Annotated in this window: 103 protein-coding genes (2 of these 103 running past the window's edge); 45 read left to right on the plus strand and 58 right to left on the minus strand. The window is 70.6% G+C overall.

The annotated features are described in order from the left end of the window. Positions 1 to 157: the start of a winged helix-turn-helix transcriptional regulator gene (locus ACQP2O_RS37960; RefSeq protein WP_433173772.1), read on the minus strand. Its footprint begins 218 nt before the window's first position; the window shows 157 of its 375 coding nt (coding positions 1-157); its start codon is at positions 155 to 157; its stop codon lies off the left edge, out of view. A 100-nt stretch (positions 158 to 257) separates the two neighbouring features. On the opposite strand from ACQP2O_RS37960, the gene ACQP2O_RS37965 reads away from it, so the two are divergent. Continuing rightward, entirely contained in the window at positions 258 to 908 is a 651-nt protein-coding gene (locus ACQP2O_RS37965) for an NAD(P)-dependent oxidoreductase (protein ID WP_433173774.1), read from the plus strand. 66 nt (positions 909 to 974) lie between these two features. Here the strand turns inward: ACQP2O_RS37965 and ACQP2O_RS37970 are convergent, their stop codons facing one another. Then, positions 975 to 1,712 carry an SDR family NAD(P)-dependent oxidoreductase gene (locus tag ACQP2O_RS37970; protein ID WP_433173776.1) on the minus strand — a complete coding sequence of 246 codons (738 nt, stop codon included), beginning with the start codon at positions 1,710 to 1,712 and terminating at the stop codon, positions 975 to 977. 84 nt (positions 1,713 to 1,796) lie between these two features. Here ACQP2O_RS37970 and ACQP2O_RS37975 point away from each other — a divergent pair, with 84 nt between their 5' ends. Together ACQP2O_RS37975 and glgX are read left to right on the plus strand one after the other, a co-directional pair. Continuing rightward, a complete protein-coding gene (locus ACQP2O_RS37975; protein WP_433173778.1) occupies positions 1,797 to 2,423 on the plus strand; it encodes a TetR/AcrR family transcriptional regulator in 627 nt (208 codons plus the stop codon). A 291-nt stretch (positions 2,424 to 2,714) separates the two neighbouring features. Next, complete coding sequence (glgX, locus tag ACQP2O_RS37980; RefSeq protein WP_433173780.1) at positions 2,715 to 4,823, plus strand: glycogen debranching protein GlgX; 2,109 nt, start codon at positions 2,715 to 2,717, stop codon at positions 4,821 to 4,823. A gap of 27 nt (positions 4,824 to 4,850) precedes the next feature. Here the strand turns inward: glgX and ACQP2O_RS37985 are convergent, their stop codons facing one another. Beyond that, on the minus strand, positions 4,851 to 5,261 hold the full coding sequence (locus ACQP2O_RS37985; RefSeq protein WP_433173782.1) for a hypothetical protein: 411 nt from the start codon (positions 5,259 to 5,261) through the stop codon (positions 4,851 to 4,853). 106 nt (positions 5,262 to 5,367) lie between these two features. Between ACQP2O_RS37985 and ACQP2O_RS37990 the strand changes: the two genes are divergently transcribed. The 4 genes from ACQP2O_RS37990 (at position 5,368) to ACQP2O_RS38005 (ending at position 9,750) form a co-directional block, all read left to right on the plus strand. Continuing rightward, positions 5,368 to 6,078 (plus strand): pyrimidine reductase family protein, encoded by a 711-nt coding sequence (locus tag ACQP2O_RS37990; RefSeq protein ID WP_433173784.1) that lies wholly within the window; start codon positions 5,368 to 5,370, stop codon positions 6,076 to 6,078. A gap of 71 nt (positions 6,079 to 6,149) precedes the next feature. Then, positions 6,150 to 7,211, plus strand: a complete 1,062-nt coding sequence (locus tag ACQP2O_RS37995) for an ATP-dependent DNA ligase (protein ID WP_433173786.1) — start codon at positions 6,150 to 6,152, stop codon at positions 7,209 to 7,211. A 117-nt stretch (positions 7,212 to 7,328) separates the two neighbouring features. Continuing rightward, positions 7,329 to 8,219: an alpha/beta fold hydrolase gene (locus ACQP2O_RS38000; RefSeq protein WP_433173788.1), complete on the plus strand. Its 891-nt coding sequence runs from the start codon at positions 7,329 to 7,331 to the stop codon at positions 8,217 to 8,219. A gap of 94 nt (positions 8,220 to 8,313) precedes the next feature. Further along, positions 8,314 to 9,750 carry an aldehyde dehydrogenase family protein gene (locus tag ACQP2O_RS38005; RefSeq protein WP_433173790.1) on the plus strand — a complete coding sequence of 479 codons (1,437 nt, stop codon included), beginning with the start codon at positions 8,314 to 8,316 and terminating at the stop codon, positions 9,748 to 9,750. A gap of 165 nt (positions 9,751 to 9,915) precedes the next feature. Here the strand turns inward: ACQP2O_RS38005 and ACQP2O_RS38010 are convergent, their stop codons facing one another. Then, entirely contained in the window at positions 9,916 to 10,608 is a 693-nt protein-coding gene (locus tag ACQP2O_RS38010) for a response regulator (RefSeq protein WP_433173792.1), read from the minus strand. A 99-nt stretch (positions 10,609 to 10,707) separates the two neighbouring features. Next, positions 10,708 to 11,916, minus strand: coding sequence for a sensor histidine kinase (locus ACQP2O_RS38015; RefSeq protein ID WP_433173794.1), 1,209 nt, complete (start codon positions 11,914 to 11,916; stop codon positions 10,708 to 10,710). 177 nt (positions 11,917 to 12,093) lie between these two features. Between ACQP2O_RS38015 and ACQP2O_RS38020 the strand changes: the two genes are divergently transcribed. The 4 genes from ACQP2O_RS38020 (at position 12,094) to ACQP2O_RS38035 (ending at position 16,689) form a co-directional block, all read left to right on the plus strand. Then, complete coding sequence (locus ACQP2O_RS38020) at positions 12,094 to 12,636, plus strand: hypothetical protein (RefSeq protein ID WP_433173796.1); 543 nt, start codon at positions 12,094 to 12,096, stop codon at positions 12,634 to 12,636. Positions 12,637 to 12,824: 188 nt separating this feature from the next. Further along, a complete protein-coding gene (locus ACQP2O_RS38025; protein WP_433173798.1) occupies positions 12,825 to 14,906 on the plus strand; it encodes an MMPL family transporter in 2,082 nt (693 codons plus the stop codon). Between the two features lie 119 nt (positions 14,907 to 15,025). Then, positions 15,026 to 15,427, plus strand: a complete 402-nt coding sequence (locus ACQP2O_RS38030) for a VOC family protein (protein WP_433173800.1) — start codon at positions 15,026 to 15,028, stop codon at positions 15,425 to 15,427. Between the two features lie 185 nt (positions 15,428 to 15,612). Next, the gene (locus ACQP2O_RS38035) at positions 15,613 to 16,689 is read left to right on the plus strand and encodes a lipocalin-like domain-containing protein (protein WP_433173802.1); all 1,077 of its coding nucleotides are present in this window, start codon (positions 15,613 to 15,615) and stop codon (positions 16,687 to 16,689) included. Between the two features lie 84 nt (positions 16,690 to 16,773). On the opposite strand, the gene ACQP2O_RS38040 is transcribed toward ACQP2O_RS38035, so the two are convergent. Both ACQP2O_RS38040 and ligD read right to left on the minus strand, forming a co-directional pair. Further along, on the minus strand, positions 16,774 to 17,538 hold the full coding sequence (locus ACQP2O_RS38040) for a hypothetical protein (RefSeq protein ID WP_433173804.1): 765 nt from the start codon (positions 17,536 to 17,538) through the stop codon (positions 16,774 to 16,776). Between the two features lie 60 nt (positions 17,539 to 17,598). Next, positions 17,599 to 18,648 (minus strand): non-homologous end-joining DNA ligase, encoded by a 1,050-nt coding sequence (ligD, locus tag ACQP2O_RS38045; RefSeq protein WP_433173806.1) that lies wholly within the window; start codon positions 18,646 to 18,648, stop codon positions 17,599 to 17,601. Between the two features lie 115 nt (positions 18,649 to 18,763). On the opposite strand from ligD, the gene msrB reads away from it, so the two are divergent. Further along, the gene (gene msrB, locus ACQP2O_RS38050) at positions 18,764 to 19,165 is read left to right on the plus strand and encodes a peptide-methionine (R)-S-oxide reductase MsrB (RefSeq protein WP_433173808.1); all 402 of its coding nucleotides are present in this window, start codon (positions 18,764 to 18,766) and stop codon (positions 19,163 to 19,165) included. Between the two features lie 4 nt (positions 19,166 to 19,169). Here msrB and ACQP2O_RS38055 read toward each other — a convergent pair whose 3' ends face one another. From ACQP2O_RS38055 to hemG, 3 genes are all read right to left on the minus strand, one after another. Continuing rightward, complete coding sequence (locus ACQP2O_RS38055) at positions 19,170 to 19,697, minus strand: hypothetical protein (protein ID WP_433173810.1); 528 nt, start codon at positions 19,695 to 19,697, stop codon at positions 19,170 to 19,172. A gap of 112 nt (positions 19,698 to 19,809) precedes the next feature. Then, positions 19,810 to 20,451 carry a hydrogen peroxide-dependent heme synthase gene (hemQ, locus tag ACQP2O_RS38060; RefSeq protein WP_433191281.1) on the minus strand — a complete coding sequence of 214 codons (642 nt, stop codon included), beginning with the start codon at positions 20,449 to 20,451 and terminating at the stop codon, positions 19,810 to 19,812. A gap of 101 nt (positions 20,452 to 20,552) precedes the next feature. Continuing rightward, positions 20,553 to 22,013 (minus strand): protoporphyrinogen oxidase, encoded by a 1,461-nt coding sequence (hemG, locus tag ACQP2O_RS38065; RefSeq protein WP_433173812.1) that lies wholly within the window; start codon positions 22,011 to 22,013, stop codon positions 20,553 to 20,555. Between the two features lie 175 nt (positions 22,014 to 22,188). Between hemG and ACQP2O_RS38070 the strand changes: the two genes are divergently transcribed. Beyond that, positions 22,189 to 23,028, plus strand: coding sequence for a DUF4349 domain-containing protein (locus ACQP2O_RS38070; RefSeq protein ID WP_433173814.1), 840 nt, complete (start codon positions 22,189 to 22,191; stop codon positions 23,026 to 23,028). Positions 23,029 to 23,034: 6 nt separating this feature from the next. Here the strand turns inward: ACQP2O_RS38070 and hemE are convergent, their stop codons facing one another. Further along, entirely contained in the window at positions 23,035 to 24,105 is a 1,071-nt protein-coding gene (gene hemE / locus ACQP2O_RS38075; RefSeq protein WP_433173816.1) for a uroporphyrinogen decarboxylase, read from the minus strand. Positions 24,106 to 24,523: 418 nt separating this feature from the next. Here hemE and ACQP2O_RS38080 point away from each other — a divergent pair, with 418 nt between their 5' ends. From ACQP2O_RS38080 to ACQP2O_RS38095, 4 genes are all read left to right on the plus strand, one after another. Beyond that, positions 24,524 to 24,700 (plus strand): hypothetical protein, encoded by a 177-nt coding sequence (locus ACQP2O_RS38080; protein WP_433173818.1) that lies wholly within the window; start codon positions 24,524 to 24,526, stop codon positions 24,698 to 24,700. 67 nt (positions 24,701 to 24,767) lie between these two features. Continuing rightward, positions 24,768 to 25,346 carry a DUF3000 domain-containing protein gene (locus ACQP2O_RS38085; protein ID WP_433173820.1) on the plus strand — a complete coding sequence of 193 codons (579 nt, stop codon included), beginning with the start codon at positions 24,768 to 24,770 and terminating at the stop codon, positions 25,344 to 25,346. A 23-nt stretch (positions 25,347 to 25,369) separates the two neighbouring features. Then, complete coding sequence (locus ACQP2O_RS38090) at positions 25,370 to 26,593, plus strand: HRDC domain-containing protein (RefSeq protein WP_433191283.1); 1,224 nt, start codon at positions 25,370 to 25,372, stop codon at positions 26,591 to 26,593. Next, positions 26,583 to 27,071, plus strand: coding sequence for a GNAT family N-acetyltransferase (locus tag ACQP2O_RS38095; protein WP_433173822.1), 489 nt, complete (start codon positions 26,583 to 26,585; stop codon positions 27,069 to 27,071). Before ACQP2O_RS38090 ends, ACQP2O_RS38095 begins: the two co-directional genes overlap by 11 nt. A 72-nt stretch (positions 27,072 to 27,143) precedes the next feature. On the opposite strand, the gene ACQP2O_RS38100 is transcribed toward ACQP2O_RS38095, so the two are convergent. Continuing rightward, positions 27,144 to 27,956: a polysaccharide deacetylase family protein gene (locus tag ACQP2O_RS38100; protein WP_433173824.1), complete on the minus strand. Its 813-nt coding sequence runs from the start codon at positions 27,954 to 27,956 to the stop codon at positions 27,144 to 27,146. 202 nt (positions 27,957 to 28,158) lie between these two features. Here ACQP2O_RS38100 and efeU point away from each other — a divergent pair, with 202 nt between their 5' ends. The 6 genes from efeU to ACQP2O_RS38130 all read left to right on the plus strand — a co-directional run bounded on the left by efeU (position 28,159) and on the right by ACQP2O_RS38130 (position 37,961). Continuing rightward, positions 28,159 to 29,016, plus strand: coding sequence for an iron uptake transporter permease EfeU (efeU, locus tag ACQP2O_RS38105; protein WP_433173826.1), 858 nt, complete (start codon positions 28,159 to 28,161; stop codon positions 29,014 to 29,016). 156 nt (positions 29,017 to 29,172) lie between these two features. Further along, entirely contained in the window at positions 29,173 to 30,375 is a 1,203-nt protein-coding gene (locus ACQP2O_RS38110) for an FAD-dependent oxidoreductase (RefSeq protein ID WP_433173828.1), read from the plus strand. Between the two features lie 219 nt (positions 30,376 to 30,594). Continuing rightward, positions 30,595 to 31,797 (plus strand): thiolase family protein, encoded by a 1,203-nt coding sequence (locus ACQP2O_RS38115; RefSeq protein ID WP_433173830.1) that lies wholly within the window; start codon positions 30,595 to 30,597, stop codon positions 31,795 to 31,797. Next, positions 31,794 to 33,884: a 3-hydroxyacyl-CoA dehydrogenase NAD-binding domain-containing protein gene (locus tag ACQP2O_RS38120; RefSeq protein WP_433173832.1), complete on the plus strand. Its 2,091-nt coding sequence runs from the start codon at positions 31,794 to 31,796 to the stop codon at positions 33,882 to 33,884. Before ACQP2O_RS38115 ends, ACQP2O_RS38120 begins: the two co-directional genes overlap by 4 nt. Positions 33,885 to 33,997: 113 nt before the next feature. Beyond that, positions 33,998 to 35,938 carry a WD40 repeat domain-containing serine/threonine protein kinase gene (locus ACQP2O_RS38125; RefSeq protein WP_433173834.1) on the plus strand — a complete coding sequence of 647 codons (1,941 nt, stop codon included), beginning with the start codon at positions 33,998 to 34,000 and terminating at the stop codon, positions 35,936 to 35,938. A gap of 25 nt (positions 35,939 to 35,963) precedes the next feature. Continuing rightward, the gene (locus tag ACQP2O_RS38130) at positions 35,964 to 37,961 is read left to right on the plus strand and encodes a WD40 repeat domain-containing serine/threonine protein kinase (protein ID WP_433173836.1); all 1,998 of its coding nucleotides are present in this window, start codon (positions 35,964 to 35,966) and stop codon (positions 37,959 to 37,961) included. 122 nt (positions 37,962 to 38,083) lie between these two features. On the opposite strand, the gene ACQP2O_RS38135 is transcribed toward ACQP2O_RS38130, so the two are convergent. Further along, positions 38,084 to 39,166: an FAD-dependent monooxygenase gene (locus tag ACQP2O_RS38135; protein ID WP_433173838.1), complete on the minus strand. Its 1,083-nt coding sequence runs from the start codon at positions 39,164 to 39,166 to the stop codon at positions 38,084 to 38,086. Positions 39,167 to 39,251: 85 nt separating this feature from the next. On the opposite strand from ACQP2O_RS38135, the gene ACQP2O_RS38140 reads away from it, so the two are divergent. After that, entirely contained in the window at positions 39,252 to 39,743 is a 492-nt protein-coding gene (locus ACQP2O_RS38140; protein ID WP_433173840.1) for a TetR/AcrR family transcriptional regulator, read from the plus strand. Positions 39,744 to 39,890: 147 nt separating this feature from the next. Here the strand turns inward: ACQP2O_RS38140 and ACQP2O_RS38145 are convergent, their stop codons facing one another. The 4 genes from ACQP2O_RS38145 to dxs form a co-directional block, all read right to left on the minus strand. Next, positions 39,891 to 40,703, minus strand: a complete 813-nt coding sequence (locus tag ACQP2O_RS38145) for a glycoside hydrolase family 16 protein (protein ID WP_433173842.1) — start codon at positions 40,701 to 40,703, stop codon at positions 39,891 to 39,893. A 325-nt stretch (positions 40,704 to 41,028) separates the two neighbouring features. Continuing rightward, the gene (locus ACQP2O_RS38150) at positions 41,029 to 42,384 is read right to left on the minus strand and encodes an FAD-dependent oxidoreductase (RefSeq protein WP_433173844.1); all 1,356 of its coding nucleotides are present in this window, start codon (positions 42,382 to 42,384) and stop codon (positions 41,029 to 41,031) included. 51 nt (positions 42,385 to 42,435) lie between these two features. Next, positions 42,436 to 43,917, minus strand: coding sequence for an amino acid permease (locus ACQP2O_RS38155; protein ID WP_433173845.1), 1,482 nt, complete (start codon positions 43,915 to 43,917; stop codon positions 42,436 to 42,438). Positions 43,918 to 43,983: 66 nt separating this feature from the next. Further along, positions 43,984 to 45,885, minus strand: a complete 1,902-nt coding sequence (gene dxs, locus ACQP2O_RS38160; RefSeq protein WP_433173847.1) for a 1-deoxy-D-xylulose-5-phosphate synthase — start codon at positions 45,883 to 45,885, stop codon at positions 43,984 to 43,986. Between the two features lie 121 nt (positions 45,886 to 46,006). Here dxs and idi point away from each other — a divergent pair, with 121 nt between their 5' ends. Continuing rightward, the gene (gene idi / locus ACQP2O_RS38165) at positions 46,007 to 46,579 is read left to right on the plus strand and encodes an isopentenyl-diphosphate Delta-isomerase (protein WP_433173849.1); all 573 of its coding nucleotides are present in this window, start codon (positions 46,007 to 46,009) and stop codon (positions 46,577 to 46,579) included. Between the two features lie 16 nt (positions 46,580 to 46,595). Here idi and ACQP2O_RS38170 read toward each other — a convergent pair whose 3' ends face one another. Next, positions 46,596 to 46,982, minus strand: a complete 387-nt coding sequence (locus tag ACQP2O_RS38170; protein WP_433173851.1) for a MerR family transcriptional regulator — start codon at positions 46,980 to 46,982, stop codon at positions 46,596 to 46,598. An 86-nt stretch (positions 46,983 to 47,068) separates the two neighbouring features. Between ACQP2O_RS38170 and ACQP2O_RS38175 the strand changes: the two genes are divergently transcribed. Next, positions 47,069 to 47,770: an SDR family NAD(P)-dependent oxidoreductase gene (locus ACQP2O_RS38175; protein ID WP_433173853.1), complete on the plus strand. Its 702-nt coding sequence runs from the start codon at positions 47,069 to 47,071 to the stop codon at positions 47,768 to 47,770. Here ACQP2O_RS38175 and mug read toward each other — a convergent pair. Then, positions 47,722 to 48,258, minus strand: a complete 537-nt coding sequence (mug, locus tag ACQP2O_RS38180) for a G/U mismatch-specific DNA glycosylase (RefSeq protein ID WP_433173855.1) — start codon at positions 48,256 to 48,258, stop codon at positions 47,722 to 47,724. The two genes, ACQP2O_RS38175 and mug, sit on opposite strands and share 49 nt — an antisense overlap. 137 nt (positions 48,259 to 48,395) lie before the next feature. Between mug and ACQP2O_RS38185 the strand changes: the two genes are divergently transcribed. Continuing rightward, positions 48,396 to 48,668, plus strand: a complete 273-nt coding sequence (locus ACQP2O_RS38185) for a hypothetical protein (protein ID WP_433173856.1) — start codon at positions 48,396 to 48,398, stop codon at positions 48,666 to 48,668. A gap of 6 nt (positions 48,669 to 48,674) precedes the next feature. Further along, on the plus strand, positions 48,675 to 49,223 hold the full coding sequence (locus ACQP2O_RS38190; RefSeq protein ID WP_433173858.1) for a DUF6879 family protein: 549 nt from the start codon (positions 48,675 to 48,677) through the stop codon (positions 49,221 to 49,223). Positions 49,224 to 49,332: 109 nt separating this feature from the next. On the opposite strand, the gene ACQP2O_RS38195 is transcribed toward ACQP2O_RS38190, so the two are convergent. The 3 genes from ACQP2O_RS38195 to acnA all read right to left on the minus strand — a co-directional run bounded on the left by ACQP2O_RS38195 (position 49,333) and on the right by acnA (position 53,270). Continuing rightward, positions 49,333 to 49,437 (minus strand): DUF397 domain-containing protein, encoded by a 105-nt coding sequence (locus ACQP2O_RS38195; protein WP_433173860.1) that lies wholly within the window; start codon positions 49,435 to 49,437, stop codon positions 49,333 to 49,335. Then, complete coding sequence (locus ACQP2O_RS38200; protein ID WP_433173862.1) at positions 49,434 to 50,279, minus strand: helix-turn-helix domain-containing protein; 846 nt, start codon at positions 50,277 to 50,279, stop codon at positions 49,434 to 49,436. The genes ACQP2O_RS38195 and ACQP2O_RS38200 overlap by 4 nt, the downstream gene beginning before the upstream one ends. A 276-nt stretch (positions 50,280 to 50,555) precedes the next feature. Beyond that, a complete protein-coding gene (acnA, locus tag ACQP2O_RS38205; protein WP_433173864.1) occupies positions 50,556 to 53,270 on the minus strand; it encodes an aconitate hydratase AcnA in 2,715 nt (904 codons plus the stop codon). Between the two features lie 276 nt (positions 53,271 to 53,546). On the opposite strand from acnA, the gene ACQP2O_RS38210 reads away from it, so the two are divergent. Together ACQP2O_RS38210 and ACQP2O_RS38215 are read left to right on the plus strand one after the other, a co-directional pair. Beyond that, positions 53,547 to 54,149 (plus strand): PadR family transcriptional regulator, encoded by a 603-nt coding sequence (locus tag ACQP2O_RS38210; RefSeq protein ID WP_433173866.1) that lies wholly within the window; start codon positions 53,547 to 53,549, stop codon positions 54,147 to 54,149. Positions 54,150 to 54,273: 124 nt separating this feature from the next. Then, a complete protein-coding gene (locus ACQP2O_RS38215; protein ID WP_433173868.1) occupies positions 54,274 to 54,756 on the plus strand; it encodes a DUF1707 SHOCT-like domain-containing protein in 483 nt (160 codons plus the stop codon). Between the two features lie 121 nt (positions 54,757 to 54,877). On the opposite strand, the gene ACQP2O_RS38220 is transcribed toward ACQP2O_RS38215, so the two are convergent. From ACQP2O_RS38220 to ACQP2O_RS38240, 5 genes are all read right to left on the minus strand, one after another. Next, positions 54,878 to 56,872: a hypothetical protein gene (locus ACQP2O_RS38220; RefSeq protein ID WP_433173871.1), complete on the minus strand. Its 1,995-nt coding sequence runs from the start codon at positions 56,870 to 56,872 to the stop codon at positions 54,878 to 54,880. 211 nt (positions 56,873 to 57,083) lie between these two features. Further along, positions 57,084 to 58,289, minus strand: a complete 1,206-nt coding sequence (locus ACQP2O_RS38225; protein WP_433173873.1) for an ROK family transcriptional regulator — start codon at positions 58,287 to 58,289, stop codon at positions 57,084 to 57,086. Between the two features lie 16 nt (positions 58,290 to 58,305). Further along, on the minus strand, positions 58,306 to 59,625 hold the full coding sequence (locus tag ACQP2O_RS38230) for a sugar ABC transporter permease (protein WP_433173875.1): 1,320 nt from the start codon (positions 59,623 to 59,625) through the stop codon (positions 58,306 to 58,308). Positions 59,626 to 59,634: 9 nt separating this feature from the next. Continuing rightward, positions 59,635 to 60,420 carry an ATP-binding cassette domain-containing protein gene (locus ACQP2O_RS38235; protein ID WP_360890642.1) on the minus strand — a complete coding sequence of 262 codons (786 nt, stop codon included), beginning with the start codon at positions 60,418 to 60,420 and terminating at the stop codon, positions 59,635 to 59,637. Positions 60,421 to 60,483: 63 nt separating this feature from the next. Next, positions 60,484 to 61,533 carry a sugar ABC transporter substrate-binding protein gene (locus tag ACQP2O_RS38240; protein WP_433173878.1) on the minus strand — a complete coding sequence of 350 codons (1,050 nt, stop codon included), beginning with the start codon at positions 61,531 to 61,533 and terminating at the stop codon, positions 60,484 to 60,486. Positions 61,534 to 62,449: 916 nt separating this feature from the next. Between ACQP2O_RS38240 and gndA the strand changes: the two genes are divergently transcribed. Beyond that, positions 62,450 to 63,874 (plus strand): NADP-dependent phosphogluconate dehydrogenase, encoded by a 1,425-nt coding sequence (gene gndA, locus ACQP2O_RS38245; RefSeq protein WP_433173880.1) that lies wholly within the window; start codon positions 62,450 to 62,452, stop codon positions 63,872 to 63,874. 143 nt (positions 63,875 to 64,017) lie between these two features. Here gndA and ACQP2O_RS38250 read toward each other — a convergent pair whose 3' ends face one another. From ACQP2O_RS38250 to ACQP2O_RS38275, 6 genes are all read right to left on the minus strand, one after another. Continuing rightward, positions 64,018 to 65,178 (minus strand): GDSL-type esterase/lipase family protein, encoded by a 1,161-nt coding sequence (locus ACQP2O_RS38250; protein WP_433173882.1) that lies wholly within the window; start codon positions 65,176 to 65,178, stop codon positions 64,018 to 64,020. Positions 65,179 to 65,325: 147 nt separating this feature from the next. After that, on the minus strand, positions 65,326 to 67,938 hold the full coding sequence (locus ACQP2O_RS38255) for a polynucleotide kinase-phosphatase (protein WP_433173884.1): 2,613 nt from the start codon (positions 67,936 to 67,938) through the stop codon (positions 65,326 to 65,328). Next, a complete protein-coding gene (locus ACQP2O_RS38260; RefSeq protein ID WP_433173886.1) occupies positions 67,935 to 69,368 on the minus strand; it encodes a 3' terminal RNA ribose 2'-O-methyltransferase Hen1 in 1,434 nt (477 codons plus the stop codon). The genes ACQP2O_RS38255 and ACQP2O_RS38260 overlap by 4 nt, the downstream gene beginning before the upstream one ends. 124 nt (positions 69,369 to 69,492) lie before the next feature. After that, complete coding sequence (locus tag ACQP2O_RS38265) at positions 69,493 to 71,220, minus strand: serine/threonine-protein kinase (RefSeq protein WP_433173888.1); 1,728 nt, start codon at positions 71,218 to 71,220, stop codon at positions 69,493 to 69,495. Between the two features lie 67 nt (positions 71,221 to 71,287). After that, positions 71,288 to 72,217: an LLM class F420-dependent oxidoreductase gene (locus ACQP2O_RS38270; RefSeq protein WP_433191285.1), complete on the minus strand. Its 930-nt coding sequence runs from the start codon at positions 72,215 to 72,217 to the stop codon at positions 71,288 to 71,290. 35 nt (positions 72,218 to 72,252) lie between these two features. Next, positions 72,253 to 74,166 (minus strand): hypothetical protein, encoded by a 1,914-nt coding sequence (locus ACQP2O_RS38275; protein ID WP_433173890.1) that lies wholly within the window; start codon positions 74,164 to 74,166, stop codon positions 72,253 to 72,255. Positions 74,167 to 74,361: 195 nt separating this feature from the next. Between ACQP2O_RS38275 and ACQP2O_RS38280 the strand changes: the two genes are divergently transcribed. Then, the gene (locus ACQP2O_RS38280) at positions 74,362 to 74,580 is read left to right on the plus strand and encodes a hypothetical protein (protein WP_433173891.1); all 219 of its coding nucleotides are present in this window, start codon (positions 74,362 to 74,364) and stop codon (positions 74,578 to 74,580) included. A gap of 27 nt (positions 74,581 to 74,607) precedes the next feature. Here the strand turns inward: ACQP2O_RS38280 and ACQP2O_RS38285 are convergent, their stop codons facing one another. The 5 genes from ACQP2O_RS38285 to ACQP2O_RS38305 form a co-directional block, all read right to left on the minus strand. Then, positions 74,608 to 74,979 (minus strand): hypothetical protein, encoded by a 372-nt coding sequence (locus tag ACQP2O_RS38285; RefSeq protein WP_433173893.1) that lies wholly within the window; start codon positions 74,977 to 74,979, stop codon positions 74,608 to 74,610. A gap of 215 nt (positions 74,980 to 75,194) precedes the next feature. Then, a complete protein-coding gene (locus tag ACQP2O_RS38290) occupies positions 75,195 to 75,605 on the minus strand; it encodes a PaaI family thioesterase (protein WP_433173895.1) in 411 nt (136 codons plus the stop codon). Next, positions 75,602 to 75,880, minus strand: a complete 279-nt coding sequence (locus ACQP2O_RS38295; RefSeq protein WP_433173898.1) for a hypothetical protein — start codon at positions 75,878 to 75,880, stop codon at positions 75,602 to 75,604. Before ACQP2O_RS38295 ends, ACQP2O_RS38290 begins: the two co-directional genes overlap by 4 nt. A gap of 146 nt (positions 75,881 to 76,026) precedes the next feature. Continuing rightward, positions 76,027 to 77,322 carry a class I SAM-dependent RNA methyltransferase gene (locus ACQP2O_RS38300; protein WP_433173900.1) on the minus strand — a complete coding sequence of 432 codons (1,296 nt, stop codon included), beginning with the start codon at positions 77,320 to 77,322 and terminating at the stop codon, positions 76,027 to 76,029. Next, positions 77,309 to 79,348 (minus strand): APC family permease, encoded by a 2,040-nt coding sequence (locus ACQP2O_RS38305; RefSeq protein ID WP_433173902.1) that lies wholly within the window; start codon positions 79,346 to 79,348, stop codon positions 77,309 to 77,311. Before ACQP2O_RS38305 ends, ACQP2O_RS38300 begins: the two co-directional genes overlap by 14 nt. A 171-nt stretch (positions 79,349 to 79,519) precedes the next feature. Here ACQP2O_RS38305 and ACQP2O_RS38310 point away from each other — a divergent pair, with 171 nt between their 5' ends. Next, positions 79,520 to 80,188, plus strand: a complete 669-nt coding sequence (locus ACQP2O_RS38310) for a potassium channel family protein (protein WP_433173904.1) — start codon at positions 79,520 to 79,522, stop codon at positions 80,186 to 80,188. After that, positions 80,188 to 80,847 carry a potassium channel family protein gene (locus ACQP2O_RS38315; protein WP_433173906.1) on the plus strand — a complete coding sequence of 220 codons (660 nt, stop codon included), beginning with the start codon at positions 80,188 to 80,190 and terminating at the stop codon, positions 80,845 to 80,847. The genes ACQP2O_RS38310 and ACQP2O_RS38315 overlap by 1 nt, the downstream gene beginning before the upstream one ends. A 328-nt stretch (positions 80,848 to 81,175) precedes the next feature. Here ACQP2O_RS38315 and ACQP2O_RS38320 read toward each other — a convergent pair whose 3' ends face one another. Genes ACQP2O_RS38320 through ACQP2O_RS38330 form a run of 3 tightly spaced genes read right to left on the minus strand, consistent with a single transcriptional unit; the run spans position 81,176 to position 84,436 of the window. Next, complete coding sequence (locus ACQP2O_RS38320) at positions 81,176 to 81,988, minus strand: DUF3159 domain-containing protein (RefSeq protein ID WP_433173908.1); 813 nt, start codon at positions 81,986 to 81,988, stop codon at positions 81,176 to 81,178. Beyond that, positions 81,985 to 82,392: an OB-fold nucleic acid binding domain-containing protein gene (locus ACQP2O_RS38325; RefSeq protein WP_360890577.1), complete on the minus strand. Its 408-nt coding sequence runs from the start codon at positions 82,390 to 82,392 to the stop codon at positions 81,985 to 81,987. The genes ACQP2O_RS38320 and ACQP2O_RS38325 overlap by 4 nt, the downstream gene beginning before the upstream one ends. Before the next feature lie 55 nt (positions 82,393 to 82,447). Next, positions 82,448 to 84,436 (minus strand): APC family permease, encoded by a 1,989-nt coding sequence (locus tag ACQP2O_RS38330; RefSeq protein ID WP_433173910.1) that lies wholly within the window; start codon positions 84,434 to 84,436, stop codon positions 82,448 to 82,450. A 294-nt stretch (positions 84,437 to 84,730) separates the two neighbouring features. Here ACQP2O_RS38330 and ACQP2O_RS38335 point away from each other — a divergent pair, with 294 nt between their 5' ends. Both ACQP2O_RS38335 and ACQP2O_RS38340 read left to right on the plus strand, forming a co-directional pair. Then, the gene (locus tag ACQP2O_RS38335) at positions 84,731 to 85,969 is read left to right on the plus strand and encodes an FxsB family cyclophane-forming radical SAM/SPASM peptide maturase (protein WP_433173912.1); all 1,239 of its coding nucleotides are present in this window, start codon (positions 84,731 to 84,733) and stop codon (positions 85,967 to 85,969) included. A 4-nt stretch (positions 85,970 to 85,973) separates the two neighbouring features. Continuing rightward, on the plus strand, positions 85,974 to 87,296 hold the full coding sequence (locus ACQP2O_RS38340) for an HEXXH motif domain-containing protein (protein ID WP_433173915.1): 1,323 nt from the start codon (positions 85,974 to 85,976) through the stop codon (positions 87,294 to 87,296). Between the two features lie 149 nt (positions 87,297 to 87,445). On the opposite strand, the gene fxsT is transcribed toward ACQP2O_RS38340, so the two are convergent. Then, positions 87,446 to 89,980, minus strand: coding sequence for an FxSxx-COOH system tetratricopeptide repeat protein (gene fxsT / locus ACQP2O_RS38345; protein WP_433173917.1), 2,535 nt, complete (start codon positions 89,978 to 89,980; stop codon positions 87,446 to 87,448). Between the two features lie 358 nt (positions 89,981 to 90,338). Here fxsT and fxsA point away from each other — a divergent pair, with 358 nt between their 5' ends. Both fxsA and ACQP2O_RS38355 read left to right on the plus strand, forming a co-directional pair. Beyond that, positions 90,339 to 90,524 (plus strand): FxSxx-COOH cyclophane-containing RiPP peptide, encoded by a 186-nt coding sequence (fxsA, locus tag ACQP2O_RS38350; RefSeq protein ID WP_433173919.1) that lies wholly within the window; start codon positions 90,339 to 90,341, stop codon positions 90,522 to 90,524. Between the two features lie 134 nt (positions 90,525 to 90,658). Then, complete coding sequence (locus ACQP2O_RS38355; RefSeq protein ID WP_433173921.1) at positions 90,659 to 92,620, plus strand: tetratricopeptide repeat protein; 1,962 nt, start codon at positions 90,659 to 90,661, stop codon at positions 92,618 to 92,620. Here ACQP2O_RS38355 and ACQP2O_RS38360 read toward each other — a convergent pair. The 4 genes from ACQP2O_RS38360 to ACQP2O_RS38375 form a co-directional block, all read right to left on the minus strand. Continuing rightward, positions 92,557 to 93,126, minus strand: coding sequence for a hypothetical protein (locus tag ACQP2O_RS38360; protein ID WP_433173923.1), 570 nt, complete (start codon positions 93,124 to 93,126; stop codon positions 92,557 to 92,559). The two genes, ACQP2O_RS38355 and ACQP2O_RS38360, sit on opposite strands and share 64 nt — an antisense overlap. 71 nt (positions 93,127 to 93,197) lie before the next feature. Continuing rightward, positions 93,198 to 93,872: a response regulator gene (locus ACQP2O_RS38365; RefSeq protein ID WP_433173924.1), complete on the minus strand. Its 675-nt coding sequence runs from the start codon at positions 93,870 to 93,872 to the stop codon at positions 93,198 to 93,200. Continuing rightward, positions 93,869 to 96,400, minus strand: a complete 2,532-nt coding sequence (locus ACQP2O_RS38370; RefSeq protein ID WP_433173926.1) for a DUF4118 domain-containing protein — start codon at positions 96,398 to 96,400, stop codon at positions 93,869 to 93,871. The genes ACQP2O_RS38365 and ACQP2O_RS38370 overlap by 4 nt, the downstream gene beginning before the upstream one ends. Positions 96,401 to 96,560: 160 nt before the next feature. Continuing rightward, positions 96,561 to 97,451 carry a LysR substrate-binding domain-containing protein gene (locus tag ACQP2O_RS38375; protein ID WP_433173928.1) on the minus strand — a complete coding sequence of 297 codons (891 nt, stop codon included), beginning with the start codon at positions 97,449 to 97,451 and terminating at the stop codon, positions 96,561 to 96,563. A 71-nt stretch (positions 97,452 to 97,522) separates the two neighbouring features. On the opposite strand from ACQP2O_RS38375, the gene ACQP2O_RS38380 reads away from it, so the two are divergent. From ACQP2O_RS38380 to ACQP2O_RS38395, 4 genes are all read left to right on the plus strand, one after another. Then, complete coding sequence (locus tag ACQP2O_RS38380) at positions 97,523 to 98,680, plus strand: YeiH family protein (RefSeq protein WP_433173930.1); 1,158 nt, start codon at positions 97,523 to 97,525, stop codon at positions 98,678 to 98,680. A gap of 152 nt (positions 98,681 to 98,832) precedes the next feature. Next, positions 98,833 to 100,320, plus strand: coding sequence for a hypothetical protein (locus tag ACQP2O_RS38385; protein ID WP_433173932.1), 1,488 nt, complete (start codon positions 98,833 to 98,835; stop codon positions 100,318 to 100,320). 105 nt (positions 100,321 to 100,425) lie between these two features. Further along, entirely contained in the window at positions 100,426 to 100,752 is a 327-nt protein-coding gene (locus ACQP2O_RS38390; RefSeq protein WP_433173934.1) for a hypothetical protein, read from the plus strand. Positions 100,753 to 100,774: 22 nt separating this feature from the next. Next, positions 100,775 to 101,653, plus strand: a complete 879-nt coding sequence (locus ACQP2O_RS38395) for a hypothetical protein (RefSeq protein WP_433173936.1) — start codon at positions 100,775 to 100,777, stop codon at positions 101,651 to 101,653. A 23-nt stretch (positions 101,654 to 101,676) separates the two neighbouring features. On the opposite strand, the gene ACQP2O_RS38400 is transcribed toward ACQP2O_RS38395, so the two are convergent. The 5 genes from ACQP2O_RS38400 to ACQP2O_RS38420 form a co-directional block, all read right to left on the minus strand. Further along, entirely contained in the window at positions 101,677 to 102,273 is a 597-nt protein-coding gene (locus ACQP2O_RS38400; RefSeq protein WP_433173938.1) for a hypothetical protein, read from the minus strand. Positions 102,274 to 102,307: 34 nt separating this feature from the next. Then, positions 102,308 to 102,760, minus strand: a complete 453-nt coding sequence (locus tag ACQP2O_RS38405; protein WP_433173940.1) for a YbaB/EbfC family nucleoid-associated protein — start codon at positions 102,758 to 102,760, stop codon at positions 102,308 to 102,310. Positions 102,761 to 102,930: 170 nt separating this feature from the next. After that, positions 102,931 to 104,256: a diaminopimelate decarboxylase gene (gene lysA, locus ACQP2O_RS38410; protein ID WP_433173942.1), complete on the minus strand. Its 1,326-nt coding sequence runs from the start codon at positions 104,254 to 104,256 to the stop codon at positions 102,931 to 102,933. 12 nt (positions 104,257 to 104,268) lie between these two features. Then, a complete protein-coding gene (locus tag ACQP2O_RS38415) occupies positions 104,269 to 104,529 on the minus strand; it encodes an Lrp/AsnC ligand binding domain-containing protein (RefSeq protein ID WP_433173944.1) in 261 nt (86 codons plus the stop codon). After that, positions 104,526 to 104,849, minus strand: a complete 324-nt coding sequence (locus tag ACQP2O_RS38420; protein WP_433173946.1) for an SAV_915 family protein — start codon at positions 104,847 to 104,849, stop codon at positions 104,526 to 104,528. Before ACQP2O_RS38420 ends, ACQP2O_RS38415 begins: the two co-directional genes overlap by 4 nt. Before the next feature lie 176 nt (positions 104,850 to 105,025). Between ACQP2O_RS38420 and ACQP2O_RS38425 the strand changes: the two genes are divergently transcribed. Together ACQP2O_RS38425 and ACQP2O_RS38430 are read left to right on the plus strand one after the other, a co-directional pair. Continuing rightward, positions 105,026 to 105,862, plus strand: coding sequence for an alpha/beta fold hydrolase (locus tag ACQP2O_RS38425; protein WP_433173948.1), 837 nt, complete (start codon positions 105,026 to 105,028; stop codon positions 105,860 to 105,862). Positions 105,863 to 105,885: 23 nt separating this feature from the next. Continuing rightward, positions 105,886 to 106,722, plus strand: a complete 837-nt coding sequence (locus tag ACQP2O_RS38430) for a MerR family transcriptional regulator (protein ID WP_433173950.1) — start codon at positions 105,886 to 105,888, stop codon at positions 106,720 to 106,722. A gap of 182 nt (positions 106,723 to 106,904) precedes the next feature. Here the strand turns inward: ACQP2O_RS38430 and ACQP2O_RS38435 are convergent, their stop codons facing one another. Genes ACQP2O_RS38435 through ACQP2O_RS38445 form a run of 3 tightly spaced genes read right to left on the minus strand, consistent with a single transcriptional unit; the run spans position 106,905 to position 108,528 of the window. Then, positions 106,905 to 107,783, minus strand: coding sequence for an alpha/beta fold hydrolase (locus ACQP2O_RS38435; protein ID WP_433173952.1), 879 nt, complete (start codon positions 107,781 to 107,783; stop codon positions 106,905 to 106,907). Beyond that, positions 107,780 to 108,196 (minus strand): DUF1048 domain-containing protein, encoded by a 417-nt coding sequence (locus tag ACQP2O_RS38440; protein ID WP_433173954.1) that lies wholly within the window; start codon positions 108,194 to 108,196, stop codon positions 107,780 to 107,782. The genes ACQP2O_RS38435 and ACQP2O_RS38440 overlap by 4 nt, the downstream gene beginning before the upstream one ends. A 2-nt stretch (positions 108,197 to 108,198) precedes the next feature. Continuing rightward, positions 108,199 to 108,528: a PadR family transcriptional regulator gene (locus ACQP2O_RS38445; RefSeq protein WP_433173956.1), complete on the minus strand. Its 330-nt coding sequence runs from the start codon at positions 108,526 to 108,528 to the stop codon at positions 108,199 to 108,201. 204 nt (positions 108,529 to 108,732) lie between these two features. Between ACQP2O_RS38445 and ACQP2O_RS38450 the strand changes: the two genes are divergently transcribed. After that, entirely contained in the window at positions 108,733 to 109,446 is a 714-nt protein-coding gene (locus tag ACQP2O_RS38450; RefSeq protein ID WP_433173958.1) for a DUF4118 domain-containing protein, read from the plus strand. A gap of 21 nt (positions 109,447 to 109,467) precedes the next feature. Here the strand turns inward: ACQP2O_RS38450 and ACQP2O_RS38455 are convergent, their stop codons facing one another. The 4 genes in view from ACQP2O_RS38455 to ACQP2O_RS38470 are tightly spaced (at most 40 nt apart) and all read right to left on the minus strand, a layout consistent with a single transcriptional unit that may run on beyond the window. Then, the gene (locus ACQP2O_RS38455; RefSeq protein ID WP_433173960.1) at positions 109,468 to 110,463 is read right to left on the minus strand and encodes a sodium:calcium antiporter; all 996 of its coding nucleotides are present in this window, start codon (positions 110,461 to 110,463) and stop codon (positions 109,468 to 109,470) included. Between the two features lie 40 nt (positions 110,464 to 110,503). Continuing rightward, on the minus strand, positions 110,504 to 112,339 hold the full coding sequence (locus ACQP2O_RS38460; RefSeq protein WP_433173963.1) for an APC family permease: 1,836 nt from the start codon (positions 112,337 to 112,339) through the stop codon (positions 110,504 to 110,506). An 11-nt stretch (positions 112,340 to 112,350) separates the two neighbouring features. Continuing rightward, entirely contained in the window at positions 112,351 to 113,016 is a 666-nt protein-coding gene (locus tag ACQP2O_RS38465) for a response regulator (protein ID WP_433173965.1), read from the minus strand. After that, positions 113,013 to 113,908 carry the final stretch of an ATP-binding protein gene (locus tag ACQP2O_RS38470; RefSeq protein ID WP_433173967.1) on the minus strand. 1,711 nt of this gene lie beyond the right edge of the window, so only the last 896 of its 2,607 coding nucleotides appear in the window; its start codon lies off the right edge, out of view; the stop codon is at positions 113,013 to 113,015. Before ACQP2O_RS38470 ends, ACQP2O_RS38465 begins: the two co-directional genes overlap by 4 nt.

Genomic DNA, 113,908 nt, shown 5'->3' on the forward strand with positions numbered 1-113,908 from the left:
GCACGCGGCCGCGCAACTCGGTGAACCGCATACCGCCCTGCGCCAGGTGCAGGATGACCAGGACGCTCCACTTGTCGCCGATCCGGTCGATCACCTGCCGCGTGGGGCAGTCCGGGTCGTCCAGATCTCCCTTGACCGCGACCACCTTGGTATCCATAAGGACACTATAGGTCTTCAAAGACACTGATATCCGATGGAAATCATCCTCCCACCAGGCCCGTTGGAGGCAGCGAGACCGAATCGATCAGGGAGAGACCATGGCGAAGATCGCAGTAGTCGGCGCGACGGGGAACATCGGCGGCAGCATCGTGCGGGAGGCCCTGAATCGCGGCCACGAGGTCACGGCCGTCGTCCGCGACCCGGCCAAACTCGGCGACCGCCCGGAGGCGCTCGAGGTGGCGGCGGTCACCGACGTCTTCGACCCCAAGACGATCACCGAGACCGTCCGCGGCCACGACGTCGTCGTGAGCGCGCTCGGCGGCGCCGGAAAGGACGCGGGGGTCTACCAGCGGGCCGCCGAGACGTACGTCGAGGCCCTGCGCGGCCTGGGCGACGAGGCGCCGCGCCTCATCGTGGTCGGCGGCGCGGGCAGCCTGGAGATCGCGCCCGGCAAACGGCTCCTCGACCTTCCGGACTTCCCCGAGGCGTACCGGCCGGACGCCACCGCGCAGGGCGAGGCACTGGCCTACTACCGCACCGTGTCCGACGTGAAGTGGACCTACTTCAGCCCCGCCGCGGAGATCGGCCCCGGCACCCGTACCGGCGGCTACCGGACCGACGCCGACCGGCTGGTCACCGACGCGGCCGGGGACAGCCGCATCTCCTACGAGGACTACGCCGCCGCCCTGGTGGACGAGATCGAGAACCCGCGGTACATCGGCGCGCGCTTCACCGCCGCCGCCGTCTGATCCCTCGTATTCCCGCCCGAACGCGGCCGGTCGCCCGGCGAGGCGACCGGCCGCGCCGTACGGCGGTCACCACGGCACGGGTCCCTGGTCGTTGAAGAAGCCGCCGGTCGGGCCGTCGGCGGAGAGCGTGGCGAACTCGACGATGACACGGACGCCCTCCGCGACGGTGCGCGTGCCCTGGTGGCCGGTCATGTCCGTCGCCGTGTAGCCGGGAGTGACCGCGTTGATCCGGATGTGCGCCAGCGCGGGGTCCGCCGCGAACGCCCGCGCGTACTGGAGCGTCAGCATGTTCAAGGCCGTCTTCGACGTGCTGTACGCGAGCCGCCGGCCGGCGTCGCCGCCGAAGTCCGTGCCGTCACCGGTCAGGGCGAGTGACGCGGTCGTGCTGGAGACGTTCACGACGCGAGGCGCGTCGGCTGCTCGGAGCAGCGGCAGCGTGGCATGGATGACGCCGACCGCCGCAAAGACGTTGACCTCGAAGACCTCCCGCATCCGCGTGGCCGTCACGCTCACCGCGGGCGTGTCGGCTGTCGCGCCGGCGTTGTTGACCAGGACGTCGAGCCGCCCGTGGTCGCGTCGCAGCCGGTCGGCGACGGCCCGTACGTCGGACGGGTCGGTGACGTCCAGGGGGACCGGCGTCACCGCCGCGCCGTCGTCCGCCAGGTCACGAGCAGCGGCGGCGCCACGATCGGGGTCACGACCTCCGAGGTAGACGGTCATCCCGAGGTGCGCGAGCCGCCGCGCGGTCTCCTTCCCCAGCCCCTTGTTCGCGCCTGTGACCAGGGCCACTTCGGCCATGCCCATGACATCTCCCCTCCTCCGGAAATGATACGGCGTGTATCTCAAGATACAATTCGTATCACGATATACGGGCTGTATCATCGCGGTGTGCCAGAGTCCCACCTCCGTCCGCCCAGCGCGGGCCTACGCGCGGCGGGCGTCGAGCGGACCCGTCGCAACCTCCTCGCCGCCGGACGCCGGCTCCTCGTCGAGCAGGGCTATCACCGGCTCAGCCTGGAAGACGTCGCCGCGGCCGCCGAAGTCACCCGCGTCACGATCTACCGCCGGTTCGGGTCCAAGCTGGGACTCCTGGACGCCATCGCCGAGGACCTCGCCCAACGTGCCCAGCTCGTCACCGCGGTCGGCGACGCCGCCGCGCTCGCCGACCCCGTTGCGGCGTTCCGGGCGATGGTCCGCGAGTTCTGCCGGTTCTGGGACACCGATCCGGACCTGTTGCGCCGGCTCGTGAGCCTGTCCGCCGTCGCGCCGGAGGCGCAGCGGCTGATCGACGACCGGGAACGGTGGCGCTACGACCAGATCTCCGGCTTCGTGCACCGCCTGGCCAGGGCGGACCGGCTCCACCCGGCGTTCGACGAGGATCACGCCGTCGCCGCCATCGGAGCCGTCACCGGTTTCCCGGCCTGTGACGCCATGGCGAGCCGGCTCGGCGTCGGCCTCGCGGACCTGGGCGGCTCACTGATCGCCCTGCTCGCCGGCGTGGTCCGCCTGGAGTGACGCACCCGACCCGCCTGCGGATCCGCCGGTCTTGGAACCGTCCAGCGGTGCCGGGTCCTGGTGCGGGGACGCGCCGGGGCGCGGTTTCGGCGTCCTGCCCCTGAGCGTTCGCAGCTGCACATAGAGTGCATGCCTGACGAACGCCGAGAGAACGACGAGTGCCGGAAAGGGTTGGTGCTCCACGACGGTCGGACGGTACCGTCGCTCGGCCGTTCCCGGCCGCGCCATTCGCGTATCCGCCGAGGTACGGCAACAATCGATGAGTCTTGTCCGTGGACACCGAGGAGAACGATGCAGGAGGTCTGGCCGGGTACCCCCTACCCGCTGGGTGCCACCTGGGACGGTGCCGGCACGAACTTCGCGCTGTTCTCGGAGGTGGCACAGCGGGTCGAGCTGTGCCTGTTCGACGAGGACGGCGCCGAGACGCGCTACCCCCTGCCCGAGGTGGACGGCTTCGTCTGGCACGGCTACCTTCCGGGGGTCGGTCCCGGCCAGCGGTACGGCTATCGGGTCCATGGACCGTACGAGCCGGCGGACGGCCACCGGTGCAACCCCGCCAAGCTGCTGCTGGACCCGTACGGCAAGGCCGTCGAGGGCGACGTGCGGTGGCACGAGTCCCTCTTCTCCTACCGGTTCGCCGCCCCGGCGGAGCTCAACGGCGAGGACAGCGCCCCGTACATGCCGAAGAACGTGGTGATCAATCCGTTCTTCGACTGGGGCGACGATCGCGCGCCGCGGACGCCGTACCACGAGACGGTGATCTACGAGGCGCACGTCAAGGGCCTCACCGAACGGCATCCGGACATCCCGGAGAGCCAGCGCGGCACGTACGCCGGGCTGGCCCACCCGGCCATGATCGAGCACCTTCTCGGGCTGGGCGTCACGGCGATCGAGCTGATGCCGGTCCATCAGTTCGTCTCCGAGCACGCGCTGGTGGCGCGCGGTCTGACGAACTACTGGGGCTACAACACGATCGGGTTCCTCGCCCCGCACAACGCCTACTCCTCGTCGGGGCAGCTCGGTGAGCAGGTGCAGGAGTTCAAGGCGATGGTGCGGACCCTGCACGAGGCGGGCATCGAGGTGATCCTCGACGTGGTCTACAACCACACCGCCGAGGGCGACCACCTGGGGCCCACGCTCAGCTTCCGCGGGATCGACAACGCGGCCTACTACCGGCTCCGCGACAGCGACAAGCGGTACAACCTGGACTACACCGGCTGCGGCAACAGCCTCAACGGCCGGCACCCGCACGCCCTCCAGCTGATCATGGATTCGCTGCGGTACTGGATCACCGAGATGCACGTCGACGGGTTCCGATTCGACCTGGCGTCGGCGCTGGCGCGGGAGTTCCACGACGTGGACCGGCTGTCGGCGTTCTTCGACCTGGTCCAGCAGGACCCGATCGTGTCCCAGGTGAAGCTGATCGCCGAGCCGTGGGACGTCGGCGAGGGCGGCTACCAGGTCGGCAACTTCCCGCCGCTGTGGACGGAGTGGAACGGCAAGTACCGCGACTCGGTCCGCGACTTCTGGCGCGGCGAGCCGGCGCTGCAGGAGTTCGCCTCACGCATCACCGGCTCCAGCGACCTGTACGCCGACGACGGACGGCGCCCGCTCGCCTCCATCAACTTCGTCACCTGCCACGACGGGTTCACGCTGAACGACCTCGTCTCGTACGACCACAAGCACAACGAGGCGAACGGCGAGAACAACCGCGACGGCACCGACGACAACCGCTCCTGGAACTACGGCACCGAGGGCGAGACGGACGATCCGGCGATCAAGGCGCTGCGCGTCCGGCAGCGGCGCAACTTCATCGCCACGCTGTTCCTGTCCCAGGGCGTGCCCATGCTGTCGCACGGCGACGAGCTGAACCGCACGCAGCACGGCAACAACAACGCCTACTGCCAGGACAACGAGCTCGCCTGGGTCTCCTGGGACGGCGACGAGGACCTCGTCGACTTCGTTCGCACGGTGTCGCGGCTGCGCAGCGAGCATCCGGTGTTCCGGCGGCGGCGGTTCTTCCAGGGGCGCACCCACGGCGGCGAGCTCGACGGGCAGCGCGACATCGGCTGGCTCACGCCCGCGGGGGCGGAGATGACCGACGCGGACTGGAACATCGGATACGCCAAGGCGGTCGCGGTGTACCTGAACGGGGAGGCGATCACCGAGCCGGACCCACGCGGACGCCGGGTCCGGGACGACTCGTTCCTCCTGCTGCTGAACGCGCACTCCGACGGCATCGTTTTCCGCGTTCCCGATGAGCGCTTCGGCGAGCGGTGGGAGGTCGTGCTCGACACCGCGCTGCCGAAACCGGCCGAGCGCGGACCCGTCAAGGCCAACGACCGGCTCGAGGTCACCGACCGGGCTCTGGTGGTGCTGCGCCGGATCGTCCCGGGCTGAGACCGGTCCGGCCGGTGCCGGAGGCCGTCAGCCGCGGCTGACCCTGATGGCGGTGAGCAGCACCAGCACGAACGTCGTGATGGCGACCGAGCCGTGGGCGAGCACGGCGATCAGGGGAAAGTTCTGCTCCGCGCCGCGCGCGTGCCTGCCGCCGCGTCCGGTGAGCCACCGGGTCAGCAGGGTGAAGCCGAGCATCGCCACGACCGCGAGCGCGCCGAAGGCGCTCCACGCGTAGACGGTCTGGGCGGTGAACAGGAACTCCACCCACGTCGCCAGTGCCACGACGGCGAGTGCGGGATGGCCGAGGACCAGGACGGCGGGAAAGCGGGTGATCTTGGTGGCCTGCTGCCGCAGGCCGCCGTTGGCGAGCCAGATGATCAGGAGGTAGGTGCCTGCGACAGCGGCCAGTATCCACATCACCAATGCGGCGATCCCCAAGCCTTCACCCCTCTTAACCGTCGTCCCACAACAAGTCTCGCTTAAACGACGCTGCGTCAATAGCGCGATCACGTCACGAACCGGCCGCTGTGCCACCCTTGGTGACATGCGACGACTAGAGCCATCCGATCTCGCCGAGCTCACGGAGGCGTACGCCTATCCGGAGACCACGCCGTGGCTCCGGGGCAACATGGTGGCCAGCGCGGACGGCGCGGCGACGTTCGAGGGCAAGTCGGGCGGTCTGGGCAGTGCGGCCGACCGGCGGCTGCTGTCCCTGCTGCGCGGGCTGGCCGACGTCGTCGTCGTGGGCGCCGGGACCGTCCGCGGCGAGGGCTACGGCGCCGTCCAGCCCCGCGACTGGTGGGGAGACATCCGTACGGGCCGCGCACCGGCGCCGCCGCTGGCCGTCGTGTCGCGCTCGCTCGAACTCGACTTCGACGCCCCGCTCTTCACCGAGGCGCTCAGCCCCACGATCGTCATCACCTGCGCGTCGGTTCCGGACGACCGGCGCCGCGGCTGTGAGAAGCACGCCGAGGTGATCGTCGCCGGCGAGGAGACCGTCGACGTCGCCGCCGCGCTGGACGCCCTGGCCGAGCGGGGCCTCACCCGCCAGCTGACCGAGGGCGGTCCGCGGCTGCTCGCCCAGTTCGTCGCGGCGGGGCGGCTCGACGAGCTGTGCCTCACCGTCAGCCCGCAGATCACGGCGGGCGACGCGGCCCGGATCATCAACGGCCCGGGTCCGGCGTCGACGCCGCTGCGCCTCGGGCACGTCCTGGAGGAGGAGGACTTCCTGTTCCTTCGCTATACCCGAAGGTAGGAGCGGTGGGGCGGCTGTCGTAGGCGTGGTCTATAACGGGGGGATCGTCTTCCCACTGAGGGGGTCAGGTCATGGAGCTTCCTGTGAGCCCGCCGCTGGCACCGATGCTGGCCAAGGCCGTCAAGGAGTTGCCGCGGGGGGATCTGCTCTACGAGCCGAAGTGGGACGGGTTCCGGGCGGTCGTGTTCCGGGACGGCGACGAGGTCGCGATCTACGGCCGTAACGGCAAGCCACTCGATCGTTACTTCCCGGAGCTGGTCGAGGGCTTCCGGCGTGAGCTGCCGGAGCGGTGCGTCCTCGACGGGGAGATCGTCCTGCGGAAGGGGCACGTCCTCGACTTCGAGGCGCTGCAGCAGCGGATCCACCCGGCCGCCTCGCGGATCAAGCTGCTCTCCGAGGAGACGCCGGCGAGCTTCGTCGCCTTCGACCTGCTCGCGCTCGGCGACGATTCGCTGATGGAGACCCCGTTCGGCGACCGGCGCGGCCGGCTCACCGAGGCGCTGGGCGGTGCGAAGGCGCCGGTGCACGTCACGCCCGCCACGGACGCGTACGACGAGGGCCTGCGCTGGTTCGAGGAGTTCGAGGGCGCGGGGCTGGACGGCGTGGTCGCCAAGCCCCTGACCGGGCCGTACGAGCCGGACCGGCGGGCGATGTTCAAGGTCAAGCACGACCGCACCGCCGACTGTGTCGTCGCGGGCTTCCGCTGGCACAAGTCCGGCCCGATCGTGGGCTCGCTGCTGCTCGGCCTGTACGACGGGGACCGGCTCCAGCACGTCGGCGTCTCCGCGTCGTTCCCGATGAAACGCCGTGAGGAGTTGGTGAAGGAGCTGGAGCCCTACCGGGTCGCGGACCTCGCGGGGCACCCGTGGGCCGGATGGGCCGAGCAGACCGAGGCGACGGCCGACCGCATGCCGGGCGCGATCAGCCGGTGGACCGGCAAGAAGGACCTGTCGTGGGTGGCCCTGCGGCCGGAGCTCGTCTGTGAGGTCGCCTACGACCAGATGGAGGGCCGCCGATTCCGTCACACGGCGCGGTTCCGGCGCTGGCGGCCGGACCGCACGCCGGAGTCGTGCGGCTACGACCAGCTCGAGGTCCCGGTGGCGTACGACCTGGACGACATCCTCGGCGGCTGACCCGCCAGTACGCCCGGCGGGCACGCGCGGCGTCGACTAATGCATCTTGTCGCTATTGACGCATTAGCAAGATGATCGCTATAACTAATGCATCATCCATGATGAAGGGCATTAGTCATGCCGCTGCTCCCGGTCGCCCGTATCGCCCACCGCCGGATCGACGTCGACGGCGTCCGCGTCTTCTACCGCGAGTCGCTGCCCGACCGGCCCGACGCGCCCGCGCTGCTGCTGTTGCACGGCTTCCCGTCGGCCTCACACCAGTACCGCCGCCTGATCGACGCGCTCGGCGCCGACTACCGGCTCATCGCCCCCGACTACCCCGGGTTCGGGCACACCGAGGCACCCGAGGACTTCACCTACTCCTTCGACCGGCTCGCCGACGTCGCCGAGGGGTTCGTCCAGCGGCTCGGCCTGTCCCGATTCGTCATGTACGTCTTTGACTTCGGCGCGCCGGTCGGGTTCCGCCTCGCCGAGCGGCACCCCGAGTGGATCGCCGGCCTGATCGTCCAGAACGGCAACGCCTACACCGAGGGCCTGTCGGACGTCGCCCGCGACTTCATCGCCCTGCGGCCCGGCACGCCCGGCGCGGAGGACACCGTCCGCGGCCTGCTGACCCTGCCCGGCACCCGCGGCCAGTACGAGACCGGCGTCGCCGACCCCGAACCGCTCGCCCCGGACGGCTGGACCCTCGACCAGCACTTCCTCGACCTGCCGGGCCGCAAGGACGCACAGGTGGCGCTGGCGTTCGACTACCACTCCAACGTCGAGCGCTACGACCGCTGGCAGGCGTGGCTGCGCAAGCGCACTCCCCCGACGCTGATCACCTGGGGCGTCGGCGACCCGTTCTTTCCCGAGCCCGGCGCCCGCGCCTACCTGCGCGACGTGCCCGACGCCGAGCTGCACCTCTTCGACACCGGGCACTTCGCCCTCGAGACCCACCTGCCGGAGATCGCCCCGCTCGTCGCCGGTTTCCTCGACCGCGTATCGGGCGTCGCCGCCCGGCGATGACGACCACTTCTCCGAAACCCCAACCAAGCGTACGCTTGGCTAGGTTTGGATCGGCGGTCATGCGCGGCCGGTGGTGTGCGGAGAAGGGATCACGATGCGGGAATTCTCGAACCTGATCGGCGGCGAGCTGCGCGGGACCGATCGCATGCTCGACTCGGTCGACCCCGCGACCGGGACGGTGTGGGCGAGGATCCCGCGCAGCGCGGCCGATGACGCGGACGCCGCGGTGGCCGCCGCCCGTGCGGCGTTCCCCGCCTGGTCGGCGATGCCGGCCGCCGGCCGGGCGCACGTCCTCCGCAAGGTCGCCGGCGTCTTCGCCGCCAACGCGCGGGAGCTGGCCGAGCTCGAGACCCGCGACAACGGCCGCATCATCACCGAGACTTCCAAACGCGACGTGCCCGGCATGACGTACCTGTGGCAGCTGGCCGCCGCCGAGTGCGCGACCGCCGTCGAGGGCAAGACCGTCATCCTCGGGCCGGGCAGCATGGGCTTCACCCGCCGGATCCCCTACGGCGTGGTCCTCGGGATCATCCCGTGGAACTCCCCCATCTCCACGTTCTCGGCGAAGGCCGCGTTCGCGCTGGCCGCCGGCAACACCGTCGTCATCAAGCCCGCCGAACAGGCGACCGCGTCGACGCTGCGGCTGGGCGAGTTGCTACGCGAGGTGTTCCCGCCCGGCGTGCTCAACATCGTCTCCGGGCTGGGCGAGGAGGTCGGCGACGCCCTCGTACGCCATCCCGGCGTGAACCGGATCAGCCTCACCGGCTCCACCGAGACGGCCAAGCTGATCACTCGGGCCAGCACGGACGCCCTCAAACCCCTCGCCTTCGAGCTCGGCGGCAAGTCCCCCAACATCGTGTTCGCCGACGCCGACCTGGACCGCGCGGCCCTCGGCGTGACCACCCAGAGCGTCTTCACCGCCAACGCCGGCCAGGTGTGCGTGGCCGGGTCACGGATCCTCATCCAGCGGCCGATCTTCGACGAGATGATCGACCGGATGACCGCCATCGCCCGGGGTGTCCGCCTCGGCGACCCGCTGTCGGAGGAGACGACGATGGGCCCAATCGTCTCCGCGGAACAGTTCCAGCGCGTCACGGGCTACTTGGAGATCGGTGCCAAGGAGGGGGCGAAGCTGGTGTTCGGCGGGCGCTCGGGCGCCGAGATCGTCGACGAGGCGTACGCGGGCGGCTACTGGGTCGAGCCGACACTGTTCACGACCGAGGACAACGGGCTGCGCGTCTGCCAGGAGGAGATCTTCGGCCCGGTCGCCGTGGCGCTGCCGTTCGACACCGAGGAGGAGGCCGTCGCGATCGCCAACGACTCGGCGTACGGCCTCGCGGCGGGCGTGTGGACACGTGACCTGGGCCGCGCGCACCACATGTGCCGGGACGTCGAGGCCGGCACGGTCTGGGTGAACACCTTCCGGAAGATGCCGCCGGGCCTACCGTTCGAGGGCCTCAAGGACAGCGGTTACGGCCACGACTCCGTGCTGGCCAACACGCGCGAGAAGAGCTGCCTCATCGAGACCTGAGCTCAGCTGTTCTTCAGCACTCGCAGGGGTCGCGGCGCTCAAGCGCTCGAGGTATCGAGCCGGGCGGCCAACGCATTCGCGTGGCTCGTGAACCGTCTCGACGTCGTGGTGTATCGGTTTCAGTTGCTGCGCGGATGACTTTCTCGACAGGCGCGACGTCAGCGATTACGGAGCATTCGGTGACGTCGGGTCAGGCGGGTTGACCAGGCGGTGTTGGTAGGCCAGCGCGACCAGCTGTGCGCGGTCTCGGGCGCCGAGTTTGGCCATTGCCCGGCTGATGTGGGTTTTGGCGGTGGCCTGGCTGATGGACAGGGACACGGCGATCTCGCCATTGCTCATGCCATGCGCCGCCAGCCCGGCGACCTCTCGCTCCCGCCCGGTGAGCTGGGCCAGCGCTCCAGGGTTGACCTGGCGGGTGGAGGCGTGGTCGACAAGCCGCGCGATCAGCCGACGGGTCAGGCCGGGCGATAGGAGTGCTTCGCCACCTGCGACCACCCGGATGCCCTGCAGCAGTTGGCCGGGATCGGTGTTTTTGATCAGAAACCCGCTGGCGCCGGCGTCCAGCCCCTCGATGACGTATTCGTCGTGATCGAACGTCGTGAGGATCAGCACGTGCACGCCCGCGAGGTCGGGAGCCTCGGCGATCTGGCGGGTGGCGTCCAGCCCGTCGACACCTGGCATGCGGATGTCCATGAGGACGACGTCGGGGTTGGTCTGTCGGGCCAGGTCAACCGCTGCGGCACCGTCGGCTGCCTCGCCCACCACGATCATCTGCGGCTCGGCGTCGATGAGGACCCGGAACCCGGCACGGACCAACATCTCGTCGTCGGCGATAAGGACCCGGATCGGCTCGGTCATGCCTGACCAGCACCCGGTGCTGTCGGTGGTCGTCGGTGTCCGCTCGTCCTGGTCACGCATGGTTCCGGTTGGCCGGTCATTGGCGGGCGCATGTCGTCATCATGCCTGGTCTGGGGTGGGTATCACACACCGCACCTGGAAGCCGCCGTCGGGGTGCGGGCCGGCGGTGAACTGCCCGGACAGCGCCACGGCCCGTTCTCGCATGCCACTCATGCCGTGCCCATCCTTACCGTTGGTGTCGCGGTGACCGGGGTCGACGGCCGACCCGTCGTCGCGGATCTGGATGACCAGCTGCGCGGGTTCGTAGCGCAGGTCAAGCCGGACGGTGCGGGCGCGGGCGTGGCGCACGACGTTGGTCAGCGCCTCCTGGATGATCCGGTAGGCGGCAAGATCAACGGCTGCGGGCAACGGCCGGGCGCTGCGGTGGATGTTCAGCTTGGGCTGGACGCCGGCCGCCCGAACCGAGTCCAGCAATGTGTCGAGCTGGTCGAGACCGCCGCGGGGTGCCCGGGGCTGGTCGGGCTCGTCGCCGTCGGCGCGCAGGATGCCCAGGATGGTCTTGACGTCGGTCAACCCCTGGTCGCTGATGTGCTTGATCGTGCTCAGCGCCTCCACCGCCTGAGTGGGTCGCGTGGCGATGAGGTGGATGCCGACACCGGCCTGAACGCTGATGCTGGCCATGGTGTGGCCGAGGACGTCGTGCAGTTCGCGGGCGATGCGCAGCCGTTCCTCGACCACGCGGCGGCGGGACTGCTCCTCGCGGGTCTGGGCCTCACGGGCAAGCTGAGCGCGGGTGGCCACCAGCAGTGCCCGGTTATATCCGACCGCCGTGCCGGCGGCGCCGGCGGTGACGGCCATCCACACGGCGTTGCCCTTGATCCCGGCCGGCGCGGCGGCGCCGAAGGCCACGTGGATCGCCACCAGCGCGGTGAGCGCGGTCACCCCCACGCCGGCCAGCCCCCACCGCCACCCGCGTAGAGCCGCGAGGGTGTAGCAGGCGATCAGCGGGGTCAGCGCGATCAGAGGGCTGGGATAGTGGCCGGCAGACCAGGCCAGGGCGACCGCGCTGAGGACGACCAGCACCGATCTCGGGTAGCGGCGGCGCAGCGCCAGGGCGCCGGCCACAACCCCGACGAGCCCGACCGCCACGGCGTCGAGTGGGCGAGGGTTGTCGATCCACGGGAGTCTCGCGCCGGTCCGGCTGCCGGCCAGCACCAGAACCAACAGCGCCACGCCGAGCCCGACGACGGCATCGGTGCGGCTCGGTGCGGCCTGGCGCACGGTGCTGAGCATCTTTGGCGTCTGCATCGCGCGACATTCTGGCGGTATCCGCTGGTCATGCGCATCCGCCGTCAGCGGTGCTCTGACCTACCCCTCTCGGCGTGCCGGTCTACCGCACAGGGATGACCTACTCCGGCGGAGTGAGCCACGAAACACGACCACCAGCCGACGCGAACTGCCTGCACCTGCCGCCACGATCAGTTCGTGACGAGCACCAGCGAGGAAGAACCGATGGTGGCGAAGCGGGCAAGGACACGACGCCAGACCGAAGGCGGGTCGGCGGCCAGGCGAATCGGTAGAGGCATCCCGGCGGTGGAAGCACCGGGCGATTCCACGAGGTTCACTGCGCCTGCGGCGACGCTACTACCGGAGAGTGGCTGGGAACTGCGCGTCGGCCGGGGCAGCCAGGACCGCGTGGCCCTGGAAGTGCACACCGGCGACGGGCTGATCGACGTAGCCGTCGCCGACGGTCTCGGCGCGGCCCTCGTCCGCGGCGCCGTACGGGGACGGCGGTGGTCGGTGGCCTGGGGGCAGCTACCGCGCGGTGGCGACGTGCTCGTGGAGTTCCGCTCCGGGAATTCGATGCGCCGCGTCCCCGCGATCACGATCGCGGGGGCCTTCTGGGCGGCCGAGGTGCCGGGGCGGTTCCGCTCGGTCGTCGTCACCACCGCCGCCGACCGGGCGTCATTCCGCCTGCGCCGCTTCCGGCAGCACGGGACCGCGAGACCCCGCCCGCAGGCGTCGTAGCGGGCGTCGACGTAGGCGTAGACCGCTCACGGCTTCGCAGCCGACAGCAGCACGACCACCCAACGCTCAAACGACTTGAGGAGTAGATGATGACAACCGAGGCTCCCCACACGGATGGAGCTTTGGCGGGACTAGCCCGATTCTGTTATCGGCGCCGCCGCCTAGTGCTGCTGGCCTGGATCGTCGGCATGATCGCCGTTGCGTTCGTCGGCTTCGGCTACGGCGCCGCCCCCGACAACGACTTCTCCGGCGGAAACTCCGGGTCCGCCAAGGCGCAGGCACTGATCGAGAAGCACTTCCCTGAGCAGCAGGGGGACACGCTCACTCTCGCGATCAAGGCGGACAAGGGCATCGACGACCCCGCCGCCCGGCTGAGGATCGAGAAGGTCATCGCCGATCTGGCCGCCTCACCCGTTACTGGACCGGTGACCTCGCCGTACCAGGACAAGAACCTGGTGACCAAGGATCGCCGTATCGCCCGTACGACTATCCCGCTGACCGACAAGGAGGCGAAGAAGACCAAGGTCAAGCCCCTGGTGGACACGGTCAAGCAGTCCTCCGGAGACGGCGTGACGCTGGGGCTGGGCGGGGAGCAGGCGGAAAAGGCCGAGACACCCAGGCAGGGTCCGGGCGATAGCGTGGGCGTCCTCGCGGCAGCGGTGATCTTGTTCATCGCCTTCGGGTCACTGGTGGCGATGGGCCTGCCGATCGTGACCGCACTGATGGCGATCCTCGGCGGCATCGCCCTGACCAAGCTGTCGGGGTATCTCGCTCCCGCGCCGGACTTCACCGTGGTCTTCGCGGCACTGATCGGGCTCGGTGTCGGCATCGACTACGCCCTGTTCATCGTGACCCGCTACAAGGACAGCCTCCAGGACGGCGACGATCCCGAGAGCGCCACCGTCAAGGCCATCACCACCGCGGGTCACGCGGTGCTGTTCGCCGGCACGACCGTCGTGATCGCCCTGCTGGGTCTGATCACCATGGGACAGAGGCTGATGACCGGGGTGGCCATCGGCGCGTCGGCGACCGTGCTGGTGACCATGATCGCCGCAGTGACCCTGCTGCCGGCGTTCCTGGGCTTCATCGGCCACAAGATCAACTCGCTGCGGCTGCCTCGCCGTACGTCCCGCCGGCGCGCGTCCATTGGTGGCCCGGCCCCAACGCGCCGTACCCCCGCCGAGCGCTGGGCCGGCATGATCCAGCGCAGGCCATTGGTCGCTGCGGTACTGGCCGGCGCGGGCCTGCTGGTGCTGGCCGCTCCCGTGCTGTCGATGCGCCTCAGCCTGCCCGACGCCAGCGTGCAGCCCCACGGCAGGAGCAGTTACACCTCGCACAAGATCCTCTCCGAGGGCTTTGGCCCCGGCTACGGCGCACCCCTGATCTTCGCCACCGAGGCCGGCTCCAAGGATGAGCTGCGCCCCGTCGTCGAGGCGGTCAGCGCGACCCAGGGCATCGCCTACGTCACGCCGCCCCAGGTCAGCAAGGACGGAATGGCCGCCACCTTCACCGCCTTCCCCAAGACCGGATTCCAGGACGAGGCGACCACGCACCTGGTGCACAAGCTCCGCGACGACGTGCTGCCCAAGGCACCCGCCGGCGACAAGGTCTACATCGGCGGCCCGAACGCCGCCGCGATCGACTATTCCCAGGAGACCGGTTCGCGCCTGCCCCTGATGATCGCGGTCGTCATCGCGATGTCCCTGGTGCTGCTGATCGCGCTGGTCCGATCGGTCACGATCGCGCTGCAGGCCGCCGTGATGAACCTGCTGTCGATCGGCGCCGCCTACGGCGTGCTGGTCGCGATCGTGCAGTGGGGATGGTTCGGCTCGGCCCTCGGTTTCCCCACCGCCATGCCGATCACGACCTGGGTACCGATGATGATGTTCCCGGTCCTGTTCGGCCTGTCCATGGACTACGAGGTCTTCCTGATCTCGCGGGTCCGTGAGGAGTACGAGCACACCGGCGACACCCGGACCGCCGTCACCCACGGGCTGGCACGGACCGCCAAGATCATCACGGCTGCGGCCGCCATCATGATCGCCGTTTTCACGACCTCTCTGCTCGGCCCCGACGTCTCGATCAAGCAGGTCGGCCTGGGCATGGCCGTCGCCGTGCTCATCGACGCCACCATCGTCCGAATGCTGCTCGTCCCCGCGGTGATGGAACTGTTCGGCAAGATCAACTGGTGGATGCCCGGCCGCCGGGCGCCAAAGACGACCTTGACCGCACAGGCGGGGGTCGGGGAAAGGGAAGAGGCCAAAGTCTGACTCATGGTCGGCCTCGTCGAGCAGTCCGGCCATGCCGCATTCAGGTGCGCGGCGGCGGACATGGACACCCGTATCAGCTACCTGTTGCCCGTCCTCACCCAGACACCGGAGGCTCACCCATGACCGCACCCGACCAGTACGCCAGCGTCCGCTACCTCGTCGACGACGTCCAGGCAGGCATCGACTTCTACACCACCCACCTCGGCTTCACTCTCAATACCAGCGCCGCACCCGCTTTCGCCGACGTCGTACGCGGGCCGCTGCGACTGCTGCTGTCCGGACCCGCGAGTTCCGGTGCCCGCGCCACGCCCGCCGAGAACGCCGTCGCAGGCCACAACCGCATCCACCTGACCGTCGACGATCTGGACGCCGAGATCGCCCGGCTGCGCACCGTGGGCCTGCCGTTCCGCAGCGACATGATCACCGGCCCCGGCGGACGCCAGATCCTGCTCGCCGACCCCGCCGGCAACCTGATCGAACTATTCCAACCCGCCGACCGGCCCGCGGCACCCACACGCTGACTCACGAGCGCTCCGACCGCCGTCCCGTCCGTGCTGTTCGTCTGTGTGCACAACGGCGGCCGATCCCTGGAGCGAGGTGTTCGCGTGACCACGGGCCCGGTCCGCATCACGGTTCCGGCAAGCGAGCGGTACCGGCCTGTTCAGGCGACATCCGGACCATGCGGGATTCCGGCAGGCTCCCGCCAGTGAGGGATGAGGAAGACATGCAAAAACAAAAACGTCGATCAACCGTGGCAATCTTGGTGTTCGGTGCGGTGCTGGCCGTCGCGGCGTCGTCCGCGGTCCCAGCGACCGCCAAGACCGGCTCCGGCCCAGCGGGCACGGGCAGGGTGGCGGCGGCCACGGCGGCACCCGCCTTCCCGACGTTCGTACATCTGCCGGCCGATCAGGCGGCGCATCCGAACGCAGCCCAGGAATGGTGGTACGTGGTCGGCCACGTCAACTCCCATGGCCATCGGTTCGGCTACGAGGTCACCATCGGCAGCGGTAAGGCACCGCAGGTCATGTTCGCGATCACCGATAAGACGACCGCCACGTTCTACACGGAGACCAAGAGTTACTCGCCTGACCAGGCTGGTTTTTCCACCACCGGGCTCGACGTACGCACGCCATCGGCAACGCTGTCCGGGCCGATGGATGCGATGCGCCTGCACGCCGAACTGCCGGTCGGCGAGATCGATCTGACCCTCAGCGCGCGGGGACCCGCACTGTACAACAACGGAACCGGGCTGATGCCCTTCCTCGGCGGCACGAGCTACTACTATTCCCTGCCCAGCCTGGCGACACAGGGAACGCTTAAGGTGAACGACCACACCTACCCGGTGACCGGCGAGTCGTGGTTGGACCGCCAGTGGGGTACCTGGGACTGGAGCACCATGAAGAAATGGACCTGGATGGCCCTGCAACTGTCCAACGGCGACCGGGTCAACCTCTGGGACCTGTTCGCTGAGGGGAGTGAGTTTCCCTACGCGACCGTGCTCCGTCGGGACGGAACTCACGAGATTGTCGCGGTGAAGCCGCTCGCCGATGGCACCTCCGGCTTCTGGACCAGCCCGACCACAGGGAAGCGGTACGGCACCCGTTGGTCCGTGAACATTCCCGCGCTGGATGCCGGCCTCACCGTCGTCGCCCAGCCGCGGGGACAGGAACTCCAGGGGGCATTCGGTGGCGTCTACGAAGGCGCGAGCAGCGTCACCGGACGCTACCGGGGCAAATCAATCATCGGGCAGGCATACGTCGAACAGAACGGCAACTGGCGATAGCGCTTCAACAGTTGCCCATGCGGTGTCTGGTCGTCGGGGGCGTGGTGACCGGGATTGGGGCTGGTCAGGCGTGAGCGCGGCCGGTCACGACTCCCAGGAGATCTTGTTCAGCGCCATGTCGGCCGCGCGCCGCATCGCGGCCCGTACGTTGTCGCCGACCTCGGGGGCCGAGCAGTTGATCATCGTGATGACGTTGCCCCTGCGGGCGGCGAACAGCACCCAGCCCTTGGAGATCCCCTCGCACGCCTCCTGCCATCTGTCCCCGGCCGTCGCGCCCTGGTACTTGAGGCAGCCCATGTCGGCGCGGTGGAGGCCGCTCACCGCCGCACTGGCCGACTCGGTCCGCCCGCCATAGAGGTAGAGGTTGAGCTGCACCTGGAAGGTGTCCTTCGGCGGGAACATGGCCGTGCCGTACGCGCACAGCGACCAGTGGTAGCCGCCCATCGGCACGCGCTTGGTGCCCTTGGTGCCGAACTCGCCGAGGAGGGCCCGGCCCCGCAGGTCGTCGTAGATCCGGCACGGGTCGGGAAGTCGTTCGGCGTGCGTACCGCGCGCTCCCAACTCGAGGATCCCCGACGACCGGGCGACCAGGACGACGGCGCCGACCGCCACCGCGAGGACGACCGCCCCGCCGGCGACGAGCCACGGCCAGATCCGGGAGCGTCGTGGCGGCCCCGGGGGCATCCCCTGCCACGGCACCTGGCCCGGCCACGGTGGCGGGGCCGCCGGAAAGGGCGGAACCGGCGCGGGCGGCGGCCCGGTATGCGGCGCGGACGGCGGCGCCGAATCCGGGCTCGCCCAGCCGTTGGCCGACGGGTCGCCCCGCTCGGTGGGCGGCCACGATTCCATGCATTCCTCCCGTAGCCGCGCGGAGTGCGCGAACGGGACGCACCCTACCGCTACGGGCGGTCAGTCCTTGCGGGCCTTGCTGGGCTGGACGCGCTTCGGCTCGCCCTCCATCTTCGGATAGTTGGGCGGATATGGCATGTCGCCGAGGCCGTGATCGCGCTCGTCGCGGTCGGCCCACTCCAGCAGCGTCTCGAGGGAGAACGCCTGATCGTCGATTGCCGCGTGGAGGTCGCCGAGCTTGGCGAAGCGCTCCGGCATCGTCGCGATCGTGAAGTCCTCGGGCTCCACGTCGGGCAGCTCTTCCCAGGTGAGCGGGGCCGAGACCGGGGCGTACGGCTTCGGGCGGACGCTGTAGGCGGAGGCGATGGTGCGGTCGCGGGCGTTCTGGTTGAAGTCGATGAAGACCTTCTCGCCGCGCTCCTCCTTCCACCAGTTCGTGGTGACGAGGTCGGGCATCCGGCGCTCGATCTCACGGCCGAAGGCGAGCGCGCAGCGACGCACCTCGGTGAAGGTCCACTGCGGCTCGATGCGCACGTAGATGTGGACGCCACGGCCGCCGGAGGTCTTCGGGAAGCCGACGAAGCCGAGCTCGCCGAGGATGTCGCGGACGGCCTCCAGCGCGGTCTTCTTCGCGTCGGCGAAGTCGGTGCCGGGCTGCGGGTCGATGTCGATCCGCAGCTCGTCGGGATGGTCGACGTCGTCGCGGCGCACCGGCCAGGGGTGGAAGGTGACGGTGCCGAGGTTGGCGCACCAGGCCACGCTCGCGAACTCGGTGGGGCAGATCTCGTCGGCGTAGCGCCCGCTCGGGAAGGCGATCCGCGCCGTCTCGATCCACTCCGGGGCGTTCTTCGGGACGCGCTTCTGGTAGAACGCGTCACCCCGGTTGTCGGCGCGAGTGGCGATCTTCGCCCCCTCGAACACCCCGCCCGGCCAGCGCTCCAGCGTGGTCGGCCGGTCGCGCAGCGCGCGCAGGATGCCGTCGCCGACGGACAGGTAGTAGTTGACCAGATCCAGCTTGGTGTGCCCGCGAGCCGGAAAGTACACCTTGTCCGGATTGGTGACCTTGACGACGCGGTCTCCGACCTGGATCTCCACGAAAGGCGATGCCATACCGGCACGGTACAACCGCCCGCTGACAGACCACCCGGCGACGTGCGAAGCTCCACGCCTCTCAAGACGGCGGCGGGCCCGGAATGGCCGCCCGGGGCCCCAGGTTATGCAGGGTATGACAGTCATTCGCAAGAGCGACGAAGAGTGGAAGGTCCAGCTGTCGCCCGAGGAGTTCCACGTCCTGCGGGAGGCTGGCACCGAGGCACCCTGGTCCGGGGAGTACGTCTCCACCAAGACGGAGGGCGTGTACCGCTGTCGCGCGTGCGGCGCGGAGCTCTTCCGCTCGGACACGAAGTTCGACTCGCACTGCGGCTGGCCGAGCTTCTACCAGCCGACCGAGTCCGACGCGGTCACGCTGCTGCGCGACACCTCCCACGGCATGGTGCGGATCGAGGTCCGCTGCGCTCGCTGCGACTCCCACCTGGGACACGTCTTCGAGGGTGAGGGCTACCCGACCCCGACCGACCAGCGGTACTGCATCAACAGCGTCTCGCTGAACCTCGAACCCGCCGAATGACCGGTCAGGGGACGCTGCCCAGGCGGCAGTCGTCGCCGGAGTCCATCTTGTTGGCGAGGACGGGATATCCGTCGCTCTGCCGGGCGTGGACGAACACGACCGGCGCCCGGTCCCGGCTCTCGAGGTAGGACGCCGCGATCCGGCACAGGGCGGTGGCCGCCGGCGCGTTCGCGTCGGAGGCGGGCAGGTCGGTGTAGACGCGGAGGATGGGCGCGGTCCAGATGACCTGCCGCACGTGCGCGGCGACCGCGCCGCCCTTCGCCCGGTAGTACGCCAGCGCGGCCTCGTCCCGGGCGTCGTCACGGGCCGCCGGCGCGGTCGGCGTCGCGCTGGGGGTGGCCGTGGCCGGCCGTGGACGGCCCACCTCGACCGCCGGCCGGCCTGGCCGCCGGGGCGGGGAGCCCGGCGTGAGCACGACGACGAGGACCAGCACGAAACCGGCCGCCCCGCCGAGGGCCACGCACACCGGACGGGCGGCCGCGCCCGGCACGAGCCGGGCGATCATGCCGGGCGTGTCGGCGGGCGGCCGCACGTGTCTGCCTCTGCGACGCCGCGATCGAGTCACGCGTGGAATACTCCGCCGCGGCAAGGCGACCCACCCGCCCGATGAGCAAGTCATCGACGGCCCTTGACCTGCGAATGGGTTACGGCAGGGCGGCGACGAGCTCGGAGACCGGCTTGCGGGCGCCGGTGTAGAACGGCACCTCTTCGCGGGTGTGGCGCCGGGCCTCCGCCCCGCGCAGGTGCCGCATGAGGTCGACGATGCGGTGCAGCTCGTCCGCCTCGAAGGCCAGCATCCACTCGTAGTCGCCGAGCGCGAACGAGGAGACCGTGTTGGCCCGCACGTCGGGGAAGCCGCGGGCCATCTTCCCGTGCTCGGCGAGCATCGCCCGGCGCTCCTCGTCGGGCAGCAGATACCACTCGTAGGACCGGACGAACGGGTACACGCAGAGGTACCCGCGCGGCTCCTCATCGGCGAGGAACGCCGGGATGTGGCTCTTGTTGAACTCCGCCGGGCGATGCAGGGCCATCACCGACCACACCGGCTCGGAGGCGCGGCCGAGCGCCGTCCGCCGGAAGCGGTGGTAGATCTCCTGCAGGTCGTCGGAGGTCGGCGCGTGCCACCAGAACATGTAGTCGGCGTCGGCGCGCAGCCCCGCGACGTCGTACAGGCCGCGCGTCGTGACGTCCTTGGCCGCCGCCTGCTCGAGCAGGTCCTCGACCTCGCGGGCGACCGCCGCGCGGTCGGCCTCGGCCAGGTCACGGGCCCGGAACACCGACCACATGGTGTACCGGATCACCTCGTTGAGCTCGCGTGCCTTCGGTCGGCCCGTCTCTGCGGCACTCACGGTCGCACTCCTCTTCGCTTTCCGGGGGATACCGGGGGTCACCCGGGCCGGCCGCCCCGCTCACCGACCGGCTCGTCGCTTCGATCCGATTCTCCCCGACCGTTCACGTGTTCGAGCACCCGGGCCGCCGCGAGGCGGGCGGATCCGACGCATGCCGGAATGCCGACGCCGTCGTAGACGGCGCCGCACACCGCGACGCCGGGCAGCGTCGCGACCGCCGCGCGGATCCGCGCGACCCGCTCGAGATGCCCGACGGTGTACTGCGGCAGGCCACCGCCCCACCGGGTGACCCGCGTGTCGATCGGCAGCTCGTTGACGCCGCTGGTGCGGGCCAGCTCCGTCAAGGCCGCCGCCTTCAGCTCCTCGTCGGAACGCTGGAGCGCCTGCTCGTCGCCGTACCGGCCGATGGAGCAGCGGGCCACGATGACGGTGCCGTCGGTCAGGTGCGGCCACTTGGTGCTGCTGAACGTGACGGCCTTGACGTCCTTCGTCTCGACGGCGGGCACCAGATAGCCGCTGCGGCGCGGCGGCTCGGGGAACGCCGTGCCCGCGTACGCGAGCGTGACGACCGCCATGCTGGCGTACTCGACACGGCCGAGCTCGGCCGCGGCCGACGGCGACGCGTCCTTCAGGAGGCGTCCGGCGGGGCGGGCGGGCACCGCGAGCACGACGGCGTCGACCTCGAGGGACTCGGGGTCGCGCGCGGGACCGATGGTGAGCCGCCAGCCGCCGGGCGTACGGGCCAGCTCGCGGACCATCGCCTCGGTGCGCACGGCGCCGCCGAACTCGGTGACCTTCGCGGCCAGCGCGCCGGGCAGCGCGCCCATCCCGTCGACGAGCGTGGTGAACAGCGGCCCGGGAGCGGCCGGAGCCGCCTCGGCCACCGTACGGGCGGCGGCGATCAGGGACCGGCGGCTCCGCGAGGCCGCGGCCAGGCCGCCCATCGTCGCCTCGAAGGACAGTTGGTCGACGCGCCCGGCGTACACCCCGCCGAGCAGCGGCTCGACCAGGCGGTCCACCACCTCGCGGCCGACCCGCGCGCCGACGAACTCGGCCACCGACACGTCCTCGCCTCGCGGCGTCTCCGGGCGGACCAGGTCGAGGGGCACCCTGGCGAGGCCACCCGGCGAGAGCACCTGGGAGCGGGCGAGGGCGACCAGGTCGGCCGGCACGCCCATGATCTGACCGGCGGGCATGGGGTGCAGGGCGCCACGGCTCCAGATGGCCGACGAGGTGGTGCCGGGGAAGGTCAGCCGGTCCCCCAGGCCGAGCTCGCGCACGAGTTCCAGGCCCTCCGGACGCCGTGCCAGCATCGCCTCGGCACCTTCGTCCACGGGAACGCCGGCGATCTCACTCACCTTGAGCTTGCCGCCGACGTCGGCACCGCCCTCCAGAAGGGTGACGCGGACACCGCTCTTGGCCAGCTCGTACGCTGCGGTCAGCCCGGCGACGCCCCCGCCGATGACGGCGACGTGAGCGCGATGTGCCTCATCGGTCATGGGTCCAACGATGGCAGACGTTCCAGACGACCGGCACCCAGGGGCGCGGCGCGTCCCCTCATCGCGGCGGGTCCCGTGATCGCGGCGCGTCGGCATCGTGACGGGATCGCGACCGCGGAGCGGCAACGGTGACGTGCGCCACAACGTCCCTCTTTACATGAGGTCTTTACTCTGCATGCTGGTCGCCGTTCTGCTCCTCGGAGGCTGCGCCGGTTCGAGCGACTCGAACGGCGCCTCGGGGTCGAGCGCGGAGGGTGCCGCGTCACTGAGGAGATCGGCCGCAGGCGGCGCCCCGAAGACCGCCCAGCAGGTCCGCCTGGAGCCCGCCCAGGCGATCATCTACACCGCCTCGCTCACCGTACGCGCCCGGGACGTCGCCGCCGCGGCGGCGAGGGCGAAGCAGATCGTCACCGGCGCGGGCGGGTACGTCGGCAGCGAACAGGCCGAGAGCTCCTCCGGCTCCCGGCCGGGATCGACGATCACGTTCAAGGTCCCGTCGGCGAGGTACGCGGAGGTCCTCGACCAGTTGGGCTCGGCGCAGATCGGCACGCGCACCTCCCTGCAGCAGCAGGCCGAGGACGTCACGCAGGAGGTCGCGGACGTCGACAGCCGGGTCGCCTCGGCCAAGGCCACGCTCGCCTCGTTCCGCGCGCTGCTCGCCAAGGCGACGACCGTGAGCGAGATCATCCGCGTCGAACAGGAGATCTCGCAGCGGCAGGCGGACCTGGAATCGCTGCAGGCACGCCAGCGGTCCCTGGCACGGCAGACGGCGTTCGCGACCGTGACGCTGCGGATCGATGGCAGCAAGCCGGCGAAGCGACGGGCTCATGGCTTCACGGGCGGGGTCGCGACGGGCTGGCGGGCCTTCACCGCGTTCGTGAGCGGACTCGCGCTGGTCCTCGGCTGGGCACTGCCGTTCCTGACCGTCGCCGCGTTGATCGGCCTGCCGCTGTACGGTCTCCGGCGGCGCAGACGCCCCTCGAAGTCCAAGGCCGATCGGCCGGAGGCCGCCTGACCGCGGTCAGCGGGCCGCCGACTCCTCGTGTACGAAGTCGACGAGCCGCGCCAGCATGTCGGGGTCGGTCGTGGGCAGCACGCCGTGGCCGAGGTTGAAGACGTGCCCTTCGGCGGTACGGCCCCGGGCGAGCACGTCGCGGGCGCGCGTCTCGATGACGTCCCACGGGGCGAACAGGATCGCCGGGTCGAGGTTGCCCTGCAACGCCTTGCCGGGCCCGACGCGCAGCACCGCCTCGTCGAGCGGCACCCGCCAGTCGACGCCGACGACGTCGGCGCCGGCCTCCCCCATGAGGCCGAGGAGTTCGCCGGTGCCGACACCGAAGTGGATGCGCGGCACGTCGTACGGCTCGAGAGCGGCGAAGATCTTGCGGCTGTGCGGCAGCACGGACGTGCGGTAGTCCTCCGGGCCGACGCCGCCCACCCACGAGTCGAACAGCTGGATGGCGCGCGCCCCCGCCTCGACCTGGATCTTCAGGTACGTCGCGGCGATGTCGGCGAGCCGGTCGAGCAGCCGGGCCCACAGCTCGGGCTCGCCGTACATCATCGCCTTGGTCCGGTCGTGGGTCTTGGACGGGCCGCCTTCGATGAGGTACGAGGCGAGGGTGAACGGGCCCCCGGCGAACCCGATCAGCGGGGTGCCGCCGAGCTCGCCGATGAGCGCGCCGACCGCCTCGGCGACGAACGGCACGTCGGCGGCTTCGAGCGGGCGCAGCCGGTCGACCGCGGCGGCGTCGCGGATCGGGTCGGCGATGACGGGGCCCACGCCGGGCTTGATGTCGAGGTCGATGCCGATCGCCTTGAGCGGGACGACGATGTCGCTGAAGAAGATGGCGGCGTCGACCGCGTAGCGGCGCACGGGCTGCATCGTGATCTCGACGACGAGGTCGGGCCGGGCGCACGCCTCGAGCATCGGGATGCCCACCCGGGCCTCGCGGTACTCCGGCAGCGAGCGGCCCGCCTGGCGCATGAACCAGACAGGGGTGTGCGGCACCGGCCGGCGACGGCAGGCGAGCAGGAAGGCGCTCTCCTCGCGCTGCTCCGGCCCGGCCCCGTGGGGCCCGCTGTCTTGCGGCATGACGGTGCGCTCCTGTCTGGTTTTCGCGGAAGGTGCAGGCATGCGGCCCGCTCTGGATCGTCCCACGAATAGGCGCCGCACCGCGCACCACCCCGCAAGACGCGCACTCCCGTCCCCTGGGACACCTGTCTTCGCGCGCACCGCCCAGCGATCCCGTCCCCGCACGCCACCCGCGATCGCCATCGGCCCGCGCCGACACGGCCCGCATCGCCCGCCCCAGACCGCTGGAACGGTCCCGCATCGGTCTCGCGGTCCCGTACGATGAGGCCGCGACGACGTCTGGCGGACAGATCGCGGGGCATGGCCCTACGTCCGTTATGAGAATCTTCAGGACACGCCGAGCGATGTCCTGCAATCACGCCGGGGCGCATGCGAACGTGTGAACGCTCCCCCTGCCGGATCGAGGGAGGTCACCGAGATGGCCCTCACACGTCATTGTTCCGTCTGTAATGGCGAACGCCGCTTCGAACAGCCGCCGTGCGCGGACGGCCACGGCGCGGACTGCCCCGAGTGGGCGTGCGTGGACTGCGGCATGGCGATCCTGATCGGCGACGCGCCGGCGCTTCCCGTGATCGCCCACTCTGAGGCGGCCTGAGGGTCGCTGTGCACATGCGTGAGTCAAATCGTTCCCAGGCGTGCCGGGTGGATCGGCCGTACGCCCGATGACGGCCTCGAGCGACCCCGTACCCGGACCGTTCCAACGCGTGGCCGAGACGCTGCGGGCCATGGTCGACGCCGAGCCCGCGCGGCCCGAGCTTCTGCTCGAGGACATGCCCGCGCCGCAGCGGCTGGCGCCCTACGCCGCGGCGATCATGGCGACGGTGTACCGGGAGGACGACACGGAGCTCGCCGTCGGCCGTCTGATCGTCTTGTACGACCCCGAGGGGCAGCGCGGCTGGGACGGGGACTTCCGGCTGGTCGCCTACGTACGGGCGGAGCTGGAGCCCGAGATCGCCGCCGATCCGCTGATCGGGCCCGTGGGGTGGAGCTGGCTGACCGAGGCCCTCGACGCGCACCGGGCCGGGTACAAGGCCGCGTCGGGCACGATCACCCGGGCGGTTTCGGAGAGCTTCGGTGACAAGGACGCCGACCCGGCGACGACCGAGTTGGAGCTCCGCGCTTCATGGTCACCGACAAGTGAGGATATTGCAGGGCATATCAGTGCATGGTGCGATGTTCTATGTCAGGCGGCGGGCTTGCCGCCCGCGGGAGTGACCTCACTGCCGAGTTCCGGAGTTTGAGCACATACGGTAGGCGCGTGGAAGTGTCGGAAGCAGAAGTCGTACCCCTACTTGAACCACGGGAGGGCATCCCTCCGGTCATCGAGACGCCGGAGGCGCTCCAGGACGCGGTCGAACGCCTGGCCGCCGGGACGGGCCCCGTCGCGGTGGACGCCGAGCGCGCGTCCGGATACCGCTACGGCCAGCGGGCCTACCTCGTGCAGCTTCGTCGCTCCGGATCGGGAACGTTCCTGATCGACCCGGTGCCGTGTACGGACCTGTCCGCGCTGGACGCGACGCTCGCCGATACCGAGATGGTGCTGCACGCCGCCAGCCAGGACCTGCCGTGCCTGGCCGAGCTCGGGCTCGCACCCCGCCGCCTGTTCGACACCGAACTTGCCGGACGGCTGCTCGGCTATCCCCGCGTCGGCCTGGGCACGATGGTCGAGACGGTCCTCGGTTACACGCTGGAGAAGGGCCATTCGGCGGCCGACTGGTCCAGCCGCCCGCTGCCCGCCGACTGGCTCCGCTACGCCGCGCTCGACGTCGAGCTCCTGGTGGAGCTGCGCGACGCGCTGCAGCGGCAACTGGATGAGGCGGGCAAGCTGCGGTGGGCCGAGGAGGAGTTCGCCGCGATCCTGGCCACTCCCCCGAAGGAACCCCGGCAGGACCCCTGGCGGCGCACGTCCGGCATCCACCGCCTGCGCAGCCGCCGCAGCCTCGCCGTCGTCCGTGAGCTGTGGACGACCCGTGACCGGATCGCCCGCGAGCGCGATCTGTCCCCCGGCCGGGTGCTGCCCGACTCCGCGATCGTCGAGGCGGCGCTGGAGCTCCCGCGGACCCCGGACGATCTGGCGGCGCTGGCCTCGTTCCGCGGGCGCAACACCCGGCGGCACGCTCCGGCCTGGTTCCGGGCCGTGCAGCGGGGGCGGACCCTCCCGGACGCCTCGCTGCCCGAGCACAGCATCCCCGGAGACGGGCCGCCGCCCGCCCACCGCTGGGCGGAGCGCGACCCGGCGGCCGCCGAGCGCCTGAGCGCGCTGCGGGCCGTGGTGGCCGCGCTGGCCGACGAGCACACCCTGCCCACGGAGAACCTCCTCCAGCCCGACACCGTCCGACGGCTCGCCTGGGATCCGCCGGAGGAGGTGACGGCCGAGTCGATCGGCGTCGTGCTCACCGCACTCGGGGCCCGTACCTGGCAGGTGGAGCTGACGGCGACGCCCCTCGCCAAGGCGCTGCTCCGGCTGGCCGCCAAGCGTGAGGTCTGACCACCCGCCCGGTGCCGATCCGATCGTCACCCGGCGGCTCGTGCTGCGGCGGCTGGAGCGCGGGCCCGCGCGTGCGCTCGCCCGGGGCGACTCCTCGGGGATCGTGGCGGCCGGCGGGTGGCCGACGGACGCGACCGCGATGGTCGCCCACCGGGCGGCCGCCGACCCCGGCGCGCTCACCTGGCTGATCCACCGCGAGGACGCGGTGATCGGCGAGTGCGGGCTGAAACACGGGCCGGGCCCCGACGGGACCGTCGAGATCGCCTATGGCCTCGGTGGTCCCTGGCGGTCGCGGGGGTACGGCACCGAGGCGATCCGTGGCCTCCTGGGATGGCTCGAAGGGTCCGCCGCCTGCCGCCAGGTGATCGCCGAGGTGCATGCGGGCAACGTCCCGTCCCGGCGGCTCCTGGAGCGGCTCGGATTCACCGTCGACATCCTCACACCGCCGTACGTCTGGTACACCCGCGCCCTGGGATGACGGCGACCGCGCCATACTGCGCGGCCGGACCTACCCCGCGATCAGCCCGTGCGACGCGGTCGGCGCAGGTGGTCAGAGCAGGACGAAGGACAGCCCGCGGGCCTTCAGCTTCGGGATGACCTGACCCAGGGCCTTGATCGTCTCGGAGCGGTCGCCTCCGCCGTCGTGGCACAGGAGGATGTCCCCGCCCTTGGCCTCCAGCAGGCTCCGCTTGATGCTGCGGGTGCCCGGGCGGGCCCAGTCGCGTGGGTCGATGTCCCAGTCGATCGGCAGCATCCCGTGCCGGGCCGCCGAGCCGAACACCGCGCGCGACCACGCCCCACCCGGCGAGCGGAAGAACTTCGGCACGACCCCGGTGGCGTCGCAGATGCGCTCGTGCGCCTCGGTGATCTCCTTGTCGACCTTCCGGGACGACAGCGAGGCGATGTCCAGCGGGTGGTTCATCGTGTGGTTGCAGATCTGGTGGCCCGCCGCGGCGATTTGCTGCGCCAGCTTCGGGAACTGCTTCACCTGGATGCCGATGAGCGAGAACGTCGCCTTCACGTCGTGCTCGGCCAGCAGGTCGAGCATCTTCGGCGTCCACTCCGGGTGCGGGCCGTCATCGATGGTCAGCGAGATCGCGTTGGGCGGTGCGGTCGGGAGGACGTCGTGCAGCGTGTGGATGGCCTCCTTGCGACGCGGCAGCGGCGTCGGCGTCGGAGGCTTCGGCGTGGGGGTGGGCGTCGGGGAGGTGTCCGCGGGCGGGATGACGGCGCGGCCCCGGGCGACAGAATGCCGGTTCGCGGCGGGGATCCCCTTGACTCTGTCTCCGGCGAGCAGGAGAGCGGCGCTGGCTGCACCGAGAGTGATCATGCGACGGCGTGTCACGACATCCCGAAACTCCACGTGTCAAACGCTATGCCCTAACTGGTACCGCTGGACACACGTGATCGGATCGCAACAGAGGAACCACTACAGGGACGTGACGCATTAGACACCGCAATCGGGCTTTGAGTGACATTCCGGGCTTGCGTTCGGCGACCCCCTCCCGCACACTCAGTTAGGTTAGGTTTGCCTAAGATTCCCCTGTGCGAAGGAGCGCGTCCCCTTGCTGCTCGGCAACTTCCTCATCGGCCTGCGCGAAGGGCTCGAAGCGTCGCTGGTCGTCAGCATCCTCATCGCGTACCTGGTGAAGTCGGGCAACCGACGGGCTCTCGGTCCGGTCTGGGCCGGCATCGGCACCGCGATCGGGATCAGCGTCGCGTTCTGCGTGTTGCTGAGCTTCGCCTCGGGCGAGATGCAGTTCAAGACGCAGGAGGCCTTCGGCGGCACCCTCTCGATCGTCGCGGTCGGCCTCGTGACGTGGATGGTCTTCTGGATGCGCCGGGCCGCGCGGTTCATGAAGGCCGAGCTCGAGGGCAAGCTCGAAGGCGCGCTGTCCCTCGGCACCGGCGCGCTGTTCGCCGTGGCACTCCTGGCCGTCGGACGGGAGGGTCTGGAGACGGCCCTGTTCCTGTGGACCAACATCGACGCCGCCAACAACACCACCGAGCCGATCATCGGCGCCGTGCTCGGCCTTCTCACCGCCGCCCTGCTGGGTTACCTGCTGTACCGCGGCGGGCTGAAGCTCAACCTCAAGCGCTTCTTCACCATCACCGGCGCGGCACTCATCGTGGTGGCCGCCGGCGTCTTCGGCTACGGCTTCCACGACCTCCAGGAGGCGGGGATCCTGCCGGGGCTCACGTCGTACGCGTTCCAGCCGCACACCTGGTTCCAGGGCATGGGCACCCCCGGTCAGTGGCTGCAGACCGCCCTCCAAGGAGTCTTCAACCTCACGCCGCAGGTGACCGTGGTCCAGGCCGTGATGTGGGTGCTCTACCTCGTGCCGGTCATGATCCTGTTCCTCCGCCCGGCCAAGCCGGCCGCTCCCAAGCCGCAGCGGCAACCGGCGCCCGCCCAAGGCTGACTCCCGGCGCCCAGCCCGACCTCTCGCCCCCGGCCGTCCCGGCCGGGGGCTTTCGCGTTCCCGGATGGAGAATCTCTCTTGACTGGCAAGATACTCTAGTATCAAGATGCTCTTCTCAAGAGAAGAACTATCTCCGAGCGAACAGAGGGTGTCGTGATGCGAGTACTGATCGTGGGCGGCGGCGTGGCCGGCGCGGTGGCGGGGATCGCCGCGAAGAAGGCGGGGCTGGACCCGGTGATCTACGAGGCGTACGAGCACAGCTCGGGCCTCTCCCACGGCGTCTACCTGACCGTGGCGGTGAACGGCCTGGACGCGCTGCAGGCGGTCGACGCCGACAAGGTCGTCACCTCGGCCGGCTTCCCGTCCGGCCACATGCGCTTCGTCAGCGGCACCGGCAAGCAGCTCGGGACCATGCCCCTCGGGCCGACGCTCACCGACGGCACGGCCGCCCACACCATCCGGCGGGCGGACCTGTACGGCGGCCTGTACGAGGAGGCCGAGCGGCGCGGAGTCCCGATCGAGCACGGTAAGCGCCTGGTCGGCGCGACGACGGCCGGCGGGCGCGTGGTGGCGCGGTTCGCCGATGGGAGCACGGCCGAAGGAGACCTCCTGGTCGGCGCCGACGGCGTGCACTCGCCCACGCGCTCCCTCATCGACCCGGCCAATCCGGCCCCGCGCTACACCGGCCTCGGCAACACCGGCGGCTTCGTCCGCGACATGGGGATCGACGCCGAGCCGGGCGACTACGTCATGATCTGGGGGAAGAACTGCTTCTTCGGGTACACCGTGAGCCCTGACGGGGAGATCTGGTGGTTCGCCAACCCGCCACGGGCCAGGGAACGGTCGCGCGAGGAGCTTCGCGCGCTGACGGCCGACCGCCTCCGCGAGGAGCTCGTCGGCATGCTGTCGGCGGACCGGACCCCCGGGGCGCGGATCGTGCGGGCGATGTCCGGCGACTTCCCGCTGACCAACCAGTACGACCTGCCGAACGTGCCGACCTGGCACACCGACCGGATGGTCGTCATCGGCGACGCGGCCCACGCCGTGTCCCCCTCCTCCGGCCAGGGCGCCTCCCTGGCCGCCGAGGACGCCGTCACGCTCGCCCGCTGCCTGCGCGACGCCCCGGACATCCCGCGGGCGCTGGCCGCGTACGAGAGGCTCCGCCGCGAGCGCGTGGAGCGGGTGGTGGCCTGGGGCTCGGGGATGAACAACACCAAGAAGCAGGGCCTGACCGGCCGCGTCCTGCGGGACCTGGCCCTGCCGTTCATCCTGCGGAACGCCGGAGGTCCCAAGTCGATGGCGAAGATGGCGTGGCTGTTCGAGCACCACGTCGACTGGGACGCCCCCGTCGCACTCTGACCGACCGGCGGACACGGACGGGCCGGGCCGCGCGACGCGCGACGCGCGACGCGCGACGCGCGGCGGGCGGCGGGCGGCGGGCGGCGGGCGGCGGGCGGCGGGTGGTGGGCGGCGGGTGGTGGGCGACCCCGGGTTACCCGCCAGTCGTTACCGGCGAGTAACCTATGGGTAGGAGTACCCAGCAGTGCTCCGCAGGCTCTGTCAGAAGGAGAACCGACCGTGCCCCGTACCGCACGTGACGTGGTCTTCGTCGACGGCGTTCGCACGCCGTTCGGCAAGGCGGGCCCCAAGGGGCTGTACGCCGAGACCCGCGCTGATGATCTGATCGTCCGGGTGATCCGCGAGCTGCGGAGGCGCAACCCCTCCCTGCCTGCGGACCGGGTCGACGAGGTCGCCATCGCCGCGACCACCCAGATCGGCGACCAGGGCCTCACGATCGGCCGCTCGGCCGCCGTTCTGGCCGGGCTGCCGAAGAGCGTCCCCGGGTACGCCATCGACCGGATGTGCGCCGGCGCGATGACCGCCGTGACGACCGTGGCGGGCGGCATCGCCTTCGGCGCGTACGACGTCGCCATCGCCGGCGGCGTCGAGCACATGGGCCGGCACCCGATGGGCGAGGGCGTCGACCCGAACCCGCGGTTCCTGGCCGAGAAGCTCGTCGACCCCTCCGCCCTGGTGATGGGGTCGACAGCGGAGAACCTCCACGACCGGTTCCCGCACATCACCCGTGAGCGCGCCGACGCGTACGCCCTGCGCAGCCAGCAGAAGGTGGCCGCCGCGTACGAGGCCGGGAAGATCCAGCCGGACCTGGTGCCGATGGCGATCCGCTCGCAGGAGAAGGGCTACGGCCTGGCGACCGCGGACGAGCCGCCGCGCCCGGGCACGACGCTGGAGGGGCTGGCCGGCCTGAAGACGCCGTTCCGGCCGCACGGCCACGTCACCGCGGGCAACGCCGCCGGGCTCAACGACGGCGCCACCGGCTGCATCGTCGCCGCCGAGGACGTCGCCGCCGAGCTGGGCCTGCCGGTCCGGATGCGGCTGGTCGACTACGCGTTCGCGGGCGTCGAGCCGGAGGTCATGGGCGTCGGCCCGGTGCCGGCCGCCGAGAAGCTCCTGGCCCGCAACGCGATCACGATGGACGACATCGGCCTGATCGAGATCAACGAGGCGTTCGCGGTGCAGGTGATCGCGTTCCTCGACCACTTCAAGATCGCCGACGACGATCCGCGCGTGAACCCCTGGGGCGGCGCGATCGCGCTGGGCCACCCCCTGGCGTCCTCCGGCGTCCGGCTGATGATGCAGCTGGCCCGCCAGTTCGCCGAGCGGCCGGACGTCCGCTTCGGCCTGACGACCATGTGTGTCGGAATGGGCATGGGCGGCACCGTTCTGTGGGAGAACCCGAACTTCGAGGGGGGCAAGTGAGCACGGTGCAGACGTGGCGTTCCCAGCTGGACGCCGGGAATGTCGATCACGACGAGGTCGTGACGCACGCGCGCGTTCGCGACGTCGAGCTGCCGTACGGCGCGGGCACCATGGCGCTGATCACGCTCGACAACGGGTTCGACCACACCAAGCCGAACACCTTCGGGCCGCGTGGCCTGCTGGCGCTGAACGACGCCCTCGACCAGGTGGCGGCGCGTGACGACGTCGCGGCGGTCGGCGTCACCGGCAAGCCGTTCATCTTCGCGGTCGGCGCGGACCTCAAGGGCGTGTCGGCGCTGGCCGGCCGCGAGGAGGCCACGCTGGTCGCGCGGCTCGGGCACGACGTGTTCCGGCGGCTCGGCGAGCTGAACGTGCCGTCCTTCGCGTTCGTGAACGGCGCGGCGATGGGCGGCGGCGTCGAGGTGGCGCTGCACTGCACGTACCGGACGATCTCCTCCGGCGTGCCCGCGCTCGCGCTGCCCGAGTGCTTCCTCGGCCTGGTCCCCGGCTGGGGCGGGACGTACCTGCTGCCCCGGCTGATCGGCGCGGCGAAGGCCCTCAAGGTCATCATCGAGAACCCCCTCAACCAGAACAAGATGCTCCGCGGGCCGCAGGCGTTCGAGCTGGGCGTCGCGGACGCGATGTTCGAGCCGGCGGACTTCCTGGAGGAGTCGCTGCGCTGGGCCGCCCGGGTGCTGACCGGCGAGGTGACGGTCGAGCGCGCCGAGGTCGACACCGGCAAGGCCTGGGACGACGCCGTCGCGCAGGCCCGGTGGTTCGCCGAGGGCAAGCTGCACGGCGCGGCCCCCGCGCCGCTGCGGGCGCTGGACCTGGTCGCGGCGGCCAAGGACCGCACCAGCGACGAGGGCTTCGCCGCCGAGGACGACGCTCTCGCCGACCTGATCATGAGCCCCGAGCTCCGGGCCGGCCTGTACGCGTTCGACCTGGTGCAGAAGCGCGCCAAGCGGCCCGCCGGCGCGCCCGACAAGGCCCTCGCACGGCCAGTGACCAAGGTCGGCGTGGTCGGCGCCGGGCTGATGGCCTCGCAGCTGGCCCTGCTGTTCGCCCGGCGGCTGAACGTCCCCGTCGTGCTCACCGACCTGGACCAGGAGCGCCTCGACAAGGGTGTCGGCTACGTCCACGCCGAGATCGACAAGCTGCTCGGCAGGGGCCGCGTCTCGGCGGACGAGGCGTCGCGGCTCAAGGGCCTGGTCACCGGCTCGCTGACCAAGGACGCCTTCGCCGACGCCGACTTCGTGATCGAGGCCGTCTTCGAGGAGATGGGCGTCAAGCAGAAGGTCTTCGCCGAGGTCGAGGCCGTCGTCTCGCCGGAGTGTGTGCTGGCCACCAACACCTCGTCGCTGTCGGTGACCGAGATGGCCGCCAAGCTCAAGCACCCGGAGCGGGTCGTCGGGTTCCACTTCTTCAACCCGGTCGCCGTGCTGCCGCTGCTGGAGATCGTTCGGGGCGAGCGGACCGACGACGCCGCCCTCGCCACGGCGTTCGCCACCGGCAAGGCGCTGAAGAAGTCCTGCGTGCTGGTCAAGGACGCGCCCGCGTTCGTGGTCAACCGCATCCTGCTGCGGCTGCAGGCGGCGATCCTCACGACGGTGGAGGAGGGCACTCCGATCGAGGTCGTCGAGCGCTCCACCAACCCGCTCGGCCTGCCGATGTCGCCGTTCGTGCTCATGGGTCTGGTCGGCCCGGCCATCGCCCTGCACGTCGGCGAGACGCTGCACGCGGCGTTCCCGGACCGGTTCCCGCTCTCCGACGGCCTGGCCAAGCTGGTCGCGGCGGGCAAGCCCGGGGTCTACCGCCCCGACTTCACGCTCGACCCCGAGGCCGTCGCCCTGTTCGAGGGCGGCACCTCGCCGTCCACCGAGGAGCAGGTCCTCGCCCGGGCACTCGACGCGCTCGCCGAGGAGATCAGGATCATGCTGGACGAGGGCGTCGTCGCGGCGCCCGAGGACATCGACCTGTGCCTGATCCTCGGCGCGGGCTGGCCGTTCCACCTGGGCGGCATCACGCCGTACCTCGACCGCACCGGCATCGCCGAGAAGGTCAACGGAGCGCGCTTCCACTCCTGACGTCGACTACGACGAGCGCCCCGGAACCCCGTGCCGGGGCGCTCTTCGCTTGATCAGGCCTTGTCGGCTCTCAAGTAGATATCATTGTTCTTTAGTGGATATCCTCGCTCTTCGTGATCTCTCCACTGCAACCTGGGGATCCTGCGCGGATAGGTCCGTACCTGCTGGATGGCCGACTGGGCGCGGGGGGCATGGGACAGGTCTATCTCGGGTCATCCCCGAGTGGCCGAGCCGTCGCGGTCAAGCTCATCAAGACCGAGCACGCGCGGGACCCACGGTTCCGCGAGCGGTTCTCGCGGGAGGTCGAGGCGGCGCGGCAGGTGGGCGGCTTCCACACGGCGCAGTTGCTCGACGCCGATCCAGATGCCGAGCTCCCCTGGCTGGTCACCGCCTTCATTCCCGGCCCCACGTTGCAGCGTGTCGTCGCCGAGCACGGGCCCCTCGCCCCAGCCGCCGTGGCCCGGTTGGGTGCGGGGTCGGCCGAGGGGCTGGCCGCCATCCACCGGTGCGGGTTGGTCCACCGTGACCTGAAACCCGGCAACGTCATCATGGCCGACGACGGACCGCGCATCATCGACTTCGGCATCGCGCATGCCGAAGACGGCGACTCGACGACCGGCGGCGGAGCGGTCATCGGCACCTACGCCTACATGTCGCCCGAACAGGTCCGCGCCGAGCCGGTATCGGCGGCCGGCGATGTGTTCTCCCTGGGCTCGGTGCTGGTCTTCGCCGCCACCGGCCGAGGTCCGTTCGACGCGACGACCGTGCCCGGCATCGTCCATCGGATCAGCAGCGAACCGCCATGGCTGGGCGGTCTCGAGGGCGAGCTGCGAGCCCTGCTGATCGCATGCCTCGCCAAGGACCCGGCCGATCGCCCCTCCGCCGCCGACGTGCTGAACCGCCTCGCCGTGACCGGGCCGATGGCGCACGCCTTCGTCGATGCCACCGCGCCCGCGGGCGCCGGCACGCCGCTGGGACGGCGCACGCTGCTGCTCGGTGGGATCGGCGCCGCCGCCACCGCCATCGCCGTTCCCACGGTCCTGCTCTGGCCGAAGATCGCGTCACACGGCCGTACCCGAAGCGCTCCCGCCGGCAATAGCGGCGTCGGCAAGCCGCTCGCACGTCTGGACGCCGGCGACACCGGCGATGTCACTCAGCTCGCCTTCAGCCCGGACGGCAGGACACTCGCCGGTGCTGGTCTCGACCGCACCCTCCGGCTCTGGGACATCACATCGGGCCGAATGGTCTTCGCCATCGCCGGGCACCTCAACGTCCCGGCGGTGACCTTCAGCACGGATGGTCAGACCCTGTTCAGCGGCGGCAACGCCGTGCGGCGCTGGGACGTGCACACGGGTGAGTCACGGGGCGTCCTGGTGAGCCATGCCCAGGCCACCGTCACCTGCCTGGCGTTCAGCCCTGACGGGAAGACCCTCGCCGTCGGCCTCACCAGCAGGGACCACAGCAGGGTCGAGGTCGTGGACGTGACCACCGGCCGTACCGTCGCGACCTTCGGACACAACGGCAACATGAACTCGGTCGCCTTCAGCCCGGACGGCGAGACGGTGGCCAGTGTGTCCGATATGGAGGCGGCGGTACGGCTGTGGTCGGCCAAGACCGGCCGGCTCATCAGATCGTTCACCGCCCCCATGGGCGGAATCCTGGACTACGCCTCGGCGATGTTCAGTCCTGACGGGAAGACCCTCGCCGGCGCCGGGCCCGGCATCAGGCTGTGGGAGGTGGCCACCGGGCGCCTCACCGCGACGCTCACCGACTCCCACCACATCCTCGACACGGCGGCATACCGTCCGGGCCGAGCGATGATCGCGGGCGCCGGACGCGGCCGGGTCGGCGCCGGCGACACCATCGGCAAGGCCGTCAGCCTGTGGGATCTGTCCAGCGGCCGTGTCACCACCACCCTGACGGGCGTCATGCCGACCTCCTCGGCCGGCTACGAGGTCCCGTCGCTGGCGTTCAGCCCGGACGGGGGGATCCTCGCAGCGGCCATGGGAGAGCCAGGTGGCGCCAGATGGATCCAGCTCTGGAAGCTTTCGTAGCGAGACGTTCCGCGACTATTTCCGGATGGTGCATGTGGATTCCTTGTCGCCCGACGATCCGCGGCAGATCGGCCCTTATCGCCTGGATGGCCGGTTGGGCGCGGGCGGCATGGGGCAGGTCTATCTGGGCACCTCGCCGGGCGGACGCAAGGTCGCGGTGAAGGTGATCCAGCCGGAGCTGGCGAACACCCCACAGTTCCGTGCTCGGTTCGCCCGGGAGGTCGAGGCGGCCCGCCGGGTGGGCGGTTTCCATACCGCCCATGTCGTCGACGCCGATCCGGGCGCCGAGGCCCCCTGGCTGGTCACCGCCTTCATCCCAGGTCCCACACTGCACAAGGTGGTCACACAGCGCGGCCCGCTCCCGCCGGAGGCCGCAGCACGGCTCGGCGCGGGGTTGGCCGAGGGACTGGCCGCCATCCACCAGTGCGGGCTGGTCCACCGTGACCTGAAACCCGGCAACATCATCATGGCCGACGACGGCCCCCGCATCATCGACTTCGGCATCGCTCGCGCCATGGACGCCACTTCACTCACCGCGACCGGCTCGGTGATCGGCACCTACGCCTACATGTCGCCCGAACAGATCCACGCTGACCGGACCGGACCCGCGAGCGACGTGTTCTCCCTGGGCTCAGTGCTGGTCTTCGCCGCTACCGGGCGGAGCCCGTTCGATGCACCGACCATCGCGGCGATCGTCCATCGGATTCTGCACGATCCGCCCGCACTCGACGGTCTCGGCGGCGACTTGCACGCTGTGCTGGCCGCATGCCTGGCGAAGGAGCCCACCGACCGTCCGACAGCGCAGAGCCTTCCGGCCCGCTTCACCAGCCTCCGCCCTGGTGGTACGGCCCTTCCTGCGCCCACCATGGCAGTGCCCGCGACCACGATCCACCCTCAAACATGGATCGAACCCGACCCGCAGCCGGCGCCGTTCACACGGCCAGAGCCCTCTCGCGGGGTATCCCGCCGCGCGCTGATCATCGGCGGACTGGCGGCCACCGCCACCACCGCGGTGGCCGGAACCTCCGTGCTCCTGTACGGACGGGAACACTCAGCTTCTCGATCTGGTAGACCCACTGCCGGCAACACCGCCACCGGCTCCAACGGCGTCGCCCTCACCGGACCGCAGGCACCCATCACCGCCGTCGCCTTCGACCCGACCGGCCGGACGTTGCTCGCCATGTCCGCGAGCTCTGCTGACAACAGTGTCTGGCGCTGGAACCTCGCGACCCGCCGCGGAGCCGCCGTCCACCTCAGCACGCCCCGGTCAGGTCTGGGCCAACCCACTGTCTTCAGTCCCGACCGCACGCTGCTGGCCAAAGCCGACCTGAACAAGATCATGCTCTGGGATGTGGCAACCGGCCGTGTCGCCCGCACCTTCACCGTGACCGCCCAGCGCCTGAACGGTGAACCCACCGACGGCTACGTCTTCTCGGCGGCCATCAGTCCCGACGGCAGGACCCTGGCCGCCGCCGGGCTCTTCAGAGGCGTGTACGTGTGGGACACCTCCTCCGGCCGCTCCCTCGGCATCCACAAGGACTCGCCGGGCGGCCACGTCGCCTTCAGCCCGGACGGCAGGCTCCTGCTCACCGGCGACCACCCCGTACAGCTCCGCGCCATGCCCGCTGGCCGGGTCACGGCCACCTACGACTACCGCTTCGGCTACGCACCGGGCGCGGTCGCGTTCAGCCCGGACAGCCAGGTACTCGCCATCACCGTTCACGAGACCATCTACCTGTGGAATGTCGTCTCGCAACGCCCCATCATCACGCTGAAAGGCCACACCGGATACATCCAGACACTCGCCTTCCACCCCCGAGGCGGCACCCTGGCCAGTGGTGGCGACGACAAGACGATCCGGCTGTGGAACACCGCCACCGGGGCCACGGTCACCACGTTCACCACCCTCAGCTCCGTCAGCGCCTTGGCGTTCACCCCCGACGGGTCGATCCTCGCGGCCGGCCTCAGCGGCGGTAGCGGTGATACCGCAGGCGACCGCATTCGCCTCTGGCACATCCCCTGATCATGGGTCTTGCAGACCCACGACAAGCTGCTCGGCCGCCTGATCCCCGGTCGCCGCTGCGCCCTTGAGCACGGTGGCCGCCGGGGATCAGCTGTGCCCGGAACAGCAGGTTCTCCTTGGCATCAGGAGGCGTGCGGGTCCGCCGAGCCGATTCCAGCGCCGAGCATCGCCGCCACCTGCCGGCCCTTCTCCTGGTTTTCCGCGACGTAGGGCCGCAGTTCCGCCTCGTACGCGCTGAAGGCGGCCGCGTGATCGCCGTCCGCCGAGGCCAGGTGGCGGGCGAGCGTCCAGGCGCCGATCAGCGCCTGTGAGGTGCCCATGCCGCTGGTGGACGCGGCGCAGTATCCCGCGTCGCCGACCAGGGCGACCCGGCCGCGTGACCAGCGGTCCAGATGGACCTGGCAGGTGGAGGCGAAGTAGAGGTCGTCGGCTCGGCTCATCGCCTCCAGCAACCGGGGCGCCTGCCAGCCGTGCCCGGCGAAGGCGGCGCGCACCGCCTGCTCCTGCTCCTGTCGGCCGCGTCGGTCCAGGGAGGGTGAGGCGGTGGCGAAGGAGAGGCTGACCGTGAGCCGATCCGCCTCATCGGCGCTGAACATGTAGATCGCCGTGTCCTCGAGGTGCTGCAGCAGCCCACTGTGGTCGAGGCCGAGGTGGTTGGCGGCGCTGAAGCCGACGCCGGAAAGGCCCAGGTGCCGTACGGCATCCGCGTGCGGTCCGAAGGCCAGCTCCCGAACCTTCGAATACACGCCGTCGGCCCCGAAGACCAGGTCGAACTCCCGTGCGGCGCCGCGTTCGAACTGGACCGTGACGCCGGACTCGTGCTGGGTCATCGCGCTGATCGAATCGTCGAACACGTACTCCACGTCGTCCGCGGTGATGCGGTGCAGGATCCGGGTCAGCGCCCGCTTCGGCACCTCCAGTTCGCCGGCGAACGCCTCGGCGGGCAGTTGCCCGGTCTCGGTGCCCTGCTCGTCCACCAGGGTCGTGCCGCGCATCTTCGTGTCGTGGTCGCGAACCTCGGCGAGGACGCCCATCTCCTCCAGCGCGTCGAATGCCGCGCCGCGGAAGTCCACCGCGTACCCACTGTCGCGAAGCTCCGGCGCGCGCTCGACCACGGTCACGTCGTAGCCGTCGCGGTGCAGGAAGTAGGCGAGGGCGGGTCCGGCCACGCTCGCACCCGAGATCAGAACCGTCGTCTTGGTCATGGGAACGACCGTAGCCACGTCTTGCCCATTTGGTCAAACCATATGGATGAACCATTTGGCCAATTCCTTCGGTATGCTGCAGCGCATGGGAAACCGGGAGGACCTGCTGGCCGGAGCCAAGCGCTGCCTGATCGAACGCGGCTGGGCGCACACGACCGTCCGGGACATCGCCTCGGCCGCCGGAGTCAGCCACGCCGCCATCGGCTACCACTTCGGTTCCAAGGACGCGCTGCTCACCCAGGCATTGGTGGAGGCGGTCGACGAACTCGGCGGCGAACTCGCCCGCGAAACGCCACACGACGAACCGGAGCAAGGCTGGCAGGCGCTGATCGACAGCTTCACCACCCATCGGGCGTTGTGGATCGCCCAGCTCGAGGCCGCCGTGCACGCCACGCGGTCACCAGAAGTACGCCGGCACCTCGCCGAGGGACAACGCGAGGGACGAGAGGGACTCGGCGGCTCGGTGCCGCTCGCCTTGCTGACCGGCCTGATGCTGCAGTGGCTGGTGGATCCGGACCACGCGCCCACCGGCGCGGACGTGATCTCCGAACTTCGATCACTCGTCACGAAACTCTGAGCTGCCGGCCGCGGCCCAGTGGGAGCCGCTCGTCCAAAGGCGAGGATCGACCAACGTTCGCGGACGCGGCACCGGGGCTCGGGAATGGGACAGCCGGCGGTCACCGTCCGCGGTGACCGCCGGCTGTCGACGTCTCGGGGCCGCTGATCAGGCCTTGTACAGCTTGATCCAGTCGACCTGCATGGAGCCGCCGGTGTGGGTGCGGGTGTCGCCGGGGAACCAGTCCAGCTGGATCGTCGGCGCGAGCGTGCCGCGCGGGATCGCGTTGCTCTTGGTGGTGTGGAACCACCGCTTACCGTCGACGTAGCCGTTGACCTGCGTGGACGTGACCTCCACGGCGAAGGTGTGCCACTTGGTCAGGTCGACCTTGACCTGCTGCTGCAGCTGCTGGTCGTTCCCGTAGTGCAGGAAGAAGTTGGGGTGCTTACGGTTCGGGTCCTGGATGTCCTCCATGTAGTCGACCTCGGCGGGCTTGCTCTCACCCCAGAGCAGCAGTACGGGGTGGTAGCAGCCGCAGCCCTTGGTCGCCCGGACGCGGGTCTCCCAGCGGCCGTACTTGCGGATGCCCTTGTGCCAGGCCATGCCCTCGGACCAGCCGTTCGCCAGGCCGGTGATCGTGAGGATGCCGTTCTTCACGGCCGCCTGCTTCGGGCGCCGCTTGGTCTTCTCGCCGCCCGGCTTGTCCTTGCCCGGGTCGTCGTACAGCTCCCAGTCCTTCTTGTTGACGGCCTTGCCGCTGAAGTTCTCCACCCGGAGCGGCTTGCCCCACTTGTACTGGGCGGCGGCAGTGCCGTCCGTCGCCTGCCCGGTCGCGGGCGCGGCCTGCCGTGCGGCGTTGTCCGAGTAGCCGACCTTGGAGGCCTTCGACGACGAACCATCCGAGACGGCGATGCCGGTGACGACCGCACCGACGGCCACGGCGGTCCCGGCCGCACAGATGGCGAGACGGGAATGGCGCATGGAACGACTCCTTCGAGGGGGAACAGGACACGGCGAGGGCCGTACGGCCACTCCCCCCGAAGCCGTCGAAGAGCATACGGACGTCCCCGACGCGTGTCGGGGGTTTCATTCAGCGTCGAACGCCTCGCGCGCCAAGATGAGACTCCGGTCCCGTACGGAGAGAGCCCGAAGTCCCGATGCGCCCGAAGCCCCGGTACGCGACGGAGTCGGAGACACACGGACAGCAGGCGCGGCGGAGTCAGGCGTACGCGGACAGCAGGCGGAGTCAAGAGGTACGCGGACGGCAGGCGCGGTGGGATCAGGCGTGCGCGGACGGCAGGCGGAGTCAGGAGGTGCGCGGGCGGCAGGCGCGGTGGAGGGCGTCCCATCCGGCGAGCTTGACGCGTTCGCCGCGGGAGAGCGCCTGGGCGAGCGCGATCTCCTCGGCGTCGATGCCGAGCCAGTCGTCGTACGTCACCGCGCGGACGTTCCGCGCCTCCAGCAGCGCCTCGATCGACGGGTGCTCGCGGGCCCGGCCGTCCAGGTCGGCGAGCAGCGCGCGAACGGTCTCGGCGGCGTCGGCCTTGTTGGTGCCGATCACTCCGGTCGGACCCCGCTTGAGCCAGCCGGCGACGTACTCCCCCGGCCGCGGTCGGCCGTCCTCGCCGAGCACCCGCCCGGCGTCGTTCGGGACGACGTACGCCCGTGGGTCGAACGGGACGCCGGGCAGGGGCACGCTCTGGTACCCGACCGAGCGCAGCACCAACCCGACCGGCAGGGTCTCGTACGCGCCGGTGCCGACGACCCGGCCCTCGTCGTTCAGCGTCGTGTGCTCCAGGCGCAGGCCCTCGACCCGCTCGGTGCCGAGGATCTCCACGGGCCGCAGCCAGAACCGCAGGTCGAGCCGGCGCGGGCGGCCCTCGACCGGCTGACCTGCCCATTCGTGCATGACCGCGACGTTGGCGCGCACATGCCGGTCGGACTCGGCCAGCGCGGCGCTCGCCGGGTCGAGCTCCATGTCCTTGGCGCCGATGTGCACCTCGGTGTGCGGCAGCCGGCCGAGCTCGCGCAGCTCCTTGGTGGTGAACTTGGCCTGCGCGGGGCCCCGCCTGCCGATCATGTGGATGTGGCGTACGGCGCTGCCGCCGAGCAGGTCGAGCACCGGTTCCGGCACGTCGGTGGCGCGGAGCTCGTCGGCGGTCTTGGCGAGGATCCGCGCGACGTCGACGGCGACGTTGCCGACTCCGATCACCGCGACCTCGTCGGCGGACAGGTCGACGTCGAGGTCGTACGCGTCGGGATGGCCGCAGTACCAGTTGACGAAGTCGGTGGCGGCGACGCTGCCGGGCAGGTCCTCCCCCGGCACGCCGAGGTGCCGGTCGACCATGGCGCCGGTCGCGTAGATCACCGCGTCGTAGCAGTCGAGCAGGTCGTCGCGCGTGATGTCGCCGCCGAGCTCCACGCCGCCGAGGAACCGCACTCCCGGTTGCTCCAGCACCCGCTGCAGGTAGCCCGCGATGGATTTGATCGACGTGTGGTCCGGGGCGACGCCGTACCGTACGAGGCCGTACGGCGTCGGCAGCCGGTCGAAGACGTCGGCCTGTACGTTCCCGTCCGCCTGCTTCATCAGGGCCTCGGCGGCGTAGATGCCCGCCGGCCCGGACCCGATGATTGCCACGCGGAGCGGATGTGTGTCCGCCACGTCGCCATTGTGCGCTCCGAGGGCGCTGATGTCAGGACCGACGAGACCACATCACCGGGATTCGACCGACGGTTTAACCGCCGGTTCACCCGCGCGACTGTGGCGGTGGCCGTACCCGAAGTAGATGACGAAGCCGATGAGCATCCAGACCACGAACCTGATCCACGTCTCGACCGGCAGGTTCAGCATGAGGTACACGCAGGCCAGGACGGACAGGATCGGCACCACGGGCGACCACGGGACGCGGAACGACCGGGGCAGGTCGGGCCGGGTCCGGCGCAGGATGATCACGCCGATCGAGACGACCACGAACGCGAACAGCGTGCCGATGTTGACCAGGTCGGCCAGGGCCGACAGCGGGATCAGACCGGCGATGATCGCGACGATGACGCCGATGATGACGGTCATCCGGGCCGGCGTGCCGAACCGCGGATGGACCTCGGCCAGCCACTGCGGCAGCAGCCCGTCACGGCTCATCGCGAAGAACACCCGGCTCTGGCCGAGCACGAGGATGAGCACGACCGTGGTCAGGCCGGCGATCGCCCCGATGTCGATGATCGTGGCGAACCCGGAGTGCCCGACCGCCTTGAACGCTTCGGCGAGCGGGGCCTCGACGCTCAGCCGCCGGTAGTTCTCCATGCCGACGACGACGAGGGAGACCGCGACGTACAGGGTGGTGCAGATGGCGAGCGAGGCGATGATCCCGATGGGCAGGTCGCGCTGCGGCTTCTTGGTCTCCTCGGCGGCGGTCGCGACGATGTCGAAGCCGATGAAGGCGAAGAAGACGATCGCCGCGCCCGCGAAGATCCCGGCCCACCCGTACGTGGAGGGCGTGTAGCCGAACAGCGCCTGGACCAGCGGCTCTTGGCCGCCGTGCACCGAGGGCGTCGGGACCGACTTCGGGACGAAGGGATGGTAGTTCGAGCCCTTGATGAAGAACAGCCCCGCGAAGATCACGAACAGGACGATCGCGATCTTGATCGTCACGATGACCGCGTTGACCCGCGACGAGACCTTGATGCCGAGGACGAGCACGCCCGTGACGACCAGGACGATCAGGGCCGCCGGGATGTTGAAGGTGGCGTGCTCTCCGGCCACGGAGGAGGGCAGGTCCCAGCCGAGGTCGCCGAGCAGGCTCTTGGCATAGCCGGACCAGCCCACCGAGACGGTCGCCGCCGCGAGCGCCAGCTCCAGTACGAGGTCCCAGCCGATGATCCAGGCGGGCAGTTCGCCGAGTGTGGCGAAGGAGAAGGTGTACGCGGAGCCGGCCACCGGCACGGTGGAGGCGAACTCCGCGTAGCACAGCGCGGCGAGCGCGCAGGCGATGCCCGCGGCCACGAAGGACAGCGCGACCGCGGGTCCGGACTTCTCCTTGGCGACCTCACCGGTGAGCACGAAGATGCCCGTGCCGATGATGACCCCGACGCCGAAGATCGTCAGATCGAGTGCGCTCAGGTCCCGCCGTAGTCGGTGACCAGCCTCATCCGTGTCCCGAATGGACCGTTCTACCGATTTAGTGCGGAAAACACTCATCTGACTCCCTCTACGACGTATGGCCTCCTCTACCCGGTGATGGCAAAACTAACGGATTGTTAGATCTCAGGACTCGGTGGGTTCAAGTACCTCGTCCCGCGCGGTGGCCGCCGTGATGTCCCGGGCCAGGCCCTGCGGCGTCAGCCCGATGTCGGTCATGATCTGCGCGCGCTTGGCATGGTCCAGGAAGCGGTCCGGGATGCCGAACGTCCGCACCGGCACGTCGACGTCGGCGTCGCGCAGCGCCCGCGCCACCGCGTCGCCCACGCCGCCGACCCGGCTGTTGTCCTCGACGACCGCGACGAGCCGGTGCCCGGCCGCAAGGCCCGGCAGCTCCGGGTCCAGCGGCTTCACCCAGCGCGGGTCCACGACCGTGACGCCGATGCCGTGCGCGTCGATCAGCCGGGCCGCCTCGACCGCGACGCCCGCCATCGGGCCCGCCGCGACGATGAGCACGTCCTGCTTCTCGCCCGACCGTACGAGGACGTCCATCCCGCCGACCCGGTCGACGGGCGCGACGTCCTCGGCGACCGGCCCCTTCGGGAACCGGACCACCGTCGGGCCGTCGTTGACGTCCGCCGCCTCGCGCAGCAGCTCCGTCAGCCGGGTCTCGTCCCGGGGAGCGGCGACCCGCAGCCCGGGGACGACCTGCAGGATCGACATGTCCCACATGCCGTTGTGGCTCGGCCCGTCGTCGCCCGTGACCCCGGCCCGATCGAGGACGACGGTGACCGGCAGCTTGTGCAGGGCGACGTCCATGAGCAGCTGGTCGAACGCGCGGTTGAGGAACGTGGCGTACACGGCGACGACCGGGTGCATGCCGCCGAAGGCCAGGCCCGCCGCCGAGGTCACCGCGTGCTGCTCGGCGATCCCGACGTCGTATGTGCGGTCCGGGTAGGCCTCGGCGAACGCCGCCAGCCCGGTCGGGTGCAGCATCGCCGCGGTGATCGCGACGATGTCCGGGCGCTCGGCGCCCAGCGCCACCAGCTCCTCGCTGAACGCCTTGGTCCAGGTCCGCGAGCTCTTGGCCAGCTTCCGCCCGGTCGCCGCGTCGAACAGGCCGGGGGCGTGGAACGCCTCCTCCTCGTCGTTCTCGGCGGGCGCGTAGCCGAAGCCCTTCCGCGTCATGCAGTGCACGATCACCGGCTCGCCGAAGTCCTTCGCCTTGCGCAGCGCGTGCTCCACGGCCTCCTCGTCGTGGCCGTCGATCGGCCCGAGGTACTTCAGGCCCAGGTCCTCGAACATCGCCTGCGGCTGCAGGATGTCCTTGATGCCCTTCTTGATGCCGTGCAGCGCCTCGTACGCCATCGGCCCCACGACCGGCGTGCGCGGCACCGTGCGCTTGATCAGATCGAGGGCGTGCTCGTACCCCCGCGTCATCCGCAGGTCCGCGAGGTGGCTGGCCAGCCCGCCGATCGTCGGGGAGTACGACCGGCCGTTGTCGTTCACGACGATGACGACCCTGCGGTCCTTGCCCGCCGCGATGTTGTTCAGCGCCTCCCAGGCCATGCCGCCGGTGAGCGCGCCGTCGCCGATGAACGCGACGACGTACCGGTCGCCCTCCCCGCGCAGCTGGTACGCCTTGGCGAGCCCGTCGGCGTACGACAGCGCGGTGGAGGCGTGGGAGTTCTCGATCACATCGTGCTCGGACTCCGCCTGGCAGGGGTAGCCGGACAGGCCGCCCGCCTGCCGCAGCGAGCCGAAGTCCTGCCGGCCCGTCAGCAGTTTGTGCACGTACGCCTGGTGCCCCGTGTCGAAGAGGACGCGGTCGTGCGGCGAGTCGAAGACCCGGTGCAGGGCGATGGTGAGCTCGACCACACCGAGGTTCGGGCCGAGGTGACCGCCGTTCTTCGACGTCGACACCGCGGTGACGAGGAGATCTCGTATCTCGCCGGCGAGCTGCGGAAGCTGCTCCGGAGCCAGGCGCTTGAGGTCCTCGGGCCCTCGAATCGACTCAAGAAGGGTCACTCGGGTCATCTCCTCGTTTTTTCTGCGGATGCTGATTTTAGTGGTCGCTCGACAATGAGGACGCGGAGCCCCACGGCCGAGTTCACGTGGCGCAGCGTAGCGATCGGATATAAAGACAGTGATGGATGACGAACGAATCGTGCTGCTGGACGCCGACGGCCACGCCATCGGCACGGCCCCGAAGGCGTCGAGTCACCACGAGGCCACGCCGTTGCATCTGGCGTTCTCGTGTTATCTCGCGGACGCGGCGGGGCGCATCCTGATCACCCAACGAGCACACGCCAAGCGAACGTTCCCGTCGGTGTGGACGAACAGCTGCTGCGGCCATCCCGGCCCCGGCGAAGGCCTTCGCGACGCCGTCCGCCGCCGGGTGCGCCTGGAGCTCGGCCTGGAGATCGAGAGCATGACGCTCATCCTCCCGGAGTTCCGCTACCGCGCGACCGCCGCCGACGGCGTCGTGGAGAACGAGCTCTGCCCGGTGGTCCGCGCCGTCGCCGTCGGCGACGTCCGCCCCCACCCGGAGGAGACCGCGGAGGCGGGCTGGCGTGACTGGGAGTCCTGCGTGGAGCTCGTGGACGACCCCTCGGCCTCCCCGTGGTACCGCGAGCAGATGGCCGAGCTCGTGCCGCTGGGCAAGCCGGCCGACTGGCCGGCCGCACCGACCTCGCTCCTGCCGCCCGCCATCGCCTGGTAGCCGGATCCGGCGCGGCTCAGTTCGACCGCGTCGCATGACCGCGCTCAGGGTGTAGTGCCGCGGTGAGCATGGCGTCGATCGCCTGCTGCGACGCCTCGAGCCGCGAGATCGACTCAGCGATGCGGCCGCGTTCGCGCCGCAGGTTGCTGATCATTCCGGGGCACGCCGACGGTACGAGACGCTCGCCCTCCTCGTGCACGCAGTGCAGCACCCGGGCGATGACCGTCGTGGGCAGCCCCGCGGCGAGCAGGATCCGGATGTGGCGTACGGCCTCGACGTCCGCCTCACCGTACTCGCGATAACCGTTGGCGAGCCGTACCGGCCGGAGCAGTCCCTGCTCCTCGTAGTACCGCAGCAGCCGCCGGCTCACCCCCGTCCGCTGCGCCAGAACCCCGATTCGCACCCGTGCCCCATTCCCGGCTTGACCTTCACATCGATGTGACGGCTTACCGTCCCGATTATCCAGTGATCCCCCAAAAGGAGGCAGTGATGCCGGGTGCAGTGATCGTCGGTGCGGGTCCGGGCATCGGCCGCGCGGTGGCGGGCCGCTTCGCGCGTGAAGGGCTACCGGTCGCGTTGATCGCCCGGACCGGCGTGACCTTGGAGGCGGCGGCCGACGCGGTCACCGCCTCCGGCGTACGGGCCGTCTCCCTCACCGCCGACGCGACCGACGAGACGGCGCTCCGCGCCGCACTCGACGAGGCCGCCACCGAACTCGGCCCGCCGGAGGTGGTCGTCTACAACGCCGCGATCATCCGCGCCGACCGCCCCGGCGAGCTGTCCCCACGCGGACACCTGGACGCCTGGGCGGTCAACGTCGTCGGCGCACTCACGGCGGCCGCCCACGTCGCCCCCGGAATGGCGGCGCGCGGCGGCGGGTCCTTCCTCATCACCGGAGGGATGCCGGAACCCAAACGCGAGTACGCCAGCCTCTCCCTCGGCAAGGCGGGGGTGCGCACGCTGGTGGAGCTGCTCGACCAGGAGTACGGGCCGTCGGGCGTCCACGTGGCGAGCGTGACCGTCGGCGGCCCGGTCGCCCCGGGAACACCCTTCGACCCGGACGACATCGCCGAGCACTACTGGCGGCTGCACACCCAGCCCCGCGAGGAATGGGACCGCGAGATCCTCCACGACGGGAGTGGTCAGCTCTTCAAGCGGCGGAACTCCTCTGCCAGGGCCGGCAGCGTGTAGTGGGCGTTGAGGCCGGACGGGTTCGGCAGGATCCACAGCGCCGCCCCGGCCAGCCTGTCCTCCTGGGGACCGATCTTCACCTTCGGGCGCCCGAACGCCGTACGAAACGCGGTCACGCCGAGCACCGCCACGACCCGTGGCCGGTGCTCGGCCACGAACTTCTCCAGCAGCGCACCGCCCTCCCGCAGTTCCTCGGCGGTCAGCTCGACCGCCTGCGCCGTGGCACGGGCCGCCATATTGGTGATCCCGGCGCCGTACTGCGGCATCAGGTGCTGCTCGCTGGGATGCAGCAGCCGGTCGGTGAAGCCGGAGCGGTGCAGCGCGGGCCAGAACCGGTTGCCGGGCCGGGCGAAGTGCCATCCGGTCGCGGCCGAGTAGAGCCCCGGGTTGATCCCGCAGAACAGCACCCCGCCCGGTGGCGGCACGACGTCGGGGATGGTCCGGTCGCGCGCGGCCTCCAGATCGGCGGCGGTCGGTCGCCTCGTCACGATCGGACGATATCGCCCGGCCGACCCGGTCAGCGCAGGACCTCGGAGAGGAAGGAGCCGATCTGGTCGGCGCCACGACCCGCGTCGTCGACATAACTGTCCGCGTGAAGCGTCGCCATCTTCGTAGACTCACTGCCATGGGGACGGCAACCGTGAGAATCAGCACCGCGACGCGCGATCATATTGCCGAACTCGCCCGCGAAGACGGCAAGCCGATGGCCGCCGTCGTCGAAGAGGCCATTCGCGACTACAAGCGAAAGCGATTCTTCGAACACCTTAACGAGGCAGTGGAGCGAACCCGCTCCGACTCTGCCGCATGGGCCGACTATCAGGGCGAGGTAGCGATCTTCGACCGCGCGACCGGCGACGGACTGGCGGATCTCGACGACACCGACTACTCCACATGGTGACCACTCATGACCCCCGAGGAGTTCGCAGTGGACTTCGCCGACGCATTCGCCGACAGTGCCTTCCGTCTTGAGCTACTCGACACCTATGTCGCTGCCAACGAGCTCGAGCCGTTCCGCCGGTTCCAGGCCCACGAGCCCCGCGACGACGCATGGCGGGAACCATGGAAACGCCTGGTCCGGGCCGCCAGGCAGGCTGGCAAGCGGATGGAACGCGTCCACGTTGTCAGCGAGCCGCTCACCGACTACATGCGGTTCCTGCTCACCTGGGCGTACCCGGCGAATGTCGAGGCAGGCGAGGACGTGCGAGTGCTCCCGCGTCGCATTGCGGAGACACTGGACCTGCCCGGTCAGGACTACTGGCTACTCGACGCCCGGCACGTCGCTCTCATGGGCTATGACGATCAGGGTAACTGGCTAAGCGTCGACCTCATCGACGAGCCATACATCGTCGCAAGCCACGTCGCCGGCCGCGACGCAGCACTCAAGCGCAGCATCCCCCTACACGCCTACCTGAGGGAGAACCCTGGTAAGGCAGCTACTTGCCATCGGACATGACAGGGTTCCTCCGGCCCGACATCATCGTAAGCACTGGAAGACGGGCCGTTGATCACCGGCAGTTACTGTCAATCCGTGCACAGGAAATGCCGGTGATCACGGAGGTGTCTCATTGACCGCCCGGGATTGCGGTGACCTCGACGCACTCACCGCCGGTACCGTCGCTGTAGCTGCTCTTACGCCACGCACGAATCGACTCGCTCCGATCACTCACAGATACACCTCACGTGTTCGGCGCAACAACTCGATGGACTCGGCTTGGCTCAAGGCCTCACCCATCAGTGTGTCGAAATCTACCCCCGCCTTGAACACCGTGTCTCTATCCTCGAGTAGCTGGCTCAAGCGGCCCGACTCGGCATAGATGAGGTCCGCGTCCTTCTCGAAGCTCAGCAAGATGAACCCGCCGCCCAACGCGACCGAGGTGATCCGCTCAAAGAGCATGATCCGTACCTGAACACAGGGCGACTCCGTCATGCCGATCAGGTGATCGATCTGGTCTACCATCACCTTGGCGCCTCCGATCGGTCGCCTGAGCACGGACTCGTCAATGATGAACATCAACATCGGTGGCTTCTCACGGGTGAGGATCGCCTGGCGCTCCATCCGTCCCACGACACGGGCCTCTTGGATATCCAGCGGCTCGTTCGGATCCATTACTCCGCGCGCATAGCCCTCAGTCTGCAGGAGACCTGGCACGACCTGAGTCGCGAAGCATCGGACGCTAATGGCCTTCGCCTCGTATTGGACGTAGCTCTCAAAGCTCGGTCGCATAACACGGTGCTGCCCCGCACGGCGGATCGCGCCGTAGATCCGATGGAAGAGGCCGTCGTCGTTCTCCCATCCTTCGGTCTTGAAATAGGTATCCAGGTCGAAGGCCATCTGCTCCGGGACGGTCTTGTCGGTCTTCTCCAGCGTGTAGAGCCACTGAGGTGTACAACCAAGTGCCGCTGCGAGTTGGTTCCTGGAAAGGGCGGCCCGCTGGCGCAGGCGACACATCTCCCGTCCGAAGTGGTCGCGGAGAGCATCGAGGTCGGTTTCGTTCTGGCTACTGGACACTTCTACCCTCCGGCGGGGATGGACCTGGCTGGCCGACAAGTCCCGTCAGAGAGTAATCATTACCTAACACTCTGTCAGGCGATTCGCAGGACGGACGGAATGCCCGATACGGCAACCGATGATCGCTGGCAGGCGCTGTCGATCCATGCACAGTGGATGCCGGTGATCGTGCCGTCCGCGAAGTGTCGCTGAGTCCCCGAGGCGATGTCTTCGGGCCACGAAAAAGGCCGCCCGGCCTCCAAGCGGAGGCGGGGCGGCCCATTCCATGTTCGGCGGTTACTTCTTCAGGAGGGAGCGGAGGACGTACTGCATGATGCCGCCGTGGCGGTAGTAGTCGGCCTCGCCCGGGGTGTCGATGCGGACGATGGCCTGGAACTCCTTGTCGCCCGCCCGCACCGTGACCTCGCGCGGGGTGTCGCCGCCGTTCAGGGCCTCGACGCCGACGATGTCGAAGGTCTCCTGGCCGGTCAGTCCGAGTGAGGCGGCCGACTCGCCGTCCTTGAACTGCAGCGGCAGGACGCCCATGCCGATGAGGTTCGAGCGGTGGATGCGCTCGAACGACTCGGCGATGACGGCGCGGACGCCGAGGAGGCGGGTGCCCTTGGCCGCCCAGTCGCGTGAGGAGCCGGAGCCGTACTCCTTGCCGCCGAGCACGATCAGCGGCGTGCTCTCCGCGGCGTACGCCTGCGCGGCGTCGTAGATGGACAGCTGCTCACCGTCCTTGACGGTGACGCCGCCCTCGGTGCCCGGAGCGAGGAGGTTCCGCAGCCGGATGTTCGCGAACGTGCCGCGGATCATCACCTCGTGGTTGCCGCGCCGGGAGCCGTAGGAGTTGAAGTCCCGTCGCTCGACGCCGTGCTCGGTGAGGTACTTGCCCGCCGGGCTGTCCGCCTTGATCGCGCCGGCCGGCGAGATGTGGTCGGTGGTGACCGAGTCGCCGAGGAGCGCGAGGACCTTGGCTCCGTGGATGTCCTCCACCGGCTCCGGCTTGTCCGTCATGCCGTCGAAGTACGGGGCCTTGCGGACGTACGTGGAGTCGGCGTCCCACTCGAAGGTGTTGCCGGTCGGCACGGGGAGGGCCTGCCAGCGCTGCTCGCCGGCGAACACGTCGGCGTAGTCGCGGCTGAACATCTCCTGCGCGATGGCCGACTCGACGACCTCCTCGACCTCCTGCGGCGACGGCCAGATGTCCTTGAGGTACACCGGCTGCCCGTCGGAGCCCGTGCCGATCGGGCCGTTCACGATGTCGACGTCCATGGAGCCGGCGAGGGCGTACGCGACGACGAGCGGCGGCGAGGCCAGGTAGTTCATCTTGACGTCGGGGTTGATCCGGCCCTCGAAGTTACGGTTGCCGGACAGCACCGAGGTGACGGCCAGGTCGTTGTCGTTGACCGCCTGGCTGATCTCCTCCGGCAGCGGGCCGGAGTTGCCGATGCAGGTCGTGCAGCCGTAGCCGACGAGGTTGAAGCCGAGCTTCTCGAGGTACGGGGTGAGGCCCGCGCGGTCGTAGTAGTCCATGACGACCTTGGAACCCGGGGCGAGCGAGGTCTTCACCCACGGCTTGCGGGAGAGACCCTTCTCGACGGCCTTCTTGGCGAGCAGCGCCGCGCCGATCATGACCGACGGGTTCGAGGTGTTGGTGCAGGAGGTGATCGCCGCGATCACGACCGCGCCGTGGTCGAGCTCGAACTCGGCACCGTCCGCCATGGTGACCTTGGTCGGGTTGTGCGGGCGGCTGCCGTTCGCGCGGAAGTTGCTGGCCGGGGAGTCCGAGGCCGGGAAGCTCTCGTCCACCGCCTCGTCGACGCCGTCGGTCTCGGTGACGTAGTTGCGCACGTCGTGCCGCCACGTGGACTTGGCCTCCGACAGCGCGATGCGGTCCTGCGGGCGCTTCGGGCCGGCGATCGACGGGACGACGGTGGACAGGTCCAGCTCGAGGTACTCGGAGTACTCCGCCTCGCGGGACGAGTCGTGCCAGAGGCCCTGCTCCTTGGCGTACGCCTCGACCAGGGCGACCTGCTCGGCCGGGCGGCCGGTGAGCCGCAGGTAGTTCACGGTCTCGTCGTCGATCGGGAAGATCGCGCAGGTGGAGCCGAACTCGGGGCTCATGTTGCCGATGGTGGCGCGGTTGGCCAGCGGCACCGCGGCGACGCCCTCGCCGTAGAACTCGACGAACTTGCCGACCACACCGTGCTTGCGCAGCATCTCGGTGATGGTGAGCACCAGGTCGGTGGCCGTGGTGCCCGCCGGGAGCTCGCCGGTCAGTCTGAACCCGACGACGCGCGGGATGAGCATCGAGATCGGCTGGCCGAGCATGGCGGCCTCGGCCTCGATGCCGCCGACGCCCCAACCGAGGACGCCCAGGCCGTTCTGCATCGTGGTGTGGGAGTCGGTGCCGACGCAGGTGTCGGGGTAGGCGACGCCCTCGGTGTCGAAGACGACGCGGGCCAGGTGCTCGATGTTGACCTGGTGCACGATGCCGGTGCCCGGGGGCACGACCTTGAAGTTGTCGAAGCCGTTCTGGCCCCACTTGAGGAACTGGTAGCGCTCCTTGTTGCGGCCGTACTCGAACTCGACGTTGCGCTCGAAGGCGTCCTCACGGCCGAAGACGTCGACCTGGACGGAGTGGTCGATGACCATCTCGGCCGGGTTCAGCGGGTTGATCTTCGCCGGGTCGCCGCCGAGGTCGCGGACGGCCTCCCGCATCGTCGCGAGGTCCACCACACAGGGAACACCGGTGAAGTCCTGCATGATCACGCGGGCCGGGGTGAACTGGATCTCCTGGTTCGGCTGGGCCTTGGGGTCCCAGGCGGCCAGCGCGCGGATGTGGTCGCCGGTGACGTTGGCACCGTCTTCGGTGCGCAGAAGGTTCTCCAGCAGGACCTTCAGGCTGTACGGGAGGCGCGCCGAACCCTCGACGGCATCCAGCCGGAAGATCTCATAGGACGCCTCGCCGACGCGCAGGGTCTGTCGGCTGCCGAAGCTGTTCAAGTCGTCTCCTCCTCTACGCGCTCCCCGAGCGCGGCTACCGCTCGCGTGGCGTGCGCGGGGGTTCTGTTGGTGGATACGTCAGGAATCCTCCCCCAGCCGCCCGCTTCCTTGCGCACTGAGGCTCGCCTAACTTCTCCGCAATTTCTCTCGACATCAAGGTACCACATTTATCTCGACATCAAGGTACCTGGCCCGGCGCTTGACAACGAGCGTTTCCGATATATCGTTTGAGTATCGCGAACGATCTGAGATGGCTCTCAGAAGGGAGAACCGAACATGCACAACGCGACATTCGACAATCCGTGGGAGGCCTGGGCCGCCGGACGCCGTGGTGGCCGGGGCCGTGGGAGACGCGGTGGCCCCCCGTGGGGCTGGGGTCCCTCCGGCTTCGGCCCGTTCGGCGGTCCGCCGCCCTGGGCGCAAGGCCGGTCGAAGGCCCGGCGTGGCGACGTCCGGGCAGCGCTCCTGGCGCTGCTGGCCGAGGAGCCGCGCAACGGCTACCAGCTCATCCAGACGATCGAGGAGCGCAGCGGCGGCGAGTGGCGGCCGAGCCCCGGCGCGGTCTACCCGGCGCTGCAGCAGCTCACCGACGAGGGCCTGATCGAGGGCACCGAGGGGGACGGCCGCAAGACCTTCCGCCTCACCGAGGCCGGCCGCACGTACGTCGAGCAGCACGCCGACGAGGTGAACGCGCCGTGGGAGGCGATGACCTCCGACGTCCGCGAGGACGTACGGGATCTGTTCAAGACCGCCGGCGGAGTCGGCGGGGCCATGATGCAGGTCGTCCGTACCGGCTCGGAGGCCCAGGTCGCCGAGGCCAAGGAGATCCTGACCGAGACCCGGCGCCGCCTCTACCACCTCCTCGCCGAGGACGAGTGACCCGGCCGCCGGTCGAGTGAGAAGGGTGAGTGCGGTGATGTCCGAGCGAACCCGACGCAGCGAGTGGAGCGGCCGGCCCAGGTACGGAGTCGGCCGCGGAACGAGTGAGGAGGGTGAGCGAGGGATGGAGCACGACGACCTGCGGGTCGGGGACGCGGAGCGCGACGAGGTCGCGTCGGCCCTGCACGAGCACTTCGCGCAGGGCCGGCTGACCCGGGAGGAGCTCGACGAGCGACTCTCGGTCGCGCTGTCCGCCAAGACCGTCGGCGACCTGCGGAAGGTCACCCGGGACCTGCCCGGGAGCCCGGACGCGCTCGCGCACCCGTCCGGGCCGGGCATGCCCGGCCCGCGCGGGCCATGGCGAGGCGGACCACCCTGGGCCGACCCCCACTGGGGCGGCCCGCCGTGGGCCCGCACCGGGCGGATGGCTCATCGGGGGCGGCATCCGCGGTTCGGCCCGCCGGCCGGCGTGTTCCTCATCGCGCTGGTCGTGATCGCGACCGCGACGCACGGCTGGTTCGTGTTCCCGCTGTTCGCCTTCGTCTGGTTCACGATGGCGTTCGTCGGGATCCGGCACGCCCGCCGGTGGCATCGCCTCACGAGGTGACTCACGGCGGAGAACAGGCAGGGTCCCTCGCGGGACCCCGCAGCAGAGAACGCAGGCCCTTCAAGGACTCTGCGGAACAGAACGGGCGGCAGGACCCTCGCGGGTCCTGCCGCCCGCGCCGTCAGCGGGCCGTGACGGCGAAGCGGTCGAACTGCGCGGGCACGTACGAGTCGAGCGCCAGGCCCGACTGGCCGTGGTCGAACGTCGCGTCGGTGACGGCGGCGACCTGCCGGCCGTCGACGAACGCGCTCACGGCCGTGCCTTCGAAGCGCAGCGCCAGGCGGTGCCATCGACCGGTGCCGAGGGCGTCGACCGTACCGCCGGCCAGGGTCCGCGTGGTTCCGTCGTTCTGGACGACGTACAGCGACCACGCGCCCGTGTCGGCGACCTTCAGGTGGTAGCCCTTCCACAGGACGAGGTTGGGCTTCTTCCGCGGGTCGAGCTGGCCGACGATCCGGCCGAGCAGCTCTGCGGAGCCGGCCTGCTCGAGCAGGACGTCCGTCCCCGTCTCGTAGTCGGTCCAGGCGGCGTCACCGACCAGGGTCAGCGGCGCGGGCACCTTGGTCCACTTGTTGGGCTGGGTGGTGATGACCTGGCGCAGGCACTTTCCACGGTGCGACCCGCCGGCGCACTTCGCCACCTCGAACGCGCCCTCCATGTCGGTGAAGTAGCGGGGGGTGGCTTCGCGCCGGTACCCGTCGAAGGACTCGGTGAAGGGCAGCGACAGGCCGGCCGCGGCCGGAGAGACGGCGGATCCCTTGCCGCCTCCGCCGAGGGTCGTCAGCGTGTAGACGCGGCCGGGCTCGAGGGTGATCTGGTAGGAGCCGTCGGCGTCCGCCCGCAGGTCGTCGCCCCGGGCGAGCCACGTCGCGGGATCGGCCGAGGACAGCTCGGTGGACCACACGTGCAGCCGTCCCCGGGAGAGCCCTCTCGCCGGGCTCACGGTGATCGTCTGCGGTCCGGTCGCGGCGGTGGTCTCGACGACCGTGGTGTAGTCGGGCCGGGCGGCGGGCGAGCGCAGCGTCACGTACGTGCCGCCGCCGTCGAGGTATCCGCTCGCGGAGTCGAGGTAGCGCCAGCCGGGACGCGCGAACTGCGAGGTCTGGGCGACCGTCCACAGCGTCGGGCCGAGCTCGTAGTGGCCCGACCAGGGTTCGTTGGCCCGCAGGAAGCCGCTGCCCGCGTACTGGACGGTCGGATACCAGCCGTACGCGGCGGGCCAGTTGATGAACGCCGTCATGCGCCCGTCGACGTACTCGTGGTTGATCTCGGACGCGAGCCGGGGCGCGCCGGTCAGGTAGTCGTTCCACCCGGACTCGCTGGCGAAGATCGGCTTGCCGAGGCCGATGGCGTCGGCGGAGCTGGAGCAGTGCACCGCGCTGCACGGGTAGTGGATGCCGACGACGTCGACGGCCGCGTTGAAGGCCGCGTCGTTCTTCAGGTCGGTGGCGACCTGCCAGCCCGCGTTATCGGCGGCGACCAGCTTGACGCGGCCGTATCCCGTGCGGTTCAGCGCGGCCCGCAGGTCGACGTACCACTGCTTGTCCCAGCCCTTCTCGTTCCAGCCGCCGAGGTAGTCGATGCTGAGGTGGTGCCGCCGGGCGCACCCGAGCCAGTCGGTCAGGTACGCGATGTTGTCCTGCGACCAGAACCCGCCGTGGAACCATCCGGGCGCGCCCCACTCGAGGCCGTACAGCTTGATGGCGGGGTTGCGCTTCTTCGCCTCGCTCATCAGCCACCACTCGTAGCCGCGGTCGCAGTTCACCTCGCCGGGAACGCGCGCGTGGCTCGGCTCCGCCCCGTTGCTGGAGTCGGTGTCGCTGCCGATCTCGACCTTGAGGATGTCGAGCGACGCCCCGTACCCGGGCTTGAACAGGTAGTCGAGGATCTGGCGGCGCTGACGTTCGGGATAGTCGACGATCAAACGTGAGGTGCCGCCGCCACCGCTGATGGCGCCGACGCCCTCGTACACACGGCCCGGCGCCGCCGGGTCGACGGTGATCTTCTGTGGATCGGTCTGCGCGGTGGCGGGCACGGCCAGGCCGGTGACCAGTGTCGCCGCGAGGGCGAGCGCCGCCAGCGGCCCTCGCCGAACCGATCGTTTCCAGCGTCCCATCGGACTCCCATCACTCGGCCCCGAAGCTCGGGGCGAACAGCGACATGGCGGACGCGCCGGCCAATCGTTCGATATTTCGAACCGCGTCCGACCATGCCGTGACCATGGAAGCCGGGTGACGTGATCACGTCAAGATCGCCGGCCGTACCTCTTCGTGCGGGGGCGCGCCGTCGACCACAACGAGCGCGGCGGCTGACTCCTGTGCCCGTTCTCAGGCGGCCAGGCGGGTGAGGACGCCGATCGGGTCCTCCAGGAGAGGCCCGAAGGCGAGTTCGGCGGCGCCGATGACCTGGGCGTCCGTACCGAGGCCGGAGACCGCCAGCCGTACCTGCTCGTGCGGGGCGACCAGGGACGATCGGGCGACGGTCTTCCGCACGACGTCCTCGGTGACGGCGAACAGTTCGCCGAGCGGACCGCTGAGGACGACGATGTCCGGGTTGAAGGTGTTCACGAGCATGCCGACGCCCGCTCCGAGCCACCGGGCGATCTGGGCGGCGGCTCCAATGGCCGTCGGCTCACCGGCGGTGACCTGGGCGAGCACCTCACGGTAGGCCCGCAGACCGCCGTCGACCGGCCGGCCGGCGGCGCTCAGCAGCGCCTCGACGCCGGCTTCGGTCTCCAGGCAGCCGACGGACCCGCACCGGCAGGGACGGCCGTCCGGGTTGACGCGCAGGTGCCCGATCTCGCCCGCGTACCCGCCGCGGCCACGCAGAGGCCGCCCGCCGACGAGGATTCCGCCGCCGATGCCGATCTCGCCGGAGATCACGACGACGTGGTCGTATCCGACCGCGGTGCCGCGCCAGTGCTCGGCGAGCGCGCCCAGGTCGGCGTCGTTGGCCAGGAACGCCGGCAGGTCCAGCCGCTCCCCCAGCCGCGCCCCGAGGGGCAGGTCGATCCAGCCGAGGTTCGGCGCGAACCTCAGCAGCCCGTCCTCCAGGCGTACGACGCCGGGCACGGACAGGCCGACGCCGACGCAGCGGGCGCCGTCCGGCGCTCCGACGCGCAGGCGACGGCAGGCCTCGACGATCGCGTCGACCGTCGCGTCGAGCTCGCTCCAGTCCCGGCCGGAGTCGGCCTCGACCCGGTCGAGCACGTCGCCGCCGAGCCCGACCCGCGCCACCACAAGGTGCTTCACGCCCAGGTCGACGGCGAGGACGTACGCCGCGTCGGGACAGGGCACGACCTCCAGCGAGGGCCGGCCGGCCCGTCCCCGAGCGCTCGCGGAACGCTCGAGGACGAGACCGGCCTCGACCAGCTCGGCGACCAGGTCGCCGATCGTGCTGCGGTTGAGCCCCATCTCGGCGGTGAGCTCGGCCCGGGACCGGCAGCCGTGCCGATGCACCTCGGTGAGGATCGTGCCCAGGTTGTGACGGCGTACGTCGTCCTGCGTCGACCCGCGGATGCGCCGGCGTGTCACGAGACCGCTCCGGCGCTCAGCGGCCGGTCGCGGAGCGCCGCCGCCTGGCCAGAGCGTCGATGCTCGCGGCGAGGAGCAGGAACCCGCCCGTGACGATGTAGTTGAGGTAGGCGTCGGCGCCGAGCAGGCCGAGGCCGTTGATGATGGTCGCGATGACGAGGCCGCCGAGGACCGCGTCCTGCGCCTTGCCCCTTCCGCCGAACAGGCTCGTGCCGCCGATGACCGCGGCGCCCACCGCGTACAGCAGGGTGTTGCCCGCACCGGCGTCCGGAGTGACGGAGTTCAGGCGGGACGCCGCGACGATGCCGCTGATCGCCGCCAGTACCGAGCCGATGACGAACACCGACAGCCGGATCGCGTTGACGTTGATGCCCGCGCGTCGCGCCGCCTCGGCGTTGCCGCCGACCGCGTACACGTGCCGTCCGTAGCGCGTACGGGCGAGGACGAACGTGCAGACGATCAGCAGGACGGCCACGAGCGGAACGCCCCACGGGACGCCGCCGAAGAACAGGGCGCCGTTCGGGTTGGCCGCCCGGTTCAGGTTGAGCACGTACGCGCCGCCGAGCAGCGCGATCGCGACCAGGACCACCTGGACGGCGACCAGGGCGAACGGGCGCCGGGACAGTCCCTTGGCCGTCTGCCGCTGATGCCGCAGCAGCTGGATCGCGGCGTACCCGACGACGCACACCGCCGCGACGGTCCAGCCCAGCCACACCGGCATGTACTTGTTGGCCACCGCGTAGATGACCTTGTCGTGGACGGGGACCGTTCCACCCTGGCCGATCAGCTTCAGCGCGATGCCCTGGAGGCCCAGGAACAGCGCCAGCGTCACGACGAAGGACGGGATGCGGACCACGGCGACGAGCGCGCCGATGAAGGCGCCGATGGCGACGCCGGTGACCGCCGCGGCGAGCACGGCGACGGCCCAGTTCTGGCCGCCGTCGATCAGCAGCTTGGCCATGACCGCCGCGCACGCGCCGCTGGCGACACCGGCCGACAGGTCGATCTCGCCCAGTAGCAGCACGAAGATCAGGCCCATCGCGAGGATCGTCACCGGCATGGCCTGGACGAGGAGGTTCGCGATGTTCCGGGCGCTGAGGAAGGTCTCCGGGCGCAGGACGTAGAAGAAGATGATCAGGACGGCCAGCCCGAGGATGGCGGGCAGGGCCCCGAGGTCGCCGGTGCGCAGCTTGACGAGGTAGCCGTTGACCGCGCTCGCGACCGTCTGTTCGCGGGTGTCTACGGAGAAGTCGGTGTCGGCGAGCGTGGGCACCGCGGTCCGCGCGGAGCCCGGCGCCGGCTCGACGATGTTCGGCTCGGGTGTATCGGTGGACATCGTGGAACCTCAGATGCTCTCTGCGGCGGTCGAGGGCGCCAGGCCCAGATCGCCGGATCGCCCGGTGGTGATGAGCTCGACCACCTGGCTGTGCGTGACGTCGGACCGTTTGACATCGGCGGCGACGCGGCCGAGGTAGAGGGCGGTGATCCGGTCCGCCACCTCGAAGACGTCGTTCATGTTGTGCGAGATCAGCACGACCCCGTGCCCGGTCTCGGCGAGCCGGCGGACGAGGTCGAGGACCTGCCGGGTCTGCGCGACGCCGAGCGCCGCGGTCGGCTCGTCCAGGATCACGACCTTGGACTCCCACAGCACGGCCTTGGCGATCGCCACGGTCTGCCGCTGACCGCCGGACAGGCTCGCGACCTGCTGGCGGACCGACTTGACGGTGCGCACCGACAGCTTGGCCAGCGTCTCGCGGGCCGCCTGTTCCATGGACGCCTCGTCCAGGACGACGCCCCTCGTGCGCTCGCGGCCGAGGAACATGTTCTGCGCGATGTCCAGGTTGTCGGCCAGCGCGAGGTCCTGGTAGACGATCTCGATTCCGAGCCCGGCGGCGTCCTTGGGACCGTGGATGTTCACCGGCCGGCCGTCGAACATGAACCGGCCGGAGTCGGTCGGGTGGATGCCGGCGATGCACTTGATCAGGGTCGACTTGCCGGCACCGTTGTCGCCGACGAGCGCGGTCACCTGTCCCGGATAGACCGCGAAGTCGACGTCGTGGAGCACGTGGACGGCTCCGAAGCTCTTGTTGATCCCCACCAGTTCGAGGGTGGGGTTTCCGTTCTCAGACAACGCTCGCACTCCCTCGGGAGGCGGAAAGGGGCGCCCGGGCGAGACCCGGGCGCCCCTCCGCACTCACTGGATTCCGGCCGCCTTGCACTTCGCGGCGTAGGCGCCCTTGCACAGCTCGTCCTTCTTGACGAAGCCGTCGTCGACGACCTGCTTCACGTTGTCCTTGAAGATGCCGATCGGCTTGAGCAGGATCGACGGCACCTGCCGCTTGCCCTGCGGGTCGTTGGAGGTGCCGTTGGTCTGCGGCTTCTGGCCCTTGGACAGGGCGGTGACGACCTGGATGAGGCCGTCGGCCTCCTGCTTGATCGGCTTGTAGACGGTCATGCACTGCGTGCCGTCGAGGACGTTCTGCAGGCCCTGCGGAGTGGCGTCCTGACCCGTCACGGGCACCTTGCCCGCGACGTTGTTCTTCTTCAGGACGGACACCGCGGCGTTGCCGAGGCCGTCGTTGGCGGCGAGGACGCCGTCGATCTTGCCGTTCTGCTGGGTGTACATCTGCTCGAAGATGGTGACGGCCTGCTGGTTGTCCCAGTCCGGCACGTCCTGCTCGGCGACCTTCTTGTAGTCGGTCACCTTGTCGAGGACCTCGTGCGCGCCCTGCTTGAAGAGGGTGGCGTTGTTGTCGGTCGGCGAGCCGTTGAGGTAGGCGATGTTCGCCTTCTTGTTGCCCAGGCACTTCTGCAGGCCCTGGCCCTGGACCCGGCCGACCTCGACGCCGTCGAAGGACACGTAGTAGTCGGCGGAGCCGCCGAGCGTGAGACGGTCGTAGTCGATCGTCTGGACGCCCTGCTGCTTGGCCTTGCTCTCGATCGCCGCGCCGGAGTTGGAGTCGAGGTTGACGATCGCGAGCATCGTCACGCCCTGCGTCAGCATCTGGTCCGCGATGGACTGCATCTGCTGCTTGTCGCCCTGGGCGTTCTGAATGATGTGCGGAATGCCGGCCTGCGTGAACGCCTGGTCCAGCAGCGGCTTGTCGAAGCTCTCCCAGCGGACGGAGGACTTCGTGTCCGGCAGGATCACGCCGATCTTGCCGACCTTCGACTTGCTCGTGCCACCGGACTTCTTGCCGCTGTCGCTGTTGCTACCGCAGGCAGCGAGGCCGGCGGTCGCCATGGCCGCGATCGCAGCGATACATGCCGTGCGCTTCAAGATCACGTCGACACCTTCTTCGGAGGTCCCCAGGAACGTTTGTTTGGCCGCACAACGTATTCCGTGCTCAGCAGTTCGTATAGAGGGAGGAAGCCGGAGAAATCTGACGGTTACGACATCGAAATCTGGTCGTCACATAACGCTAAGAAGTCACAAAGCTACGCATAGGCGTCTCGATCACCTCGAGCCCCCACAAGCCCCGACAGCCCCCGAAAAGATGATCTTGACTCTCGCACAGCGGCCGTCGCCTCGGCGCGCGGCCGCCAGAGGGCGGCGGCGACCCGGCGGGGTGATGGGCCCAGAGTCCCTGATCGTGCGGTCGAAATTGAGCATCCAGCCCCTACCGGACGCAGCACGAATGTGCTCGACCGGGGCCGTAACGTGCCGTTCATCGAGCGACCACCCGACCGCCACTCGGATACCGAAAGGTGTTTCATGATCGCGAACGGCACCCCGTGGCGCCGAAAAGGACCGAAACAAAAATGGCCAGGCCCGGAATCGGCGGGCGGAAGCGGGCATGGGGAGCGGCGCCTCCACGGCCGCCACCAAGGGCTTTATCGGTCAAGAAGGCCGAGCCGGCACAACGCCGGGAAAAGGGTTGCCGAGAAAACGCTACGAAGCGTGGCCGCGGCAACGGGAGCGACCATTGAAAACGTTCTGAATCAGGGTCGACTCCTTGCCGTCCCCTCCCCGCGAAGGCGGATGGAATCCGGCAATACGGGCGGCCGATTCATCCGAATGAACGAGCGCCGAATCGAACCACCGACCGGACGTCGAGATGAGGGAGGCGTCCCGCGCGTCGCCGGCGGCCGCGCCCGCCGCCGACGCGCGGCCGAGCCCTCCGAGACCCCGGCCGACCGCGCTGGCTAGTGTCGTCTTCATGGGTAGCCAGATCGGTGTCACCGGGCTCGCCGTCATGGGCCAGAACCTCGCGCGCAACATCGCGCGCCACGGGTTCCCGGTGGCCGTGCACAATCGGACCGAGAGCCGCACCAAGCAGCTCATCGAACACCACGGAGGCGAGGGCGACTTCACGCCCGCCTACTCCCTCGAGGAGTTCGTCGCCGCACTCGACCGGCCCCGCCGGATCATCATCATGGTCAAGGCGGGCGCGCCCGTCGACGCCGTGATCAAGGACCTCATCCCGCTGCTCGACGCCGGTGACATCATCATCGACGGCGGCAACTCGCACTACGCGGACACCCGGCGGCGCGTCGCCGAGCTCGCCGAGCACGACCTCCACTTCGTCGGCGCCGGGATCTCCGGCGGCGAGGAGGGCGCCCTGCTCGGGCCCAGCATCATGCCGGGCGGCCCGCGCGAGGCGTACGAGCCCGTCGAGCAGATCCTCACCGCCATCGCGGCGCAGGTGGACGGCACCCCGTGCTGCGCCTACATCGGCCCGGACGGCGCCGGCCACTACGTCAAGATGGCGCACAACGGCATCGAGTACGCCGACATGCAGCTGATCGCCGAGGCGTACGACCTGCTCACGCACGCCGCCGGGCTGAGCGCCCCGGAGATCGCGCAGGTCTTCGACCAGTGGAACGAAGGCGACCTCGAGTCGTTCCTCATCGAGATCACCGCGAAGGTGCTCGCGCAGACCGACGCGGCGACCGGCAAGCCGCTCGTGGACGTCATCCTCGACCAGGCGGAGCAGAAGGGCACCGGCCGCTGGACCGCCCAGTCGGCCCTGGAGCTCGGCGTTCCCGTCACCGCGATCACCGAGGCGGTGTTCGCGCGGGCGCTGTCCGCACGCAAGGACGAACGGACCAAGGCGTCGAAGATCCTGCCGGGCCCGGCAGGCGGACAGGTCGACGCGGACTTCGTCGACGCGGTGCGCGACGCGCTGTACGCCTCGAAGGTCGTCGCCTACGCCCAGGGTTTCGAGCAGATCCGCGCCGCGTCCGACGAGTACGGCTGGGACGTCGAGCCGGGCACGCTCGCGACGATCTGGCGGGGCGGCTGCATCATCCGGGCGCAGTTCCTCAACCGGATCAAGGACGCGTACGACCGCGACCCGGAGCTGTCGAACCTCCTGCTCGACGACTACTTCCGGGACGCCGTCGCGGGCGCCCAGGACGCCTGGCGCCGGGTCGTGCGCACGGCGGTGGAGCTGGGCGTGCCCACGCCGGCGTTCTCCTCGGCGCTGGCCTACTACGACGGCTTCCGCCGCGAGAGCGGCCCGGCCTCGCTGATCCAGGGTCTGCGCGACTACTTCGGCGCGCACACCTACCGGCGCAACGATCGGGACGGCGTCTTCCACACCCTCTGGTCGGAGGACGGCCGCGAGGTGTCCGCCGACTGAGCGGATCGACCGGCCGCCGGCGCCCACGTGGACGCCGGCGGCCGGGTGACGGTCAGCGGCGCGGGTGACGACCGGCCGACCTCGGCGCCCGGCGTCACCCAACGGCCGGCTCGGCGAGCATCTCGCGAGCCGGCGGGCGCGCGTCAGCGGGCGAACGGGCCGTTGTCAGCGAAGGCCAGCTTGGCGAAGCGCTCCCCCATCCGGCGGTACCCGGCGGCGTTGGGATGCAGCGCGTCGGGCAGGTCGGCGAGGTCCGACTCACCGAACAGCTCCCGGCCGTCCAGGTAGTGCAGGTTCGGGTCCGTGGCCGAGCGCTGGGCGACGATCCGGCGCAGGGCGTCCCGGATCACCGAGAGGCTCAGCGCGCCCGCGGCCAGTTGCGCCGGGTCGCCTGCCGCGTCGAAGCGCAGGACGCCGTCCTCCACGACGGGGAGGGTCGGGCCCGGCCGGTCCTCGACCATCGGGCACAGGATCGGCGAGATCACCAGCAGCGGGGTGTCCGGGTGCCCCTCCCGTACGGTGTCGAGGAACCCGTGGACCGCCGGTTCGAAGGCCCGCAGCCGCATCGCGTCGGCGTTGACGACGTTGATGCCGAGTTTGAGGCTGATCCAGTCGGCGGGCAGGTCACGGATCGTCCGGGCGGTGAACGGGTCGAGCATCGCGTTCCCGCTGAACCCGAGGTTCAGGACGTTCACGTCGGCGGCGCGCGAGGCTACGACGGGCCAGGTGCCCAACGGGCTGTCGGCCTCCCCGCAGTGGCTGATCGAGCTCCCGTGGTGCACCCAGCGCGGCCGGGGGTCCGGCTCCGGCGGGCTCACCGGCCCGTCGGCGCGCAGCGCGATCAGCTCGACCTGGGCGTTCTGGGGCAGCCAGATCTCCACCTGCTTGTGCCCGGGCGGCAGCGGCCCGAAGCGTACGGTGGCGGGCTCTCCCGGCTGGATCTCGGGCGGCTTCACCCCGGCCGGGTCGAGCACCAGCACCTTGCCGTCCGGGGTGGCGACCCGCTGGGCCGGCGTGCCGTCGACGACAAGCTCGAACACGCCGCCGGGCCGCACCTCGCCGGCGGCCACGTCCATCGTCTTGGTGATGAGCACGTCGAGGTCCAGTGCCGTCGCCTCGGTGCCGAAGACCATGCGCACGCCGGACGGCTGGGCCACCACGTTCTCGCAGAACGGGGTCGGGAACTGCGGCCTCGTCCAGCTCGGCAGCCGCCAGGGCCGCAGCCCGGCCTTGGTGCGTTCCAGGTCGAGCGCGCCTCGGATGTCAACGGGGCCGTCGAGCAGAGGGACGTCGGCAGGTGCCATGGATCGACCTTTCGTCTCCGGGCCGCGGGAAGCGGTCCCGTCGAACGTACGACCTCAGCGCGCCCGGCGGAAGATCGATCTCGAGACGCCGCCCGCGGGACGGATCACCGTCGGCCCGCGGGCGGCGCATCGCTCATCGGAACCTGGTCACAGGCGCGGGTCCACCGGCTCGGACTCCAGGGCGAGCACGCCGAACACCGCCTGGTGCACCCGCCACAGGGGCTCTCCGGCGGCCAGCCGGTCGAGGGCCTCCAGGCCGAGGGCGTACTCCCGCATGGCGAGCGACCGCTTGCGGCCCAGTGACCGCTGCCGCAGCCGGTCCAGGTGCTCCGGCTCGGTGTAGTCCGGCCCGTAGATGATCCGCAGGTACTCCCGCCCACGGCACTTCAGGCCGGGCTGTACGAGGCGGCGCTGCCCGTCCGGGCCGGTCGGCGCCGGACCATCGCCCACACGCCCCGCTCCGTCGCCCGCGTCCCGGCCGACCGGCACAGGGCCACCGTCCCCGTCCGGCGGCAGCGGCTTGACGACCATGCCCTCGCCGCCGGCCGCGGTCAGCCCCGTCCACCAGGCGATCGCGCCGGACTCGTCACCGGACAGGTCGAGGACGTACGACCGCGTCGCCGCGAACAGTTCCCCGTCGGCGGCGGCCAGCCGGTCGGCGGTCGCCAGGTGCCAGAGGTGGTCCCGTTCGGCGTGGGAGCGGCCTTCCCCGGCCAGCACCTGGAACGGCGCCAGGCGCAGCCCCTTCAGCCCCTCCGTGGGCCAGCAGTAGCGCGCGTACGCGTCCCGGAACAGCTCCGCGTTCACGGAGCGGCGCGCGACGCGGTCGCGCAGCGCCCCCACGTCCAGGCCGCGCGCGACGGCCCGGTCCAGGACGTCGACGGCCATCGGCAGGGCGGCCCGGGCGGCGGCGCCGGTCGCGGCGTACTGCGTGCGCAGCAGTTCGACGGCCTTGGCCGACCACGGCATGAGCTCGCAGTCGAGCACGAGCCACCCGGTCTCGAGCTCCTCGAACAGGCCCCCGGCGGCCGTACGGACCCGCTCCAGGAACTCCTCCGTGGTCGCCGGGTCCGGGAAGAAGGGCCGGCCGGTCCGCGTGTAGACCGCTCCCGTGGTGCCGTCGTCGACGCCGAAGCGGCCGGCGGCGGTCGCGGCGTCCCGGGCGACGACCACGACGGCCCGCGAGCCCATGTGCTTCTCCTCGCACACCACCCGCGTGACGCCCTGCCTCCGGTAGGCCTCGAACGCCTCGGCCGGGTGCTCGAGGAAGCCGTCGAGCGCGGAGGTGGGCGTGGGCGCCATCGTCGGCGGCAGGTACACCAGCCAGCGGGGGTCGACCCCGAACCGGCTCATGACCTCCAACGCCGGCCAGACGTTGTCGTCCCGGACGTTGACGCGTCCCATCAGCCGGGTCTCGACCGCTTCCTGGACGTCGGTGACCCGCAGCACACCGGACTCCCGGTGCGCCCCGGAGGGCGTGGCCTCGTCCACGAGCGGGCGGACCGGCTCGTACCAGACCTGACGGGCCGGGACCGCGACGAGCTCCTTCTCCGGGTAGCGCAGCGCGGTCAGCCGGCCGCCGAAGACGCAGCCGGTGTCGACGCAGAGCGTGTTGTTGATCCACTCCGGCTCGGGCACGGGCGTGTGCCCGTACACGACCATGGCCGCGCCCCGGTAGTCGTTCGCCCACGGGTAGCGCACCGGCAGGCCGTACTCGTCCGTCTCCCCCGTCGTCTCCCCGTACAGGGCGAACGACCGTACGCGACCCGACGCCCGCCCCTGGTAGGCCTCCTTCAGCCCCGCGTGCGCGACGACGAGGCGTCCTCCGTCGAGGACGAGGTGGCTGACCAGGCCGTCCATGAACGCCAGCGCCTCCGCGCGGAACTCCTCCGGCTCGTTCGCGAGCTGGTCGAGCGACTCCGCGAGCCCGTGGCCGACCGTGACCCGGCGGCCCTTGAGGGCGCGTACGAGCTTGTTCTCGTGGTTGCCGGGGACGCACAGCGCGGTCCCGGCGGCGACCATGCCCATGGCCAGGCGGAGCACGCCAGGGGTGTCCGGCCCGCGGTCGACGAGGTCGCCGAGGAACACCGCGGTACGGCCCTCGGGGTGCGCGGCGCCCACGGGACGGCCGAGCGGGTCGCGCTCGACGGCGTAGCCGAGCGCGGTGAGGAGGTCCTCCAGCTCGGCCCGGCAGCCGTGCACGTCGCCGATCAGGTCGAACGGGCCGGTCAGGTGCCGCCGGTCCGGCCACGGCTTCTCGTACGTGACGACCGCCTGGTCGATCTCCTCGCCGCCCAGCACGTACGAGCGCTTGAACTCCCGACTCAGCGCGCGCAGGCCACGCCGCAGCTCCCGGCGCTGCCGGGGAACGACGTGGTCCGGCAGGTCGCGGTCGGCCCGTGCGGCGTTGCGCTCCATCGCGACCGACTCGGGGACGTCCAGCACGATCGCTACGGCGAGCACGTCGTGCTCCTTGGCGATCCGCACGAGCTGCTCGCGGGAGCGCGGCTGGACGTTCGTCGCGTCGACGACCGTGAGCAGGCCGCGCCGCAGACGGGTCCGCACGATGTGGTGCAGCAGGTCGAAGGCGTCGGCGGTGGCCGACTGGTCGTTCTCGTCGTCGGAGACGACCGCCCGGCAGTAGTCGGACGAGACGACCTGCGTCGGGGCGAAGTGGCGGCGCGCGAAGTACGACTTGCCGGAGCCCGACACGCCGACCAGCACGACGAGCGCCATCTCCGGGATCTTGAGCTCCGTCATCGGATGAACACCCCCATCTGGGTCGGCGGGCCGACCTCACCATCCTCGTCGCCGACCGGGACGTACCGGACCTGGTAGCCGTACGTCCGGGCGACCTTCTCCGCCCACTCCCGGAACTCTCCCCTGGTCCACTCGAACCGGTGGTCCGGGTGCCGGAAGCCGGTGAGCTCCTCATAGCGCACGTTGTACTCGGCGTTCGGGGTCGTGACGACCACGACGCGGAGCCGCGCGTCGCCGAACACGACGCGTTCGACGGCAGGCAGCCGCGGCACGTCCACGTGCTCGATGACCTCCATCAGCACCCCCGCGTCGTGGCCGTGGAATCGGTCGTCGGCGTACGTGAGCGCGCCGGTGAACAGGTTGAGGCGCTCCTCCTGCTGACGCGGCAGGCGGGCGAGTCGCCGCTGGGCCATCATGATCGCCCGTGGTGAGACGTCCGTGCCGGTCACGAAGTGGAAGTACGGGTCCTGCAGCAGGCGGGACAGCAGTTTTCCGGAGCCGCAGCCGAGGTCGATGACCGTGTGCGCCCCCTCGGCCCGCAGGGTGTCGAGCACCGCCTGGATCCGGCGCTCGGCGAGCGGCACCGGCGGGACGGCCGCCGCGCGCTCCGGCTCGGCGTCACCCGGCTCGGCGGCCGTCGGATCGACCGGGGGCGGCTCCTCGTCGATCGGGTCGCGGTCGAGCGCGTCGTCCGGCGCGTCGTCGGCGTCGGCGAGCCGGGCCAGGGCCGTACGGACGAGGCCCCGCCGGTTCGCCAAGTAGCGGCGGGTGATGCGGCCGCGCTCCGGGTGGGCCGCCAGCCAGCCCTCCCCCGCCCGGATCAGCTTGTCGACCTCGTCGGAGGCGATCCAGTAGTGCTTCGCGTCGTCGAGGACGGGCAGTAGGACGTACACCTGGTTGAGTGCGTCGCAGAGCCGCAGCTCGCCCTCGAGCGTCAGCGTCACGTAGCGCGAGTCACCCCACTGCGGGAACTCCGGGTCGAGCGGGACCGGCCGCGCCTCCACCCGCCAGCCGAGCGGCTCGAACAGCCGCCTGGCGGCGTCCGGGCCGCCACGACAGGGCAGCGCCGGCAGCGTGATCGTCAGTGGGATCGGCGTGGCCGCCAGCTCCGCACGGTCGCGGCTGGCGCCGCGCATCGCGGTCCGGAAGACGTTCGCCATCGCCGAGGCCAGGAGGGAGGACGCGGCGTACGGCCGGTCGTTGACGTACTGGCCGAGCGAGAGGTCCGGCGTCTTGCGGGCCTTGGCCAGCTTGATCGGGTCGACGTCCAGGAGCAGCGCCGCCGTGCACGTGTCGGGCGACGCGTCGGGGTAGAACACGTGCGCCGTGCCGAAGGACTGCTCGAACGCCTGCACGCGTTCGGGATGCTTGACCAGCAGGTACCCGAGGTCGGTGGCCGGGCGCGCGGTCGTAGTGATCGTCAGCAGCACACGGCACAGTGTTCCGGATGTCGTGGCATATCCCCCACCGGTTTTCCCAAGCCCGGGCGTTCTTCCGATCGTGACGGCCGCGCGACTCGGCGAAACGCCCTGTTCGATCAGAGTCAACGCCCGTTCAGCGCCAGGACGCCTTGGCGATGACGCCCGGGATGTCCGGGTCGGCGTCGACGTCGACGATGAGGACCTGCCGATCGGCGACATACCACTCGCGCTCGGTGTATCCGTTGACCGTCTCTTGGGGATTCGCCTGGTCGACGCAGTCGACGACGTACTCGCTGTACGTCGCCGGGCGCCCGCCGATCTGACGCGACTCGGTGAAGCGCGGCTTCTGCGGCGTGACGATGAAGGCGCTCGGCAGGCCCGGGCACGGCTCGGCGCCGGACGACGGATAGTACATCCGGCGTCCCGCCTGGTAAGCGCCGAAGCCTTCCGACGCGCGGCTGATCTGCTTCGGGCCCATGACCCAGAACCCGGTGCACGTCGTCTCGAAGAAGCCCTCCTTCGGCTTCGCGCACGGCCGGGTCAGCACGTGCCGTCCGGTGCCGGTGTCGGCGACGGTCCAGCCGGTGCGCAGCGGCAGGCCGAGCGTGTCGAACCAGGTGAGGTTCGCCGCGGGCGTCGGTGAGGGCGAGGTCCGGGCACGGCCGGGACGGAACCTCCCCGGGAGAAGGGTCGCGGCGGCGACCGCCAGAGCGGCCACGCAGACCACGGCGGAACCGGCGGCGAGCAGCGTCCGACGCCGACGCGGTGGCGTCGCCCCCGCGACGGCCGACCACCCGCCCTCCTCCCGCCCGGACCGGTCGGTCGGGGCGGGGCCTGGTGCCGTGACAGACATCGTGGCGTCGAGGGCCGCCTCCTCCGTGCGGCGGCGCGGATCCCAGGGGAGGGCCTCGCCCGCCGCGCGCTCCCCGCCGGGCGAACGCCGGTCCTGCTGGCCGGGCGACCGCCGGCCCTCGTCGCTGGGCGACCGCGGGCCTTCCTCGCTCAGCGACAGCAGGTGCTCCTCGCCCGGCGACCGCGAGCCCTCGTCGCCGGGCGACCGCGGGACCTCCTCGCCGAGCAGCCAGGACAGTGCCTGCCGCGCCGACGGCCGCCGGGCGGGGTCCTTGTCCAGGCAGGCCGCCGCGATCTCCCGCAACGGCCCGTCGAGGTCGCCGAGGTCCGGCGGCACGTGCTGGATCCGGCTGACCACCGCGCCGAGATGGTCCTCGCCGAACGGTGCCCGGCCCGTCGCGGCGTACACGATCGTCCCGCCCCAGGCGAACATGTCCGTCGCCCGTCCCGGCGGCTCGTTCCGCAGCTGTTCGGGCGCCATGAAGGCGGGTGTGCCGGTGACGTGGCCGCTGATGGTGGCGTCGACGACGTGTGCCACGCCGAAGTCGATCACCCGCGGACCGTCGGGGCCCAGCAGGACGTTGGCGGGCTTGAAATCACGGTGGACGACGTCCGCCTGATGGATGGCGACGAGAGCGGTCGCCGTGCCGATCGCGAGGCGGTGCAGTGCCGAGCCGCGCAGCGGCCCGTCCTCGCGGACGACCTGGCGCAGCGACGGCCCGTCGATGAACTCGCTGACGATGTACGGCAGGTCGCCCTCGACGTCGGCGTCGAGGATCCGCGCCGTACAGAACGGGTCGACCTTCCGCGCGGCGGCCAGTTCCTTGACGAAGTAACGCCGCTCGCGCGCGTCGCCGCCGAACCGCAGGAGCTTGACCGCCACCCGCTCGCCCGACGGCGACTCGCCGAGGAAGACCACTCCCTGACCGCCGGCGCCCAGGCGGCCGATCAGTCGGTAACCGCCGACGGCGGCGGGATCCTGGGAGTTCAACGGCTGCGCGGATGGCATGCCGGGATTCTGCCGCAGAAGATCGTCCGGGACCCACAGGTCCCGGACGATCAACGAGGCGAGGCGGTCAGACCTGCGGGAGGACCTCGTTCGCGATGAGCTCGAGGTGATCCAGGTCGTCGAGATCAAGCACCTGGAGGTACATCCGCTCGGCACCGATCTCCTGGAACTTCCCGATCTTGTCGACCAGCTCGGCGGGCGTGCCCGCCAGGCCGTTCTCCCGCAGTTCGTCGACCTTGCGGCCGATCGCGTCGGCCCGCCGCGCGAGCTCCGCCTCGTCCCGGCCGCAGCACACGACCTGCGCGGCCGAGAAGGTCATCGACTGGCAGGACCGGCCGCCGTGCTCACACGCCGCGCGCACGCGCTCGTACGCCGAGCGGGTGTCCTCCAGCCGGTGGAACGGCACGTTGTACTCGTCGGCGTAGCGCGCGGCCAGCCGCGGCGTGCGCTTGGCGCCGGCCCCGCCGATGATCACCGGCGGGTGGGGCTGCTGCGCCGGCTTCGGCAGCGCGGGAGACTCGGCCAGCCGGTAGTGATTCCCCTCGAACGAGAAGGTCTTGCCGGTCGGGGTCTCCCACAGCCCCGTCACGATCCGCAGCTGCTCCTCCAGCCGGTCGAACCGCTCGGCCAGGCTGGGGAACGGGATGCCGTACGCGGTGTGCTCCTCCTCGAACCACCCCGTGCCCAGGCCCAGCTCGACGCGTCCTCCGCTCATCTGGTCGACGTTCGCGACGGAGATGGCCAGCGGACCGGGCAGCCGGAAGGTCGCGGCGGTCACGAGCGTGCCGAGACGGATCCGCCGGGTCTCCCGGGCCAGCCCGGCCAGGGTGATCCAGGCGTCCGACGGGCCCGGCAGACCGCCGACGTCCCCCATCTTCACGTAGTGGTCCGAGCGGAAGAACGCATCGAAGCCGTACTCCTCCGTGGCCTTGGCGACGCGAAGCAGGGTGTCGTAGCTCGCCCCCTGCTGGGGCTCTGTGAAGATCCGCAGAAGCATGTCTTCCATCCTGCTACTCCGCCGCCGCCCCCGCACTACCGGATCTGACCTTCTTCGCTCCGCCGGCGACCGATCCGGAGAAGGAGCAGCCCCGCGCCGGCCAGCCCGAGACCGCCCAGCGCGACCGTCCCGTAGGGGAAGCCGGTGTGGGGCAGGCGGTGGCCGCCCACAGGCCGGCTGCCCACAGGCCGGCCGCTCACGGGTCGCGCGGGGATCGGCCGGGCGTTGCGCGTGTGGCACGCCACGCTGTTGTTCCGTGGGTTCTCGTCGGGCGTTCCGGAGCCCACCGTGCTGACGCAGCGGAACCTGCCGGGGTGGGCGTGCGGCCGGCCGCGGACGGCCAGCCGGAGCGTGCGGGTCTTCCCCGGCGGAATCGAACCGAGCGGGCAGATGAAGCCGGCGCCCTGGGTGACGCAGTGGTTCCGGTCCTTGCCGATGACGATGGGCGTGTCGCCGCCCGGGGCCTCCGCGTTGCCTTCAGACCGGGTCGGTGAGTCGACCTTGGTCCCGGGGCCGACCGGCGACTCCGGACCGCTGCGGTGGATCCCGCTCTCGGCCCCGACCGCGTCGGCCTTGCCGGGCGCGACCGCGACCCGTGCCGGCGACGAACCGCACGGCGTGCCCTGGACGGCGGCGCCACACGCCGGCGGGGCGGTCTCGTGCTGCGCCGCGCAGGCGCCACAGGACTGCCCTGCCGCCGGAGGCCGCGCACCTGCGCACGCACCACAGGCCTGCCCCGCCGGGGGCCGCACGCCCCCGCACGCACCACAGGCCTGCCCCGCCGCCGGAGCCTGTGCGCCCGCGCACGCGCCGCAGGCATGCCCGGCCGCGGAGTTCGGCGCCGCGCAGGGAGGTGCGGCCTGCGTCGCGCACGGCGAGTCCGCGTGTGTCTCCTCCGCGGTCCGCAGCGGCTTGTCCTGCGTGATCCCGCACGCCGGAACGGCGGGCTTCAGCGGCGCGATCTTCCCCGCGAGGGTCTGCACGGGACCGAGCGGGGAACCGCAGGGCGAGCCGAGCAGGTCGCCCGCCACGGAGCTCCGGACCACGACGGCCTCGGCGGTCACGGGGCCTTCATTGGTCACCGAGATCTCGTACGGCACCTCGCTCCCGGGCCGTACGACCTCCGGAAGAGCACTGTCGGTGACCGCCAGGTCGGTGGGCCGCGACGCCTTCACGGGCGGAAACGCCGCCTCTCGCGCCGTGGACCCGGGACGCCCCTGCCACGAGATCTTGGCCGGGCTGGTCAGCGGCCGCCCGTTCGGCGCGTTCGGGTCGACCGTCGCGGTCAGCGTGCCGCGCTTCGTCCCCCCGCCGGGGACGACTCCGATGTCGCAGATCAGGTCCTTGCCGCCTCGCCAGTGGCACTTCTCCGGCGTGGCGACCACCTTGAGGTGGCGGTTCGGCCTCGTGGTGAACGTGACGTTCTTGGCCGGCGCGGATCCGGTGTTGGTGACGGAGTACGGCCAGCTGTAGGTCCGGCCGGGCACGACGGGTCCCTGCGGCGCCTGCGTGTCGAAGATGATCCGCGTACGCGGCGGGAGGCGCCGCCCGTTGCGGTCGCGCTCCACGCCCGCCGGCCGGTGTTGCTGTTCCCGGCCCGAGGCGCCGTGATCCCGTTCCGGCGCCGACTGGTGGTCGGCCTCGTTCCCCGCGCCGGTCCGGCCGTCGTTCTCTTTTCCGCCGGTGCGCACGTCGTGCTCCCGCGCGCCTGGCCGGACGTCCTCCCGCCCGCCCTGCCGGGCGTCGTGCTCCCGCCCGCCCTGCCGGGCGTCGTGCTCCCGGCCCGCCGGCCGATGGTCGTGCGTACGCGACGCCGAGCCCCCCGGCCCATCTGCGTTCGCGGTTTCGTGAGACGCGAGCTGCGGCATGACCGTAAAGCACGAAACGACCGCCGCCGCCGCGATGCCCCGGGTTCCGGCACGCGTGGCGCGGCCAGAGAAGTCGATCATCGTTGTCCCCCGTGACGTGCTCGGATGGTTTGACAACGACCCGTTGTAACCGACCCCCGGGAGGGCTCCTAGCAGCGTGTCGGCGTGTCGTCACAAAGCGTGATGGTAAAAACCTGGGCGATCACGCAGAGATCCTGAACGGCCGGGACACACGGAGATAGTTTCCGATCAGCCCCCCACGTGAAGGAGCCGACCGTGCTTGAGAAGAAGGTGACCGCGGCCGCGATCGCCGGCGCCCTCGTGACGATCGTCGTCTGGATCCTGCACCTCTCCCACGTCGACGTCCCCCCGGAGGTCGTCGCGGCGGCGACCACGCTCCTGTCCGCCGTCGCCGGCTATTTCGCCCCGCACACTCACCGGCCGGAGCTGGCGCCCCCGGCGACGACGGCACAGAACCCGCCCGCGTCCCCCTGAGGAGCCGCGACGGCGCCGCGTAACGGCTCACAGCCCCATGCGGTCCTCGCAGGCCGGGCAGGCGGCCTCGAGGTAGCGCACGGGGACCTGGTCCTCGTCCCACTCGACCGACGCGAGGACCCCGCATCCGAAGCACACGGGGCACAGTCCGACGCCGGTGAGGGCCTGCCGGACGGCGACCAGCAGGCGGCTGGGCGGCAGGCTGCGGATGACCTCGTCGACCTCGTCGCGGGTGCAGCGGATGCGGATGTGCCCGGTCCCGTCGCACTGCGGGCAGTCGCCTTTCCGGAGCAGGGCGGGGTCCTTCTGCAGGGTGACCAGCTCGCCGCTGCCGAGGCACATCTGACAGGGCATCACGATGCCCTGGAACGCCCCGTCGCCGACGGTCTCGTCGTTCACCGGATCCCCCCTTCGGCACCACCCGGTCCCTGGCCACCACCGGCCCGAGACGGGCGGTGACCGGCCAGGTCTCCCTCTGCCAGCTTCCTCCAACCGGGGCGCTCGCACTGGCCTTTCTCCGACCTCGCCGCACTTCCGAACAGCCATAACTCGGCAATAATCGGCGAAGTTGGTCGCGGAATTTCATGATCCTCGGCGGTCGACGCGCCGACGGGTCATCGGTCGAGGAGGGCGTACACGGTGCTCGCGCGGGCGGCGACGGCTCCGTCCGCGGTCATCTCGATGTCCGCGAAGGCCATCGTGCGACCGATCTTGGTGAGCCGCGCCGCGACGAGCACGTCCGTGTCCACCACCGGGCGCTGGAAGGTGCTGGACTGCTGCACCGTGGTCATGGGCACGCACGCCCCGCGCGCCGCCGACACCGCGATCACGGTCGCCGTGTCGGCCGCGGCCATCAGCGCCTGGCCCGACAGCGAACCGCCCTCCCGCGCCAGCCGCGACGACCAGGGCAGGCGCAGCACCGCGTACCGGTCGCCGATCTCCTCGACGACCAGGCCGAGGTCCTGCACCCACGGGGCGAAATTGTCCTTGAGGATCGCGTTGCCGTCAGCGGCGCTCAACGTCATGGCGCCATCATCTCCCGGCGGACGTTCAGCACCTCATCCTCCGCACGCTCACGCAAGGCGCGCGCGATGGCCCGGTCGAGACGACCCCGCAGGTCATCGAGATTCGGCGGCCATCCGGTCGCGGCGGCCACCTGGAGAAGCAGCGCGTCACGGTCGTCAGAGCACATGATCGCTCTGTCGTGGAGCGCCCACCACGAGCCGTCTTCACCCTGGGCGATCAAGCATTTGTGGACGACGACACCGTCGTCAAGCCGGATGCGCTCCATGGTCCGCATTGTCACACCTCCCATCGCCCGGTTGGCGTTACAGGAGCTACCGGACGGTGAGTTCTGAGTGTCCGGCTGCGGCCACACCACGCGGTCCGGCGACGTCTGGTGCCGTTCCTTCCATCCGTCGCCGTGGCAGCTCGCCGCCGGCCGGATCAGCCTCTGACCAGCGTCGCGACGCACTCCACGTGGTGGGTCATCGGGAAGGCGTCGAAAGCGCGGAGTCCGGACAGTGTCCAGCCGTGTTCGGAGAAGAAGGCCAGGTCACGGGCCAGCGTGGCGGGGTCGCACGAGACGTAGGCGATCCGGCGGCCGGCGAGCTCGGCGACACGCTTGACGACGTCGCGGCCGGCGCCCGTACGCGGCGGGTCCAGGACGACGAGGTCGGCGCGGTTCAGAGTGGATTCTCCCTTGCCGAACCGGATCTCCTGCAGGACGGTCTCGACGTCGCCCCGCTCCACGGAGACATGCGGGAGGTCGCGGAGGTTGAACCGGGCGTCGCGCACGGCCTGGGCGTCCGACTCGATCCCGACCACGAGGCCGCTCGGGCCGATGGCCTCTCCGAGCACGCCCGCGAACAGGCCCGCGCCGCAGTACAGGTCGACGGCGATGTCGGTCTTCCGGGGCTCCAGAGCGTCGACGACCGCCTCGGCGAGGGTCTCGGCGGCGCCGGGATGGACCTGCCAGAATCCGCTGCCGCTGACCTGCCACAGCCGTCCGGCGACGTCCTCCCGGACGAAGGGCGGCCGCTCCGGCTTGTTCGGCCGGTTCGACCGGTCCTTGCGGTCGTGCCGGTCCGGCCTGCCGCCGACGAGGCGTACCGGGGCGTCCATGCGGGGAACGCGGACCCGGCCCTTGGAGGACAGGACCGCGAGGCGGTCGCCGGTGCCGGCGGACGCGACGGCCTCGACTCCGGTCGCGCCGGGCCAGCGCTTGCGTTCGATGCCGAGCACCTCGACCTGCGGGTGCGCGATCAGGCACTCGTCGATCGGCTCGACCTGGTGCGAGCGGTGCTTGCGCAGGCCGACGACGCCGTCCCTGCGGACCGCGAACTGCACGCGCGTGCGCCAGCCGAGCCCGTCGGGGGCGCCGGGCACCTCCTCGACGACGACGTCGCGCTCGACGCCGGCCAGCCGGCGGAGCTGCTCCTTGACGACCTCGGCCTTGAGGAGGCGCTGCGCGGGCAGGGAGGCGTGCTGCCAGTCGCAGCCCCCGCAGCGGCCGGGGCCGGCGAACGGGCAGGGCGCCTGCACCCGGTCGGGAGACGCCTCGAGGATCTCCACGGCGTCGGCGCGCAGGAAGTGCTTGGTCTCCTGGGTCACGCGGGCCAGGACGCGCTCGCCCGGCAGGGTGTGCCGGACGAACACGACGCGCCCTTCGTGCCGGGCCACGCACCAGCCGCCGTTGGCGACCGCTCCGATCTGGAGTTCGATCAGCTCAGACGATTCCACCGGCGGCACGGGTCCCCTCCGATTCGACTTCTTGCTCTGGGCCGTACGGTCGGCGCACGGAACCGGGGGCCGGCGGCTCCTGCCGGCCCTTGAGACGGTCGGACGAGGCGAGCTGCCAGGGCACGCTCGTCACCATCACGCCGGGCTGGAACAGCAGGCGCGTCTTGAGCCGCAGCGCGCTCTGGTTGTGCAGCAGATGCTCCCACCAGCGGCCGACGACGTACTCCGGCAGGAAGACGGTCACGACGTCGCGCGGGCTGCGCCGGCGGACGCTCTTGACGTACTCCAGGATGGGCCGGGTGATCTCGCGGTAGGGCGAGTCGAGGATCTTCAGCGGCACGGTGAGCTCGCGCGCGAGCCACTCCTCCTGGAGCTTCTGCGACTCCTCGGGGTCGACCGCGACGGTGATCGCCTCGAGGGTCGAGGGGCGGGTGGCCCGCGCGTACGCCAGCGCCCGCATCGTCGGGCGGTGGATCTTGGACACGAGGACGATGGCGTGGTTGCGGGAGGGCAGGGCGACGTCCTCGCCGGTGGCCTCGAGCTCGGCGGCAACCCGGTCGTAGTGCCGCCGGATGCCCCGCATCATGACGAACAGGACGCCCATCGCGACACAGGCGATCCACGCGCCGAGCAGGAACTTGGTGACGAGCACGACGACGAGGACGATGCCGGTGACGCACCCGCCGAAGGTGTTGATGGCCCGGGAGGTCTTCATCCGGCGGCGCGCGGCGGGGTCGGTCTCGGTCCGCAGCAGGCGGTTCCAGTGGCGCACCATGCCGGTCTGGCTGACCGTGAAGGACACGAACACGCCGACGATGTAGAGCTGGATCAGCGACGTCACCGAGGCGTCGTACGCGTAGATCAGCAGGCCCGCCATCGCGCCGAGGATGATGATGCCGTTGCTGAAGGCGAGCCGGTCGCCGCGGGTGTGCAGCTGGCGGGGCAGGTAGCGGTTCTGCGCGAGCACCGAGCCGAGCACCGGGAAGCCGTTGAAGGCGGTGTTGGCCGCGAGGACCAGGATGAGGGCGGTCATCACCGTGACGTAGGCGAACCCGGGCGTGAAGTTGCTGAACACCGTGTGGGCGACCTGCGCGATCACCGGGTCCTGGTCGGAGACGTCCTTGCCCGCGGCGTTGACCAGGTGAGTGTTCACGCCGGGATCGGCGAACTTGGCCTTGGTGATGTAGGCGAGCGCGACGATGCCGCCGAACATGGAGGCGGCGACGGTGCCGAGCAGCAGCAGCGTGGTCGCGGCGTTCTTGCCCTTGGGCGGCCGGAACGCGGGCACGCCGTTGCTGATCGCCTCGACGCCGGTCAGCGCGGCACAGCCGGAGGAGAACGCGCGCAGCAGCAGGAAGACGAGTGCGAAGCCGCCGATGCCGACCTGGGGCCCCTTGACCGTCAGATGGGCGGTCTCGGCCTCCAGGTGCGCGCCGAACGCCAGCCGTGTGAAGCCCCAGAGCAGCATGCCGAAGACGCCGGCCATGAACAGGTACGTCGGGATCGCGAAGGCGACGCCGGACTCCCGGATGCCCCGCAGGTTCATGATCGTCAAGATGGCGACGACCGTGACGGCCGCGAGGACCTGGTGCGGCTGGATGAAGTGGAGCAGCGCACCGAGGTTCTCGATCCCGGAGGAGACGGAGACCGCGACGGTCAGCACGTAGTCGACCAGCAGCGCGCTGGCCACCACGATGCCGGAGTTGCTGCCGAGGTTGGTGGTGGCGACCTCGAAGTCGCCGCCGCCGCTGGTGTAGGCCCGGACGTTCTGCCGGTAGGAGGCCACGACGGTGACCAGGATGACGATGACCGCCCCCGCCACCCACGGCGTGAAGTGGTACGTCGCCAGCCCCGCGAGGCCGAGGGCGATCAGGATCTCCTGGGGCGCGTAGGCCACGGACGACAGCGCGTCACTGGCGAACACCGGGAGGGCGATCGTCTTAGGAAGTGTCTGCTCGTGTTGCTGGGCGCTGCGGAGCGCCCGGCCGAGCAGGAGCCTCTTGACGAGGTCGGGAGCCTTCGACACGACACGTAAGGCTAGTCGCTCCCGGAACCGTGAGATCCACCTCGCCCGGGGGATGAATGCAAGTGCCGCCCTTAAGACGGGTCAGGAAGTGCTCTGGACACCCTGGCCTGTGTAGGTTTCATCAGGTCAAGGGGAGCCAAGCGGACGGCACCGGCGCTGGGAAGGACGACCGTGCATATCGTGATCATGGGTTGCGGGCGAGTGGGATCGACCCTCGCCCACATCCTGGAGGACAAAGGCCACACCGTGGCCATCATCGATCAGAGCCCCGAGGCCTTCCGCCGCCTGCGCGGGGGCTTCAAGGGGCGCCGGATCACCGGGTTCGGGTTCGACCGCGACGTGCTCGTCGAGGCCGGGATCGAGCAGGCCTCCGCTTTCGTCGCCGTCAGCAGCGGTGACAACTCCAACATCATCTCGGCCCGGGTCGCCCGCGAGACCTTCGGCGTGGAGAACGTCGTCGCGCGCATCTACGACCCGCGGCGGGCAGAGGTCTACCAGCGGCTCGGCATCCCGACCGTGGCGACCGTCCGCTGGACCGCCGACCAGATGATCCGGCGGCTGCTGCCCGAGGGCGTGTCGTCGCTGTGGCGCGACCCGACCGGCGAGGTCGTGCTCGCCGAGGTGCAGACGGATCCCAAGTGGATCGGCGCGAAGGTCTCGGCGCTGGAGGAGGCCGCGAAGACCCGCGTGGCGTACCTGTCCCGCATGGGCGAGGCGCTGGTGCCCACCGGTGACACCGTCATCCAGGACGGCGACGTCGTCCACGTGATGGCGGCCTCCGGCGACATCGAACGTATCAACGACGCCGTGTCCCAGCGGCCCGAGCAGAGGGTGGATTAATGCGGGTCGCCATCGCCGGAGCGGGCGCCGTGGGCCGCTCCATCGCCCAGGAGCTCCTGGAGAACGGCCACGAGGTCCTGCTCATCGACAAGAACCCCCGGTCGATCAAGGTCGAGGCGGTGCCGCGCGCCGAGTGGCTGCTCGCGGACGCCTGCGAGATCGCCTCGCTCGACGACGCCGGGCTGGAGCGCTGTCACGTCGTCGTCGCGGCGAGCGGCGACGACAAGGTCAACCTCGTCGTGTCGCTGCTGGCCAAGACCGAGTACGGCGTGCCCCGCGTCGTCGCGCGGATCAACCACCCCAAGAACGAATGGCTCTTCAACGAGTCCTGGGGCGTCGACGTCGCGGTCTCCACGCCGCGCCTGCTGTCCGCGCTGGTCGAGGAGGCGGTCAGCGTCGGTGACCTGGTCCGGCTGATGACCTTCCGGCAGGGCGAGGCGAACCTCGTCGAGCTGACCCTGCCCGACGACGCGCCGCTGGCCGGTCAGCTGGTCGGCTCGGTGATCTGGCCGCGCGACACGGCGCTGGTGGCGATCCTGCGGGAGGGCCGGGTGCTGGTGCCGACCCCGGACGACACCCTGGAGGCCGGGGACGAGCTGATGTTCGTCGCCAGCCAGGACGTCGAGGACGAGCTCGGCGATCTGCTGTCGGCGCACTGACCTCGCCGTCGCCGCACCGACGCGCGCGCCGCCGGACACTCTCCTGCGGCGCACCGTCGGCGCGTACGCCGCCGGACGCTCTCTAAGAGCGTCGGCTGGACGCTCTCCTGCGGCGCACGCACCATCGGCGCCTACGCTGCCGGACGCTCCCTGAGGGCGTCGGCTGGACGCTCTCCTGCGGCGCACGCACCATCGGCGCGTACGCCGCCGGGCGCCCCCTGAGGGGGCACCGCGGGCATGTACGCCGCAAACGCTCCTTGGAAGGCACCGCAGGCTTTTACGCCGCCGGACGCTCCCTGAGGGCGTCGGCCGGGCGGACGGGGCCGCGTCAGGACTTCGGCGCGCCCGTGGCCGGCTCCATGGGGGTACGGCCCCGGGCGAGCACCCAGACCATGGCGGCCAGCGCCGCGACCTGCAGCGGCCAGCCCAGCACGACCTTGGACGCCCCGAGCCAGCCCACGTGCCCCGCGAGGTAGAGGGGGTACTGCACGGCGACCCGCACCAGGCAGGGGATCAGCAGCAGCCAGGTGAGGCGGGAGCAGAGCCGGACGGTGTCGCGGTCGCGGTGCCAGGCGGTCGGATCGCCCGTGACGGACCCGATGAGGAACCCGACGACGGGCCAGCGCACGACGATGGACAGGAGCATCGCCGCGGCGTAGCCGGCGTTGTAGAGGATGCCGGGCAGGAAGGCGTCCGCGGCCTTGCCCGAGCGGAGGGCGAAGAACGCCGCGATCGCGATGCCGAAGATGCTGTTGAGCACGAACTGGACGGTCGAGCGCTGCGCGAGCCGTACGGCCAGCAGCACGACGGCCAGGCCGGCCCCGATGCCCAGGGACAGCTGAAGCTTGTGGCTGACGATCCAGGAGACGGTGAAGCCGATCGTCGGGATCGCCGCCTCGACCACCCCGCGCGGGCCACCGAGCGCCTTGGTCAGCTGCTTGCGCACCGCCTCCTCGACGGTGTCGTACGCAGCGTGCTCGGCCTCGGCCGGGCTCGCGGTCTCAGCGGCGTCGTCGTCGCCCCGCAGGGCCGCGGGGTCGGCGGCGTCGTCCTCGCGCCGCTGGGCCGCGGCATCGGCGTCCTCGACCGGCCGGGCCGCGGCGTCGCCGTCCGTGGCCTGCGGACGGCTCCGCTCGGTCATGACCCTCCCCGCAGTTCGTACCGTGGGTTGAACATCACCTTCCGGCCGTCCTGGACGCTCACCAGGCCCTCGGCGCGCACGAGGCGGCCGGGCTCGATCCCGGCGATGCGCCGCCTGCCGAGCCAGACCAGGCTGATCACGTCGGATCCGTCGTAGAGCTCGGCCTCCAGGGACGGGGCCCCGCCGCGCGGTCGGAGTGTCACGGTACGTAGCGTACCCGCCACGCAGGCGCGTCGCCGCGCGGCGCACTCCTTGATCGGGGTGGCGCCCTCCTCGCCGGTGGTCTTCTGCAGTTCCTCGGCCTCGAGCTCCGCCTTGCTCGACGTCAGGCGGCGCAGAAAGCCGCGCAGACCTCGAGGGCCCTGAGGGCTCTCCTGCGCCGTACCGGCCGGCACTTCGTCCATGATTCGCAAGCGTATGCCATCGCCCTACGGAACAGACCACCGCGCAAGGGTTAAATCACGCTGCACCGGGGCGAACCCTCTTGCGGGCCGCGAATTCGGTCTCATCGGGATGCCGAGCGAGGGCCGCCTCGGCCGATCCGAGCTGCCACGGCACGCTGGTGACCATCACGTCCGGCCGGAACAGCAGACGCGCCTTGAGCCGGAAGGCGCTCTGGTTGTGCAGGAGGTGCTCCCACCAGCGGCCCACGACGTACTCCGGGATGAAGACGCAGACGACGTCACGCGGGCTCTTGAGGCGGATCCTGGTCACGTAGTCCAGCACCGGTCCGGTGATGTCACGGTACGGCGAGTCGAGGATGGTCAGCGGCACGGGGATGTCGTGCTCGGCCCAGGAGCGCTCGAGCCGGTCGGCCTCCTCCTGGCTCGTCGCCACGCTCAGCGCGGTCAGCGTGTTCGGCCGGGTCGCGCGGGCGAAGGCCAGCGCCCGCAGCGTGGGGGTGTGCACCCTGGAGACGAGCACGACGGCGTGGATGCGGCTGGGCAGCGGCACGTCCTTGTCGCCCGGTTCGAGCTCGGCGGCGACCCGCCGGTAGTGCCGGTGGATCCCCTTCATCATCAGGAACACCAGGGGCATCGTCACCACGACGATCCAGGCGCCGTGCATGAACTTGGTCAGCAGCACGATCACCAGCACCAGTCCGGTGAGGAGCGCCCCCACGAGGTTGATCGCCCGAGCCCGGTGGACGGAACGCCGGGCCGCCGGATCGGCGAGCCGGCGCAGTTCGTCGCCCCAGTGCTTGACCATGCCGGACTGGCTGAGGGTGAAGGAGACGAAGACGCCGATGATGTAGAGCTGGATGAGGCGGGTGGTGCTGGCGTCGAACGCCCAGATCAGCGCGCCCGCCAGCAGGGACAGGATCACGATGCCGTTGCTGAAGACGAGCCGGTCGCCGCGCCGGGCGAACTGCCGGGGCAGGTACCCGTCGCCGCCGAGGATCGAGGCGAGGATCGGGAAGCCGTTGAACGCGGTGTTGGCCGCCAGCACGAGGATCGCGGCGGTGAACGCCTGCACCAGGAAGAAGAAGACCGACCCGTGCCCGAACACCGCCGCGCTGAGCTGGGCGATGACCGTCTTCTGCTCGTAGCCCGACGGCGCGCCGACCAGTTGCGCCGGATTGTCGGCGATGTGCACGTGAGTCGCGAGCGCGAGGACCGTGATGCCACCGAACATGGTCACGGCGAGCAGGCCCATGATCGTCAGCGTGGCGGCGGCGTTCCGGCTCTTCGGCGGCTTGAAGTTCGGCACGCCGTTGCTCACGGCCTCGACGCCGGTCAGCGCCGTACATCCCTGGGCGAAGGCGCGCAGGGCGAGCAGGACGGCCGCCGCCCCCACCGTGTTGTGCGTCGCGTGCACCCCCAGGGCGGCCGACTCGGCGGTCGGCGCGCTCCCGAACAGGATGCGGACGAGGCCGACGATCAACATGAGGAAGACGCACACCACGAAGCCGTACGTGGGGATCGCGAACGCGGTGCCCGACTCCTTGACCCCCCGCAGGTTCATCAGCGCGAGCACGACGATCAACACCAGAGAGATGCCGACGGCATGCGGGCCGAGCGACGGGAAGGCGGAGACAATGTTGGCGACGCCCGCCGCGACGGAGACGGCGACGGTCATGACGTAGTCGATCAGCAGGGCGCTCGCCGCGACCAGAGAGGCGCTCTCCCCGAGATTGGCCCGGCTGACGGCGTACGCGCCGCCGCCGTTGGGGTAGGCGTGGCAGGTCTGCCGGTAGGACGCGGTGACCACCAGGAGCAGGAAGACGACTCCCGCGCCCACCCACCAGGACAGGTAGAACATCGCCAGGCCGCCGAGGCTGAGCGCGAGGAGGATCTCCTCGGTCGCGTACGCGACGGAGGAGAGAGGGTCGCTGCAGAAGACGGGGAGGGCCAGCTTCTTAGGCAGCAGCGTCTCCCCCATCTGCCCGGTCCGGAGCGGCCGGCCGACGAGGAAGCGCTTGGGCATCTGCAAGACGGCTTGCTTCACGATTGCCAGCAAACCGGCCGGGGTCAGGTCGAACGGAGTTTCCTAACGCTGCCCTAACGCGCCCACTCTCCTTCTTAACGCTTCCTTAACGCCCTGCCACCGCTGGAAGAGCGACGCGACCGGCTACTGCCGCACCGGCCCGGCGGACGGGGATCCCGGCTTGCGCCCGCGCGCCGCGGAGTGCCGCCTCCTCACGTGCCATATGACACATTGTGATGATCGTTGTCGGTGTATACCTGTATCAAGGGCAGATACCTGCCCTGAACGGCGCCCGACTCGCACGGGGGATGAAGCGTGACGGTGAACCTCGGCCCAGGTGTCACGCGATCCGATCAAGAGTGGCCGGCCGATCTCGACGTCACCACGCTGCGCGCCGGAGGATGGCGGCCCACCCCGTTCCGGGAGTTCTTCCTCAAGATCCACAGCCGCTGCGACCTGGCCTGCGACTACTGCTACATGTACGAGATGGCCGACCAGAGCTGGCGGTCCCGCCCTCGGCGGATGTCACACGCGGTCCTCGACCAGACGGCCCTGCGCATCGCCGAGCACGTCCACGCCCACGGCCTGGACCGGATCAAGGTCGTCCTCCATGGCGGTGAGCCGCTCCTCGCCGGCGCCGAGCGGCTGGCGTACGCCGTGCGGGCCATCCGTACGGCGGTCGGCGCGGGCACCTGCGTCGACGTGCGCGTCCAGACCAACGCCGTCCGGCTGAACACCGCGTTCCTCCGGCTCTTCGACGAGCTGGACGTCACCGTGGCGGTGAGCCTGGACGGGGACGAGACGGCGCACGACCGGCACCGCCGCCGGGCCGACGGGCGCGGAAGCCACACCGCCGTCACGGCCGGGCTCGCCCTGCTCACCGGCGAGGAGTTCCGCCACCTGTTCGCTGGGCTGCTGAGCACCGTCGACCTGCGCAACCCTCCCGTGCGCACGTACGAGGCGCTCCTGGCCTGGGACCCTCCGCAGATCGACTTCCTGCTGCCGCACGGCAACTGGAGCACGCCGCCGCCCGGCCGGACGCCCGGCTCGCCCGACGCCCCGTACGCGGATTGGCTCGCCGCCGTGTTCGACCGGTGGTACGACGCCCCTCGCCAAGAGACGCGCGTGCGGACCTTCGGGGAGATCCTGCAGTTGCTGCTCGGCGGAACGAGCACGACCGAGAACGTCGGCCTGTCCCCGGTCGCCACGGTCGTCATCGAGACCGACGGCGCGATGGAGCAGGTCTCGGCCCTCAAGTCGGCCTTTCCCGGCGCTCCGGCCACCGGCCTGCACGTGGAACGCGATCCGTTCGACTCAGCGCTCCTGGTGCCGGCCGTCGCGGCCCGGCAGATCGGGCTCGAGGCGCTGGCACCCACCTGCCGGTCCTGCCGGCTGCGGCGCGTCTGCGGAGGCGGCCTCTACGTCCATCGGTACCGCGCCGGGACGGGGTTCGCCAACCCGTCCGTCTACTGCCCGGACCTGTTCCGGCTCATCGAGCACATCCGAGACCGCGTCCGGGTCGACCTGACCGCTCGCACCCCCCAGCGGTACTGAGCCGATGCGGTTCACGCGCCACCGGCTCGCCAGGGACGAACTGGACGCTCTCGCACGCGGATCGGGCGGTGCCTCCGTGACGCGCCGGCTGGCCGACACCCAGCAGAGCGCGCGCCTGCTCCTGCTGTGGGGCCTCATGGACACCGCCCGCCGGGTGGGCCACGTCGAGGCCGAGCAGACGCGAAAGGCGTACCTCCTGCTCGCCGATCTCCAGCGGCGCCATCCGGAGGAGGCCGAGCCGGTGCTGAGCCACCCGGCCGTCGGTGCCTGGGCGCTCGACGCGTTGCGCGCGCTCCGCGGCACCGCCGGCGGTGCGGACCACCCGCCCGTCACCCCAGCCGGACTCGCCGCGATCGCCGCCGCGGTCATGATCAAGGCGGGCGTTCGCGGCGCCGTCCGGGTGCCGGCCGCGGACGGCGCGGTGATGCTGCCGTCTCTGGGCCGCGCCGACGTTTCCGGCTCCGAGGTCCTGGTGCGGTCGTCCGGTGCCGGCGCCGAGTTGGTCTCGCCCGGCGCCCGGGTGAGGGTGCCGGCCGATCCGCACACGGACGCGCCGGGCTGGCACGGCCTGCGGCCCCTGACCGTATCCGCGCGCGGCATCGACTTCCGCGCGCTGATCGACGATCTCGATCCCTGGCGCCTGCCGGGCGCCGTGATCGGCGACCGGCTCGACCGGGAGGACACCGCCGAGTGGGGGTCGCTGTTCGAGCGGGCCTGGGAACTCCTGACGCGTCATCACTGGACCACCGCGGCGGAGGTCCAGACGATCGTCAGGGCCGTCGTGCCCCTCGCCACGCCGCCGTACGGCCGACGCAGCGCGTCGTCCCGGGAGACCTTCGGCGCTGTCGGGACCTCCCGTCCCGTCGACGCTCTCGGCCTGGCGGTGACCTTCGCCCACGAGGTTCAGCACGCCAAGCTCGCGGCCGTGCTGGACACCGTCGCCCTGGTACGCCCGGACGCCGAACGGCGTTACTACGCGCCGTGGCGAGAGGATCCGCGGCCCGTCGAGGGCCTGCTGCACGGCGCGTACGCCCATCTGGGGGTCAGCGGCTTCTGGCGGCGCCAGCGCCACCATGAGCAGGGCGAGACGGCCGTCCGGGCGCACACGGAGTTCGCGCGCTGGCGGACCGCGGCGCTACGGGTGGCCAGGACCCTCCTCGACAGCGGAGAGCTCACCGAGGAGGGGATGACGTTCGTGAGCGCGATGCGGGGCACGCTGGAGGACTGGGAGTCCGAGCACGTGCCCGCCCCGGCGCTTCTGCGGGCGCGCCGGGACGCGGAGCGGCATCAAACGCGCTGGCGCCTGCGCAACTGCGCCCCCCTCTGAGACCGCCTGCACAACTGCGCCCTCTCTGAGACCGCCTGCGCAACCGCGCCCCCTCTGAGACCGCCTGCACAACCGCGCCCACCCCTGAGACCGCACTGTGTCGTAAGCCCGCTGTCCGGCTGCGCGGCGCCCGGCCGGGAAGTCGCGGCTCAGACGATCGACGGTATGTCGAAGTCGAAGTCGAGCCGGCGTCCTTCGGCGGCGACCTGCGTGTCCGGGTGCTCGGGGCCGAGCGTCCGGTTGTAGCTGAGGATCGTGGCGGCCGCGAGCGCCTCGGCCTCCTCGTCGGCGCCGACCGCGCGCAGATCGAGCACGAGGTTGGCGGCGCAGCCCAGGGTCGCGGGATGCTCGGTGCCGAGCACCGTCTTCAGCCGCGGGAGGGTGTCGGCATCGAGTTCACGCGCGCCCTCGACGTCTCCGAGGTCGTTGCGGTCGCTGGCGAGATTCATGGCGACCGTCAGCGGATAGTGGTGGTCCTTGCCCAGTCGGGCGTGCAGGCCGGAAAGGGCCTTCTCGTTCAGCTCACGCGCCCGCTCGAAGTCCCCGCGGACGCGGTGCAGCAGCGCGATATTACCGAGGCAGCTGAAGTAGTACGGGTGTTCGTCGCCGTAGAGCTGCGGGTATCGGGCCACGGTCTTCTCGACCAGTTCGAAGGCCTCCTCGATCCGCCCGACCGTCCGCAGGCTGTTGGACAGGGAGATCGCCGTCGCGAGGGTGTCGGGGCTGTCGGTGCCCATCAGCCGGCTGCACTTGGTGAAGACGTCCTGCGCGAGCTCGAGGGCCTCCTCGTAGGCCCCGGTCCGCCGCATCGCGACCGACAGATTCCTCCCTGCGCCCAACGTCCAGCTGTTCTCCGCGCCGAGCTCCTGGCGCCCGAAGTCGTAGGCGTCCTCATTGAGGAAGCGGGCCTCGGTGTAGTCGCCGCACAGCCGGACCGCACGCGCGAGGTTGGTCCAGGACGACAGGACGTGCGACTTGCGGACGCCGGTGGTCGCCTCGCTCTGCGCGTTGAACGTCGTCTCGTGCAGGTCGCGGGCCGTCCGGTAGTCGCTCATCAGCGCGTAGTCGAGCGCCAGGTTGTTCACCGTGGCGAGGGTACGGCCGTCGCGCTCGCCGTACACGGACTGATACAGGTCCCGCGAGGTCTGGTCATGGCGCAGCGCCTCGGCGAATTCACCGCGCGCCCGGAGGTCGGCGCCGAACGCGTTGATGAGCATGAGGGTGGTCTCATCCTCGGGACCCAGCACGCGACGCGCGCGCTCGAGGGTGTCCTTGACCATCTCGTAGGCCGCGCGGTACTCGCCCAGCTCTCGCAGGACCGTGCTGAGCCGGCGCCTGGCCACCAGGATCTCGGGCACGTCGGGATTGGCATCGGCTTGCCAGGCCTCGAGGAACTCCTCGACGAAGACTCTGGCGGTCGTCAGGTCGCCGCAGACGGTGAGGTAGCGCACGATGTCGGTGGCGAACTTGCGCACCCGCGGATCGGTCGATTCCGCGATGTGCGCCGGCCGCACGTGCGGGACCAACTCGGCGTAGCGCGGCCAGGTGGCCTCATCATCGGGGTTGACCGGTGCGGCGCCCGCCAGCAGCCGCTGGACCTCCTCGCGGAACTCCTGCTGCTCGGCAACGGGCAGAGACTCGCGGAGGAGCGCCTGGATCAGCCGGTGCACCTGGACGGTCCGGCTTTCGGAGTCGATCCTGACGAGGGCGTACCGGCCGAGCATCCGGACCACCTGGGAGCGGCGAATGGCGTTGCCCAGCACCGGGCTCAGCTTCGACTCGGCGGTGAGGGTGTTGCGCCGGAAGACGTCCAGCGGGATGGGCTCCGGCCCGAAGAAGGCGCACGCCCTCAGGAGCTGCATCGCCTCGGGGAGCTGCTGTTCGAGCTTGCTCACCGCGAGCTGCCAGGCCGCCGTCATCGAGGCGGGGTACTCCGACGCACGGATCTGGTTGAGCAGCTCGGTGGGCTGCTTGCCGAGCAGCTCGAGGTATTCGTCGGGGGCCATCCCGGTGACCGACTGGAGCGCGCCCGCCTGTTCCAGGGCGAGAGGGAGGTCGCCCAGGCTCTCGGCGAGCGCCTGGGCGTCGGACTCGGTCATCGAGCGGGGCGCCCGGCGGTGCAGGAACTCGATGCTCTCGCGCCGGGTGAACACGTCGATCGCGACGGTGTCCACGGCGCTCTCCCACTCCTGGTTACGGGAGGTGATGAGCACGTGTCCGGGCCCGTCCGCCGGAATGAGCCGCAGGATGCTCTCCGGGTCGCCGGCGTTGTCGAAGATCAGCAGCCAGCGGTCGTAGGGATCACCCCGCCGCAGGGCGTCCAGCACCGCCGCCGCGGAGTCCTCGATCCCCGCCGCCTGCGCCGACTCCAGGCCGAGCCGGGGCGCGAGACCGGCCAACGAGGAGGGGACCAGGTCGGGCTGGTCGGCGGAGATCCACCAGACCAGGTCGTATTCGGACCGGAAACGGTAGGCGTACTCGATGACCGTCTGGGTCTTGCCGACGCCGCCCATGCCGTGCAAGGCCTGCGGGATGACGGCGGTGACGCGATTCGACAGGCCATTGTGCAGGCCGTCGAGCAGCACCTTGCGACCCGTGAAGTTCTTGTTGCGTGGCGGGATCCTGCCCCACACCTGGGGCACGCGTCTCGTCGAACGCTCCCTGCCCACCGTCTCGGATTCCACGGGCCGCCTCCGCCGCCGCTATGCACTTCGAATACCGGGCTTCATCTAAACACTCATTACCCAGGTCGCACAGCGGCCAATGCCCGGAGTCGAGAGATGGATGTCCAGTTGGGTAATAAATGCCCGGAACGCGGGTTACATGCCTGGCGCGCGGTTCATCACTAACGCGCCTTATTGGACACCCTAAAAACCCGAATGGTCATGGCCGTGTCGCATTCGAACGGATCGACAGCCCCACGTTCGGGGGTGTATGAGTTAACAGACAGGAAGAGACATGACCGCGGGCGGCGCGATTGCGATCGCCCTGGCGGGGAATGCCTCGGAGTGCGACTGCGACGGACGGGCCAGGGAGCGCCGCATGGGCGACGACAGGACGACGCCGAGTGACGATCCGGCTCCAGACGAGGGCCTGATCGACCTGACCGGGTTCGACCTCGGCGATCTCGACGCCGCCGACGGGTCCTGCCTGGCCGAGGCGCTTCGGCACTTGGTCGACGCGCAGTCGCGGGGCACCGAGGCCGTCGCGGGATTCCAGGACGGCTGAGGCATGTCCGCCGTGAGCGCTCTACGGCTGCGCGACGGCCATGCACCGTCGCCGGGCGACGTGTAGGTGTCACGTGACCGTCGGTGACGGCAGGTGATCATTATGGGACCTTCGTCCGTGATCGGCCGGGCCTCATGACGATCGAGACGATGACGCTCCGGGCGAGCGGACTCCCCTATGTGGGGCCGCACCCGTTCACCACGGCCGACGCCCCCGGGTTCTTCGGCCGCGAAGAGGTGTCCCGTCGCCTGGCCGAGCTGTGGCGGGGCCATCGGGTCACCGTCCTGCACGGCCCGTCCGGGTCCGGCCGCACCTCTCTGATCGACGCCGGGGCACGGCCGCTTCTGCGCTCGGACGAGGTCGAGGTCCTCCCGGCCGGTCGCCTGTCCTACGGTTCGGTCTTCCCGGCGGCGGCGCTGCCCGAGCACAACCCGTACACCCTGGCGCTCCTGTCGTCCTGGTCGCCCGCTCAGCCGGTCAGCCGCCTCGCGGGATGGTCGGTCGCCGAGTTCCTGACCCGGCGGACCCACCGCACCGACGCCCTCGGCCGCCGGCTGCCCCTCCTGGCCTTCATCGATCAGGCCGAGGAGCTGGTCACCGGGCCGCAGGCGCGGGAGCGGGCCCGGCGCTCCTTCGCCGAGGAGTTGGCCGAGGCACTCGACGAACACCGCCAGCTGCGGCTGCTGCTGTCGATCCGCGACGGGTCCCTCCCCGACCTCGGGCCCTATGAGCGGATCCTCGGCGGCGACGTGGCACGGCTCCAGCTGGCTCCTCTGGACTCCGACGCGGCGCTGGACGCCGTCCGCGGGCCGCTCAGGGGGATGACGCGGTCGTTCGCGCCCGGAGCCGCCGAGTCGCTCGTCGACTACCTCCGTGCCGGCACTCCGGTCGTCGAGCCCACCTTCGCGCAGGTCGTCTGCGAGCGGCTGTGGCGATCGCTGCCCCCGCAGGGCGGCGCCATCACGGCCGAGGTGGTCCGGGCGCACACGGACGGCCATCCCGCGCTGACCGGCTACGTCGCGCGGGCCCTCGCCGACGTCGCCGAGCAGTACGAGGTGCCGGTCGGCAGACTCAGATCCTGGATGCAGCGAGCCTTCGCCGACACCGGCCGGGAGCCCTCCCCCGAGGTGCGGCGAATGCCGCCGCCCGTGCTGCGCGCGCTCGAGGACCTCCACCTGATCAAGTCGAAGCGCTCGGGCGGGGGGCTCACCTACGAACTCCAGCATCCGCGGCTGATCGGGCCCCTCGGCCGGATGATCGAGACCCGTCCCAGCACGGCCGGGCCGGCCGAGCGGCTGCGCGCCGCCGAGCGCGCCCTGGCGAGCGGCGAGTTCGCGCGGGCCGAGCGCCAGGCGGTCACCGCCGTACGCCTCGGGCCCGCGTCCGATCTGCGGCTGCGCGCGGAGGCCGAGTCCCTGCTCGGCAACGTCGCGCACGGGCGAGGCCTGCGCAGGGAGGCGGAGACGCACTACCAGACGGCGGCCTCCCTGTTCGAGGCCCGGCAGGACCGCGTGGCCGTCGGCCGGCTGCTCGCGGCCATCGGCCAGCTCCGGCTGGCGGACGGCCGTCGGACCGAGGCCCTGGAAGAGCTGCACGCCGCCGCCGAACGCCTCCCCACCGACCTCACCGTGCAGGCCGAGCTGTCCCGGGCGCTCTGGGAGCTCGGGCAGACGCGTGCGGCGATCACCGTCCTGGACGGCGTCCTGTCGGCCGAAGGCGACGCGCCGGAGATCCTGCGCACGCGAGGCGAGTTCCTGGCCGACCTCGGCGACGCCGAAGCGGCCCTACGCGATCTCGACCGCGTGCGGCGGCTCCGGCCGGTCACCCGGGCGGCCCGGGCGCTCGCGCTGGCCACGCTCGGGCGGTTCGACGAGGCGCAGCGGGAGCTCACGGTCGCGCTGGACGAGGCCCCCACCAGCGGCCCGGTGCTGCTGTACGCCGCGCGGGTCGCGAGGCTGCGCGGCGACGACGACACGGCGGCGGACCTCGCCCGGCGCGCGGAGGCCGCCCGCAACCCGGACCTGCCGCCGCGTCAGCGGCGGGACGCCCGCCGCATCCACGCCCACCGGCCGGACGACCCGCGCCCGCCCGGCTGACGGCCGCCGAGGTCGGCCTCGACCGCCTGATACATCTCCTCCAGCCTCGCGTCGAAGGCGCTGAAGTCGATCGGCGCCCTGATCTCGCCGATCAGGAACCTCGTCTCGGGCCCGGGGTCGTACTTCAACTCGGCGTTCCGGGCGGCGAAGGCCGCCAGGGCCGTGGCGGCGGCGGCGAGCGCACGGGCGGCGTCGGCCAGCTCGGGAGCGAGCACCGCCACGTGGGAGGCTCGCTGGCCCACCATGCGCGCGTGCTCGTCGACGGCGGCGAGCTTGACGTCCAGGTCACGCCATGATCGCTGGCCGGCCAGCTCGAGCTCGACACGCAGCTGCATCGCCGGGCCGAGCAGCTCGCCGTACGCGGTCTGCCGGGCCTCCAGAGCCAGCCTTCCGCGCTCGCGCTCGGCCTGGACGGACTCCCGCCGGACCGTGCCCCACAGCGTGACCGCGACACCGGCGATCGTTCCTCCGGCCGTGATCAGCGCTGCCAAGGAACCGTCGGGCATGACCGCAGTCTGACACCTCACCGGTCCGCCCGTGGCCCCTAATGTCACAGAGCCGTCGTTCCTCCTCACGGTCAGCGTTCGAAGCGGTAGCCCATGCCCGGTTCGGTGATCAGGTGGCGGGGGCGGGACGGGTCCTTCTCCAGCTTGCGGCGCAGCTGGGCGAGGTAGACGCGCAGGTAGCCGGTCTCGTTCGCGTACGACGGGCCCCAGACCTCGCGGAGCAGCTGCTGCTGGCTGACCAGGCGTCCCGCGTTGCGCACGAGCACCTCCAGCACGTGCCACTCGGTCGGCGTGAGGCGTACGTCGGCGCCGCCGCGGACGACCTTCTTGGCCGCCAGGTCGACGGTGAAGTCGTCGGTGACGACCACGGCGTCCTCTTCGGGCGGGGCGGCCCGCCGTACGGCGGCACGCAGCCGGGCCAGCAGCTCGTCCATGCCGAACGGCTTGGTCACGTAGTCGTCGGCGCCGACGTCGAGCGTCTCGACCTTCTCCTCGGAGGCGTGCCGAGCGGACAGCACGATGATCGGCACGCTCGTCCAGCCGCGCAGGCCCTTGATCACCTCGGCGCCCTCCATGTCGGGCAGGCCCAGGTCGAGGACGATGACGTCGGGATGGCGACGCGCCGCCAGGTCGAGGGCGGTGCGGCCGTCGGGGGCGGCGTCGACCTCGTAGCCGCGGGCCCGCAGGTTGATGCGCAGCGCGCGGACGATCTGCGGCTCGTCGTCGACGACGAGTACTCGTGTCACGTTTCCCCCTTGCCTGCCCGCACCGTACCGCTCGTCCCGGTCGGCAGTGAGAACACCATTGTCAGTCCGCCGCCGGGGGTGTCCTCGGCGCGGAGGTCGCCGCCGACGGCCTCGGCGAAGCCTCGCGCCACCGCGAGGCCCAGGCCGACCCCGCTGCCGCGCGGCCGGTCGCCGAGCCGCTGGAACGGCTCGAACATCCGGGTCTTGGAAGAGTCCGGGACGCCCGGCCCGCGGTCGGCGATCCGCAGCTCGACCATGCCGCCGTGCTCGCTCGCGGTGACGCGGACCGGCTCGGGACCGCCGTGCCGTACGGCGTTCTCGATGACGTTGGCCAAAGATCGCTCCAGGAGCCCCGGGTCGGCGACGACGGCCGGCAGGTTGTCCGGCACCTCGACCTTGACCTGGTCGCCCGGGACGTTCGCCAGGGCCGGCTGGATCACCTCGTCGAGGGACACGGTGCGGGCGAGCGGGTTGACGACGCCCGTCTGCAGGCGGCTCATGTCGAGCAGGTTGGCGACGAGGCCGTCGAGGCGGTCGGCCGACTCCTCGATGGTGGCCAGGAGCTCGGCCTCGTCCTCGGGGTCCCAGCGCACGTCCGGTGAGCGGAGGCTGCTGACGCTCGCCTTGATCGAGGCCAGGGGCGTCCGCAGGTCGTGGGAGACGGCGGCGAGCAGCGCCGTACGGATCCGGTTGCCCTCGGCGAGCCGCCGGGCCTCCTTGGCCTCCTCGGCCAGCCGCTGGCGGTCGAGGGCGGCCGCCGCCTGGTAGGCGAAGGCGGCCAGGACGCGGCGGTCGGCGGCCGGCAGCACCCGGCCGTCCAGCGCGAGTGTCAGAGTGTCGCTGACCTGCACGGTGACGTCCCCGTCACCGGGCCGCGCGCAGGTCCCCGGGCCGACCGACGCGATGGGCGCCCAGTCGTCGCCGGAGCGTTCGAGCAGCGTCACCGAGGACAGCCCGAACGTCTCGCGGACACGCTCGAGCAGCTCGGGCAGGGCGTCCTCGCCGCGCAGCACGCTCGTCGCGAGCATGCTGAGCGTGGTCGCCTCCGCGCGCGCCTGCGCCGCCTGGGAGCTGCGCCGCGCGGCGAGGTCCACGACGGTGGAGACGGCGACGGCCACGGTCACGAACACCACGAGGGCCATGGCGTTCTCGAGCTCGGCCACGGTGAGGGTGTGCAGCGGGGGCGTAAAGAACCAGTTGACGAGCAGGAACCCGGCGACGGCGGCGACGATCGCGGGCCACAGCCCGCCGACGAGCGCCACGCCGACGGCCAGCGCGAGGAAGAACAGCAGCTCCGTGGGGAGCTCGAAGTGCCGCCCGCCCGCCGACAGCAGCGCGGTCAGCGCCGGCGGGCCGAACAGCGCGAGGAGCCAGCCGGCCGTTCGGCGTCCGCGGCCCAGCGAGGTGGGCGGGACGGACGCCCGTCCCCTGCCCTTGCCGGCGTAGTCGTGGGTGACGATGTGCACGTCCACGTCGCCGGACAGGCGGGCGACGGTCGCGCCGACGCCCGGCCCGAAGGCGTACTGCCAGCGGCTCCGCCGGCTCGACCCGAGCACGATCTGCGTGGCGTTCACGGCGTTGGCGAACTCCATGAGTGCCTTGGGCACGTTGCCACCGGTGACCTGGTGGTAGGAGCCGCCCAGGCTCTCCACGAGCGCGCGCTGGCGGGCGAGCGCCTCCGGCGACCCGTCGGCGAGGCCCTCTCCTCTGGCGACGTGCACGGCGACCAGGTCGGCCCGGCCGGCCCGGGCGGCGATGCGGGCGGCGCGGCGGATGAGCGTGTCGCCCTCGGGACCGCCGGTCAGCGCGACGACGATCCGTTCCCGCGCCTCCCAGGTCTCGGTGATGCCCTTCTCGTCCCGATAGCGGGCGAGCGCGTCGTCGACTCGGTCGGCGACCCAGAGCAGGGCCAGCTCGCGCAGCGCGGTCAGGTTGCCGATGCGGAAGTAGTTGGACAGCGCCGCGTCGATCTTGTCCGGCTCGTAGACGTTGCCGTGGGCGAGGCGACGGCGCAGCGACTCCGGCGCCATGTCGACCAGCTCGATCTGGTCGGCGCGCCGGGCGACCTCGTCGGGCACGGTCTCCCGGGGCCGTACCCCGGTGATCCGCTCGACGACGTCGGCGAGGGACTCCAGGTGCTGGACGTTGACGGTGGTGACGACGTCGATGCCCGTGTCGAGGAGTTCCTCGACGTCCTGCCACCGCTTGTCGTTGCGGGATCCGGGGATGTTGGTGTGCGCGAGCTCGTCGACCAGCACCACTGCGGGGTGACGGGCGAGGATCGCGTCGACGTCCATCTCGGTGAAGACCCGGTCGCGGTGGGCGACCTCGCGGACCGGCACCGTCTCCAGGCCGTCGAGCAGCGCCGTGGTACGCGCCCGGCCGTACGTCTCGACGTAGCCCACGACGAGATCGACGCCGCGCTCCACCCGTCGCTGGGCCTCGTCGAGCATGGCGTACGTCTTGCCGACCCCCGGCGCGGCGCCGAAGTAGATCTTGAGCCTGCCTCGCGTCGCTATCTGATTCACCCCCTTCCTGAATTGTGTCCCCGATGACGGTATTCGAGACGGACGGCCCGGTCCGCAGGCAGTCAACACCTGAAAACGCCCATTTCCGGCGTCCTTGACGGCCCCGTGGCAGCGCCCGGCACAGCCTTAACGCTCTTCTAACGGCCCGCCAGGGCGCGGATCACGAGCGGGCGACGCGCAGGAGGTGGAGGGCGGGCTCGGGAAGCTCGCGGCCGCGCGGCCACACCGCCCGCAGCACCCGGTCGAGCCGCAGCTCGCTGGGCACCTCGACGAGCCGCCCCGCCGCGACCTCATCCGCGACGACCAGGGCGCTGAGCACGGCCGGCGCCGTGCCCGCCATCGCGGCGGCGCGCAGCGGGGCGGTCGCGCCGAGCTCGAGGGCGGGCTCGGCCGGCCCCCCGTACGACGCCAGCGCGGCCTCGAACGTCTCGCGGGTACCCGACCCGGCCTCCCGCAGGAGCAGCGGCGTGCTCGCCAACTCGACCGGGCGCAACGGCCGGCGCTTGCGTGCCCACGGGTGCCCCGGCACGACGACGATCACGAGACGGTCCCGGCCGACGGCCCGGCTGTGCAGGTCACGCGGTGCGCCGCGCCCCTCGATGAAGCCCAGGTCCGCCTCGTCCGCCCGCAGGCGCTCGATCACGTGGGTGCTGTTGGCGACGTTCAACTCGACGTGGACGCCGGGCGCGGCCTCGCGCAGCGCCACGAGCCAGCCGGGGACGAGATGCTCGGCGATCGTGAGGCTGGCCGACACCCGGAGGCGGTCCTCCTGCCGGGAGCGCAACGCGGCGACGCCCTCGACGAGCGCGTTCGCCTGGACGAGGACGGCGCGCGCCCAGTCGGTGACCACCGCCCCGGCCGAGGTCAGCCGGGAGCCGCTGGTCGAGCGCACGAGGAGCCGCACGCCCAGCCGCCGCTCCAGCGTGCGCATCCGGGCGCTGGCCGAGGGCTGGCTGATGCCCTGCCGGGCGGCGGCCTGGCCCAGGCTGCCGGTCTCGGCGACGGCCACCAGCAGTTCCAGCGCTTCCAGGTCGGGCAGCCGTGTGGTCATAGGGGAACTCTATGACCTGACAGGGAAATGGCTGCTACTGCGGGGGCCGTCCAGGGCCGATGCTGGAAGTCATGTCGATCTCCACGCCGCACCGCCCCGCAGCCGGGTGGCCGAGCGGACCGTCCCCCGACGGGCGGGCGGAGCCGGTCGGAGCGTCCCCCGACAGGCTGGCCGAGCCGGTCGGCGGCGCCACGCCGCCGCACGCGCCGACCGCCGGATCGCGTCTGCTCCGGCGTGGGGGGGCGCTGGCGCCGGGCGTCACCGCCAGTGCCCTCGCCGTGGCGGCGGCGTACGGCGTGCACCGGGTGGCCGGGGCGGTGCCGATGCTCACCGCAGCGCTCATCCTCGGCGTGCTCGCCGCCAACCTCGGGCTGCTGCCCGCGGCGACGCGACCGGGTCTGCGCTTCGCCGCGACCAGGTTCATGCGCCTGGGAGTGGTGCTGCTGGGGCTGCAGGTGTCGTTCGGGGACATTCTCGCCCTGGGCGCGCAGACGATCGTCATGGTGGTCACGGTGCTCGTGGTGACGTTCACCGGCACACGGTGGATGGGCCGCCGACTGGGCCTGTCCGAACGCCTCTCCCTCCTCGTGGCGGCCGGCTTCTCGATCTGCGGCGCGTCGGCCGTCGCGGCGGTGGACGGTGCGCTCGGCACCCGTCCCGGCGATCCCGAGGCGGAACGCGAGACCGCCACCGCCGTCGGCCTCGTCACGCTGTGCGGCAGCCTGGCCATCGCCGTCCTGCCGCCCGTCGCCCGACTGCTGGGCCTGTCGCCGTACGACGCGGGCCGCTGGATCGGGGCCAGCGTGCACGACGTCGGCCAGGTCGTCGCCACGGCGGCCATCGCGGGTTCGGCGGCGCTCGTCCCGGCGATCGCGGTCAAACTGGTCCGGGTGGTCATGCTCGCGCCGATCGCCGCCGGGGTCGCGCTGCGCACCCGCCGGGACGCCCGCGCCGGCGGACGAGGCCGGCCCGCGGTGCTGCCGCTGTTCGTGATCGGGTTCCTGGCCACGATGGCGCTCCGCTCGACGGTGACCGTCCCACCGGGCGCCCTGTCCGCCGCGACCGTCGCCCGCGACGTGCTGTTCGCGGCCGCCCTGTTCGGTCTCGGCAGCGCCGTACGCCTGCGGGAGCTCGCCCGGACCGGCCGCCGCGCCCTCCTGCTCGGACTGACGTCCTGGGCGCTGATCGCCGGCATCTCGTACGCGGGCGTCCTGCTCACCTCCAGGTAACGGGACATCGACCACGGTCTCTGGAGGGCGCGTCCAGGGGACGGAGCGCTAAGGGAGCGTTAAGAAATCCGTCGCCGACGGTACCGGCGCGTTAGGACGAAACCGGCCGGGAACGCCCGGCATGAAGATCGCTTCATATCCGCATCACAGGCATGACGGGCGATGAGGCGATGAGCGTGGTGACGTCGGGCGGTTCGGCACTGATCGATGCCCGGGAATCAAGCCCCGACCCGGCCGTGCGCCGCCGGTCCCGGGCGACGACACCGCAGCGGATCTGGGCGCTGACCATCACCGTGGCGGTCCTCGCCGTGGTCCTGGCCGCCGTGGTCGCACAGGGGATCAGCGGGATACACGGCGGGCTGCGGGACATCGGGCACCGCTCCGGGCCGCAGGTGGTCGCGACGTCGGACGCCTACTTCGCGCTGAACGACATGGACGCCCAGGTCGCCAACGTGCTCTTGGTCGGCGACGAGCAGAATCTCGGCGTCGGCCGGGACAAGGCGCTGGGCATCTACGAGCAGCGTCGCCGGCAGGCCGACGCGGACCTGCAGCAGGCCGCGGCCGTCGGCGCCGGAGACCCTGCGGCGCAGCGAGCGATCCGCACGGTGCTGGACGCCCTCGGCCGGTACGAGGCCCTGACCGCCCAGGCCATCCTCGTGGACGGCGACGTCCACCACGTGGCGGGCCGGCCGTCACCGATCGCGTTGGGGCTGTACCGGCAGGCCACGGATCTGCTCAAGAACCAACTGCTGCCCGCCGCGGCCGGCCTTACGGAGGCGAACTCCGGCGCGCTGGAACGCGCCTACGAGGCGAAGCACGCGCAAGCGGTGCGGACCGCGGTCGTGACCGCACTGACCGGCGCCGCCCTGATCGGCGTGCTGATCGGGCTGCAGATCATGCTCACCCGTCGTTTCCGCCGGCGGTTCAACCCGTTCTTGCTACTCGCCACCCTGGTCACCGGAATGACACTGGTCGCAGGGACGAGCACGCTCACCGGCGAGGCCGGGCATCTGCGGACCGCGAAGAAGGACGCCTTCGACTCCGTTCTGGCGCTCTCGCAGGCGCGCGCGGTCGGGTACGACGCCAACGCCGACGAGAGCCGTTACCTGGTCGACCCCTCGCGCCGGCCGGAATACGAAGGGTCGTTCCTGGCCAAGACACAGCAGCTCGCGGCACTGCCCTCGGTGACCACGCCGGCCGCCTACCCGGCCGCGCTACGCCAGGCGTGGAACGCCTACGGCACCGATCACACGGACGTCGGATGGGGCGGGTACCTGGGGACCGAGTTCCACAACATCACCTTCCCCGGTGAACGGAACCTCGCCGAGCGGACGCTGTCCGCGTTCCTCGCCTACCAGCAGGACGACTCGACGATGCGGGCGCTGGCCCGCCGGGGCAGGCTCCACGACGCGATCCGGTTCAACACGGCCTACACGCCCGGCAACTCCAACTATGACTTCGACCAGTACGACAAGAACCTGACCGCGCTGATCGACCTCAACCGGTCCCACTTCGCCACGTCGATCCGTGCCGGAGACAAGGACCTGAGCGGCTGGAGCCTCATCCCCTGGGCGGCCGCCCTCGGCGTGGCGGCCCTCGCGTTCGCCGGCGTACGCCCGCGTCTCGCCGAATACCGATGATGCATTAATTTCACGGATTCTTAGCGCCACACGCCGCACTCCGGGACCCACGATTGCCATATCGTTTACCTCGTCGCATTTCGGGGTGAATCAGGGGGCTACACCGTGAGTCCGGATCCGAATTCGGGCAGTGGGTACGACGTGGCCGCTGGGCCGGAACGGCTTTGTCGGCTCGGCCGGGACCTGGAATTCAACGCCGGCCCCTATTTCGAGCATGCGTCGAGCGATATCCCGGTGGTGCGGAGTACCGAGCAGGGCCTGTTCACCTCGACCTGCTACGAGTTCGCGGTGGCCTATATGGAGGCGGTCGAGTTCATGGAAGAGGAGCTCAAGACGAAGAGGAGCCACCTCGCGCAGATCCACCAGAGGCTCTGCCTGTCGGGCGCCGCCTGGGCCGCCGCCGAGGACAAGAGCACCATCAGGTCGATATGACAGGAGAACGGGGGAATCGCCGGTGAGTACGAGTTCACTGGCCGCCGGGAGCGCGCTGAGTGCCGTCACGGCCGCGGCCTTCGTCATTCCCGCGGCATGGCCGCTGGTGGCCGAGATGTTCGAGGACCAGTGCGATCCGGAGGCGATTCTCGACAGCGCGAAGAAGTGGTGGGGCATACGCGATGACCTCAGCGATGCCAGGAACACCGTGCGCAGTACGGTCGCCGGGCTCGCGCCCGAGGAATGGACGGGCGAGGACCGGGCCGCCTTCGAGCGCAAGATGGAGGACTACGAGGCACAGATTGCATTCGAGATGGCCATGGCGACGATCGTCGCCATGGCCATGTTCATCCTCGCGTCGATGCTCTTCCTCCTCATCGCGCTCATGGTGATCATCGCGGCCGTCATGCTCTGGAACATGGCGTACGTTCTCCTGGCGATGGCCGGCCTGTTCACCGTCGCCGCCGCCGAGGCTGCGGCGTCCCAGGCCGCCGTGACGTGCTTCACCTACCTGGACCGGCTCGACACGCTCGAAGAGCGGATCGCCAAGGGGCTCGCCGGCGTCGTCGGCGCGGTCATGGCCGTGGACGTCGGCGGACAGCTGTTCAAGGGCAACGACAAGGTGCTGGGCGACCTCCTGCACGGCGCCCTCGACAGTGTCGACAACCTCCTGTCGGGGACCCTCTCCCGCCTGGAACGCGACCTCAACAAGGCGTTCATGAACGGCGCCAAGTGGCCCTTCGAGAAATTCGGCTTCACGCCCCGCACGTTCCCGCGAGCGGCGGGAGCATGGGGCAATGCGACGACGTGGGACGGAGACCTGTCGTTGACCTCCGGAAATATCAGCGACAATCTCCGCGATCGACTTGGCGACTACGACGACGGTCGATGGAATCGATGACGCCTGCGCCGGAGAGCGCTGATTCACACCATCAGCTGCAGGGCGACGGCACAGCCCAGGACGACGACGCGCAGCGGGTCGGACACATCGCCGAACGTGACATGGCATCGGCTGGGCGCGCCGCCGCCCTGCGGGGTGATGACCGGGATCCGGCTGATCTGCGCGACTTCGACGCCGCCGGAGTCGACGACGGAGTACCGCAGCGCCAACCGTCCCGATGGCCGTAGCTCGCCGAGCGCGCCTCGATGCGCGTCGACCAGGCGGAAGCGGCCTCGGATGGGGTTACGCCACGTCTGCTCGGCCGCTCCCAGCAGCGAGCCGTCCGGTCCGAGGACGCGAATCCGCCGCCGGGACAGACCGATCCGGCGGGCGTCGGCGATCGAGAACAGCGGCTCGCCCGCCGCTCCCCGAACCTGCAGCCGATGTCCCAGCGGCCGTACCCCCTGCTTCCGATTGGCGAACGTGTAGCCGGCGCGGTACAGCCGCTGCCATCGCGACAGCCCCGGCTCGTCGACGGTGGCCAGCACCGTGCCGTTTCCGTCGAACAGGGCCCCCTCCAGCTCCGAGGCGCGGTTGGATCCGTTCACGTCCACGACCGTGCTGGTCAGCAGCTCACTCACCGAGCCTCCCGGGGCCGGTTCGAGGTGGGACGGCTCAGCGCTCGACGCCGCGGCGCAGCCGGTCCACGAGGGTCAGCATCTCCTGTCCGGTGGACTCGACGACCTCGGACACACCCTGCAGCGCGCGCCGCATCGCCTCCGGATCCGGCTTGGCCGCCTCGGGCTCGAAGTCGGTGCCGAACAGCTCACGGGCCGCTTCCTGCTTTCGCCCCGCGAGGTCGCGCACGGCCTGCCGTGTGAGCTCCCGGATGGTCTCGGCCAGTTCTTCCGAACCGAGCCTCATCGCGCGCGGGTCGATGTGCAGATCCGAAAGCCCTTCGTCGGGAGAGAACGAAAGTCGTATCCTGCCGTCGGCGGTCTCGGCGTGTCCGACCAGACCGGAAACCCGGCGCTGCAGTTCAGCCGCTTTCGATGCCTGCTCCTGAGCCTGGTCGGCCAGGCCGGCAATGTCCAGGCCGAACACCTTGCCCACGTCGGGCAGTTCCACGACGCCTCCTGTTCATTTCACCAAGCGGCCACACGGACAGTACGACTGTGACTTTATGAGCCGTTCAGTCGCCGCAAAAGCGCTGGTACGCGGTCATGACGCGGGTAGCGAGATCCTTGACAGATCCCTAACGTCAATGGTCATGCGCCCTGTCGGCCGGTGCCCCGCTCTCAGCCGACGTCGCGGGCAAGAAGGTCCGTCTCGGCCTCGCGGCGGATCAGCAGGCGGCTCTCTCCGGCCCGTACGCCGACGACGGGCGGCCTGCGGACCAGGTTGTAGTTGGAGGCCATGGAGTGGTGGTAGGCGCCGGTGGAGGCGCTGGCGAGCAGGTCTCCCGGGCGCAGGTCGGCCGGTAGCTCCGCGTCCTCGACGAGCACGTCGCCGGCCTCGCAGTGCCGTCCGGCGACGGTGACGGATCGCTGCCCTGGAGTGGCATGCCGGCCGACCAGCCGCATCGAGTAGCGGGCGCCGTACAGGCTCGGCCGCGGATTGTCGCTCATGCCGCCGTTGACGGTGACGAAGACACGGCCGGCTGCGGTGTGTTTGACCCCGAGGACCCGGTAGAGGGTGACGCCGGCGCGGGCGCTGATGGCACGGCCCGGTTCGAGGGTGACCCGTGGCGTGGGGAGCCGGTGCGAGTCGCAGGCCGACCGGAGCGCGGTGATCAGGGGTTCGGCCAGGGTGCGCGGGTCAAGGCCGTGTTCGCCCCGCAGGTACGGTACGGCGAAGCCGCCGCCAAGATCGAGGTGGGGCAGCACCACACCGTGTTCGTCCCGTATGGCCGCGAGCAGGCCGGCCATCCGGCGGGCGGCCTGTTGATAGGCGGTGATGCCGGTGATCTGTGATCCGATGTGGCAGTGCAGGCCGGTCAGGGCGAGCGCGGGCTGGGCGAGGACCCGGCGCACGGCTTCGGCAGCGGCGCCGGACGCCAGGGAGAAGCCGAATTTCTGCTCTTCGCCGCCGGTCGCCACGGCCGGGTGGGTCTTCCCGTCCACACCGGGGGTCACCCGGATCAGCACCTGTTGGGCGGGCCCGTCCCGGCCGGTGAGGGCGGCCAGCCGGGTGATCTCGGAGGGACAGTCGACGACGATGCGGCTCACGCCGTACGACAGGGCGGCTCGCAGGTCCTCCGGGGTCTTGCCGTTGCCGTGCATGAGGATCCGCTCCGCCGGGAACCGCACCGATCGCGCCACGGCGAGTTCACCGGCCGAGCAGACGTCGAGCGTGAGCCCTTCCTCGGCGATCCACCGGGCCATGGCGCGGCACAGGAAGGCCTTGCCGGCGTAGGCGATCTCGGCGTCCGGGAACGCGCGACGAAAGTCCCGGCAGCGTTGCCGTACGTCGAGTTCGTCCATGACGTGGACCGGGCTGCCGTATCGCTCGGCGATGTCGCTCAGCCGCACGCCACCGACCATGACGTCGCCGTCCGGGGTGGCCCGTGCCGTCGCCGGCCAGATCGTGTGGTCGAGCGTGCTCCGTTCCCGGGTCAGAACCATGGGATTCCCCTCCTAAAGGATCTCGCGCAGCAGCAGGCAGGTGTTGGTCTGCTCGCAGCCTTGGTGGCGCAGGGCGCGCAGTTCCGTGTTGAGCTCGTCGAGACACGCGGTGGTGAGGCGGATCTCGTAGTCGCAGTCGCCGCTGAGCGACCAGACGCCCCGTACGGCCGGCCGGTCGCGCAGCCAGGTCTCGAACGACTCCGGCGGCACCTGGTCCGCCATGCGGACCCGGACGATGGCCATCACCGCCACGGCCTGCAGCCGGGCGGTCACCGGTCCACCGCCTGCGCCGCCGGAGGCCTGGGGGCGTTCCGCACCGGCGTCGGACGGTTGACGTCGGCGGCGACCAGCACCGGGTCGAGCTGGACCCGATCGATCCCCAGTGGGGACAGGAGACCGCGCAGAGCGTGCTCGCTCAGCCGGATCCATTCCTGCGCCGGCCCCGAAGCGGCTCGCAGGGCCGCCAGGCCGGTGAAGGCCACCCCGACACGCGGGCCGGCGGGAAGCCGCGCGGTCAACGGCGTCAACGTGCCCGCCGAGGAACGGCGGACCGGGACGAAGAGCGGATCAGGGGGCTCATCGAACTCTTCCATGACCTTGTGCTTCCTTTCACAAGCAGCCGACCAACTCACGGTAGGCCCAGGAAGAGGCGATATGAGGTCCCGCTACGGGATCCGCACATGGGGAATGCCATCCCTAACGTCGCCTTAATGTCCGAATCCCACGACGGTTGACCCTGACGCAGGGGCAACCTCTCAGCATCGTCGGCATGACCACGAAAGCCGATGAGAGCGGCGACAGGACGATGCGACACTTCACGGTCCACCACGACGGCGTCACGATCCCGGTGTCCCGCGGCGGCCGGGGACGACCGCTGGTCCTGTGTCCCGGACTGAACTCGACACAGGCCGACCTGCACGAACTTGCCGAGCTGCTGCGGCGCGACCACGACGTGGTGACCTTTGACCTCAGGGGCCATGGCCTCGCCTCGGCCGCCGACCGGTACTCCTTCGAGGCGTTCCTCTGCGATCTCACCGCCGTGCTGGCGGAGCCGGCACGGCTCGGCCTGCCCTCGCCGCCCGTGCTCGTGGGCTACTCGCTGGGCGCGGACCTTGCCGTGCACTATGCCGCTGAGCATCCTGACACCGTCGCCGGGCTTATTCTCATCGATGGGGCGAACCCGGTGCCCGAGCCGTTCATCACGGAGGCCGACCTGCCGGAGTTCCGTGCGATGTGGGAGGACCTGGCGACGCGGCAGGAGGCCGAGCGGGGCACCGCGCGTCAGGTGTTGCTCACCGCCCAGGAGATCCTCGACCTGAACCTCGAGATCGACATGGTTCGGTCCGGGATCCTCGACCGGTACCGGAAGATCGACCGGCCCATCACCATGATCATGTCGACCTCGATGGCCGGCGACAGCGGCGAAGGGCGTGCGCTTCGGTTCAATCAGAACTGGCATGCCGGTGTCGAGCGGCTTGTCCGCGAGCGGCCGCACGTCTCCACGTTCTGGCTCGACGCCGATCACGGGCTGGTCTTCACCCACGCCGCGGAAATCGCCCAGATCATCCGGAGTGCACAAGGCCCGGCCGACCCGGCGACTCCTTGAACGGTTCCTGGGAGAGTGGTCCGATGCTGACCATCGGTGAGCTGGCGTCGTACGTCGGAGTCACGGTGCGCGCGGTGCGGCACTATCACGCCAAAGGGCTGCTGCCGGAACCGGAGCGGGACCACTCCGGCTATCGCAGATACGACGCCGCCGCCGTGATCGAGCTGATCAAGATCCGGACTCTCGCCGGCGCTGGGGTGCCGCTGGCACGGGTGCGGGAACTGCTGCAGGCCGACGAGAAGGAGTTCGCCGCGGCGGTCGAAGACATCGACGAGCGGCTGCGGGCGGAGATCCGCGAGCGGCAGCGGCACCGGGAGCGGATCGCCCTGCTCTCCGCCGGGGACAACCTGGTACTGCCACCGGAGGTGGTCGAGTATCTCGACCGGCTGCGGGCGCTCGGGGTCGACGAACGGATCGTCGAGGTCGAACGCGATGGCTGGATCCCGCTGGCCGCGCGCTCGCCCGAGCGAGTCCCGGAGTGGATGGCACGCAAGCGGGAGCAGCTCGCCGACCCGCAGCTCATCGGCTTCTATCTCACCCTGGGCAGGGCTCTCGACCAGGCCGACGACGACCCACGGCTGGTCGAACTGGCCGACGAACTGGCCGCCTACATCACGCGGATGGCCGACGAGCAGGGCGATGACTACGTCGACGACACCGACATCGAACCACCGTTGGTCACGCTGATGGACACACTGGCGTTCGATGCCTTGCCGCCGGCGCGTCGACTGATCGAGTTGCTGAAGGAGCGAGGCTGGACCGGCTGGACCAAGCTCGAACGTGTGAGCACACGCCGATCACCGACGGTCACCGGACGGGAGGCACTCCACACGAGAGCTCACCAGTACCAACCCCCGTGACACGGACAAGCGAGGACCGTGATCTCTGCCGTCGGCAGCGTCGCCGAGCAGGCAGGTTCCTGACACGGCGCCCTCGATCAGACCGCTCGGCGACGCACGGTTCGCCGAGGCGGCTCGGGAGGGGACGTGCCGGAGGCGTCGCGGTCGTGGTTCGTCGGTCAGCCGGTGCGGTGGTCGTGTCGTCAGCGCCTGTCGCGGTCGAGGGCGAGGACCTCGCGTACGGCCTTGGCGACGGCCCGGAAGTCCTTCTTGAGGATCGAACCGTGGTTGCTCGCGACCTTCGCGCTGATTTCGATGTTCGGGTTGCGGGCGGTCACCGCATCGAGGCCGGCGCGTATCCGTTCTTGCCCGTCCCCATCACGGCGGCTTCCGAAGGACGCCCCCGAAGCAACCACATACCGGACCGGGACGGCGATGTTGTCCAGCACGGGGCCCAGCTCGTGCTCGCGGGCGACCCTGCCGAGTTCGATGTTGCAGTTCGCCATCTGTTCGGCATTCATCCGCGGGGTCAGGCCCGTCAGGCGCAGCAGCGGCATGAACCAGCCCATCCGCCGAAACATCTTCCGGATCCGCTGCTCCATGGCCTCGTCGAGCCAGTCATACGGTTGCGCACCGTCGACCAGGACCGCGCCCAGGGTACGGTCCGGATTCCGGCTGGCCCAGTGCGCCGCGACGAACGCCCCATAGGACCAGCCCACCACCAGCGCCCGGTCCACACCCCTGGCCGTCAGAACGGCATCGACATCCCGGATGACGGCCTCGAAGGAGTAGTCCGCCGAACGCTTCGATTTCTTACCGCGGCCCCGCTCGTCGTAGGTGACGTGCCGGTAGTCGCTGCCGAGGTCGGCGATGACACGCCGCCAGTATCCCTGAGTGGCGAACTGGCCGTTGAGATAGATCACAGGGATACCGGGACCGCCGGTGTCGGTGACGGCCAGGGCCGTGTCGTCAACCGGCAGCATGCCGGTCCAGGCGGATTGCTTGATGGTCATGGTTTGCCTTTCTCCAGGGCCAGCAGCCAGACCTTGCACATGGATCGCCTGGGAATGCGGTTTCGTCATCCGACTGTCCGCTCTTCTTCTCCGGTGTCTTCGCCGGCGGCGCGCTCGATGGCGCTGATGAATCGTTTCCGCTCCCGGCTGACCCACTGCCCCTCCGGGTAGTTCTGGATGAATGCCTCGACGAACTCCACGGGGTCGTCCCCGAAGATCTCGCGGATCGAGGTTCCGTTCGCCGCGCTTTGTTCGAACAGATCGGCAAGGTCCTCGTGCATCGAAGCCGCGCCGGTGCCGTCCCCCCGCCCGAAATAGTTCAGGTACCGCTCCAGCGCTTCGACCGCCGTGCGATAGCTCTCGGGAAGCTGCTCCATGCGGGCCTTGTACTGCCGGTAGCGCCTCTTGTCCTCGATCGACCCTGTGACCATTTCCAAGTACCGCCGGTAGCGACTCTCCGGCTCATTCGTTTCTGTGTCCATGTCTAATTACCTCCCTTGCGGAGCTGTTCTAGCCGTTCCGCGAGGAAGCTCCAAGTCCTCCAGAACTCTTCGAGATACTCCCGTCCCTGGGCGTTCAGGGAATACACCTTGCGCGGCGGCCCCTTCTCGGACGGAACCTTCTCCACGTCGACGAAGCCGCGCTGCTCGATCCTGACCAGCAGCGCGTAGATGGTGCCTTCGGCGATGTCGGAGAAGCCCTGATCCCGCAGCCACGCCGTGATCTCGTAGCCGTAGGCGGGCCGACCGGACAGGATCGCCAGGACGATGCCCTCCAGCGTCCCCTTGAGCATCTCCGTCACCTGCTTGCCCATGGAACACCCCAATTCCAGCTACTCGGTGCCACTGACTACCAGTACAAAGTATCACTGACTACCGGTACATAGCAACACCGAATAGCTGAAGTGCGCGCCGAAACCGTGAGCATGTGCGTGCGGCCGACCTGCGGCGATGCTTGCTATACACAGGAAGAGGGGGTGTGACCGATGCCTCGCTACCCGAGAAGCCCGGTTTGGGCGGTGGCCGCCGGATTGATCGCCCCGTTCGTCCTCTCGGCGGTGCTCCTGCCCACCAGATCGGGCCTGGCCAACACCGACGTGGCCCTCATCCTGGTCGTGGTCGTCGTCGCGGTTGCTGTGAGCGGAAACCGCGTGGCGGGCGCGGTGGCGGCGCTGTCGGCGGCCGTGTGGTTCGACTTCTTCTTCACCCGGCCGTACGAGCGGTTCACCATCGACAAGGCCGGCGACGTCGAGACGGCGGTGCTGCTGCTCGTGGTGGGGCTGGTGGTATCGCAGTTGGCCGCCCGGGCCCGCCGCCTGAAGGTGATCGCCGTGACCGACGCCGACTACCTGTCGCGGATCCACGACGCCGCAGAGCTGACGCAGTCGGCCAGGTCGGCCGGTGCCGTGGTCGATCTGGTGAAGAAGCAGCTCACCGACCTGCTGAACCTTCGAGACTGCCGGTTCGAGTACGGGTCCCTCCTCGGGCACCCACCGCGCCTGGAGCAGGACGGCACCGTGACCGTCGGCCGCAGACGCTGGGACGTCGAACGGCGGGGTCTGCCGGACGAGGAGATCGAGCTGCGGACCTTCGGCAATGGCCACTTCTACGGCCGGTTCATGCTCAGGCCGACGTCCGGGGCCGCTCCGACGCTCCAGGCCCGCCTCGTCGCCGTCACGCTCGCCGACCAGGCCGGACGTGCCCTCGACACCGCCGAGACGACCAGGGAATGAAGGCGCGTCGGCGGGTGTGGTTCAGATCAGCACGATGATCGAGGCGATCGTCCCGGCGTACAGCCCGGCCCAGCAGCCGATGAACGGGCCGGAGAACCGGCCGGTACGACGTACGGCGATCACGGCGAGGATCGCACCACCGAGCGCGGCGCACGCGGCGACCCGGGCGGGGGCGGCCAGGTGCCAGTCGGTGAACGCCATCCCGACCGCGACGGGCAGCATCGACTGGAAGACCATGGCGCCGGTGATGTTGCCGAGGGCGAGGGTGTCCTTGCCCTGTCGGATCCACAGCACGCTGTTGATCTTCTCCGGGAGCTCCGTGGCCAGCGGTGCGACCAGGAGCGTCAGGACCAGGGGGTTGATGCCGAGGGCGTGCGCGAGACGCTCGATCACGGTGACGAACAGCTCCGCACCGCCGACCAGCAGGGCGACGCCCGCGACGGTCTGCGCCAGGATCTGGTACGTGCGCGGTGGAGCGTCCTTGTCGCGACTGAAGTACAGCGGGCCGGGCGTCTCCTCATCGCCGCCCTGCCGTCTGGCCCGGGCGATCGTCGTGGCCAGGTACGCCCCGTACGCGGCGACCAGCAGCACCGCGCCGATGACGTGCAGCGGGCGGGACCGGACGTTGCCGATCACGATGGCGATCGACAGCGTGCCGAGGAAGACGAGCAGGTCCCGGCTCATCGCCTGCCGGTCCAGCCGCAGGCCGCTCCCCTTCCGCCGCACTCGGTAGAACATCGCGGCCGCGCCGCACAGCGCCATGGCCAGGGTGCCGAGCAGGAACGGCGCGCCGATGATCGCACCGATCGCGATCGGGCCGCCCTGCTCGCCTCGGACGATCGCGACGATCGGGACGAGGGATTCGGGCATGGCCGTCGCCACGGCCGCCAGCACGCTGCCGACCGCTCCATGACCGAGGTCGAGGCGTATCCCCGCCCATTCCACCGCGTTGGTGAACACGAGCGCACCGGCCACCAGCAGGGCGAAACCGGCCACGAGCAGCACACCGTCGAGCACGAGACATACCTTTCCACCTCAGGAGAGTCGCGGTCGCCCGTCAGGGCATGGCCGGTCGAGAATCTCCGATCGGGGTGAGGCGGAAGCGCAGCCGGCAGACGACCGCGTCGGTGTCGCGGCGCAGCGCGTGTGCGAGCACCGCCCCGCGCTGGTTCTGCAGGATCCGCTGCCAGGCGTGCGCCGGTTCGACCTCGGGGATCAGGACGAACACGTGCGGCTCGTCGACGCCGCGGACGTACTCGACGATCGGTTCGACGAGGCGACGGTGGTTGTCGTTGACCAGGGTCAGGTTGACGTCCGGGGCCCAGCGTTCCCACGCCTCGATGAATTTCTTGGTGTCTTCGGGCTCGTCGGGGTGGGTGACGCGTACGGCGACGACCCGGTCGCCGATGGACAGCGCGGCCGACATCGCCTCTTGGGTGAGCCGGTTGACCGCCCCGATGGGGACGATCACGAGGGCGCGACGGGGACGTGGACGCGCGGGGACCCGGTCGATCTCGAGCCGTTCTCCGATGCGGTCGTAGGCGCGGTGGATGGCCGCCATGAGCGCGACCATCAGCGGCATCGTGACGACGATCAGCCAGCCGCCCTCGCTGAACTTGGTGGCGGTCACGATGACCGCGGCGAGCGCGGTGAGCAGTGCGCCGAAGCCGTTCAGCGCGGCACGCGGCCGCCACCCGGCGGGCCGCTCGGACCACCAGTGCCGGACCATGCCCGCCTGCGACAGGGTGAAGCCGACGAAGACGCCGATGGCGAACAACGGCACCAGCGTGTTCATGTCGCCGCCGGTGCCGATGAGCAGCAGGGCGGCGGTGGCGGTCAGGAAGGCGATGCCGTAGCGATGGACCTGCCGCTCGGCCCGCAGGGCGAACAGGTGCGGCAGGTTGTTGTCCTTGGCCAGGAGCTGGGCGAGGACGGGCATGCCGCCGAACGAGGTGTTGGCGGCGAGGGCGAGGAGCACGACCGTGGAGAACTGGACGACGTAGTACCCGATCCCGTGCCCGAGGGAGCCGGCGGTGACCTGGGACAGGATCGTGACGCCGTGGACCGGGCGGATGTGGAACCGCACGATGAGCGCGGCGATGCCGATCAGCATCAAGCCGAGGATCGCGCCGAGCGCGACCTCGGCGCGCTGCGCCCGTTTGACCCGGGGGCTGCGGAAGGTGGGCACCGCGTTGGCGATGGCCTCGACGCCCGTCAGCGCCGCGCATCCGTTGGCGAAGGCACGCAGCAGCAACAGCACCCCGACGGTCTGCAGGGCGTGCGCCTGCGTGGTGGCGTGCTCGACCGACACGGGGTGGTCCCGGAGGATCCCGACGACGATCACCGCGACGATGGAGAGGACGAAGACCGCGGTGGGCGCGACGAACAGCCGGGCGCTGTGCGCGATGCCCCGCAGGTTGATCGCGGTGACGAGGACCAGGACCGCCAGGCACAGCCACACCGTGTACGGCAGCAGCGCGGGCACCGCCGAGGTGAGGGCCGCGACGCCCGCCGCGATCGACACCGCCACGTTCAGCACGTAGTCGACGACCAGGGAGGCGGCCGCCACCAGCGCTGACCTGCGGCCGAGATAGGTCTTGGCCACCCCGTACGCCCCGCCGCCCTCCGGGAAGGCCGCGATCACCTGCCGGTAGGACAGGGTGAGCACGCCCAGCAGCCCGGCGATGGCCAGGGTGACGGGGACGGTGTAGCCGAGGCCGGCGCCGCCCGCGACGGCCAGGACGATGACGATGGCCTCCGGGCCGTACGCGACCGACGCCATGGCGTCCAGCGACAGCGCGGCGAGCCCGCCGACGACCGACAACCGATGCCGGTCGGACTCGTCCGGAGACCCGGGCCGGGGAGCGGGCTTGCGCTCGGACAGCAGTGACATGGGAGAACCCTCTAGGGCTGGAAGCGGTAGCCCATTCCGGGCTCGGTGAGCAGGTGCCGCGGATGCGCGGGATCGGACTCCAGCTTGCGACGCAGCTGGGCCATGTACTGGCGCAGGTAGTTCGTCTTGCGCTCGTACGCGGGTCCCCAGACCTCGGTGAGGAGCCAGCGCTGGCTGATCAGCTTGCCCGGGTTACGCAGCAGGATCTCCACCAGACGCCACTGGGTGGGCGTGAGATGGACGTCGGGCGTGATCGTCTTGGCGGCCAGGTCGACGAGGTGGTCGCCGATCTGGACGGTCGGCACCGGGTCCGCGGAGCCGGTTCGGCGGCTGACGGCGCGGATGCGGGCGAGCAGTTCGTCCATGCCGAAGGGCTTGGTGACGTAGTCGTCGGCTCCGGCGTCCAATGCCGTGATCTTGTCGTCGGCGCCGCTGCGCCCGGACAGCACGATGATCGGCACCTGGCTCCAGCCGCGCAGCCCGTGAATGACGTCGACGCCGTCCAGGTCCGGCAGTCCCAGGTCCAGTACCACGACGTCGGGATGCCAGTCGGTGGCCCGTCGCAGCGCGTCGCTGCCGTCGGCGGCGGTCGCCACGTCGTACTGGCGGGCACGCAGGTTGAGCGTGAGCGCGCGGGCGATCTGTGGTTCGTCGTCGACGACGAGGACACGTGTCACCGGGTCCGCCTTTCCCGGAGCGCGTCGACGTGCGACGTGAGTACCGGATCGGCCAGGTCGGGAGGGGCGACGGGGAGCGTGACGATCATGGTGAGGCCTCCTCCGGGCGTCTCTTCGGGGGTCACGGTGCCGTCCATCGCCTCCACCAGTCCCCGGGACAGGGCCAGGCCGAGACCGACGCCAGTTCCGTTGTCCCGGTCGCCGAGCCGCTGGAAGGGCTGGAAGACGCGGTCGCGGTCGGCCGGCGGGATCCCGGGTCCTCGGTCGATGACCCGGAGTTCGAGGTGGCCGGCGTGGGCGCTGGCCGTGATGAGCACCGGCTCGCCGGGGGGGCTGTGGTGTACCGCGTTGGAGATGAGGTTGACCAGGACCCGCTCCAGTAGGACCGGGTCGGCCAGCGCCTCGGTCAGGTCGTCGGGAATCTGAAGCCGCATGTCGGAGGCGTCGAGCTCGTCGACGGCGTACGGGACGATCTCCTGAACGGCGACGGGCTGGGCGGACACGCCGAGGGCTCCGGCCTGCAGGCGGCTCATGTCGAGGAGGTTGGCGACGAGGCGGTCGAGCCGTACGAGGGACTCGTCGGCGGTGTCGAGCAGTTCGTCGCGTTCCTCGTCGGACCAGGAGACGTCGTCGGCGCGCAGGCTCTCCACTGCGGCCTTGGCGGAGGCCAGCGGGGACCGTAGGTCGTGGCTGACCGCCGTGAGCAGCGCCGTCCGGAGCCGGTCGGCCTCGGCCAGCGGGCGGGCCTGCTCGGCCTCCTCGCTGAGGCGCTGCTGACGCAGCGCGACGGCCGCCTGGGCGGCGAACGCCTCGAGCACGCGCCGGTCGGCGGCCGACGGAGTCCGGCCGCGCAGGACGAGTGCCAGGTCGTCGTCGACCGGGATGTCGGCGT

It is taken from the genome of Actinoallomurus sp. CA-150999 (assembly GCF_050942425.1).
In the GTDB taxonomy this organism is placed as follows: Bacteria; Actinomycetota; Actinomycetes; order Streptosporangiales; family Streptosporangiaceae; genus Actinoallomurus.

What these genes read in the sequence shown, in the direction of transcription:
- ACQP2O_RS37965 (WP_433173774.1), top strand. Translation starts at nt 258, where the DNA reads ATGGCGAAGATCGCAGTAGTCGGCGCGACGGGGAACATCGGCGGCAGC.
- ACQP2O_RS37970 (WP_433173776.1), bottom strand. Translation starts at nt 1,712, where the DNA reads ATGGGCATGGCCGAAGTGGCCCTGGTCACAGGCGCGAACAAGGGGCTG.
- glgX (WP_433173780.1), top strand. Translation starts at nt 2,715, where the DNA reads ATGCAGGAGGTCTGGCCGGGTACCCCCTACCCGCTGGGTGCCACCTGG.
- ACQP2O_RS37990 (WP_433173784.1), top strand. Translation starts at nt 5,368, where the DNA reads ATGCGACGACTAGAGCCATCCGATCTCGCCGAGCTCACGGAGGCGTAC.
- ACQP2O_RS37995 (WP_433173786.1), top strand. Translation starts at nt 6,150, where the DNA reads ATGGAGCTTCCTGTGAGCCCGCCGCTGGCACCGATGCTGGCCAAGGCC.
- ACQP2O_RS38000 (WP_433173788.1), top strand. Translation starts at nt 7,329, where the DNA reads ATGCCGCTGCTCCCGGTCGCCCGTATCGCCCACCGCCGGATCGACGTC.
- ACQP2O_RS38005 (WP_433173790.1), top strand. Translation starts at nt 8,314, where the DNA reads ATGCGGGAATTCTCGAACCTGATCGGCGGCGAGCTGCGCGGGACCGAT.
- ACQP2O_RS38010 (WP_433173792.1), bottom strand. Translation starts at nt 10,608, where the DNA reads ATGACCGAGCCGATCCGGGTCCTTATCGCCGACGACGAGATGTTGGTC.
- ACQP2O_RS38015 (WP_433173794.1), bottom strand. Translation starts at nt 11,916, where the DNA reads ATGCAGACGCCAAAGATGCTCAGCACCGTGCGCCAGGCCGCACCGAGC.
- ACQP2O_RS38025 (WP_433173798.1), top strand. Translation starts at nt 12,825, where the DNA reads ATGATCGCCGTTGCGTTCGTCGGCTTCGGCTACGGCGCCGCCCCCGAC.
- ACQP2O_RS38030 (WP_433173800.1), top strand. Translation starts at nt 15,026, where the DNA reads ATGACCGCACCCGACCAGTACGCCAGCGTCCGCTACCTCGTCGACGAC.
- ACQP2O_RS38040 (WP_433173804.1), bottom strand. Translation starts at nt 17,538, where the DNA reads ATGGAATCGTGGCCGCCCACCGAGCGGGGCGACCCGTCGGCCAACGGC.
- ligD (WP_433173806.1), bottom strand. Translation starts at nt 18,648, where the DNA reads ATGGCATCGCCTTTCGTGGAGATCCAGGTCGGAGACCGCGTCGTCAAG.
- msrB (WP_433173808.1), top strand. Translation starts at nt 18,764, where the DNA reads ATGACAGTCATTCGCAAGAGCGACGAAGAGTGGAAGGTCCAGCTGTCG.
- hemQ (WP_433191281.1), bottom strand. Translation starts at nt 20,451, where the DNA reads ATGTGGTCGGTGTTCCGGGCCCGTGACCTGGCCGAGGCCGACCGCGCG.
- hemG (WP_433173812.1), bottom strand. Translation starts at nt 22,013, where the DNA reads ATGACCGATGAGGCACATCGCGCTCACGTCGCCGTCATCGGCGGGGGC.
- ACQP2O_RS38070 (WP_433173814.1), top strand. Translation starts at nt 22,189, where the DNA reads ATGCTGGTCGCCGTTCTGCTCCTCGGAGGCTGCGCCGGTTCGAGCGAC.
- hemE (WP_433173816.1), bottom strand. Translation starts at nt 24,105, where the DNA reads ATGCCGCAAGACAGCGGGCCCCACGGGGCCGGGCCGGAGCAGCGCGAG.
- ACQP2O_RS38080 (WP_433173818.1), top strand. Translation starts at nt 24,524, where the DNA reads ATGGCCCTCACACGTCATTGTTCCGTCTGTAATGGCGAACGCCGCTTC.
- ACQP2O_RS38085 (WP_433173820.1), top strand. Translation starts at nt 24,768, where the DNA reads ATGACGGCCTCGAGCGACCCCGTACCCGGACCGTTCCAACGCGTGGCC.
- ACQP2O_RS38110 (WP_433173828.1), top strand. Translation starts at nt 29,173, where the DNA reads ATGCGAGTACTGATCGTGGGCGGCGGCGTGGCCGGCGCGGTGGCGGGG.
- ACQP2O_RS38130 (WP_433173836.1), top strand. Translation starts at nt 35,964, where the DNA reads ATGGTGCATGTGGATTCCTTGTCGCCCGACGATCCGCGGCAGATCGGC.
- ACQP2O_RS38135 (WP_433173838.1), bottom strand. Translation starts at nt 39,166, where the DNA reads ATGACCAAGACGACGGTTCTGATCTCGGGTGCGAGCGTGGCCGGACCC.
- ACQP2O_RS38140 (WP_433173840.1), top strand. Translation starts at nt 39,252, where the DNA reads ATGGGAAACCGGGAGGACCTGCTGGCCGGAGCCAAGCGCTGCCTGATC.
- ACQP2O_RS38145 (WP_433173842.1), bottom strand. Translation starts at nt 40,703, where the DNA reads ATGCGCCATTCCCGTCTCGCCATCTGTGCGGCCGGGACCGCCGTGGCC.
- ACQP2O_RS38155 (WP_433173845.1), bottom strand. Translation starts at nt 43,917, where the DNA reads ATGAGTGTTTTCCGCACTAAATCGGTAGAACGGTCCATTCGGGACACG.
- idi (WP_433173849.1), top strand. Translation starts at nt 46,007, where the DNA reads ATGGATGACGAACGAATCGTGCTGCTGGACGCCGACGGCCACGCCATC.
- ACQP2O_RS38175 (WP_433173853.1), top strand. Translation starts at nt 47,069, where the DNA reads ATGCCGGGTGCAGTGATCGTCGGTGCGGGTCCGGGCATCGGCCGCGCG.
- ACQP2O_RS38185 (WP_433173856.1), top strand. Translation starts at nt 48,396, where the DNA reads ATGGGGACGGCAACCGTGAGAATCAGCACCGCGACGCGCGATCATATT.
- ACQP2O_RS38190 (WP_433173858.1), top strand. Translation starts at nt 48,675, where the DNA reads ATGACCCCCGAGGAGTTCGCAGTGGACTTCGCCGACGCATTCGCCGAC.
- ACQP2O_RS38210 (WP_433173866.1), top strand. Translation starts at nt 53,547, where the DNA reads ATGCACAACGCGACATTCGACAATCCGTGGGAGGCCTGGGCCGCCGGA.
- ACQP2O_RS38215 (WP_433173868.1), top strand. Translation starts at nt 54,274, where the DNA reads ATGGAGCACGACGACCTGCGGGTCGGGGACGCGGAGCGCGACGAGGTC.
- ACQP2O_RS38220 (WP_433173871.1), bottom strand. Translation starts at nt 56,872, where the DNA reads ATGGGACGCTGGAAACGATCGGTTCGGCGAGGGCCGCTGGCGGCGCTC.
- ACQP2O_RS38230 (WP_433173875.1), bottom strand. Translation starts at nt 59,625, where the DNA reads ATGTCCACCGATACACCCGAGCCGAACATCGTCGAGCCGGCGCCGGGC.
- ACQP2O_RS38240 (WP_433173878.1), bottom strand. Translation starts at nt 61,533, where the DNA reads ATGGCGACCGCCGGCCTCGCTGCCTGCGGTAGCAACAGCGACAGCGGC.
- gndA (WP_433173880.1), top strand. Translation starts at nt 62,450, where the DNA reads ATGGGTAGCCAGATCGGTGTCACCGGGCTCGCCGTCATGGGCCAGAAC.
- ACQP2O_RS38250 (WP_433173882.1), bottom strand. Translation starts at nt 65,178, where the DNA reads ATGGCACCTGCCGACGTCCCTCTGCTCGACGGCCCCGTTGACATCCGA.
- ACQP2O_RS38255 (WP_433173884.1), bottom strand. Translation starts at nt 67,938, where the DNA reads ATGACGGAGCTCAAGATCCCGGAGATGGCGCTCGTCGTGCTGGTCGGC.
- ACQP2O_RS38265 (WP_433173888.1), bottom strand. Translation starts at nt 71,220, where the DNA reads ATGCCATCCGCGCAGCCGTTGAACTCCCAGGATCCCGCCGCCGTCGGC.
- ACQP2O_RS38270 (WP_433191285.1), bottom strand. Translation starts at nt 72,217, where the DNA reads ATGCTTCTGCGGATCTTCACAGAGCCCCAGCAGGGGGCGAGCTACGAC.
- ACQP2O_RS38275 (WP_433173890.1), bottom strand. Translation starts at nt 74,166, where the DNA reads ATGATCGACTTCTCTGGCCGCGCCACGCGTGCCGGAACCCGGGGCATC.
- ACQP2O_RS38290 (WP_433173895.1), bottom strand. Translation starts at nt 75,605, where the DNA reads ATGACGTTGAGCGCCGCTGACGGCAACGCGATCCTCAAGGACAATTTC.
- ACQP2O_RS38295 (WP_433173898.1), bottom strand. Translation starts at nt 75,880, where the DNA reads ATGCGGACCATGGAGCGCATCCGGCTTGACGACGGTGTCGTCGTCCAC.
- ACQP2O_RS38315 (WP_433173906.1), top strand. Translation starts at nt 80,188, where the DNA reads ATGCGGGTCGCCATCGCCGGAGCGGGCGCCGTGGGCCGCTCCATCGCC.
- ACQP2O_RS38320 (WP_433173908.1), bottom strand. Translation starts at nt 81,988, where the DNA reads ATGACCGAGCGGAGCCGTCCGCAGGCCACGGACGGCGACGCCGCGGCC.
- ACQP2O_RS38325 (WP_360890577.1), bottom strand. Translation starts at nt 82,392, where the DNA reads ATGGACGAAGTGCCGGCCGGTACGGCGCAGGAGAGCCCTCAGGGCCCT.
- ACQP2O_RS38340 (WP_433173915.1), top strand. Translation starts at nt 85,974, where the DNA reads ATGCGGTTCACGCGCCACCGGCTCGCCAGGGACGAACTGGACGCTCTC.
- fxsA (WP_433173919.1), top strand. Translation starts at nt 90,339, where the DNA reads ATGGGCGACGACAGGACGACGCCGAGTGACGATCCGGCTCCAGACGAG.
- ACQP2O_RS38355 (WP_433173921.1), top strand. Translation starts at nt 90,659, where the DNA reads ATGACGATCGAGACGATGACGCTCCGGGCGAGCGGACTCCCCTATGTG.
- ACQP2O_RS38360 (WP_433173923.1), bottom strand. Translation starts at nt 93,126, where the DNA reads ATGCCCGACGGTTCCTTGGCAGCGCTGATCACGGCCGGAGGAACGATC.
- ACQP2O_RS38375 (WP_433173928.1), bottom strand. Translation starts at nt 97,451, where the DNA reads ATGACCACACGGCTGCCCGACCTGGAAGCGCTGGAACTGCTGGTGGCC.
- ACQP2O_RS38380 (WP_433173930.1), top strand. Translation starts at nt 97,523, where the DNA reads ATGTCGATCTCCACGCCGCACCGCCCCGCAGCCGGGTGGCCGAGCGGA.
- ACQP2O_RS38385 (WP_433173932.1), top strand. Translation starts at nt 98,833, where the DNA reads ATGACGGGCGATGAGGCGATGAGCGTGGTGACGTCGGGCGGTTCGGCA.
- lysA (WP_433173942.1), bottom strand. Translation starts at nt 104,256, where the DNA reads ATGGTTCTGACCCGGGAACGGAGCACGCTCGACCACACGATCTGGCCG.
- ACQP2O_RS38420 (WP_433173946.1), bottom strand. Translation starts at nt 104,849, where the DNA reads ATGGAAGAGTTCGATGAGCCCCCTGATCCGCTCTTCGTCCCGGTCCGC.
- ACQP2O_RS38425 (WP_433173948.1), top strand. Translation starts at nt 105,026, where the DNA reads ATGACCACGAAAGCCGATGAGAGCGGCGACAGGACGATGCGACACTTC.
- ACQP2O_RS38430 (WP_433173950.1), top strand. Translation starts at nt 105,886, where the DNA reads ATGCTGACCATCGGTGAGCTGGCGTCGTACGTCGGAGTCACGGTGCGC.
- ACQP2O_RS38435 (WP_433173952.1), bottom strand. Translation starts at nt 107,783, where the DNA reads ATGACGAAACCGCATTCCCAGGCGATCCATGTGCAAGGTCTGGCTGCT.
- ACQP2O_RS38440 (WP_433173954.1), bottom strand. Translation starts at nt 108,196, where the DNA reads ATGGACACAGAAACGAATGAGCCGGAGAGTCGCTACCGGCGGTACTTG.
- ACQP2O_RS38445 (WP_433173956.1), bottom strand. Translation starts at nt 108,528, where the DNA reads ATGGGCAAGCAGGTGACGGAGATGCTCAAGGGGACGCTGGAGGGCATC.
- ACQP2O_RS38460 (WP_433173963.1), bottom strand. Translation starts at nt 112,339, where the DNA reads ATGTCACTGCTGTCCGAGCGCAAGCCCGCTCCCCGGCCCGGGTCTCCG.